The 106,573-nt window shown below is 71.3% G+C and carries 94 protein-coding genes, 6 pseudogenes and 1 riboswitch; of the genes and pseudogenes, 72 read left to right on the top strand and 28 right to left on the bottom strand.

The features are described 5' to 3' along the window. Positions 1–88: 88 nt before the first annotated feature. Positions 89–448, bottom strand: coding sequence for a hypothetical protein (locus ABZ154_RS18070; RefSeq protein ID WP_356833673.1), 360 nt, complete (start codon positions 446–448; stop codon positions 89–91). Between the two features lie 197 nt (positions 449–645). On the opposite strand from ABZ154_RS18070, the pseudogene ABZ154_RS18065 reads away from it, so the two are divergent. Continuing rightward, positions 646–805: pseudogene (locus ABZ154_RS18065) on the top strand (IS3 family transposase); the annotation flags it as partial. Here the strand turns inward: ABZ154_RS18065 and ABZ154_RS18060 are convergent. From ABZ154_RS18060 to gcvT, 7 genes are all read right to left on the bottom strand, one after another. Continuing rightward, positions 793–1,005, bottom strand: a complete 213-nt coding sequence (locus ABZ154_RS18060; RefSeq protein ID WP_356833671.1) for a nucleotidyl transferase AbiEii/AbiGii toxin family protein — start codon at positions 1,003–1,005, stop codon at positions 793–795. The pseudogene ABZ154_RS18065 and the gene ABZ154_RS18060 overlap by 13 nt on opposite strands. A 91-nt stretch (positions 1,006–1,096) precedes the next feature. After that, a complete protein-coding gene (locus ABZ154_RS18055) occupies positions 1,097–1,507 on the bottom strand; it encodes a hypothetical protein (RefSeq protein ID WP_356833689.1) in 411 nt (136 codons plus the stop codon). Continuing rightward, entirely contained in the window at positions 1,447–1,710 is a 264-nt protein-coding gene (locus ABZ154_RS18050) for a type IV toxin-antitoxin system AbiEi family antitoxin domain-containing protein (protein ID WP_356833669.1), read from the bottom strand. The genes ABZ154_RS18055 and ABZ154_RS18050 overlap by 61 nt, the downstream gene beginning before the upstream one ends. A gap of 248 nt (positions 1,711–1,958) precedes the next feature. Next, positions 1,959–3,344 carry an L-serine ammonia-lyase gene (locus ABZ154_RS18045; RefSeq protein WP_356833667.1) on the bottom strand — a complete coding sequence of 462 codons (1,386 nt, stop codon included), beginning with the start codon at positions 3,342–3,344 and terminating at the stop codon, positions 1,959–1,961. A gap of 171 nt (positions 3,345–3,515) precedes the next feature. After that, on the bottom strand, positions 3,516–4,775 hold the full coding sequence (gene glyA / locus ABZ154_RS18040) for a serine hydroxymethyltransferase (protein ID WP_356833665.1): 1,260 nt from the start codon (positions 4,773–4,775) through the stop codon (positions 3,516–3,518). Between the two features lie 19 nt (positions 4,776–4,794). After that, entirely contained in the window at positions 4,795–5,172 is a 378-nt protein-coding gene (gcvH, locus tag ABZ154_RS18035; RefSeq protein WP_018509777.1) for a glycine cleavage system protein GcvH, read from the bottom strand. A gap of 131 nt (positions 5,173–5,303) precedes the next feature. Then, positions 5,304–6,419, bottom strand: a complete 1,116-nt coding sequence (gene gcvT, locus ABZ154_RS18030; protein ID WP_356833663.1) for a glycine cleavage system aminomethyltransferase GcvT — start codon at positions 6,417–6,419, stop codon at positions 5,304–5,306. Between the two features lie 176 nt (positions 6,420–6,595). Further along, a riboswitch (glycine riboswitch) is annotated at positions 6,596–6,693 on the bottom strand. Positions 6,694–6,857: 164 nt separating this feature from the next. Here gcvT and ABZ154_RS18025 point away from each other — a divergent pair. From ABZ154_RS18025 to ABZ154_RS17980, 10 genes are all read left to right on the top strand, one after another. Beyond that, positions 6,858–7,622 carry an AAA family ATPase gene (locus ABZ154_RS18025; protein WP_356833661.1) on the top strand — a complete coding sequence of 255 codons (765 nt, stop codon included), beginning with the start codon at positions 6,858–6,860 and terminating at the stop codon, positions 7,620–7,622. A gap of 42 nt (positions 7,623–7,664) precedes the next feature. Continuing rightward, positions 7,665–8,435, top strand: a complete 771-nt coding sequence (locus tag ABZ154_RS18020; protein ID WP_356833659.1) for an enhanced serine sensitivity protein SseB — start codon at positions 7,665–7,667, stop codon at positions 8,433–8,435. A 200-nt stretch (positions 8,436–8,635) separates the two neighbouring features. Further along, positions 8,636–9,385: an enhanced serine sensitivity protein SseB C-terminal domain-containing protein gene (locus tag ABZ154_RS18015; RefSeq protein WP_356833687.1), complete on the top strand. Its 750-nt coding sequence runs from the start codon at positions 8,636–8,638 to the stop codon at positions 9,383–9,385. A 233-nt stretch (positions 9,386–9,618) separates the two neighbouring features. After that, the gene (locus ABZ154_RS18010) at positions 9,619–11,289 is read left to right on the top strand and encodes an ABC transporter substrate-binding protein (RefSeq protein WP_356833657.1); all 1,671 of its coding nucleotides are present in this window, start codon (positions 9,619–9,621) and stop codon (positions 11,287–11,289) included. An 85-nt stretch (positions 11,290–11,374) separates the two neighbouring features. Continuing rightward, the gene (locus ABZ154_RS18005) at positions 11,375–12,379 is read left to right on the top strand and encodes an ABC transporter permease (protein ID WP_356833655.1); all 1,005 of its coding nucleotides are present in this window, start codon (positions 11,375–11,377) and stop codon (positions 12,377–12,379) included. A 1-nt stretch (position 12,380) separates the two neighbouring features. Beyond that, positions 12,381–13,343 (top strand): ABC transporter permease, encoded by a 963-nt coding sequence (locus tag ABZ154_RS18000; RefSeq protein WP_356833653.1) that lies wholly within the window; start codon positions 12,381–12,383, stop codon positions 13,341–13,343. Positions 13,344–13,349: 6 nt separating this feature from the next. Next, on the top strand, positions 13,350–14,342 hold the full coding sequence (locus ABZ154_RS17995) for an ABC transporter ATP-binding protein (protein WP_356833651.1): 993 nt from the start codon (positions 13,350–13,352) through the stop codon (positions 14,340–14,342). Next, the gene (locus ABZ154_RS17990; protein WP_356833649.1) at positions 14,339–15,529 is read left to right on the top strand and encodes an oligopeptide/dipeptide ABC transporter ATP-binding protein; all 1,191 of its coding nucleotides are present in this window, start codon (positions 14,339–14,341) and stop codon (positions 15,527–15,529) included. The genes ABZ154_RS17995 and ABZ154_RS17990 overlap by 4 nt, the downstream gene beginning before the upstream one ends. An 18-nt stretch (positions 15,530–15,547) precedes the next feature. Further along, entirely contained in the window at positions 15,548–16,207 is a 660-nt protein-coding gene (locus tag ABZ154_RS17985; RefSeq protein ID WP_356833647.1) for a trimeric intracellular cation channel family protein, read from the top strand. Between the two features lie 81 nt (positions 16,208–16,288). Beyond that, on the top strand, positions 16,289–17,161 hold the full coding sequence (locus ABZ154_RS17980) for a thioesterase family protein (RefSeq protein ID WP_356833645.1): 873 nt from the start codon (positions 16,289–16,291) through the stop codon (positions 17,159–17,161). Between the two features lie 82 nt (positions 17,162–17,243). Here ABZ154_RS17980 and ABZ154_RS17975 read toward each other — a convergent pair whose 3' ends face one another. Next, entirely contained in the window at positions 17,244–17,879 is a 636-nt protein-coding gene (locus ABZ154_RS17975) for a TetR family transcriptional regulator (RefSeq protein WP_356833643.1), read from the bottom strand. 125 nt (positions 17,880–18,004) lie between these two features. Here ABZ154_RS17975 and ABZ154_RS17970 point away from each other — a divergent pair, with 125 nt between their 5' ends. From ABZ154_RS17970 to ABZ154_RS17960, 3 genes are all read left to right on the top strand, one after another. Continuing rightward, positions 18,005–18,160: a hypothetical protein gene (locus ABZ154_RS17970; protein ID WP_356833641.1), complete on the top strand. Its 156-nt coding sequence runs from the start codon at positions 18,005–18,007 to the stop codon at positions 18,158–18,160. An 84-nt stretch (positions 18,161–18,244) separates the two neighbouring features. Next, positions 18,245–18,595 carry a hypothetical protein gene (locus tag ABZ154_RS17965; protein ID WP_356833639.1) on the top strand — a complete coding sequence of 117 codons (351 nt, stop codon included), beginning with the start codon at positions 18,245–18,247 and terminating at the stop codon, positions 18,593–18,595. Between the two features lie 141 nt (positions 18,596–18,736). Then, entirely contained in the window at positions 18,737–19,906 is a 1,170-nt protein-coding gene (locus ABZ154_RS17960) for a cysteine desulfurase family protein (protein ID WP_356833637.1), read from the top strand. 6 nt (positions 19,907–19,912) lie between these two features. Here the strand turns inward: ABZ154_RS17960 and ABZ154_RS17955 are convergent, their stop codons facing one another. Next, entirely contained in the window at positions 19,913–20,680 is a 768-nt protein-coding gene (locus tag ABZ154_RS17955; protein WP_356833635.1) for a peptidoglycan recognition family protein, read from the bottom strand. 61 nt (positions 20,681–20,741) lie between these two features. Between ABZ154_RS17955 and mnmA the strand changes: the two genes are divergently transcribed. After that, the gene (mnmA, locus tag ABZ154_RS17950; RefSeq protein ID WP_356833633.1) at positions 20,742–21,875 is read left to right on the top strand and encodes a tRNA 2-thiouridine(34) synthase MnmA; all 1,134 of its coding nucleotides are present in this window, start codon (positions 20,742–20,744) and stop codon (positions 21,873–21,875) included. Between the two features lie 12 nt (positions 21,876–21,887). Here the strand turns inward: mnmA and ABZ154_RS17945 are convergent, their stop codons facing one another. Both ABZ154_RS17945 and ABZ154_RS17940 read right to left on the bottom strand, forming a co-directional pair. Further along, positions 21,888–22,703 (bottom strand): alpha/beta fold hydrolase, encoded by an 816-nt coding sequence (locus tag ABZ154_RS17945; protein ID WP_356833631.1) that lies wholly within the window; start codon positions 22,701–22,703, stop codon positions 21,888–21,890. 78 nt (positions 22,704–22,781) lie between these two features. After that, positions 22,782–23,117: a DUF427 domain-containing protein gene (locus ABZ154_RS17940; RefSeq protein WP_356833629.1), complete on the bottom strand. Its 336-nt coding sequence runs from the start codon at positions 23,115–23,117 to the stop codon at positions 22,782–22,784. Between the two features lie 95 nt (positions 23,118–23,212). On the opposite strand from ABZ154_RS17940, the gene ABZ154_RS17935 reads away from it, so the two are divergent. The 13 genes from ABZ154_RS17935 to ABZ154_RS17875 all read left to right on the top strand — a co-directional run bounded on the left by ABZ154_RS17935 (position 23,213) and on the right by ABZ154_RS17875 (position 40,141). Further along, positions 23,213–23,752, top strand: a complete 540-nt coding sequence (locus ABZ154_RS17935; RefSeq protein ID WP_356833627.1) for a TIGR00730 family Rossman fold protein — start codon at positions 23,213–23,215, stop codon at positions 23,750–23,752. Positions 23,753–23,776: 24 nt separating this feature from the next. Further along, on the top strand, positions 23,777–24,466 hold the full coding sequence (locus ABZ154_RS17930) for an SDR family oxidoreductase (protein ID WP_356833625.1): 690 nt from the start codon (positions 23,777–23,779) through the stop codon (positions 24,464–24,466). A gap of 71 nt (positions 24,467–24,537) precedes the next feature. Beyond that, positions 24,538–25,566 (top strand): methionine synthase, encoded by a 1,029-nt coding sequence (locus tag ABZ154_RS17925; RefSeq protein ID WP_356833623.1) that lies wholly within the window; start codon positions 24,538–24,540, stop codon positions 25,564–25,566. Between the two features lie 31 nt (positions 25,567–25,597). Then, positions 25,598–27,841, top strand: coding sequence for an NAD-dependent DNA ligase LigA (gene ligA, locus ABZ154_RS17920; RefSeq protein WP_356833621.1), 2,244 nt, complete (start codon positions 25,598–25,600; stop codon positions 27,839–27,841). Between the two features lie 364 nt (positions 27,842–28,205). Then, on the top strand, positions 28,206–30,356 hold the full coding sequence (locus ABZ154_RS17915; protein ID WP_356833619.1) for a bifunctional diguanylate cyclase/phosphodiesterase: 2,151 nt from the start codon (positions 28,206–28,208) through the stop codon (positions 30,354–30,356). Between the two features lie 171 nt (positions 30,357–30,527). After that, positions 30,528–30,824 carry an Asp-tRNA(Asn)/Glu-tRNA(Gln) amidotransferase subunit GatC gene (gene gatC / locus ABZ154_RS17910; RefSeq protein WP_003966094.1) on the top strand — a complete coding sequence of 99 codons (297 nt, stop codon included), beginning with the start codon at positions 30,528–30,530 and terminating at the stop codon, positions 30,822–30,824. A gap of 5 nt (positions 30,825–30,829) precedes the next feature. Next, positions 30,830–32,332, top strand: a complete 1,503-nt coding sequence (gatA, locus tag ABZ154_RS17905) for an Asp-tRNA(Asn)/Glu-tRNA(Gln) amidotransferase subunit GatA (RefSeq protein ID WP_356833617.1) — start codon at positions 30,830–30,832, stop codon at positions 32,330–32,332. A 5-nt stretch (positions 32,333–32,337) separates the two neighbouring features. Beyond that, positions 32,338–32,571, top strand: coding sequence for a hypothetical protein (locus tag ABZ154_RS17900; protein ID WP_030589646.1), 234 nt, complete (start codon positions 32,338–32,340; stop codon positions 32,569–32,571). A 17-nt stretch (positions 32,572–32,588) separates the two neighbouring features. Then, a complete protein-coding gene (gene gatB, locus ABZ154_RS17895) occupies positions 32,589–34,097 on the top strand; it encodes an Asp-tRNA(Asn)/Glu-tRNA(Gln) amidotransferase subunit GatB (RefSeq protein ID WP_356833615.1) in 1,509 nt (502 codons plus the stop codon). Positions 34,098–34,410: 313 nt separating this feature from the next. After that, positions 34,411–36,522 carry a phosphocholine-specific phospholipase C gene (locus ABZ154_RS17890; protein WP_356833613.1) on the top strand — a complete coding sequence of 704 codons (2,112 nt, stop codon included), beginning with the start codon at positions 34,411–34,413 and terminating at the stop codon, positions 36,520–36,522. A 193-nt stretch (positions 36,523–36,715) separates the two neighbouring features. Continuing rightward, positions 36,716–38,956 (top strand): MMPL family transporter, encoded by a 2,241-nt coding sequence (locus ABZ154_RS17885; RefSeq protein ID WP_356833611.1) that lies wholly within the window; start codon positions 36,716–36,718, stop codon positions 38,954–38,956. Further along, on the top strand, positions 38,934–39,515 hold the full coding sequence (locus ABZ154_RS17880; RefSeq protein ID WP_356833609.1) for a GNAT family protein: 582 nt from the start codon (positions 38,934–38,936) through the stop codon (positions 39,513–39,515). The genes ABZ154_RS17885 and ABZ154_RS17880 overlap by 23 nt, the downstream gene beginning before the upstream one ends. Before the next feature lie 35 nt (positions 39,516–39,550). Beyond that, complete coding sequence (locus tag ABZ154_RS17875; protein WP_356833607.1) at positions 39,551–40,141, top strand: hypothetical protein; 591 nt, start codon at positions 39,551–39,553, stop codon at positions 40,139–40,141. A gap of 46 nt (positions 40,142–40,187) precedes the next feature. On the opposite strand, the gene ABZ154_RS17870 is transcribed toward ABZ154_RS17875, so the two are convergent. The 3 genes from ABZ154_RS17870 to ABZ154_RS17860 form a co-directional block, all read right to left on the bottom strand. Continuing rightward, positions 40,188–40,394 (bottom strand): DUF6191 domain-containing protein, encoded by a 207-nt coding sequence (locus tag ABZ154_RS17870; RefSeq protein ID WP_356833605.1) that lies wholly within the window; start codon positions 40,392–40,394, stop codon positions 40,188–40,190. Between the two features lie 50 nt (positions 40,395–40,444). Next, positions 40,445–41,653 carry a PQQ-dependent sugar dehydrogenase gene (locus tag ABZ154_RS17865; RefSeq protein ID WP_356833603.1) on the bottom strand — a complete coding sequence of 403 codons (1,209 nt, stop codon included), beginning with the start codon at positions 41,651–41,653 and terminating at the stop codon, positions 40,445–40,447. A gap of 135 nt (positions 41,654–41,788) precedes the next feature. Next, a complete protein-coding gene (locus ABZ154_RS17860; RefSeq protein WP_356833685.1) occupies positions 41,789–42,745 on the bottom strand; it encodes an aldo/keto reductase in 957 nt (318 codons plus the stop codon). Positions 42,746–42,909: 164 nt separating this feature from the next. Between ABZ154_RS17860 and ABZ154_RS17855 the strand changes: the two genes are divergently transcribed. From ABZ154_RS17855 to ABZ154_RS17815, 9 genes are all read left to right on the top strand, one after another. Then, entirely contained in the window at positions 42,910–43,872 is a 963-nt protein-coding gene (locus ABZ154_RS17855; protein WP_356833601.1) for a 2-hydroxyacid dehydrogenase, read from the top strand. A 326-nt stretch (positions 43,873–44,198) separates the two neighbouring features. Next, positions 44,199–47,018 carry an EAL domain-containing protein gene (locus tag ABZ154_RS17850; protein WP_356833683.1) on the top strand — a complete coding sequence of 940 codons (2,820 nt, stop codon included), beginning with the start codon at positions 44,199–44,201 and terminating at the stop codon, positions 47,016–47,018. Between the two features lie 217 nt (positions 47,019–47,235). Further along, positions 47,236–49,092 (top strand): acetolactate synthase large subunit, encoded by a 1,857-nt coding sequence (locus tag ABZ154_RS17845; RefSeq protein WP_356833599.1) that lies wholly within the window; start codon positions 47,236–47,238, stop codon positions 49,090–49,092. A gap of 23 nt (positions 49,093–49,115) precedes the next feature. Further along, positions 49,116–49,643 (top strand): acetolactate synthase small subunit, encoded by a 528-nt coding sequence (gene ilvN / locus ABZ154_RS17840; RefSeq protein WP_006127785.1) that lies wholly within the window; start codon positions 49,116–49,118, stop codon positions 49,641–49,643. Between the two features lie 109 nt (positions 49,644–49,752). Further along, complete coding sequence (gene ilvC, locus ABZ154_RS17835; protein ID WP_356833597.1) at positions 49,753–50,754, top strand: ketol-acid reductoisomerase; 1,002 nt, start codon at positions 49,753–49,755, stop codon at positions 50,752–50,754. A 311-nt stretch (positions 50,755–51,065) separates the two neighbouring features. Beyond that, positions 51,066–52,658 carry a phosphoglycerate dehydrogenase gene (gene serA / locus ABZ154_RS17830; protein ID WP_356833595.1) on the top strand — a complete coding sequence of 531 codons (1,593 nt, stop codon included), beginning with the start codon at positions 51,066–51,068 and terminating at the stop codon, positions 52,656–52,658. Positions 52,659–52,855: 197 nt separating this feature from the next. After that, a complete protein-coding gene (locus ABZ154_RS17825) occupies positions 52,856–55,366 on the top strand; it encodes a Tox-REase-5 domain-containing protein (protein WP_356833593.1) in 2,511 nt (836 codons plus the stop codon). Between the two features lie 61 nt (positions 55,367–55,427). Further along, positions 55,428–56,126 (top strand): hypothetical protein, encoded by a 699-nt coding sequence (locus ABZ154_RS17820; protein WP_356833591.1) that lies wholly within the window; start codon positions 55,428–55,430, stop codon positions 56,124–56,126. Positions 56,127–56,163: 37 nt separating this feature from the next. Next, the gene (locus ABZ154_RS17815; protein ID WP_356833589.1) at positions 56,164–56,673 is read left to right on the top strand and encodes a hypothetical protein; all 510 of its coding nucleotides are present in this window, start codon (positions 56,164–56,166) and stop codon (positions 56,671–56,673) included. A gap of 128 nt (positions 56,674–56,801) precedes the next feature. On the opposite strand, the gene ABZ154_RS17810 is transcribed toward ABZ154_RS17815, so the two are convergent. Next, positions 56,802–58,571 carry a SpoIIE family protein phosphatase gene (locus ABZ154_RS17810; RefSeq protein WP_356833587.1) on the bottom strand — a complete coding sequence of 590 codons (1,770 nt, stop codon included), beginning with the start codon at positions 58,569–58,571 and terminating at the stop codon, positions 56,802–56,804. Between the two features lie 137 nt (positions 58,572–58,708). Further along, the gene (locus ABZ154_RS17805; protein ID WP_356833585.1) at positions 58,709–59,860 is read right to left on the bottom strand and encodes a helix-turn-helix domain-containing protein; all 1,152 of its coding nucleotides are present in this window, start codon (positions 59,858–59,860) and stop codon (positions 58,709–58,711) included. 212 nt (positions 59,861–60,072) lie between these two features. Between ABZ154_RS17805 and ABZ154_RS17800 the strand changes: the two genes are divergently transcribed. Both ABZ154_RS17800 and pruA read left to right on the top strand, forming a co-directional pair. Then, positions 60,073–60,999, top strand: coding sequence for a proline dehydrogenase family protein (locus ABZ154_RS17800; RefSeq protein ID WP_356833583.1), 927 nt, complete (start codon positions 60,073–60,075; stop codon positions 60,997–60,999). A 55-nt stretch (positions 61,000–61,054) separates the two neighbouring features. Beyond that, the gene (gene pruA / locus ABZ154_RS17795; protein WP_356833581.1) at positions 61,055–62,686 is read left to right on the top strand and encodes an L-glutamate gamma-semialdehyde dehydrogenase; all 1,632 of its coding nucleotides are present in this window, start codon (positions 61,055–61,057) and stop codon (positions 62,684–62,686) included. 151 nt (positions 62,687–62,837) lie between these two features. Here pruA and ABZ154_RS17790 read toward each other — a convergent pair whose 3' ends face one another. Further along, positions 62,838–63,548 carry a nitroreductase family protein gene (locus tag ABZ154_RS17790; RefSeq protein WP_356833579.1) on the bottom strand — a complete coding sequence of 237 codons (711 nt, stop codon included), beginning with the start codon at positions 63,546–63,548 and terminating at the stop codon, positions 62,838–62,840. 203 nt (positions 63,549–63,751) lie between these two features. Between ABZ154_RS17790 and ABZ154_RS17785 the strand changes: the two genes are divergently transcribed. Continuing rightward, positions 63,752–64,825, top strand: a complete 1,074-nt coding sequence (locus ABZ154_RS17785; RefSeq protein ID WP_356833577.1) for a S1 family peptidase — start codon at positions 63,752–63,754, stop codon at positions 64,823–64,825. A gap of 128 nt (positions 64,826–64,953) precedes the next feature. Further along, the gene (locus ABZ154_RS17780; protein ID WP_356833575.1) at positions 64,954–65,505 is read left to right on the top strand and encodes a GNAT family N-acetyltransferase; all 552 of its coding nucleotides are present in this window, start codon (positions 64,954–64,956) and stop codon (positions 65,503–65,505) included. A 36-nt stretch (positions 65,506–65,541) separates the two neighbouring features. On the opposite strand, the pseudogene ABZ154_RS17775 reads toward ABZ154_RS17780, so the two are convergent. Beyond that, positions 65,542–65,688: pseudogene (locus tag ABZ154_RS17775) on the bottom strand (NADP-dependent oxidoreductase); the annotation flags it as partial. Positions 65,689–65,829: 141 nt separating this feature from the next. Here ABZ154_RS17775 and ABZ154_RS17770 point away from each other — a divergent pair. From ABZ154_RS17770 to ABZ154_RS17695, 16 genes and pseudogenes are all read left to right on the top strand, one after another. Continuing rightward, positions 65,830–66,071: pseudogene (locus ABZ154_RS17770) on the top strand (LysR family transcriptional regulator); the annotation flags it as partial. 231 nt (positions 66,072–66,302) lie between these two features. Beyond that, positions 66,303–66,431, top strand: coding sequence for a hypothetical protein (locus tag ABZ154_RS17765; RefSeq protein WP_015611586.1), 129 nt, complete (start codon positions 66,303–66,305; stop codon positions 66,429–66,431). A gap of 138 nt (positions 66,432–66,569) precedes the next feature. Continuing rightward, positions 66,570–67,613, top strand: coding sequence for a 3-isopropylmalate dehydrogenase (locus ABZ154_RS17760; protein ID WP_356833573.1), 1,044 nt, complete (start codon positions 66,570–66,572; stop codon positions 67,611–67,613). Between the two features lie 256 nt (positions 67,614–67,869). Then, positions 67,870–68,973 carry a branched-chain amino acid aminotransferase gene (locus ABZ154_RS17755; protein WP_356833571.1) on the top strand — a complete coding sequence of 368 codons (1,104 nt, stop codon included), beginning with the start codon at positions 67,870–67,872 and terminating at the stop codon, positions 68,971–68,973. A 164-nt stretch (positions 68,974–69,137) separates the two neighbouring features. After that, complete coding sequence (locus ABZ154_RS17750) at positions 69,138–70,169, top strand: agmatine deiminase family protein (RefSeq protein ID WP_356833569.1); 1,032 nt, start codon at positions 69,138–69,140, stop codon at positions 70,167–70,169. A gap of 30 nt (positions 70,170–70,199) precedes the next feature. Then, a complete protein-coding gene (locus ABZ154_RS17745) occupies positions 70,200–70,814 on the top strand; it encodes a TetR/AcrR family transcriptional regulator (RefSeq protein ID WP_356833567.1) in 615 nt (204 codons plus the stop codon). A gap of 307 nt (positions 70,815–71,121) precedes the next feature. After that, positions 71,122–72,729: a citramalate synthase gene (gene cimA, locus ABZ154_RS17740; RefSeq protein ID WP_356833565.1), complete on the top strand. Its 1,608-nt coding sequence runs from the start codon at positions 71,122–71,124 to the stop codon at positions 72,727–72,729. A gap of 296 nt (positions 72,730–73,025) precedes the next feature. Then, on the top strand, positions 73,026–74,000 hold the full coding sequence (locus tag ABZ154_RS17735; RefSeq protein ID WP_356833563.1) for a LacI family DNA-binding transcriptional regulator: 975 nt from the start codon (positions 73,026–73,028) through the stop codon (positions 73,998–74,000). An 85-nt stretch (positions 74,001–74,085) separates the two neighbouring features. Then, on the top strand, positions 74,086–75,762 hold the full coding sequence (locus ABZ154_RS17730; RefSeq protein WP_356833561.1) for an ABC transporter substrate-binding protein: 1,677 nt from the start codon (positions 74,086–74,088) through the stop codon (positions 75,760–75,762). A gap of 19 nt (positions 75,763–75,781) precedes the next feature. Next, on the top strand, positions 75,782–76,855 hold the full coding sequence (locus ABZ154_RS17725; RefSeq protein ID WP_356833559.1) for an ABC transporter ATP-binding protein: 1,074 nt from the start codon (positions 75,782–75,784) through the stop codon (positions 76,853–76,855). Then, the gene (locus tag ABZ154_RS17720; protein ID WP_356833557.1) at positions 76,852–77,832 is read left to right on the top strand and encodes an ABC transporter permease; all 981 of its coding nucleotides are present in this window, start codon (positions 76,852–76,854) and stop codon (positions 77,830–77,832) included. The genes ABZ154_RS17725 and ABZ154_RS17720 overlap by 4 nt, the downstream gene beginning before the upstream one ends. 6 nt (positions 77,833–77,838) lie before the next feature. Continuing rightward, positions 77,839–78,852 (top strand): ABC transporter permease, encoded by a 1,014-nt coding sequence (locus ABZ154_RS17715; RefSeq protein WP_356833555.1) that lies wholly within the window; start codon positions 77,839–77,841, stop codon positions 78,850–78,852. Next, positions 78,849–79,844 carry an ABC transporter ATP-binding protein gene (locus tag ABZ154_RS17710; protein ID WP_356833553.1) on the top strand — a complete coding sequence of 332 codons (996 nt, stop codon included), beginning with the start codon at positions 78,849–78,851 and terminating at the stop codon, positions 79,842–79,844. Before ABZ154_RS17715 ends, ABZ154_RS17710 begins: the two co-directional genes overlap by 4 nt. A 44-nt stretch (positions 79,845–79,888) precedes the next feature. Further along, positions 79,889–81,301 (top strand): GH1 family beta-glucosidase, encoded by a 1,413-nt coding sequence (locus ABZ154_RS17705; RefSeq protein ID WP_356833551.1) that lies wholly within the window; start codon positions 79,889–79,891, stop codon positions 81,299–81,301. 100 nt (positions 81,302–81,401) lie between these two features. Beyond that, positions 81,402–84,500: a glycoside hydrolase family 3 N-terminal domain-containing protein gene (locus ABZ154_RS17700; RefSeq protein WP_356833548.1), complete on the top strand. Its 3,099-nt coding sequence runs from the start codon at positions 81,402–81,404 to the stop codon at positions 84,498–84,500. Between the two features lie 58 nt (positions 84,501–84,558). Then, the gene (locus ABZ154_RS17695; protein ID WP_356833546.1) at positions 84,559–85,941 is read left to right on the top strand and encodes a hypothetical protein; all 1,383 of its coding nucleotides are present in this window, start codon (positions 84,559–84,561) and stop codon (positions 85,939–85,941) included. A 21-nt stretch (positions 85,942–85,962) separates the two neighbouring features. Here the strand turns inward: ABZ154_RS17695 and ABZ154_RS17690 are convergent, their stop codons facing one another. Then, positions 85,963–86,970, bottom strand: coding sequence for a YdcF family protein (locus ABZ154_RS17690; RefSeq protein WP_356833544.1), 1,008 nt, complete (start codon positions 86,968–86,970; stop codon positions 85,963–85,965). 92 nt (positions 86,971–87,062) lie between these two features. Between ABZ154_RS17690 and ABZ154_RS17685 the strand changes: the two genes are divergently transcribed. The 5 genes and pseudogenes from ABZ154_RS17685 to ABZ154_RS17665 all read left to right on the top strand — a co-directional run bounded on the left by ABZ154_RS17685 (position 87,063) and on the right by ABZ154_RS17665 (position 90,429). Continuing rightward, entirely contained in the window at positions 87,063–87,599 is a 537-nt protein-coding gene (locus ABZ154_RS17685) for a hypothetical protein (RefSeq protein ID WP_356833542.1), read from the top strand. Positions 87,600–87,653: 54 nt separating this feature from the next. Next, a complete protein-coding gene (locus tag ABZ154_RS17680) occupies positions 87,654–87,887 on the top strand; it encodes a hypothetical protein (RefSeq protein ID WP_093692595.1) in 234 nt (77 codons plus the stop codon). Positions 87,888–88,042: 155 nt separating this feature from the next. Next, the gene (locus tag ABZ154_RS17675; RefSeq protein ID WP_356833539.1) at positions 88,043–88,927 is read left to right on the top strand and encodes an AraC family transcriptional regulator; all 885 of its coding nucleotides are present in this window, start codon (positions 88,043–88,045) and stop codon (positions 88,925–88,927) included. A 341-nt stretch (positions 88,928–89,268) separates the two neighbouring features. After that, positions 89,269–89,376: pseudogene (locus ABZ154_RS17670) on the top strand (ATP-binding protein); the annotation flags it as partial. An 87-nt stretch (positions 89,377–89,463) separates the two neighbouring features. After that, positions 89,464–90,429 (top strand): NAD(P)/FAD-dependent oxidoreductase, encoded by a 966-nt coding sequence (locus tag ABZ154_RS17665; RefSeq protein WP_356833681.1) that lies wholly within the window; start codon positions 89,464–89,466, stop codon positions 90,427–90,429. Here the strand turns inward: ABZ154_RS17665 and ABZ154_RS17660 are convergent. After that, positions 90,368–90,880, bottom strand: a complete 513-nt coding sequence (locus tag ABZ154_RS17660) for a hypothetical protein (RefSeq protein WP_356833679.1) — start codon at positions 90,878–90,880, stop codon at positions 90,368–90,370. The two genes, ABZ154_RS17665 and ABZ154_RS17660, sit on opposite strands and share 62 nt — an antisense overlap. Further along, positions 90,880–91,302, bottom strand: a complete 423-nt coding sequence (locus ABZ154_RS17655) for a helix-turn-helix domain-containing protein (protein ID WP_356833537.1) — start codon at positions 91,300–91,302, stop codon at positions 90,880–90,882. Before ABZ154_RS17655 ends, ABZ154_RS17660 begins: the two co-directional genes overlap by 1 nt. 112 nt (positions 91,303–91,414) lie before the next feature. On the opposite strand from ABZ154_RS17655, the gene ABZ154_RS17650 reads away from it, so the two are divergent. The 3 genes and pseudogenes from ABZ154_RS17650 to ABZ154_RS17640 form a co-directional block, all read left to right on the top strand. Beyond that, positions 91,415–91,822, top strand: coding sequence for a RidA family protein (locus ABZ154_RS17650; protein WP_356833535.1), 408 nt, complete (start codon positions 91,415–91,417; stop codon positions 91,820–91,822). A gap of 198 nt (positions 91,823–92,020) precedes the next feature. After that, positions 92,021–92,287 carry a GlsB/YeaQ/YmgE family stress response membrane protein gene (locus ABZ154_RS17645; RefSeq protein ID WP_356833533.1) on the top strand — a complete coding sequence of 89 codons (267 nt, stop codon included), beginning with the start codon at positions 92,021–92,023 and terminating at the stop codon, positions 92,285–92,287. Between the two features lie 141 nt (positions 92,288–92,428). Continuing rightward, positions 92,429–92,683, top strand: a pseudogene (locus tag ABZ154_RS17640) (catalase-related domain-containing protein); the annotation flags it as partial. A gap of 123 nt (positions 92,684–92,806) precedes the next feature. Here ABZ154_RS17640 and ABZ154_RS17635 read toward each other — a convergent pair. After that, positions 92,807–92,935: a helix-turn-helix transcriptional regulator gene (locus tag ABZ154_RS17635; RefSeq protein WP_356833677.1), complete on the bottom strand. Its 129-nt coding sequence runs from the start codon at positions 92,933–92,935 to the stop codon at positions 92,807–92,809. A gap of 111 nt (positions 92,936–93,046) precedes the next feature. Next, positions 93,047–93,334: pseudogene (locus tag ABZ154_RS17630) on the bottom strand (hypothetical protein); the annotation flags it as partial. Between the two features lie 193 nt (positions 93,335–93,527). Here ABZ154_RS17630 and ABZ154_RS17625 point away from each other — a divergent pair. From ABZ154_RS17625 to ABZ154_RS17610, 4 genes are all read left to right on the top strand, one after another. Continuing rightward, positions 93,528–94,595, top strand: coding sequence for an iron chelate uptake ABC transporter family permease subunit (locus ABZ154_RS17625; protein ID WP_356833531.1), 1,068 nt, complete (start codon positions 93,528–93,530; stop codon positions 94,593–94,595). Continuing rightward, complete coding sequence (locus tag ABZ154_RS17620; protein WP_356833529.1) at positions 94,592–95,668, top strand: iron chelate uptake ABC transporter family permease subunit; 1,077 nt, start codon at positions 94,592–94,594, stop codon at positions 95,666–95,668. Before ABZ154_RS17625 ends, ABZ154_RS17620 begins: the two co-directional genes overlap by 4 nt. Before the next feature lie 82 nt (positions 95,669–95,750). Further along, on the top strand, positions 95,751–96,560 hold the full coding sequence (locus ABZ154_RS17615; protein WP_356833527.1) for an ABC transporter ATP-binding protein: 810 nt from the start codon (positions 95,751–95,753) through the stop codon (positions 96,558–96,560). Between the two features lie 69 nt (positions 96,561–96,629). Next, positions 96,630–97,652 (top strand): iron-siderophore ABC transporter substrate-binding protein, encoded by a 1,023-nt coding sequence (locus tag ABZ154_RS17610; RefSeq protein ID WP_356833525.1) that lies wholly within the window; start codon positions 96,630–96,632, stop codon positions 97,650–97,652. A gap of 118 nt (positions 97,653–97,770) precedes the next feature. Here the strand turns inward: ABZ154_RS17610 and ABZ154_RS17605 are convergent, their stop codons facing one another. Both ABZ154_RS17605 and ABZ154_RS17600 read right to left on the bottom strand, forming a co-directional pair. Continuing rightward, positions 97,771–98,124, bottom strand: a complete 354-nt coding sequence (locus ABZ154_RS17605; protein ID WP_356833523.1) for a hypothetical protein — start codon at positions 98,122–98,124, stop codon at positions 97,771–97,773. After that, positions 98,121–98,747: a YceI family protein gene (locus ABZ154_RS17600; RefSeq protein ID WP_356833521.1), complete on the bottom strand. Its 627-nt coding sequence runs from the start codon at positions 98,745–98,747 to the stop codon at positions 98,121–98,123. The genes ABZ154_RS17605 and ABZ154_RS17600 overlap by 4 nt, the downstream gene beginning before the upstream one ends. 268 nt (positions 98,748–99,015) lie before the next feature. Between ABZ154_RS17600 and ABZ154_RS17595 the strand changes: the two genes are divergently transcribed. Beyond that, on the top strand, positions 99,016–99,540 hold the full coding sequence (locus ABZ154_RS17595) for a hypothetical protein (protein ID WP_356833519.1): 525 nt from the start codon (positions 99,016–99,018) through the stop codon (positions 99,538–99,540). Positions 99,541–99,564: 24 nt separating this feature from the next. Here ABZ154_RS17595 and ABZ154_RS17590 read toward each other — a convergent pair whose 3' ends face one another. Both ABZ154_RS17590 and ABZ154_RS17585 read right to left on the bottom strand, forming a co-directional pair. After that, positions 99,565–100,242: a peptidoglycan-binding protein gene (locus ABZ154_RS17590; RefSeq protein ID WP_356833517.1), complete on the bottom strand. Its 678-nt coding sequence runs from the start codon at positions 100,240–100,242 to the stop codon at positions 99,565–99,567. Positions 100,243–100,395: 153 nt separating this feature from the next. After that, on the bottom strand, positions 100,396–101,607 hold the full coding sequence (locus ABZ154_RS17585; RefSeq protein WP_356833675.1) for a glycoside hydrolase family 64 protein: 1,212 nt from the start codon (positions 101,605–101,607) through the stop codon (positions 100,396–100,398). A gap of 406 nt (positions 101,608–102,013) precedes the next feature. Between ABZ154_RS17585 and ABZ154_RS17580 the strand changes: the two genes are divergently transcribed. Beyond that, entirely contained in the window at positions 102,014–105,898 is a 3,885-nt protein-coding gene (locus tag ABZ154_RS17580) for an endo-alpha-N-acetylgalactosaminidase family protein (RefSeq protein ID WP_356833515.1), read from the top strand. Between the two features lie 262 nt (positions 105,899–106,160). After that, on the top strand, positions 106,161–106,573 hold a 413-nt coding region (locus ABZ154_RS17575), incomplete at its 3' end, for a carboxyl transferase domain-containing protein (RefSeq protein ID WP_356833513.1).

Raw genomic sequence — 106,573 nt, 5'->3', positions numbered from 1 at the left:
CGGTGCCCTTGCTTGTGGGGGGGCCCGGCCGGGCCCCCCCCGGCCGGACCCCTCACCGCGTAACGAGGTGCCCCGGCGAGGCAGCGGGTCAGTGGTCGGAGTAGCTGAAGTCGCCCATGGTCCAGGCGCTGACGTCCTCGATCGCGACCCGGTACATCCCGCCTGTCTCCGGGATCCCCACCGTGCCCTGCAAAATGCGCGCCACGTGGAAGTGCAGATGTGTGGGCGGCCCTTCCTCGGGTGCGGCGGTGGTGAACACGGCGGAGAAGTCACTCAGGCGGGCCGAGGCCGCAAGCACCTCCGACACCCGCTGCCTCCAAACCGCTTCGGGTGCCAGCCGACCCGTGATGACAGCACCACCGGCGACCACGGTCAACGACATCTGATTGCTGCGCCCGGACTCCACCAGGGCGGCAACGTCAACAAGCAGTACGTCAGGCTTCGACATGGGGCCGATTGTATTCGTCGAACATGGGCTGCTTCCTTGCGGTGCCGCTTCGGGCAGGACGGCGCTCAGGCCCCCCGCGGAACCGGGTCCGGGCAGCCGGAGCTGAGATACTGCGCAGAGCGGCGAAGTGTCTCGCCGGGGAGAGGCGCTGGTGCACCGCTTCCCGTACGCCGCCGGACTACTGGCGCCGTTACGGCGTGAAGCGGCTCTGCACCATCCTCGGCGTCAGCCGCTCGAGCTTCCACTACTGGCGCCGGACAGCCGCGGACCGGTCCGCCCGGCAGGCGGCCGACGCGCGGCTGGCTGCCCGGATACGGGCCGCGCACCCACGAGTCGGACGGCACCTACGGAGCCCCGAGGCCAGGTTTCCGGCGGCTTCCGGCTCGGTGGCGGCGAGCCGGACTGCGAACGCTGATGGCGAGGATGTCGATGTCCCGGGTCATTCGACGTGCGCCGAACTGGGCGAGCAGCAGGCCACCTTTCAGGACGAAGTGCTCCCGGCTCAGGGGCGATGAGGCCAGGTGGTAGAGGAACCGTTCGAGGACGTACTCGACCATGACCTCGTCCGTGGACCGGCTGTTGCGGCGCGCCAGGTTGCGCAGGTCGTTGCAGACGGGCCGGCGCTGGTGTCGCGGGTAGGGTTGGCCATCAGGCGAGCACCGCCTCTACGGCGGGGCGGACGACAGAGAGGGCGTCCAACTCGCGTGCGCTGGGCTGTAGTTCGCCAACCCCGCCGCGTCCGCTTCGGCGCAGGTAGCGGCCGAGCGCGGACAGGGCGAGGGTCTCGCCGAGGCGGCTGCGGTGGCGCATTGCGTCGACGACGCTGCGGGCCGCGTCGTGCATGGGGACGGTCTCTCCCGGAGCTGCTTCGAACCGTTCGATACCGAGGTCGAAGGGCCTAGCGGCGTACTGCGCCACCACGGTCGGCGGGTAAGAAATCGTCGGGCGGCGTGAACCGCTCGGCACGGCGATGTGTACTGCCGCGGGGATGTCGTCGATCAGTTCATGCAGGGCCAGGGCGGATTCACCGCACACGACGGCGCGAGGGCCCGTGCGCACACGGCCGGCAAATCCGCGTGCGCCGTTTCCGGGGCGTCTGCCCGCCGGTACACCCCACGGGACAGTTCGTCCATCTCCCCCTCCGTGACCAAGTGCTTCAGATCGCGAGGGGAGAGCAGGGCCTGTCGCGCCTGCGCCGTCGTAAATGTGGGGGAGAGGCCGGCCAGCCGCTGCTCCAAGCGCGGGTTTTCCGCAGAGTTCATGTATCGAACCCCTTGAGCGGGGATGGGGGTTCGATCTGATACATCAGCTGGTGGGTGAGCGGCACATCCGGCGTTGATCACGTGCCGCGAACCTGCAGGTCAAAAGCCCCTTCCAGGGGGATATCCCAGGGACTTTTCAGGGACTTCCACGTCTGTCCCGGGGAGGTTCCAGGGACTTTCCGCCGCGTGAGCAGGGAAGGCCCTGACAGCGCTGAAAGCCGCGAACGCGCTGGTCAGGGCTTATCCGCCTAGCATTCGATGATGTTCACCGCGAGACCGCCGCGGGCCGTCTCCTTGTACTTCACGCTCATGTCGGCGCCCGTCTCCTTCATGGTCTTGATGACCTTGTCCAGGGAGACCTTGTGGCTGCCGTCCCCCCGCAGCGCCATCTTCGCGGCGGTCACCGCCTTCACCGCCGCCATGCCGTTGCGCTCGATGCACGGGATCTGGACGAGCCCGCCGACCGGGTCGCACGTCAGGCCCAGGTTGTGCTCCATGCCGATCTCGGCGGCGTTCTCCACCTGCTCGGGGGAGCCGCCCAGCACCTCGGCCAGGGCGCCGGCCGCCATCGAGCAGGCCGAGCCGACCTCGCCCTGGCAGCCGACCTCGGCGCCGGAGATGGAGGCGTTCTCCTTGAAGAGCAGGCCGATGGCGCCGGCGGCGAGGAGGAAGCGGACGACGCTGTCCTCCTTCTCCGTATCGGTGCAGCCGCCGGCCGCGAAGTTCATGTAGTAGTGCAGAACGGCCGGGATGATGCCCGCCGCGCCGTTGGTGGGGGCGGTGACCACGCGGCCGCCCGCCGCGTTCTCCTCGTTGACCGCCATCGCGTAGAGGGTGATCCACTCCATCGCGTGGGCCTGCGGGTCGCCCTCGGCGCGCAGCTGGCGGGCCGAGTTCGCGGCGCGGCGGCGGACCTTGAGACCGCCGGGGAGGATGCCCTCGCGGGACATGCCGCGCGAGACGCAGGCCTGCATGACCTGCCAGATGTCCAGCAGCCCGGAGCGGATCTCCGCCTCGGTGCGCCAGGCCAGCTCGTTCTCCAGCATCATCTGGGAGATGGAGAGGCCGGTCTCCCGGGCCAGGCGCAGCAGCTCGTCGCCCGTACGGAAGGGGTGCCGCAGGGCCGTGTCGTCCGGGACGATCGGGTTCTCGCCCGCCACCGCGTCCTCGTCCACGACGAAGCCGCCGCCGACCGAGTAGTACGTCTTCTCCAGGACCGGGGCGCCCTCGGTGTCGTACGCGAAGATCGTCATGCCGTTGGCGTGGTACGGGAGCGCCTTGCGGCGGTGCAGGACCAGGTCGTCGTCGAAGGCGAACGCGATCTCGTGCATGCCGAGCATGTTGATCCGGCCGGTGGAGCGGATCTCCTCGACCCGGCCGTCGGCGGACTCCACGTCCACGGTCTGGGGAGACTCGCCTTCCAGGCCGAGCAGGACCGCCTTCGGCGTGCCGTGGCCGTGGCCGGTCGCGCCGAGGGAGCCGTACAGCTCCGCCCGTATCGAGGCGGTGTGCGCGAGCAGGCCCTCGTTCTTCAGGCGGCGCGCGAACATCCGGGCGGCCCGCATCGGGCCCACCGTGTGGGAGCTGGACGGGCCGATGCCGACCGAGAAGAGGTCGAAGACCGAGATGGCCACGGGAGGACTCCTTGGGGGGTTGGAAGACGCCGTTGTCTGCCTGGGCGGTGCGGGGACAAGCGGGGCAAGCGGGAGATAAGCAGCGGAGGAGGGGCAAGGAACGGGGCACCACGCTCACTCGTTCAGTGTGCGCGGTGCCCCGCCCTTGTGCGCAGAACCGCAGGCCAGGTGCTACTTCAGGCCGGGGTACAGCGGGAACTTCTCGGCCAGCGCCACCACGCGGGCCTTGAGGTCGTCCGCGTCGTAGGTCGGCTTGAGGGCGGCGGCGATGATCTCCGCGACCTCGGTGAAGTCCTCGGTGCCGAAGCCGCGGGTGGCCAGCGCCGGGGTGCCGATCCGCAGGCCCGAGGTGACCATCGGGGGGCGCGGGTCGTTCGGGATGGCGTTCCGGTTGACCGTGATGCCCAGCTCGTGGAGCCGGTCCTCGGCCTGCTGGCCGTCCAGCTCCGAGTTGCGCAGGTCGACCAGGACGAGGTGCACGTCGGTGCCGCCGGAGAGGACGGAGACGCCCACCTCGGTGACGTCCGGCTGTACCAGGCGCTCGGCGAGGATCCGGGCGCCGTCCAGGGTGCGCTGCTGGCGCTCCTTGAACTCCTCGCCCGCCGCGATCTTGAACGAGACCGCCTTGGCCGCGATCACGTGCTCCAGCGGGCCGCCCTGCTGGCCCGGGAAGACCGCCGAGTTGATCTTCTTGGCGAGCTCCTGGGTGGAGAGGATCACGCCGCCGCGCGGACCGCCGAGGGTCTTGTGCGTGGTGGTGGTGACGACGTGGGCGTGCGGCACCGGGTTGGGGTGCAGACCGGCCGCGACCAGGCCCGCGAAGTGCGCCATGTCGACCATCAGGTACGCGCCGACCTCGTCCGCGATACGGCGGAAGGCGGCGAAGTCCAGCTGGCGCGGGTAGGCGGACCAGCCGGCCACGATCAGCTTCGGCTGGGACTCCTTGGCGAGGCGCTCGACCTCCTCCATGTCCACGAGGCCGCTCTCGTCGACGTGGTACGGGACCACGTTGTAGAGCTTGCCGGAGAAGTTGATCTTCATGCCGTGGGTCAGGTGACCGCCGTGGGCCAGGTTCAGGCCCATGATCGTGTCGCCCGGCTTCAGCAGCGCGAACATCGCGGCGGCGTTCGCCTGCGCACCGGAGTGCGGCTGGACGTTCGCGGCCTCGGCGCCGAACAGGTCCTTGATCCGGTCGATCGCGATCTGCTCGACCACGTCGACGTGCTCACAGCCGCCGTAGTAGCGGCGGCCGGGGTAGCCCTCGGCGTACTTGTTGGTGAGGACGGAGCCCTGGGCCTCCATGACCGCGACCGGAGCGAAGTTCTCCGAGGCGATCATCTCGAGGGTGGACTGCTGACGGTGGAGCTCGGCATCGACGGCGGCGGCGACGTCCGGGTCCAGCTCGTGGAGGGAGGAGTTCAGAAGCGACATCAGGGGGTCCCTTAAGGTCTCAGTTGCCGGAGAACGCGGTGTACTCGTCGGCGGAGAGCAGGTCGGCCGGCTCCTCCGTGACGCGCACCTTGAACAGCCAGCCGCCCTCGAAGGGAGCGGAGTTCACCAGCGAGGGGTCGTCCACGACGTCCTGGTTGGCCGCCGTCACCTCACCGGTCACCGGCGAATACAGATCGCTGACGGACTTGGTCGACTCCAGCTCACCGCAGGTCTCGCCCGCGGTCACCGTGTCACCGACCTCCGGAAGCTGGGCGTAGACGACGTCACCGAGCGCGTTGGCCGCGTACTCCGTGATGCCGATCGTGGCCACGCCGTCCTCGACGGCCGACAGCCACTCGTGCTCCTTGCTGTACCGCAGCTGCTGGGGGTTGCTCATGACCTGAATTCTCCTGTACGCGGGGGAGTGCTGATGAACGTGGTCTTACGGTGTGAGACGGAGGTACGTCACTTCCGTGACGCCTGCGTGCCGGTGCGGAACGCCCGGAACGCGCCGGTCCCTCCGGGATATCACTTCTGGCGCTTGTAGAACGGCAGCGCGACGACCTCGTACGGCTCGTGCGTGCCCCGGATGTCCACGCCCACGCCCTCGGTACCCGGCGCGGCGAAGGCCGCGTCCACGTACGCCATGGCGATCGGCTTGCCCAGGGTGGGGGAGGGGGCGCCGGAGGTGACCTCGCCGATCACCTTGCCGTCGGCGACGACCGAGAACCCGGCGCGCGGGACGCGGCGGCCCTCGGCGATCAGGCCGACCAGCTTGCGCGGCGGGGCGCTCTCGGCGCTCTCGGCGGCGGCCTGGAGCACCTCGCGGCCCACGAAGTCGCCCTCCTTCTCGAACTTCACGACCCGGCCCAGACCCGCGTCGAACGGCGTCAGCGCCGTCGTCAGCTCGTGCCCGTACAGCGGCATGCCCGCCTCCAGGCGCAGCGTGTCCCGGCAGGAGAGGCCGCAGGGGATCAGGCCGTGCGTCCGGCCGGCGTCCGTCAGGGCCCGCCACAGCTGCTCGGCGTGCTCGGGCGCGACGAAGAGCTCGAAGCCGTCCTCGCCGGTGTAGCCGGTACGGGCGATGAGCGCCGGGACCCCGGCGACCGTACCCGGCAGGCCCGCGTAGTACTTCAGCCCGTCCAGGTCGGCGTCGGTGACGGCCTTCATGATGGCGGGGGACTCGGGGCCCTGGACCGCGAGCAGCGCGTACGCGTCCCGGTCGTCGCGCACCTCGGCGTCGAAGCCCGCCACGCGGGCGGTCAGCGCGTCCAGCACGATCTGGGCGTTGCCCGCGTTGGCGACGACCATGTACTCCGTCTCGCCGAGGCGGTAGACGATCAGGTCGTCCACGATCCCGCCGTCCTCCTGGACGATCATCGTGTAGCGGGCCCGGCCGTTGCCGACGGTGGCGATGTTGCCCACCAGCGCGTAGCTCAGGAAGGCCGCGGCCTGGGGGCCGGTGACGGTGATCTCGCCCATGTGCGACAGGTCGAAGAGCCCGGCGCGGGTGCGTACGGCGTGGTGCTCGTCGCGCTCACTGGCGTACCGCAGGGGCATGTCCCAGCCCGCGAAGTCGGTCATGGTGGCGCCGAGCGAGCGGTGCAGCGCGTCGAGGGCGGTGAGACGGGGGGCTGTGCTCATGGATACGGCTCCAGGGCATGACGACGTCAGGACGAATCCTCCCCATCTGTCATCGGAACCTGAGAGGTTCGCCGATAGCCCCTGACGGGGTATGCCCTGGAAGGGCGCGCCCCTGTTCACAGGGCTCGGCTTGCACCTTGGGTGGAGCCGCGGGGCGGCTCGCTTTTCAGATCTGCCTCATCCACGCGGTACGGGGCCTGAGAGATTCAAGGGAGGATCTTGCTCCTTCGGCGCCCGGCTCACAGTGTGGCCGGAACTCTCCCGCGCGGATTCGAACGGCCGGTATGCAGTTGGCGGGGTCATCATCGCACGCCGTGCGGCAGAGTGGGGCGGCCGGTCGGCAACGCTTGTGCGAACAGCGAGGACGGTTGTGGAGCCTTGCCGTTTCTTTACACTTCAGGGGCAGACGTGGGCGGCCCGACAGCAGGGGGATGGGCGATGGCGTTGCAGCGGTCGGTACCGACCGCGGGGGTCGCGCACGGCGCGATGCCCGCACAGCCCGGCGCACCCGCCCGGGAGCTGCCCGAACAGGCCGGAGCGCCCGTACGGGAGCTGTCCGCGGTGCCCGGCGCACCCGTACAGGAGCTGATCAGCGAGCTTGCGCCGGTGGTACGCGACCTGCGCGGGCGCACCGCCCACGGCCCGTACAGCCTCGACTTCACCCCCGGCGACATCGTGGTCGTCTCCGGGCTCCCCGGCGGAGGCAAGTCCACCCTGATCCGGCGGGCCGTGAGCGGCCCCGCCATCGACTCCCAGAACACCCGCGACCGGTGGGCCGCCGCCCTGCCCCGGTTACTTCCGTACGCCCTCTACCGCCCCCTGGTCCGCGTCGCCCACTACCTCGGGCTCTGGGCCGTCCTGCGCTCCGGCGCATCCGTGGTCGTCCACGACTGCGGCACGCAGACCTGGGTGCGCCGCTGGCTCGCCCTGCACGCCGCCCGCCGGGGCCGCACCCTGCACCTGCTCCTCCTCGACGTGGACCCCGCGACCGCCCGCCAAGGGCAGCGCGAACGCGGCAGGGGAGTCTCGGGCTACGCCTTCGCCCGGCACCGGCACGCGGTGGCCCGGCTGATCCGTGACACCGAACGGGGCTCGCTGCCGGCCGGCTGCGCCTCGGCGGTGCTGCTGGACCGGGAGGCGGCGAGCGCGCTGAACCGGATCTCCTTCACGGACGGCGAGGCCCCGGCCGCGTGTGCCGGTTAAGGTTCTGGCCGAGTGACGACAGCTGAGAGAGGCACAGAGGCAGTGGACATTCCGGCACCGGTCCAGGCACACCCCCAGCACGGGTGGCCCGCCAACGAGCTCGAAGAGGTGCTGACCGCCTCCCTCGGCGTCGCCGACGCGGGCGGTCGCCTGGTCGAGGTGCTCGGCCGCAGCTCGGTCTGGGTCCCGCTGCCGGCCGGCGGCTCGCCCACCAGCGCCGACCTCGACCTGCCGATGATCGACATCGACGGCGCCGCGTACGTCCCCGTCTTCAGCTCCGAGGGCCAGTTCCTGACCTGCGTCGGCAGCCACATGTCCTTCGCCGTGGCGCCCGCCCGCGACTTCGCCCGGGGTCTGCCCCCGCAGGTCGGCATCGCGGTGAACCCGGGCGGCGCGGTCGGCATCCCGCTGCCGCCGCCCGCCGTCGCCGAGCTCTGCCGGGCCGGGCGCACCGCTCTGGACGGGCCGGCCAGCGGCGGCCGGGTCAAGCTGTACGAGCCGGACTGGCAGCACGACCCCGTCGACTTCCTCACCACCGTCTCCGCCGAGTTCGAGGCCAGCGGCGTGGTGTCCACCGCCCGCCGGGCGCTCGCCAGCATCGAGGGCGGGGACCCCGTCCTCTTCGTGGGCGTCGAGTTCGCCACCTGGGACGGCGCGGGCCAGAGTGCCCCGATGGACGCCCTGGGACGGGCGCTCGGCCGGGTCGAGGTGCCCTGGCCGGTGAACCTGGTCCTGCTGGACGTGGCCCAGGACCTGGTGGGCGACTGGATGCGGGAGAAAGTACGCCCGTTCTACCGGCGCGAGGGCCACTGAACGTGCGGCGCGAGGGCCACTGCCCCCCGGGGGATCGCGGGCGCCGGCCGACCATGGCGTCAAGTCGGTGTCAGAAGTGGCGCATAAGCTGGTTTGATGGCGAGGCCGCTCCCGTGTGCCCGGGAGCGTCGACGGAACAATGAGGGGCGGGACCCAGGGTGAGTGCGTCAGGCACTGCGGCGGCCGGTCAGGTCGAGCACATGCTGCGCCAGGTCAGCCCCGGGCGTTTCGACGCCTACGAGGCGCTGCTCGCGGCCCTCGCCGACGGCCGGGTCTGGATGCTGCTCTGGCACGGCACGGCCGGCTCACCGGACGCGCAGTACGGGTCCATGGAGGTCGGCGGCGTCGGATACGCCCCGTGCGTCACCTCCGCCCAGGAGCTCTCCGCCAGCGGCTGGAGCCGCGCCCACGAGCTGGTCTCCGGCCGGGAGATCGCCCGCGCCCTCTTCCCCGACCGCTGGGGCATCTGGCTCAACCCGCACGCCCCCGGCGGCGGCGTCGGCATCCCCTGGCTGGACCTGCGCCGGATCTCCACCGGCCTGGACCGGCTGCCCGCGGGCCCGCTCCGGCTGACCGAACCGGCGGTGGAGCTGCCGCAGTTCTACGCCCAGCTCACCCAGAACGCCCACCGCACCCCGGCCGTCCGCTCGCTGCGCCGCGCCTGGGTGCACCCCGCGGTCGGCGTCCCCTACCTCGCGATCGGGCTCGACCTGTACGACACCGGGCGGGCCTCCGTCGACGCGGTGCGCGCGATGATGCGGCAGTCGATCGGCGCGGTCCCCGACGGGCTGCCCGTCTCCACCGTCGCCATGTCCGACGAGTACGACCCGGTCGCGATGTGGCTGCGCGCCAACGCCCGCCCGTTCTACGACCGCGAGGCGCACGCCCCCGCAGGCCCGCCGCCGGCCGCCGCCCCCGGTTACGGATATCCGCCCCAGCAGCACCGCTGAGCCGCGGGTCGTTTCGGTGCCGCCGATCCGCGGGAGGGGACCGTCCTCGCCGAACACTCCCAGATGTCCGGCTTGTTAACCGGGCCGGGAGGGATGTCCCGGAACTGGACGGTTTGTTGACTGTCCGGGTCTCGACTAGGTCTCACCGCTATCCGGACTGTTCTCTTGCGGTGCGCCCCGTCTGTAGTGTGCGGCCATCAAACCTCACCACATGGCGAACCAGGGGTGGACCCATGCGCATATTCAAGTCCCGGGCCGTCCGGGCGATCACGACAGCGGTCGCTGTCGGTCTGATCGCCACGGGCTGTTCCAGCGAGCGGGACGAGGGCGGCTCCAAGGGGGGCGACAAGGACACCTTCGTCTTCGCCGGATCCGGTGACCCCGGCTCCCTCGACCCGGCCCTCGCGAGCGACGGCGAGACGTTCCGCGTCACCCGTCAGGCCTTCGAGGCGCTGCTGGAGCACGAGCCCGGCGGCAGCAAGCTGGTCGGCGGCCTCGCCGAGAAGTGGGAGGGCGACGCGGCCGGCAAGGTCTGGACGTTCGACCTGCGCCAGGGCGTGAAGTTCCACGACGGCGAGGCGTTCAACGCCGCCGCGGTCTGCGCGAACTACGACTACTGGTTCAACTGGAAGGGCACGTACCAGTCCAGCGCGGTCTCCTACTACTGGCAGACCATCATGGGCGGGTTCGCGAAGAACGAGGACGCCGAGACGCCCAAGGCGAACTACAAGTCCTGCACCGCCAAGGACGAGAACACGGCCGTCATCGAGGTGAACGAGCCCTCGGCGAACCTGCCGGGCGGATTCTCCCTCCAGGCGCTCGCGATCCACTCGCCGAAGGCGCTCAAGGAGTACGCGAAGCAGAACGCGACCGCCAAGGGCGACGCGATCACGTACCCCAAGTACAGCCAGGAGGCCGGCACGGTCGCCGGCACCGGCCCGTACAAGATCGTGAAGTGGAACAAGGGGAACAAGGAAGTCTCCCTGGAGCGCTTCGACGGTTACTGGGGCGACAAGGCCAAGGTGAAGAACCTGGTCTTCCGCACCATCTCCACCGAGGAGACCCGCCGCCAGGCGCTCCAGGCGGGTGACATCGACGGTTACGACCTGGTCGCCCCCGCCGATGTGACGACGCTGGAGAAGCAGGGCTACGAGGTCCCGACCCGTGACGTCTTCAACATCTTCTACGTGGGCATGAGCCAGTCGGCCAACCCCGCGCTCAAGAAGGCCGAGGTCCGTCAGGCGATCACGCACGCCATCGACCGCGAGAACCTCGTCAACACCCAGCTGCCCGAGGGCGGCAAGGTCGCGACCCAGTTCATGCCCGACACGGTCGCCGGCTACTCGGACAAGGTGAAGACGTACCCGTTCGACACCACCAAGGCGAAGGACCTCCTCAAGCAGGCCGGGGAGGAGAAGCTGAGCGTCGAGTTCTGCTACCCGACCGAGGTCACCCGCCCGTACATGCCTGCTCCGCAGGACATGTTCGAGCTGATGAAGGCCGACCTGGAGAAGGCCGGCATCACCGTCAAGCCGAAGGCCATGAAGTGGGCCCCGGACTACCTGGACGCCACCGAGGCGGGCTCCTGCGCCCTGCACCTGCTCGGCTGGACCGGTGACTTCAACGACGGCTACAACTTCATCGGCACCTGGTTCGCCGGGCCCGACAAGCAGTGGGGTTTCAAGGACCGGAAGGTCTTCGACGCCGTGAACGCGGCCTCCAAGGTCACCGACACCGCCGGTCGCACCGAGGCCTACAAGAAGGCCAACGAGGCGATCATGGAGTACGTCCCGGGCGTGCCGATCTCGTCGTCCCCGCCGGCGATCGCGTTCGCCAAGAACGTCAACCCGCCGAAGGTCTCCCCGCTGACGCAGGAGAACTTCGCCGAGGTCTCCTTCAAGTAATCGCACACCAGCGGGTCCGCCCGGCCACAGCAACCAGGTGGCCGGGCGGACCCGCATCGACGCACGTGAGAAAGGGGCATGCGGGGTGCTGCGACTCGTCGTAAGAAGACTTCTCCAGCTCATTCCCACCCTGCTCGGCCTGTCGGTCCTGCTGTTCCTCTGGCTGAACCGACTGCCCGGCGGACCCGCCTCAGCGATCCTGGGCGAGCGGGCCACCGAAGCCGAAGTGGCGAGAATCAACCGTGCACTCGGGCTCGACGAGCCGGTGCACGTCCAGTACTGGCGCTTCCTGAAGCGCATCTTCGAGCTCGACCTCGGAACCTCCACCCAGACCGGGCAGCCGGTGTGGGACGAATTCGCCCTGCGCTTCCCGGCGACCGTGGAACTCAGCGTCGCCGCCATCCTGATCGCCGTGGTCGTGGGCATCCCGATGGGCTACCTCGCGGCCAAGCACCGCGGTGGCTGGCTGGACGTCGCGTCCGTCTCCGGATCGCTGCTCGGCATCTGCATCCCGGTCTTCTTCCTGGCCATGCTGCTGCGCGGGATCTTCTCCGTCCAGCTGGGCTGGTTCCCGAGCCAGGGCAGGCTCACCACCGGGCTGAACGCCACCGACATCACCGGATTCTCGGTCCTGGACGGGTTGCTGACCGGGGAGCTGGACGCGAGCTGGGACGCGATCATGCACTTGGTCCTGCCCGCCGTCGCGCTGGCCTCGATCCCGCTCGCCGTCATCGTCCGGATGACCCGGGCCAGCGTCCTGGAGGTGCTCGGCGAGGACTACATCCGCACCGCCGAGTCCAAGGGCCTGGACAAGCGCGTCGTCCGCGGACGCCACGTGCTGCGCAACGCGCTGCTGCCGGTGATCACCGCCGTCGGCCTGCTGACCGGCAGTCTGCTCTCCGGTGCGGTGCTCACCGAGTCCGTCTTCGACTTCGGCGGCATCGGCTCCTTCATCCGTACCGCGATCGACGGTCGTGACTACCCGGTCCTCGTCGGGTTCATTCTCTTCATCGCGATGGTGTACGTGCTCATCAACCTCCTGGTCGACCTCGCGTACAGCATCATCGACCCGAGAGTGCGGGTGCACTGACGTGACGATCATGACCAACAAAGCAGACAAGATCGACCGTCTCGCCGAGCTGACCCAGAGCTCCGAGTCCGTCGCCGGCACCAGCCTGTGGCGCGAGGCGTTCCGCCGGATGCGCTCCAGCAAGATGGCGATCATCGGAGCGGCGATCATCGCCGCCTTCGTGCTCGTCGCCGTCGTCGGGCCGATGCTCGCGCCGCACGGCCCCACCGCGCAGAACTGGCGCAGCGAGGTCTTCCCCAACCAGGGCAAGTTCGTCGGCATGCGCGGCGAGAACTGGTTCGGCCTGGACCACCTGGGCCGGGACATGTTCTCCCGCTGGCTCGTCGGGGCCCGCCAGACCCTCCTCGTCGGTGTGGTCTCCATGCTCATCGGCCTGATCATCGGCGCCTCGGTCGGCATCCTCTCGGGCGCCGCCGCCACCCTCGGCGGCAAGGTCGGCCAGCGCATCGACACCGTGGTCATGCGGTTCACCGACATCATGCTGTCGCTGCCGTCCCTGCTGCTGGCGGTCTCCATCGCCGCGGTGCTCGGACAGTCGCTGACCACCGTGATGATCGCCGTCGGTGTCGTCCAGATCCCCATCTTCGCCCGGCTGCTGCGGGGTTCGATGCTGGTCCAGGGCGGCGCGGACTACGTGCTCGCCGCGAAGGCGGTCGGCATCCGGCGCAAGCGGATCGTGCTGACCCAGATTCTGCCGAACTCGCTCAGCCCGGTGATCGTCCAGGCGACGCTGAGCCTCGCCACCGCGATCATCGAGGCGGCGGCCCTGTCCTACCTGGGGCTCGGCAACCCCGACCCGGCCGTTCCCGAGTGGGGCGTGATGCTCTCGCAGGCACAGCGCTTCTTCGACAACGAGCCGATGATGGCCGCCTACCCGGCCATCGGGATCATCATCACGGCGCTCGGCTTCACCCTGCTCGGCGAGTCCATGCGTGAAGCCCTCGACCCGAAGCTGCGAGGCTGAAGTCCTATGCCACTGCTCTCAGTTGAAGAACTCAGCGTCACCTTCACCGCGCGCGGCCGCAAGGACGCCACGGCCGTTGACGGCGTCTCCTTCGACGTCGACCAGGGTCAGGTCGTCGGCCTGGTGGGCGAGTCGGGGTGCGGCAAGTCCGTCACCTCGCTCGCCCTGATGGGGCTGCTGCCCCGCAAGGGTGTACGGATCGGCGGACGGGCCGAGTTCGACGGCCAGAACCTGCTGGGCATCAGCGAGCGAAAGCTCCGCGACATGCGCGGCAGCCAGCTGGCGATGATCTTCCAGGACCCGCTCTCCTCGCTGAACCCGGTCGTCCCCATCGGCATCCAGGTCACCGAGATCCTCCAGCGCCACCGCGGCCTCAAGGGCGAGAAGGCCCGCAAGGAGGCGGTATCGCTGCTCGACCGGGTCGGCATCCCCGACCCGGACCGGCGGCTCAAGGAGTACCCGCACCAGCTCTCCGGCGGTATGCGCCAGCGCGCGCTGATCGCCATGGCGGTGGCCTGCGCGCCCCGCCTGCTGATCGCCGACGAGCCGACCACGGCACTGGACGTGACCATCCAGGCGCAGATCCTGGAGCTGCTCAAGGAGCTGGTCGACCAGGAGGGCACCGCCCTGCTGATGATCACCCACAACCTCGGTGTGGTGGCAGGACTCTGCGACGAGGTCAACGTGCTCTACGCGGGCCGGGCGGTGGAGTCGGCGGGCCGCCGCGAGCTGTTCGCCCACCCCACCCACCCGTACGCGCACGGGCTGCTCGGCTCCATCCCGCGCCTGGACGCCCCGCGCGGCGAGCCGCTCAACCCGATCCGCGGCTCCATCAACGACAAGATCGCCTGGGCCGACGGCTGCGCCTTCGCACCCCGTTGCGACCACTACACGATGGAGTGCCTCACCGGCACCCCCGAACTGACCGAACCACGCGCCGCCGGACACCAGGTGCGCTGCGTCAACCCGGTCCTGCCCAAGGCGGAGGTCCCGGCATGAGTCTGCTCGAACTGGACGGGGTCAAAGTCCACTTCCCGGTCAAGAAGGGCCTCTTCTTCGACCGTACGGTGGGCCATGTCTACGCCGTCGACGGCGTCTCGCTCAGCGTGGAGGCCGGCCAGACGTACGGCCTGGTCGGCGAGTCGGGATGCGGCAAGACGACGCTCGGCCGCGCGGTCCTGCGGCTGAACGACATCACCGACGGGGCGGTCGTCTTCGACGGCACCGACCTCGCGCAGCTGCCCTCGGAGGAGATGCGGACCTTCCGCCGCCGCCTCCAGATGGTCTTCCAGGACCCGCTGGGCAGCCTCAACCCCCGGCAGAACATCGAGTCGATCCTCGCCGAGGGCATGTCCGCCCACAACATCGGCAAGGACCAGGCCGAGCGCCGGGAGAAGATCAAGGAGATCCTCGCCAAGGTCGGCCTGCCGGCCAACGCGATGTCCCGCTACCCGCACGAGTTCTCCGGCGGCCAGCGCCAGCGCATCGGCATCGCCCGCGCGCTGGTCCTGGAACCCGACGTGATCATCTGCGACGAGCCCGTCTCGGCGCTCGACGTCTCGGTCCAGGCGCAGGTCATCAACCTCCTGGAGGAGCTCCAGGAGTCCCTCGGCCTGACCTACCTGGTCATCGCCCACGACCTCGCGGTGGTCCGGCACATCTCGGACGTCATCGGGGTGATGTACCTGGGCGGGCTGGTCGAGGAGGCGCCGAGCGACGCGCTGTACGCGGGGCCCCGGCACCCGTACACGAAGGCGCTGATGTCGGCCGTCCCGGTGCCCGACCCCGAGGTCGAGGACCGCCGTGAGCGCATCCTGCTCCACGGCGACCTGCCCTCCCCGGCCAACCCGCCGGCCGGCTGCCGCTTCCACACCCGCTGCCCGTGGGTGCAGGAGACCAAGTGCGCCACGGAGCGCCCGCCGCTGCTGGACACCGGCGACGGGCACAAGGTGGCCTGCCACTTCACGGCCGAGATCGAGGCCGGGACGGTGAAGCAGACCCTGGCGACGGGGATCGAGGCAGTGGTCGCCACGGAGGCGGTGGCGGCCGAGGCGGTGGAGGTCTCGGAGGGCGATGCGCCCGAGGAGCCCGGAACCGCCGCTCCGCAGAAGGAGGAGCCCGCGACCGTACCTGCGCAGGCCGACGCGGGGGGTGCCGACCGGGCGGAGGAGAGCCCCAAGGCCTGAGACCGGCACAATTGTCCGGTGCTCACCGAACTGTTCACGCCCTCCGTCCAGCATGCGCTCGACCTCGTCGGGATATTCGTCTTCGCGATCTCGGGCGCGCTGCTCGCCGTCCGCAAGAACTTCGATGTCTTCGGCATCGCGGTCCTCGCCGAGGTGACAGCGCTGGGCGGAGGGCTGTTCCGTGACGTGATGATCGGCGCGATCCCGCCCGCCGCCTTCACCGACCTCGGCTACTTCATCACCCCGCTCTTCGCCGCCGTACTGGTCTTCTTCCTCCACCCGCACGTGGAGCGCATCCAGGTCGGCGTCAACGTCTTCGACGCGGCGGGCCTCGGCCTGTTCTGTGTGACCGGCACGGTCAAGGCGTACGAGTACGGCCTCGGGCTCACGTCATCGGCGGCCCTGGGGCTGGCCACGGCGGTCGGCGGCGGTGTGCTGCGGGACGTGCTGGCCAACGAGGTGCCCTCGCTGCTGCGCTGGGACCGCGACCTGTACGCGGTGCCCGCGATCGTCGGCGCGACCATGGTCGTCCTGTGCATTCGCTTCGACACCCTCAACGCCTTCACCAGCGGTACGGCGGTCATCGCCGCGTTCACCCTCCGCCTGCTGGCCCTGCGCTTCCACTGGCGGGCGCCCCGCGCGTACAACCGTTCCTCGGCGCGGGCTGAGGAGGCCTAGTCCCTCTCGGGTGGGCACGGCGTGGGATCGGCGCGCCGAAAAGCTACCGCTCAGTAATGCAGTCCATGTACCGTGCATGCCATGGCACAGGCAGCGACAGAGGCGGCGGCGCAGACCGCCCGGGCAACCATCGGCGACAGCGAGTTCGACCGGGACACCGCGGTCACCCTGCGCGAGGAAGGCGTCTACGACGCCGAGCTCTCCGCGGGCTGGACCATCATCCACGCCGTCAACGGCGGCTACCTGCTGGCCCTCCTCGGCCGCGCGCTGGGCGAGGCGCTGCCGCACTCCGACCCGTTCTCGGTCTCCGCGCACTACCTCACCGCCTCCGTCCCCGGCCCCGCGGTGATCCGGACCCAGACCGTCCGTACCGGCCGCACCCTCTCCACCGGCCAGGCCTCCCTCTTCCAGTACGCCGAGGACGGCAGCGAGATCGAGCGCATCCGGGTCCTCGCCACCTACGGCGACCTGGATGCCCTCCCCGACGACGTACGTACCACCGCCCTGCCGCCCGCCATGCCCGACCGGGACCACTGCCTCGGCCCGAGTGACGGCGCGCCCAGGATTCCCGGCAGCTCCGCCATCACCGACCGCCTCGACATCAAGCTCGATCCGGCGACCGTCGGCTGGGCGGTCGGCGCCCCGTCCGGCAAGGGCGAGATGCGCGGCTGGTTCGGCCTCGCGGACGGCCGTGACCCCGACGCGCTCTCCCTGCTGCTCACCGTGGACGCCCTGCCGCCGACCTCGTTCGAGCTGGGCCTCACCGGCTGGACCCCCACCGTGGAGCTCACCACCCACATCCGCTGCCGCCCCGCGCCGGGCCCGCTGCGCGTCTCCATCACCACCCGCAACCTCGCCGGCGGCTTCCTGGAGGAGGACGCCGAGGTCTGGGACAGCGCCGGCCGTCTCGTCGCCCAGTCCCGCCAGTTGGCGAAGGCTCCGCGCGCCGAGTAGCCCTACGCACGCGACTGGCGAGGGGTACGCCGCCCCGCCGGGCAGGGCGTACGCGTACGACGCCTCGCGCGCCCGGCCCGGCTCAGTCCGGGGCGGGCGCCTCGTCGAGCCAGTGGGCGCGGCCGATGGAGACCAGCCGCAGCCGTCGCCGAGCCTGCCGGACCACGGCCCGCTCGTGCTCGGGCCCCGCGTCCAGCAGCGCCGACGCGGTCATCACCATGTGGTCCACGTAGAACCCGCCCAGCATGAGCAGGTCATCCTCGCTCCACCCGGCCGACCCCGGCTCCTGGCCGAGCGCGAGGGCCACCTCCTCCGCGAACCGGAACAACTGCGCCGCGATGGCCTCGCGCACCGGACCCACCCCACCGTGCTGCTCCCGGGCGATGAACCGGAAGTGGGCGGGCTGCGCGCCCACGTGCCGCGCTATCACCTCCACGCTGCGGTCCAGCCGCTCCTCGCTGTCGCCCGTTTCCGCGAGTACCGCGGCGATCAGCCCGTGCAGGCTGCCCAGCGTCTCCTCCACCAGGGCCACGCCGAGCGCGGCGGTGTCCACGAAGTGCCGGTAGAAGGCGGTGGGGGTGACTCCGGCGGCCCGGGTGACCTCCCGCAGTCCCAGGCTGCTCAGGCTCTGGTGCTCCAGCAGCAGGAGCGCGGCGTCCAGCAGGGCCTGGCGGGTCTTCAGCTTCTGGGTCTGGCGGATTCCGGCGGTGTGACTCATGCCATTCAGTAAACAACCGTTCTCCGAGCCAAGGAAGGGGTCAGAGGTTTAGGCTGGCAAGTCAGTGAACACTCGTACTCCGAACGGCTTTCGTCTTAGCAGTCTCCGCACAGAGAGGTTCCGCCGTGCTTGTCCTCGTCGCCGCGCTGCTGCTGCTGGGAATCGTCCTCGGGGCGGTCGCCCAGCTCCCCCTCCCGGTCTCGCTGGCCGTCGCGGCCGTGATCGGCTGCTGGCTGCTGATCTTCGCCGCGCGGGAGCGCCACGCGCGCCGCACCCGCTGACCCGCGCCCACCCCTCCACCCGCGCGCCCGCACCAGCACCCGCCGAGCCTGCCGCACCCGGACCGATCCGAAGGAGCTCGCACCATGACTCTCACCCTCATCGACCGTGCCCGCCGTACGGGTCCCGTCATCGACCGGGGCGCGGCCCCCGAGGCGGCCCCCGGCCAGGCTCCGGAGTCCGCGCCCCGCCGGGCCACCGGCCGGGAGGCGGACGGTCTTGCCGTCGCCTCGTTCGTCCTCGGCCTCGTCGGCCTGCTGGCCTTCAACCTGCTTCTCGGCCCCACCGCGATCGTGATGGCGCTGCTCTCCCTGGCCCGCCGCACCCGCCGTCCCGGCCGCGCCTGCCTCGGCCTCGCGCTCGGCGTCGCCGACCTCGTCGTGCTGGCCGTCCTGGTCACCGTCAACGGCACGGTCGCCTGGAATCTCGGCGCCTGACGCGGGCGCCCCGAGCCGCTCCGCCCGGTCCGCCACCGGGCTCCGGGCGGGTCCCCACACCCCCGTACGGGCGTGCGCGGCCACCGCACCGTGACGCGCCCGCCATGCGCCCCGCCCCGGGCTCGTAGAATCGGCCCCACCATGGCCTACCTCGACCACGCCGCGACCACGCCGATGCTTCCCGAAGCGATCGAGGCGATGACCGCCCAGCTCTCCGTCACCGGCAACGCGTCCTCCCTGCACGCGGCCGGGCGCCGGGCCCGCCGTACCGTCGAGGAGTCCAGAGAAACCCTCGCCGACGCCCTCGGCGCACGTCCCAGCGAGGTGGTCCTCACCTCCGGCGGTACGGAGGCCGACAACCTCGCCGTCAAGGGTCTCTACTGGTCCCGCCGCGACGCCGACCCCCGCCGCACCCGGGTCCTCGCGGGCCCCGTCGAGCACCACGCCGTCCTGGACGCCGTCGACTGGCTCGCCGAGCACGAGGGCGCGACCGTCGACCATCTCCCGGTCGACCGCTACGGGCGGGTCCACCCGGAAGACCTGCGCGAGGCGATCCTCCGCGACCCCGACGACGTCGCGATGATCACCGTGATGTGGGCCAACAACGAGATCGGCACGATCATGCCGGTACGGGAACTGGCGGCGGTGGCGGCCGAGTTCGGGATCCCGATGCACGCCGACGCGGTGCAGGCCTTCGGTCAGCTGGAGGTGGACTTCGCCGCCTCCGGGCTGGCCGCGATGACGGTCAGCGGCCACAAGATCGGCGGCCCGTTCGGGATCGGCGCGCTGCTGCTGGGCCGCGACCACACCCCCGTACCCGTTCTGCACGGCGGCGGCCAGGAGCGGCACGTGCGCTCGGGCACCCTGGACGTGCCCGCCGTCGCCTCCTTCGCGGTGGCGGGGCAGCTGGCCGCCGAGGGGCGCGAGCACTTCGCTGGGCGCGTCGGCGGGCTGCGGGACGACCTGGTCGCCGCCGTGCGCCACGCCGTCCCGGACGCCGTCCTCGGCGGCGACCCGGATCCGGCCGGACGGCTGCCGGCCAACGCCCACTTCAGCTTCCCCGGCTGCGAGGGCGACTCCCTCCTGCTCCTCCTGGACGCCCAGGGCATCGAGTGCTCCACCGGCTCCGCCTGCACCGCCGGGATCGCCCAGCCCAGCCACGTACTCCTGGCCACCGGCACCGACCCGGACCTGGCCCGGGGCACCCTGCGCTTCTCGCTCGGCCACACCTCGACCGAGGAGGACGTCAAGGCGCTCGCCCAGGCGATCGGCCCGGCGGTGGAGCGGGCGCGGACGGCCGGACTGAGCTGAGGGCGGCTACTCCGCCTTCACCGAAGCCGAGGCCGACGTCGAGGCCGAAGGCGTGGGGGAGGGCGGTGCCGTCGCCGCCCGCCGCACCAGCTTGAGATAGCGGTCCCAGTCCCAGTGCGGCCCGGGGTCGGTGTGGTCGGTGCCCGGCACCTCCACATGCCCGATGATGTGCTCCCGGTCGATGGGTATGTCGTACCGCGCGCAGATCGACGCCGTGAGCCGCGCCGACGACTCGTACATCGCCTTGGTGAGGTCCTTCGGCCGGTCCACGAACCCCTCGTGCTCGATGCCGATCGCCCGTTCGTTGAAGGAGCGGTTCCCCGCCTGGTACGCCACGTCCAGCTCGCGGATCATCTGCACCACCCGCCCGTCCTGGCCCACGATGTAGTGCGTCGCGGCCCGGTGGGCGGGGTCCTGGAAGACCCGTACCGCGCTGTCGAAGCTGCCCTGGGTGACATGGATGATCACGCGGTCGATCCGGAAGTCGTCCGGGCGGTCCGCCCGCCGCCAGTTCGCCTCGGAGGCGGCGACCCAGGTGGCGGCCCCGTAGTCCAGCTCACCGGCCTTGCGGGGCTTCTCCACGCCCGGCACCCGCCACCAGGCCTGCTTCACCTCGTCGCGCACGAGCACGGCGACGGTGCCGGCCGCGACCACACCGCCGCCGATCAGCAGCGCGCGCCTGCTGACGCCGCCGGAGGGCTTCTTCCGCGAAGCCCTGCGTGACGACGTGTCTGAGGGCTTGTCCGACGCCCCGGTGCTCCCGTTGTTCCCCATGTGATCGTCAACGCTTATCCGCGAGCGTTCGGTTCCCGGCGACCCGTACCCTGGAGGGGCTATGACTCAGACTTCCCAGCGCCCCCTGCGTGTCCTCGCCGCGATGTCGGGCGGCGTGGACTCCGCCGTCGCCGCCGCTCGCGCCGCCGAAGCCGGCCACGACGTGACCGGTGTCCACCTCGCCCTGTCCGCGAACCCCCAGTCCTTCCGGACCGGGGCGCGCGGCTGTTGCACCATCGAGGACTCCCGGGACGCGCGCCGTGCCGCCGACGTCATCGGTATCCCGTTCTACGTCTGGGACCTCGCGGAACGCTTCCGCGAGGACGTCGTGGACGACTTCGTCGCGGAGTACGAGGCCGGGCGCACGCCCAACCCCTGCCTGCGCTGCAACGAGAAGATCAAGTTCGCCGCGCTCCTGGACAAGGCACTCGCCCTGGGCTTCGACGCCGTCTGCACAGGCCACTACGCCACGGTCGTGCTCGCCGAGGACGGCAGCCGTGAGCTGCACCGCGCCTCCGACATGGCCAAGGACCAGAGCTATGTGCTGGGCGTCCTGGACGACAGGCAGCTCGCCCACGCCATGTTCCCGCTCGGCGACACCCTCACCACCAAGGACGAGATCCGCGCCGAGGCCGAGCGCCGGGGCCTGGCCGTCGCCAAGAAGCCCGACAGCCACGACATCTGCTTCATCGCCGACGGCGACACCCAGGGCTTCCTGGCCAACCGCCTCGGTGGCCCGGCCGAGGGCGACATCCTCGACGAGACCGGCACGAAGCTCGGCACCCACGAGGGCGCGTTCGGCTTCACCATCGGCCAGCGCAAGGGCCTGAAGATCGGCCACCCCGCCCCCGACGGCAAGCCGCGCTACGTGCTCGACATCTCCCCGGTGAACAACACGGTCACCGTGGGCCCCGTCGAGGCCCTCGACGTGACCTCGCTGACCGCCATCAAGCCGCGCTGGTGCGGAACGCCCCCGTCCGGCCCGGGGACGTACACCGCCCAGCTCCGCGCCCACGGCAGCGAGACCGAGGTGACGGCCGAGCTGGTGGACGGGTCCGAGCTGCACGTCACCTTCACCGAGCCGGTCCGGGGCGTGGCCCCCGGCCAGGCGGTCGTCCTGTACGACGGCACCCGGGTCGTCGGCTCGGCCACCATCGCGACGACCGTGCGCCGCGAGCGGGTGCCGGCCGGCTGACAGGCCCCGGGCTCACGACGCCTGGCGTACGTACACGTCCCGGGCGAAGAAGTCCGCCAGCACCGGGGCGAGCACCTGCGGTGCCACCTCGCGCATCTGGCCCGTCAGCGTGCGGTGCCGGGCGCGCGGCAGGGCCTCGGCCAGGGTCCGGGTGGACGCCCGGGCCCTGGCCGAGCTGAAGCCGCCGCAGACCACCAGCGTGCGGGCGGTGACGGCGGCGAACCGCTCGGCCGGAACGGCCCCGTCGCCCAGCATCGCGTCGTCGTACGCCAGCGTGTGCGCCAGCGCCTCCAGGCCTGCCCACAGGGGTGCGCGCCGCATCCGGTCCACCGTCGCCGCGTCGACGCCCGTCGCGGTGAGGAACAGCTCCACCGCCCCGGCCCGGTCCCCGGCCGCCAGCAGCAGGTGCAGCCGGTCCGTGCAGCGGGCCTTGAAGCGGAGACCGGAGGCGCCGGGGGTGTAGGGCGGCTCGTAGACGGCGAGCAGGCCGACGGGAAGCCCGGCGGCGGCCGCCTCCAGGGCCAGCGCGCCGCCCGAGGACATGCCGAAGACGGAGGCGCCCGCCCCCGCCGCACCCACGACGGCGGTCAGGTCCTCGATCTCCCGGCGCACGGAGACGGCCCCCGCGCCCTCGTCCCCGGTGTCACCGCTGGCGCCGCGCCCCCGGCGGTCGTAGGTGACCACGGTGAAGCGCGGCGCCAGCAGGGCGGCCAGGGGCGCGTCGGTCGCCGCGGTGCTCAGAGCCCCGCCGACCAGCACCAGCGGTGGCCCCTCGCCCTGGCGGCGGTAGGCGATCGGCGTGCCGTCGGCGGAGAGAATCCTGTCCATGGGAGGGGAGACCGGGGCGGACCGGAAAACTCATCGCCCGGACGGCAGAAACTTCCGCCGAAGGAGCTCTGCCGCAGGTCAGTCGGTCACCGGCTCCGTCTCGTAGAAGCAGAAGTGGTCCTTGACGGCGGCGACTTCGGGCTTGGGGTCCGGGTAGGCCCAGACGAGATCGGCGGCGCCGGGGAGGGACCAGTAGGAGGCGTCCCCCTTGAACGGACAGTGGGTGGTGGTGTCCGACGGGGTGAGCAGCTCGGTACGGACGTCCTCGGGCGGCAGGTAGTAGCGGTCCGGGCAGCCCGTCTCGCGCAGGACGAGGGGACGGCGGCTCTCGGCCAGCACCTGGCCCTCGTGCACCGCCCTGACGTGCACGGTGCCCGGCTCGACGGTGATGTGGTGTCCTCGGGTGGAAGTCATGCCTCTCTCAGCGGCGTACGGGCCCGGAATCTTCCCCGCCCGCCGGACCTTCCCCACAACGGGGGAATGTCCGATCCGGGTCGTACGGTGGCTCCATGAACATCTGCGTCTTCCTCTCCGCCGCCGACCTCGACGCCCGCTACACCGTGCCCGCCCGGGAGTTCGCCGAACTGCTCGGCAGAGGCGGGCACACTCTGGTGTGGGGCGGGTCGGAGAGCGGCCTGATGAAGGTCGTCGCGGACGGCGTGCAGGCGGCGGGCGGGCGGCTCGTGGGGGTCTCGGTCGACTTCCTCGCCGCGAAGGCGCGGGGGGACGCGGACGAGATGGTGATCGCCCGTGACCTCGCCGAGCGCAAGGCCCTCCTCCTGGAGAAGTCGGACGCGATCGTGATCATGGTCGGCGGGACCGGGACGCTGGACGAGGCCACCGAGATCCTGGAGCTGAAGAAGCACGGCAAGCACACCAAGCCGGTCGTCCTGCTCAACACGGCCGGCTTCTACGACGGGCTGCGCGAGCAGTTCCAGCGGATGGAGGACGAGGGGTTCCTCCCGGTGCCCCTGACCGACCTGGTCTTCTTCGCCAAGGACGGCGTCGGCGCGCTGGCGTATCTGGAGGAGTCCGCCGGTCTCCGGTGAGGGCCCCCGGCCTAGGATCGCCCCATGCCTACCCACCTCATCACCGGCGCCGGTTCCGGCATCGGGGCCGCTGTCGCCCGCCGCCTCCTGGAGCGCGGCGACGACCTCGTCCTGCTCGCCCGTGACGCCGGCCGCGCCAAGGAGTTCGCCGACCGCTACCCGGGCGCGCGGACCCTCGTCGGCGACCTCGGCAACCCCGACCGGCTCTCCTGGGCGTTCGGCCAGCAGCCCATGCCCGAGCGGATCGACACCCTGCTGCACATCGCGGGCGTCGTCGAGCTCGGCACGGTCGGCGAGCTCACCCCCAAGGCCTGGCACTTCCAGCTCAACGCCAACCTCATCGCCCCCGCCGAGATCACCCGCCTCCTCATCCCGCAGCTCCGCGCCGCCCAGGGCCACGTCCTGTTCGTGAACTCCGGCGCCGGGCTCGCCGCCCACGCCGGGTGGAGCGCGTACGCCGCGAGCAAGCACGGCCTCAAGGCGCTCGCCGACTCGCTGCGCCACGAGGAGCACGTCAACGGGGTACGGGTCACCACCGTCTACCCCGGCCGGACCGCCAGCCCCATGCAGGCCAAGGTGCACCAGCAGGAGGGCAAGGAGTACGACGCCGCCCGCTGGATCGACCCCGAGTCGGTGGCCACCACGATCCTGATGGCGATCGACCTGCCCCGCGACGCCGAGGTGAACGACCTCACGGTCCGCCCCGGCCGCTGAAGCCCACCGTCCGCCCGGGCCGTTGAAGCCCGGTCGCGCGGGTGCCCCACCCGGGACCGTAGGCTTCCGGCGTGAGCGAGAAGAGCAAGTTGAGCGGGTGCCCGGCGACCGGGATCGGGTCGATGCCCGGGGGAGACGCGAGGGAGGCGGCGAAGACCGTCGCCGGCTCCTTCGCCGACGGCCAGGGCATGCCCTACCTGGCGGAGCTGCCGGCGCGTGGACCGGGGGCCGACATGATCGGCCGGACCGTCGGCATGCTCGTCGAGATGTACGGGCACGTCGAGCCGAGCGGCTGGCGGATCAGCGACCGCCCCGGCCGCGACACCCGCCGCGCCCGCTCCTGGCTCGGCGAGGACCTGGACGCCCTGGAGGAGTTCACCCAGGGGTACGAGGGGCTGCTCAAGGTCCAGGCCGTCGGTCCGTGGACGCTTGCCGCCGGCCTGGAACTGCGCGGTGGCGAGGCCATGCTCGGCGACCCCGGTGCCTGCCGCGACCTGGCCGGTTCGCTGGCCGAGGGGCTCCGCTCCCATCTCGCCGAGGTACGGCGGCGGATGCCCGGGGCCGAAGTGGTCCTCCAACTGGACGAACCCTCCCTGACCGCCGTCCTGCTGGGCCGGGTCCGCTCCGCCAGCGGCTACCGCACCTACCGGGCCGTCGACCGCCAGGTCGTCGAGTCGGCCCTGCGCGACGTCCTCGCCGTCGCGGGTGAGGACGGCACGACGATCGTCCACTCCTGCGCGCCCGAAGTGCCCTTCGCGCTGCTGCGCCGGGCCGGGGCGGACGGAATCTCGTTCGACTTCTCCCTTCTCACGGAGCGTGAGGAAGAGACGATCGGGGAAGCGGTCGAAGGCGGCACGCAGCTCTTTCTCGGAGTGGTGCCGTCCACGGACGCCGCCACGGACGGATTGTCGGACCCGGGCGGTAGCGTCATGGGGGTCAGGACGTTGTGGAGCAGGCTGGGGCTGAATCCGGGGACTCTCGCCGAGTCCGTCGCGATCACCCCGTCGTGCGGTCTCGCGGGTGCGTCGCCCGCCTACGCCCGCACCGCGCTCGCCCACAGCGCCCGAGCGGCGAGGTCGCTCGCGGACAACCCTGAGTGACGGGACGACGGGCAAACGGGAGGACGGGACGATGGTCGGCGAACAGCGGGTGGAACAGGAGAGCTCGGTTCCGGCGGACGTGCGGGAGGAGCACGCGCTGCTGGCCGAGAAGGTCGAGGAGCACCGCTTCCGGTACTACGTGAAGGACCAGCCGGTCGTCAGCGACGCCGAGTTCGACCGGCAGATGCGCGCGCTGGAGGCGCTGGAGGAGGAGCACCCGGCGCTGCGCACCCCGGACTCCCCGACCCAGAAGGTGGCCGGGCCCTACCGCACGGAGTTCACCTCCGTCGAGCACCGGGAGCGGATGCTCTCCCTGGACAACGCCTTCGACGACGAGGAGCTGGCCACCTGGGCCGAGCGCGTCGCCAAGGACGTCGGCACGCCCGGCCACCACTTCCTCTGCGAGCTCAAGGTGGACGGCCTCGCCGTCAACCTCACCTACGAGCACGGCCGGCTGACCCGGGCGGCGACCCGCGGCGACGGCCGCACCGGTGAGGACATCACGCCCAACATCCGCACGATCGCGGAGATCCCGCACCGCCTCAAGGGCGAGAACATCCCCGCGCTGGTGGAGATCCGGGGCGAGGTCTTCTTCCCGATGGAGGCCTTCGAGGAGCTGAACGCCCGGCTGGTGGCCGCCGACGACAAGCCCTTCGCCAACCCGCGTAACGCGGCGGCCGGTTCGCTGCGCCAGAAGGACCCGAAGGTCACCGCCACGCGCCCGCTGCACATGGTGGTGCACGGCATCGGCGCCCACGAGGGCCTCACCATCGACCGCCTCTCCCAGGCCTACGAGCTCCTCCACACCTGGGGCCTGCCCACCGCCCAGCACAACAAGGTCGTCGACTCCCTCGCAGGCGTACGGGAATTCATCGCGTACTTCGGCGAGCACCGGCACTCCGTGGAGCACGAGATCGACGGGGTCGTCGTCAAGCTCGACGAGATCCCGCTCCAGGGCCGGCTGGGCTCCACCTCGCGCGCCCCGCGCTGGGCCATCGCCTGGAAGTACGCCCCCGAAGAGGTCAACACCAAGCTGGTCAACATCCGCGTCGGCGTCGGCCGCACCGGCCGCGTCACGCCGTACGCCCAGGTCGAGCCGGTCGAAGTGGCCGGTTCCGAGGTCGAGTTCGCCACCCTGCACAACCAGAACGTGGTCAAGGCCAAGGGCGTCCTCATCGGCGACACCGTGGTCATCCGCAAGGCGGGCGACGTCATCCCGGAGATCCTCGGCCCCGTCGTCGACCTGCGTGACGGCACCGAGAAGGCGTTCGAGATGCCGACGCACTGCCCCGAGTGCGGTACGGAGCTGCGCCCGATGAAGGAGGCCGACATCGACCTCCGGTGCCCCAACGCCCGCACCTGCCCGGCCCAGTTGCGCGAGCGGGTCTTCTATCTCGCCGGGCGCAAGAGCCTGGACATCGACCACTTCGGCTATGTGGCCGCCGCCGCCCTGACCCGGCCCCTGGAGCCCGCCGAGCCGGTCCTGCGGGACGAGAGCGACCTGTTCGACCTCACCATCGAGCAGCTGCTGCCGATCCGGGCGTACGTCCTGGACCAGGACAGCGGGCTGCCCAAGCGTGACCCCAAGACCGGTGAGGAGAAGATCGCGACGGTCTTCGCCAACCAGCAGGGCGAGCCGAAGAAGAACGCGGTGGCCATGCTGGAGGGCATCGCCGCCGCGAAGAACGCGCCGCTGGCCCGGATCCTCACCGGGCTCTCCATCCGGCACGTCGGGCCGGTCGCCGCCCAGGAGCTGGCCCGTCAGTTCCGCTCCGTCGACCGGATCGACGAGGCCACCGAGCAGGAGCTGGCCGACGCGGACGGCGTCGGCCCCATCATCGCCGCCTCTGTCAAGCAGTGGTTCGCCGAGGACTGGCACCGCGAGATCCTGCGCAAGTGGCGCGAGGCCGGGGTCCGGATGGCCGACGAGGGCTCGGACGAGGAGCAGGGGCCCCGCCCCCTCGAAGGGCTCACCGTCGTCGTCACCGGCACCCTCACCGCCTACACCCGGGACGGCGCCAAGGAGGCGCTCCAGAGCCTCGGGGCGAAGGTCACCGGGTCGGTGTCGAAGAAGACCGCGTTCGTGGTCGTCGGTGACAACCCCGGCTCCAAGTACGACAAGGCCATGCAGCTGAAGGTCCCCGTGCTGGACGAGGACGGGTTCGCCGTCCTCCTCGAGCAGGGCCCCGACGCCGCCCGGGAGGCCGCCCTGCCCGTATCGGAAGCCGCCCCGGAAGCCGCGCCGGAGGCGGCCGCGGAAGCCTCGCCCGAGTAGACCGCCCGTCCCCTGCGACGCGCCCGCCACTTCCGCACATCGCTGTTCGCCGGATCGAGACGACTTCGAGACGCGGGCCCGGCGTGGCGCGCCCGGGGTGGGGAAGAAAGGGGGCAGAGGGGCGAAGAAGGGGCGGCCGGACCCCGAACGGCCCACCGGCGTCACCCGTTCGGCGCATAGCAGATGGTGACGGGTCGTCGGTTCGCCTTCGGCAAGAGCTGTAGAGCGCTGCCCCTGGGAGCCCTTCGCGGCCTACTGTTGAGGGGTAGCGCCTGCCGTGCACGGCCGCCCGCCCGGGGCCGTGGGAGCAAGAGAGCGGGGGCCACCGAGGGACTTCGGCACCGCCGGCTGTGAGAGGGACGGAATGAAACCGACCGAGAGCGCCGCCCCGGTGTCACGGCTGCAAGGTTTCGTCGGCCTCACGTCCCCGGTGGGCGCCGCCGTCATCGGGATCGCCGCGTTACTGCTGGCGGCCGGCTTCTACCGGACCGTGCAGGACGGCCACGCCCTCTTCCCGGACGGCACCGTGGGCTGGTCGATCGCCGTGCTCACCGGGATCATCGTCGGCCACCTGGTCGCGCTCGGCCGCGACCGATGGTGGGGCGGGACCGGCTCCGGGGCCGCCCTCACCCTCGCCGTGCTGCTGCTCTACGGCTGGCTGCCCGCGGGCCTGGTCAGCCTGGTCGTCGTGGTCCTCGTCGGGAGCGCCCGCAGACACCGCTGGTGGCAGGGGCTCCTGCACGGCGCGGTGGACATCCTCGGCATCGCGGCGGCGGCCCTCGTGCTGGCCGCGTTCGGTGAGGTGCCGTCCGTGGAGAGGCCCTGGCTGCCACTCGACTGGGGCATCGCCGCCGTGCCGGAGCTGCTCCTGACGGCGTCGACGTATCTGCTCGTCACCCGGGTCCTGCTGTGGTACGCCGGAGCGCCCCAGAACGGCGGGCTGCCGACCATCGCCCGCACCGCCCTGCTGCGCCAGGGGCTCGTCGCCGTGGCCCTGCTCGGCCTCGCCCCGCTGATCTGCGTCGTCGCGATGTCCATGCCCGTCGTGCTGCCGCTCTTCGCGGTCCCGCTGATCGCCCTGGACTCCACGCTCTGGATCGCCCGCGCCCGCGCCGAGGAGCAGCTGCGCGATCCGCTGACCGGCCTGCCCAACCGCCAGTGGCTGCTGGAGCGGACCTGGTCGGCCCTGGAGGACGCCGAGAGCGTGGGCACCAGGTCGGCGCTGGTCCTGATCGACCTGGACCGCTTCCGCGCGGTCAACGACACGCTCGGCCACCTCGCCGGTGACCGGTTGCTGCTCCAGATAGCGGAACGTCTGCGGCTCGCCCTGCCGCAGGGTGCCGAGGCGGCCCGGCTCGGCGGCGACGAGTTCGCCGTGCTCCTGCCGCAGGCCGACTCGACCACCAGCGCCCAGCGGGTGGCCCGCCACCTGGTCGCCGAGCTGTCCTCACCGCTCGACCTGGACGGGCTGGTCCTGGTGCTGGAGGCCAGCGCCGGTGTCGCCGTCTACCCGGACCACGCGCTGGACGCCGAGGGGCTGCTGCGCCGCGCGGACGTCGCGATGTACCAGGCCAAGCGCGACCGTACGGGCGTGGAGGTCTACGAGTCGAAGCGGGACGGCAACACCCCCGACCGGCTCGGGCTCCTGGGCGATCTGCGCCGGGCGCTGGACGCGGGCGACGTCGAGCTGCACTACCAGCCCAAGGTCCGCTTCGACGGGCAGGTGGCCGGTCTGGAGGCGCTGGTGCGCTGGGTGCACCCCGAGCGCGGCCGGGTCCCCCCGGACGAGTTCATCGCCATCGCGGAGTCGTCGGGGCTGATGCCGCACCTCACGGAGTACGTCCTGGAGACGGCGCTGGCGCAGGTCGCCCGGTGGCGGGCGCAGGGCCTGTTCGTGCCGGTCGCGGTCAACGTCTCCCCGCGCGACGTGCACACCCCCGGCTTCGCTGGCGGGGTCGCCGCCCGGCTCGCCCGGCACGGTGTCCCGGCCTCGGCGCTCCAGCTGGAGATCACCGAGCACGTGCTGCTGGAGGACCCGCAGCGGGCCGCCGACACCCTGGCCGGACTGACGGCGCACGGCGTGAAGATGTCGCTGGACGACTTCGGCACCGGCTACTCCTCGCTCGTCCACCTGCGCAGGCTGCCGGTGAGCGAGCTGAAGATCGACCGGTCCTTCGTGGCCCGGCTCGCCGTCGACCACGAGGACGCGGAGATCGTCCGCTGCACGATCGACCTGGCCCACTCGCTCGGCCTGGTCGTCGTCGCCGAGGGCGTCGAGGACGACGAGACCTGGGAGCGGCTGCGGGACCTGCGGTGCGACGCGGTGCAGGGCTGGCTGGTGGCGGCCGCGATGCCGCCCCAGGAGACGACGGCCTGGCTCCGGGCGCGCGGCGAGCACGGCTGGCGGCGCCCCGCCGAACTGGAGGCCCAGGCGGCCGCCGCCGCGGCGAACGGCAAGCCGGACGCCGAGCAGCACCCCCAGGGACGCACGGTCTCCGGCCCGGCGACGACCTGAGGCGCGGACCCGGCAGCGGCCCGGTACGACCCGTCGACGGTCCGAGGCCCGGCCCCGGCCCCGTACCGGAATCGTCCGAAACGGGTGGGCCGATCGGGGTGGGGTACCCGGCCTCGACGGACCCCATAGGATTGGGCCCAAAACCACACACCAACCCCTGAGGATCGCTGCATGCCTGGCATCACGCGCGAGGAGGTCGCCCACCTCGCCCGGCTGGCGCGTCTGGAGCTGAAGGGCGAAGAGCTCGATCACTTCGCCGGTCAGCTCGACGACATCATCGGCGCGGTCGCCCGCGTCTCCGAGGTCGCCGACCAAGACGTACCGCCGACCTCCCACCCGCTGCCGCTGACCAACGTCATGCGCGCGGACGAGGTCCGTCCGTCGCTCACCCCCGCGCAGGCGCTCTCCGGCGCCCCGGCCCAGGAGCAGCAGCGTTTCAAGGTGCCGCAGATCCTGGGGGAGGACTAACCGCCATGACGGACAACAGCACCATCATCAAGCTCACCGCGGCCGAGATCGCCGCGAAGATCGCCTCCGGCGAGCTCACGGCCGTCGAGGTCACCGAGGCCCACCTGGCCCGGATCGACGCGGTCGACGAGAAGGTCCACGCCTTCCTGCACATCGACCGTGAGGGCGCCCTCGCCCAGGCCCGTGCCGTGGACGCGAAGCGGGAGGCGGGCGAGAAGCTCGGCCCGCTGGCCGGCGTCCCGCTCGCGCTGAAGGACATCTTCACCACCAAGGACATGCCGACCACCGTCGGTTCCAAGATCCTTGAGGGCTGGGTCCCGCCGTACGACGCGACGCTCACGCAGAAGCTGCGCGCGGCCGACGTCGTCATCCTGGGCAAGACCAACATGGACGAGTTCGCCATGGGGTCCTCCACCGAGAACAGCGCCTACGGCCCCACCGGCAACCCGTGGGACCTCACCCGCATCCCCGGCGGCTCCGGTGGCGGCTCCTCCGCCGCCCTCGCCTCCTACGAGGCCCCGCTCGCCATCGGCACGGACACCGGCGGCTCCATCCGCCAGCCCGCAGCCGTCACCGGCACGGTCGGCGTCAAGCCCACCTACGGCGGCGTCTCCCGCTACGGCATGGTCGCCTTCTCGTCCTCCCTGGACCAGGGGGGGCCCTGCGCCCGTACGGTCCTTGACGCGGCCCTGCTCCACGAGGCCATCGCCGGGCACGACCCGCTGGACTCGACCTCCATCGACGCCCCGGTCCCGCCGGTCGTCGAGGCCGCGCGCAACGGCTCCGTACAGGGCATGCGCGTCGGCGTCGTCAAGCAGTTCCGCGGCGAGGGCTACCAGACGGGCGTCCTCCAGCGCTTCGACGAGTCGGTCGAGCTGCTGAAGTCGCTGGGTGCGGACATCGTCGAGCTGGACTGCCCGTCCTTCGACCTGGCGCTCTCCGCGTACTACCTGATCGCGCCGTCCGAGTGCTCCTCCAACCTGGCCCGCTTCGACGCCATGCGTTACGGCCTGCGGGTCGGCGACGACGGCACGAAGTCGGCCGAGGACGTCACCGCGCTCACCCGCGAGGCCGGCTTCGGCGACGAGGTCAAGCGCCGCATCATCCTGGGGACGTACGCGCTCAGCTCCGGCTACTACGACGCGTACTACGGCTCGGCCCAGAAGGTCCGCACCCTCATCACCCAGGACTTCGAGAAGGCCTTCGAGCAGGTCGACGTGATCGTCTCCCCGACGACCCCGACCACCGCCTTCCCGATCGGCGAGCGCGCCGACGACCCGATGGCGATGTACCTCGCGGACCTGTGCACCATCCCCACGAACCTGGCCGGCAACTCCGCCATGTCGCTCCCCTGCGGCCTGGCCCCGGAGGACGGTCTGCCGGTCGGACTGCAGATCATCGCCCCCGCCATGAAGGACGACCGGCTCTACAAGGTCGGAGCGGCCGTCGAGGCCGCCTTCGTGGAAAAGTGGGGACACCCGCTGCTTGAGGAGGCTCCGTCGCTGTGAGTGCCATGGCAAAGAAGGCCAGTAACTTCAAGAAGTCCAAGACCGGGCTGTACATCTCGCTCGGCAGTACCGCGTTCGGCGCGATCACCGTCGCCAAGCAGGCGAGGCTCGCGCGTGAGGACAACGACGTGCTGCGACTCGTCGACGCGGCCGTCTCCGCGGCCGCCATCGTCACCGGACTCGCGATCCTCTATCGCGAACTGAAGCGTCTCGGCGACGACGACGTTCTGCTGGGCTGAGAGGGAAAGTTTTCACCGTGACTGTCACCGACCTGGTGTCGTACGAGGACGCGCTCGCGTCCTACGACCCCGTCATGGGCCTCGAAGTCCATGTCGAACTCGGAACGAAGACCAAGATGTTCTGCGGCTGCTCCACGGAGCTGAAGCAGGACGCCAACTCCCAGACCTGCCCGGTCTGTCTCGGACTGCCCGGCGCGCTGCCGGTCGTCAACGAGATCGGCGTGGAATCGGCCATCAAGATCGGCCTCGCGCTCAACTGCGAGATCGCCGAGTGGTGCCGCTTCGCCCGGAAGAACTACTTCTATCCGGACATGCCGAAGAACTTCCAGACCTCCCAGTACGACGAGCCGATCGCCTTCGACGGCTATCTGGACGTCCAGCTGGAGGACGGGGAGATCTTCCGGGTGCAGATCGAGCGCGCCCACATGGAGGAGGACACCGGCAAGTCGACGCACGTCGGCGGCGCCACCGGCCGTATCCACGGCGCGTCCCACTCCCTGCTCGACTACAACCGGGCCGGCATCCCGCTCATCGAGATCGTCACCAAGCCGATCGAGGGAGCCGGCGCCCGCGCCCCCGAGGTCGCCAAGGCGTACGTCGCCGAACTCCGCGAGCTGATCAAGGCCCTCGGCGTCTCCGAGGCGCGCATGGAGATGGGCCAGATGCGCTGCGACGTGAACCTGTCGCTGCGCCCGCACGGCCGCGAGGCGTTCGGCACGCGCTCCGAGACGAAGAACGTGAACTCGCTGCGTTCGGTCGAGCGGGCCGCGCGCTTCGAGATCCAGCGGCACGCCGCCGTGCTGTCCTCGGGCGGCACGATCGTTCAGGAGACCCGGCACTTCCACGAGGAGGACGGCTCCACCACGGCCGGCCGCATCAAGGACAACGCCGAGGACTACCGCTACTTCCCCGAGCCGGACCTGGTGCCCGTGGCGCCGGCCCGCGAGTGGGTCGAGGAGCTTCGCAAGGGCCTCCCCGAGCTTCCCCGGCTGCGCCGGGCGCGGCTCAAGGAGGAGTGGGGTGTCAACGCCCACGACATGCAGTCCATCCTCAACGCGGGCGCGGTCGACCTGATCGTCGCCACGACCGAGGCGGGCGCGCCCTCGGACCAGGCCCGCAAGTGGTGGATGGGCGAGCTGGCCCGTAACGCCAACGAGACCGCCCGCGGTCTGGACGAGCTGCCGATCACCCCGGCGCAGGTCGCCCGGGTGGCCGCGCTCGTCGCCGAGGGGGACCTCAACGACAAGCTGGCCCGCCAGGTCATCGAGGGCGTCCTCGCGGGCGAGGGCGACCCGGACACCGTCGTCGAGAAGCGCGGCCTGAAGGTCGTCTCGGACGAGGGCGCGCTGTCCGCGGCCGTGGACGAGGCCATCGCGGGCAACGCCGCCATCGCGGACAAGATCCGCGGCGGCAAGGTCGCGGCGGCGGGCGCGCTCGTCGGCGCGGTCATGAAGGCCACCCGTGGCCAGGCGGACGCGGCGCGCGTGCGCGAGCTGATCCTGGAGAAGCTCGGCGCCGAAGGCTGATCACCCGATCGTCACCCCGAAGGGGCGGTGCACCCGTATGACGGGCGCACCGCCCCTTCAGCCATCCTGAGAGACCCTGCGTACCGGCACCGCCGAGCTCGTCTCCTTCGCCCCCCTCCTGAGCGTCCTCGCCTTCGCCGTCGTACGCCCCAGGGGTCGCTGGCCCCACCGGGATGAGAGGGGCACCCGTACGGCCGGTTGGACTTCTCGCCCGACCTCTTGGACGTTCACCACCGGGCCGTACACAGTCCTTCCCGACGCCACCTGCCCCAACTAGCTTCCCGGCTGTACCCACCGAAAACGGGAGGCTCTTTTGACCACGGACATGTCACGGCGGCGGCTCTTCGCCCTCGGCGGGGGCGCGCTCGGCGCTGCTGCGGCCGGATCGTTCCTGCCGCCGTCGCTCCAGGCAGCCATCGCCGCGCAGCCCGCCCACGCGGGGTCCGGCGGCGGAGGGCTCGGAGCCATCAAGCATGTGGTGATCCTCATGCAGGAGAACCGCTCCTTCGACCACTACTTCGGCTCCCTGCGCGGCGTACGCGGCTTCGGCGACCGTAACGCCATCGAGCTGCCCACCGGCGGCACCGTCTTCGAACAGCCCGGCCCCTCCGGCTCCACCGTCCTGCCGTTCCCGGTGCGCGGGGCGGCCGAGGAGCAGAAGAAGGACCTCCAGTACATCGGCGCCCTCGACCACTCATGGAACGGTGGCGCGCGAGCATGGGGCGGCGGCTGGATGAACGGCTGGATCAGCGCGAAGACCGCGGCCACCATGGCGTACTACGACCGCCGCGACATCCCGCTCCACTACGAGCTGGCCGACACCTTCACCGTCTGCGACGCGTACCACTCCTCGATCCACACCTCCACCAGCCCCAACCGCAACCACCTCTGGAGCGGCAGGACCGGCTTCGAGCCGAACGGGAAGCGGGCCGTCGGCAACGACGCGTACAGCGAGGGCAGCCACCCCGGCTACGACTGGTCCACCTACGCCGAGCGGCTGGAGAAGGCGGGACGGAGCTGGCGGACGTACACGGAGTGGGAGAACTTCACCGACAACCAGATCGAGTTCTACGCCACCTTCAAGGCCATCGCCCGCAAGGCGCTGGGCAAGACCGGCGGCCACACGTACATGGAATCCTTCTACGCCGAGGTCCGCGGCGCGTCCAAGGCCGAGCGCACCCGGCTCCTCGGGCTGCTGGAGGAGGGTGTCGCGACGCTCACCGAACAGGAGCGGAGCCTGTTCGAGCGGGGGTTGCGTCGGGTCCCGACCGGGACGCTGGCCGACGAGTTCGCCAAGGACGTGGCGGCCGGGACACTGCCGGCGGTCTCCTACCTGGTGCCCTCGGCGATCGACTCCGAGCATCCGAGCGTCTCCTCGCCGGTGCACAGCGCCACCATCGTCTACAAGGTCCTGGACGCGCTGGGCCGGCACCCGGACGTCTGGCGCCACACCGCCGTACTGATCAACTACGACGAGAACGACGGCTTCTTCGACCACGTGCCGCCGCCCGTCGCACCCCCCGAGGTGACCGACGAGCAGTGGGAGGGGCGCCCGACCGGCCTCGGCATCCGGGTGCCGCTGCTGGTCGTCTCGCCGTGGACCGTCGGCGGGTACGTCTGCTCCGAGGTCTTCGACCACACCTCGGTGATCCGCTTCCTGGAGCGCTGGACCGGCGTGAAGGAGCCCAACATCAGCGACTGGCGGCGCCGCGTCACGGGCGACCTCACCTCCGCCTTCGACTTCACCTGGCCCCGGCGTCAGCCCGCCGTCCAGGTGCCCGGCGCCATCCCGCCGCTCAGCGGCCGCTGGCAGCCGAAGCCGCCGTCCGTCCAGCGCCTCCCCGGGCAGGAGCCCGGCGCACGCCCGGCGCGCGCGCTCCCGTACCAGCCGGATGCCCAGGTCAGGCGGGCGGCCGACGGCGGGCTACGGGTGGAGCTGGCGAACAGCGGCCGGTCGTCGGCGCACTTCACGCTCTACCCGTACGCCGCTGAGTTCGCGGCCCCGCTCCACCAGGACGTACGCGGCTCGGCGCACTGGACCGTACCGCTGACGGGTCAGGCGTACCGCTTCACGGTCACCGGGCCGAACGGCTTCCGGCGCGAGTTCGCCGGGCCGGCCGCAGGCGGCGCCGAGGTCGCCACCCGCATCGACGCCCGCGACCGCGACGTGCACCTCACCCTGCGCAACACCGGCCGCCACCCGCTGGCCTTCCTGGTCCGGCCGCTCGGCTACGTCGACGAGGACGACCTGCGGGACTGGACCCGCCGCGTCACCGTCAAGCCGGGCCGCAGCCGTACGGTCGTGCACTCGGCGGCCGACGCCCACGGCTGGTACGACCTCGCCGTCACGGCCGACGGGGAGGACGGCTTCCGGCGCCGGCTCATGGGGCACATCGAGAACGGCCGGGCGAGCGTCTCCGGCTGAGGCATCCGCCCGTCATGGTCAGGGGGGCGGTCTGTCCTATGTAGGGAGCAGATCAACCCCTGTGACCATGACCACGAAACGGACAAAGGATCTCTTTCTGCTGAGAGAGTGGCGGTCTCAGGTCATGTGACGTTTACGGGCAGATCAACCTATCTGCGGGTAAAGGTCCACGAACCCGCAGGGAGCCCGTCCGTTGGCCGCCATCGCCCGCTGGTGCATCAGGCACCGTCTGCTCGCCGTCCTCTTCTGGCTCGCCGCCCTCGGTGGCACCGCTGCCGCGGCGGGGTTCGCGGGTTCCGCGTACTCGAACGACTACGAGGTGCCCGGTGCGGAGTCCGGCCGGGCCACCGAGCTCCTCTCGCGCGGCTTCACCGACCTCGGCGGCGACACCGACACCGTCGTCTGGCACACCACCGGCTCCACGGTCCGGGCCGCCGACGTCGAGCGGACGATGACCCGCACCCTCCACGCGATCGACGCCCTGCCCGGCGTCGGCGCGGTCACCGGCCCGTACGGGGCCGAGGGCACCGGCCAGGTCAGCGAGGACGGCCGCACCGCCTACGCCACGGTCACCTTCGACCGCCCCGCCGACGAGATCCCGGTCTCCCAGGCCCAGGCCCTCGTGGACACCGCGAAGGCCGCCGAGGCGGACGGGCTCCAGGTCGAACTGGGCGGCACCGCCGTCGCCCTCACCGAAGCGCCCTCCGCACATATCGCCGAGGCGATCGGCGTGGTCGTCGCGGCCGTGGTCCTCTTCCTCGCCTTCGGCTCGCTCGCCGCCAGCCTGCTGCCCATCGCCACCGCCCTGGTCTCCGTGGGCACCGCCTACGCGGGCATCGTCCTGCTCGGCCATGTGATGACCGTGGCGGACTTCGCCCCGATGCTCGGCATGCTCATCGGGCTCGGCGTCGGCATCGACTACGCCCTCTTCATCGTCACCCGGCACCGCAGAGGGCTCCGGCGCGGGATGTCCGTCGACGAAGCGGCTCAGAACGCCGTCACCACCACCGGCCGCGCGGTCGTCTTCGCCGGCGCGACCGTCTGTATCGCGCTGCTCGGCATGCTGGTCCTGCGGCTCAGCTTCCTCAACGGCGTCGCCATCGCCGCCTCGCTCACCGTCGTCCTCACCGTGGCCGCCTCCGTCACCCTGCTGCCCGCCCTGCTCTCCCGCATCGGGATGCGGGCGCTCAGCCGCCGCGAACGCCGGCAGCTCGCCGAACACGGCCCGCGCCCCGAACTGCCCACCGGCTTCGCCGCCCGCTGGTCCGCCTTCGTGGAGCGCCACCCCAAACTGCTCGGCGGTATCGCGGCCGTCGTCATGGTGGTGCTCGCCCTGCCCGCCCTCGGCCTCCACCTCGGCACCTCCGACCAGGGCAACAACCCCGCCGCGGCCACCACCCGGCAGGCCTACGACCTGCTCGCCGACGGCTTCGGCCCCGGTGTCAACGGCCCCCTCACCATCGCCGCCCAGCTCGACGGGGCGGACGACCGGCTCGCCCTGGACTCGCTGCCCGAGAAGCTGCGCACCACCGAGGGCGTCGCCTCGGTCGGCCCGGTCACGTACAACAGCAGCGGCGACACCGCCTTCCTCACCGTCGTCCCCGACTCCCCGCCCCAGTCGCAGGAGACCAGCGAGCTGGTCGACCGCATCCGGGAAGACGTGCTGCCGCCGGTGAAGGACACGAGCTCGCTGGAGACGTACGTCGGCGGGGTGACGGCGAGCTACGACGACTTCGCCGAGATCATCGTCGGCAAGCTGCCCCTCTTCGTCGGGGTCGTCATCGGCCTCGGCTGCCTTCTCCTCCTGCTCGCCTTCCGCTCCATCGGCATCCCGGTCAAGGCCGCGGTGATGAACGTCGCCGCCGTCGCCTCCTCCTTCGGCGTCGTCGTCGCCGTCTTCCAGTGGGGCTGGGGGAGCGAGCTGCTCGGCCTCGGCAGCGCCGGACCCATCGAACCCTTCCTCCCGGTGATCATGGTCTCGGTCCTCTTCGGCCTCTCCATGGACTACCAGGTCTTCCTGGTCGGCCGGATGTACGAGGAGTGGCTGGAGACCGGCGACAACCGGCGCTCGGTCCGGGTCGGCCTCGCCGAGACCAGCCGGGTGATCAACTCCGCCGCCGTGATCATGATCTCCGTCTTCCTCGCCTTCGTGCTCAGCGGGGACCGGGTGATCGCCATGTTCGGCATCGCGCTCGCCACCGCCGTCGCCCTGGACGCCTTCGTCCTGCGCACGCTCCTGGTCCCCGCCCTGATGCACATGCTCGGCGGCGCGAACTGGTGGCTGCCGGGCTGGCTGGACCGCCGGCTGCCCCGGATCAGCATCGAACCGCCCGACTGCGCGGTGGATCATGCGAAGATCCCGGGTGCGCGCGTCACGGAAGAGGGCGTCGCGTCGGCAAAGGAGGAGCACGATGTTCGCCATATCCCTGGGTGACGACCTGGGAGACGACCGGGCGGAGCTGCGCCCGCTGGAGGTCTGGCAGGCCGAGGAGTTCCTCGCCCACATGGACCGGGCCCGTGAGCTGGTCGACCCGTGGATCCCGTTCGCCTCCGCCGCCGGCGACCTGGACTCGGCGCGCGCCCTGCTCCAGCGGTACGCGGACAAGCAGGCGGCGGACACCGGACGGCTCTACGGCATCTGGCTGGACGGCACCCTCGTCGGCGGGGTCCTCTTCCGGATCTTCGACGCCGCGTCGGGCAACTGCGAGATCGGTGTCTGGCGGGAGCCCGCCGCCCAGGGCCGGGGCCTGATCACCCGGGCCGCCGAGCGCCTGATCGACTGGGCGGTGTACGGGCGCGGCATGCACCGCGTCGAGTGGGTGGCCTCCGCCGCCAACACCCGCTCCATCGCGGTGGCCAAGCGGCTCGGCATGACCCGCGACGGGGTGCTGCGCCAGAACTACCTCTACCGGGGCGTACGCCACGACTCGGAGATCTGGTCCGTGCTGGCCCCGGAATGGCGGGCTCGGACCGGCGGGGAGCTCCGGCGTTAAGAGGGTTCTCATCCGGGGCCCCTAGCGTGCGGCACATGAACACCACCCCCTCCCGGACGACCGACCTCACCAAGACGGACACGCCCACCGACGACCCCGAGAAGAGCGCCACCGACACCGCCGTCACGGAGGACCCCACCGCGACCGTCGCGCCGTCGGAGGCCACCGCCGAGGCCGAGGACGACGACCTGGAGCCCGGCCCCTTCACCGAGGCCCGCCACGGCGTCGGCGCGGGCGCCACGGCCGTCGTCTCCGCCGGTCTCGGCATCGTCGCCCTGACCGGCGCCTGGTCCGGCCGGGTCGCCGCCGAACGCGAAACCCTGATGGGCCAGATCCAGACCGCCGGCGGCTCCAGCGCGGCCCAGCAGATCTCCGAGATCTACGCGGACGCCTGGCACACCACCGCCCTGGTCAACGGTCTCTTCGCGGTACTGGCCCTGCTCGTCGGCGTCTTCGTCGTGGTCCGCCCCGTCTTCGGCACCCCCGCCACGACACCGCAGCCCGCCTGGATTCGGGCGGTCGCGCTGGCCGGCGTCGCCCTGGGCACCCTCGGCGTGCTGATCTCCGTGGGCATGTACTTCGACCTGTTCCTTGCCCTGCCCGTGGCGGGGACACCGGCGGGCTGAGCCCTGGATACGAGGAGCTAAGGCGGCCGGCCGCCGGGCGGGGGCCTTAAGGCCCCCCGCCCGGCGAAGATGCGGCACTCGCCCGATGCGGCCGCGCTTCCTGGCCCGCGACAGTGGAGGCACAGCCGGAGCGGAGCCGGCCGCGGCCCGGATCGCCGGCGGCGACGTCCACCCGGCTCAGCTCCAGCCTCTTCTGCTCGTCGGCGCCGTGCTTGCGCCCCGGGGCGAAGAGCTCCTCGAAGGAATCGAACACGGTCGCGCTCCCTCGGACATGGTGCGTGGGCGGGGCGCGGAGGTGTCCGCCTACCCCACTTCGACCAGCAGGATCCTGTCGTCCCCGGGCTTCGGCTCTCCTCGGCCGTCCGTGTTGCTGGTGACCAGCCAGAGCCGGTCGCCGCCCGCGCTCACCACGGTGCGCAGCCGGCCGTGCTTCTCATCCAGGAACGACTGGGGGTCGGCCAATGGTTCCTTGTCCGCGTCCCCGGAGAGCGGGATGCGCCAGAGCCGCTCGCCCCGCAGCCCCGCCATCCAGATCGAGCCCTCCGCGTACGCGATGCCGCTGGGCGAGGCCTCGGAGGTCTTCCACTGGGCGACCGGGTCGATGAACCCGTCCTTGCCCTCCTGACCCTCCACCTCGGGCCACCCGTAGTTGCCGCCGGGCTCGATCAGGTTCAGCTCGTCCCAGGTGTTCTGGCCGAACTCGGCCGCCCACAGCCGCTTCTGCGCGTCCCAGGCGAGCCCCTGGACATTGCGGTGCCCGAACGAATACACCACCGAGTCCGCCTCCGGGTTGCCGTGGACCGGCTCCCCGTCCGGGGTCATCCGCAGGATCTTGCCCGCCAGTGACTCCTTGTCCTGCGCGAGCCCGGTGTCCCCGGTCTCGCCGGTGCCCGCGTACAGCATCCTGTCCGGGCCGAACGCGATCCGGCCGCCGTTGTGGATGTTCCCCTTGGGGATGCCGCGCAGGATGGTGTCCGGCGCCCCGAGCTGCTGCCCGGCCGGACGCTTCTCGTCGTACTGCATGCGTACGATCCGGTTGTCGGAGGCGGTGGTGAAGTAGGCGTACACCAGCTGGTCCGCGCCGAACGTCGAGGGGACCGCGAGCCCCAGCAGACCGCCCTCTCCGGCCGGGGAGACCCCGGGCACCGAGCCCAGCAGCGTCTGCTTCCCGCTCTCGCCGTCGATCCGGTGGATCGTGCCCTCGTCGCGCGAGGCCACCAGCAGGTCACCGCCCGGCAGCGCGGTCAGCCCCCAGGGCGACTTCAGCTCCTCGGTCAGCGTCGAGACGACCTTGGCCGTGCCCTTGGCGGGCGGCAGGTCGGCCGACTCGCTCGGCGAGGGGGAGCCGGAGCTCCGCGAGGCGGTCGGCGAGGCGGCGCCCGTCCCGGACGTGCTCTCCTCCCCGCCCGTGGAGCACGCGGCGGACAGGACCAGCGAGGCCGTCGCCAGCGCGGCCACCACCCCCCTGCGCACCGCGGGGGACTGAACTGATCCGAACACAGCACCGCGCACTGAACCGATCCTTTCGACGCTGCCTGACCCTGCCTGACTACCTGTTCCTACATCGCGGCCCCGCCCGGATTCCCCGGTGCGGCCCATTGTCCTGCTATCTTCCGCCGGGCGCCCGGATCCGGACGCCCCCCGGGCTCAGTCCCAGGACCCGCGCGCCCGGGGAAGCCCCGCGATCTCCGCCAGGTCCGCCTGCTCCAGCTCCACCTCCGCGGCCCGCGCGTTCTCCACCGCCCACCGCTCCTGCTTCGCCCCCGGCACCGCCACCACGTGCGGCCCCTGCCGCAGCACCCACGCCAGCGCCACCTGGGCCACGCTCGCCCCGCGCCGCTCACCGATCCGCCGCAGACCGGCCACCACCGGCTGGTTCGCCGCCATCATCTCGGCCGTGAACCGGGGATGCCGGGCCCGCAGGTCCTCGGGCTCGAACCCCTGCCCCGGCTTCAGCGTCCCGGTCAGATAGCCGCTGCCCAGCGGCATCGCGGCGAGTACCCCGACCCCGCGCGCCGCACACCAGGGCAGCAGCTCCTCCAGCGCCTCCGGCGACCACACCGACAGTTCCGCCTCGACGGCGCTGACCGGGAAGACCTGCTGGATCCGCTCCAACTGCCGGATCGTTCCCGCATGCGGCCCGGCGCCCGACCGGCGCGGAGCGCGCGCCCCCACCGCGCACAGCCCCAGCGCACGCACCTTGCCCGCGGTCACCAGCTCCGCCATCGCACCCCAGGTCTCCTCCACCGGCACCTCGGGGTCGGCCCGGTGCAGCTGGTAGAGGTCGATCACATCGGTCTGCAGGCGGCGCAGCGAGGCGTCGCAGGCCCGTCGTACGTAACCGGGGCGCCCGTTGGCGACGATGTGCTGATCACCCACCAGCAGCCCGCACTTGGTGGACAGGAACGCCTCGGACCGGCGCCCCTTCAGCGCCCGCCCCACCAGGAGCTCATTGGTGAACGGCCCGTACATGTCCGCGGTGTCGAGCAGCCGGACACCGGCGTCGAGCGCCGCGTGCACCGTACGCACCGAACGGTCACCGCGCTGCTGCGACGCGCTGTAACCCCAGCTCATCGGCATACAGCCCAGACCGACCGCGCCCACGGCGAGCCCCGACGCCCCGATAGTCCTGCGCTCCAACTCCCCTGGCCTTTCTTCGTACCCGCGGTCACGGGGCCGTACCGCACCCCAAACTAACCTCTGGCCCGGGTGCGACTTCGATCAGCCGTCCTGGAGCACTCGCACACCCGTCGCATAGCCTCCTGACCATGACTGAGACGACTGCCGGCGCGACGCGTACCGATGTATGGCTCCCCTTTCCGGCCGAGGAGATCGACGGACTCCCCGAAGGCCTCGACTACCGCTTCTGGGACGGGGGCCCGGAGTACCCCGGCGACCCCGCGGACTGCGTGTACTACGTCGTCCCCTACCTGAAGGGTTCAGAGATCGCCATCCGGCCGATGGGCGCCATGAGCGCCGTCCAGGTCGTGCAGACGCTCTCCGCGGGCATCGACCACGTGGAGCCGGGGCTCGGTCGGCTGCACCCCGGCGTACGCCTCTGCAACGCCAAGGGGGTGCACGAGGCGTCCACGGCGGAGCTGGCGCTCGCCCTGATCCTGGCCTCCCTGCGCGATCTCCCCGGCTTCGTCCACGGCCAGGACGCCGAGGAGTGGCGGTCGGGCTTCTACCCGGCGCTCGCCGACAAGTCCGTGCTCATCGTCGGGTACGGCTCCATCGGCGCGGCCATCGAGGACCGGCTCGCGCCCTTCGAGTGCGCGCGGGTCGCGCGCGTCGCGCGCTCCGCCCGGACCACCGGGCGCGGCCCCGTACACACGCTCGATGACCTGCCCGCCCTGCTGCCCGAGGCCGACGTCGTGGTGCTCTCCACCCCGCTGAACCCCACCACGCAAGGCCTGGTGGACGCCGACTTCCTCGCCGCGATGCCGGACGGCGCCCTGCTCGTCAACGTCGCCCGGGGCGGAGTCGTGGACACCAAGGCCCTGTTGACCGAACTGGAATCCGGACGGCTCCGGGCGGCACTCGACGTCACCGACCCGGAACCGCTGCCGTCCGGCCATCCTCTCTGGCATGCTCCGAATGTCTTGATCACGCCTCATGTGGGCGGCAGCACCTCGGCGTTCGAACCACGCGCCAAGCGGCTGCTGGCTACGCAGCTCACCCGGTTCGCCGCGGGGGAGCCGCTCGTGAACGTCGTCAGCACGACTGGCTGAGGCCCCCGGGGCGGTCACGCCGAGGCGTGATCCGTATGCGCACAGTGCCGCCCACCTCGCGTTTCGTTACGGAGCGTAGAGGGGCTATGGCCCTGAGTGACGGACCTGGTGTATCGTCCGGACCGGAGGGCTGCGCCGTGGCAGGGGGCGGCGCGGGGGGAGCATCGGAACGCGAGGGGGCGACGGGCGATGTGCTGGCCATGGAGAGACGGTCCGAGGCGGCGGAGCGGGCCGCGGCGGCCGCTGCCGCTGCCTGGACAAGGCGCCCGCAGCTGGCCGGATTCCACCCCGGGCCGGCGGCCGGGGCCGGGGCGGGGAGCCCTCCGGTGAGCGTCCTGGGAGCATGGCTCTCGCCGCATTCCGCCGCGGGCTCCACGGGGCTGCGGGCCCGGATCCTGCTCGGCGTCATCTGCGCCGGATACGCGGTCGGAGCGGCCGTCGGCTGGGGCACGCCGCAACTGGCCCGCTGCATGGGGGACTTCGGCCTCGCCGCGGCGGCGCTGACCGCCGCCGTCTCCTGCTTCCTCTACGCCCGGGTGAGCGCCGGGCGGCTGCGGCCCGCCTGGCTGCTCTTCTCGCTCTCCTCCCTCATGGCGGCCTGCGGCAACGCCGTCTGGGGGTGGTACGAGGTGGTGCTCGGCGTCCCCGTGCCCACCCCGTCGGTGGCCGACGCCTTCTTCCTCTGCTTCGCTCCGCCCGCCATCGTCGGACTGCTCGTCCTCGCCAAGCGCCCTGTCACCCGGGCCGGCTGGGTCTGCCTGGCGCTGGACGCCTGGCTGATCGGCGGCTCCCTGCTGACCCTCGCCTGGAGCCTCGCCCTAGCGCACGCCGCGCACATGGCGGGTGCCCAGGACGCCAGTGTGGGCCCGGCGGCGCTCTCGCTGGCCTACCCGCTGCTGGACATCGTGCTCGTCTCCATGGTGCTCGCGCTGCACTTCCGCCGCTCCGGGGCCAACCGCTCCGCGGTCAACACCGCGATCGCCGCCCTGGCGCTGACCGTCCTGTGCGACGCGGTGTTCACCTCACCGCTGCTGCGCTCCACCTACCACTCGGGCCAGTTGCTCGACGCCGGCTGGTTCGCCGGTTCCCTGCTCCTGGCCTACGCCCCCTGGGGGGTGCGCCGCCGGGCCCCCGGCACCGACCGACCGGGCCCGCCGCGCACCACCAGCCGCCCGATCGCCGGGTCGCTGGCCGCGCTGACCCCGTATCTCGCCGCGGCCGTCTGCACCCTGGGCATTCTGTACAACGTGGTCGAGGGCCGCCGGGTGGACCGCGTCGTCGTACTCACCGGCTGCACGGTGGTCCTCGCCCTGGTCGTCCGGCAGGGGATCATGCTCCTCGACAACATCTCCCTCACCCAGGAGCTGGCCCAGAAGGAGAACCACTTCCGCTCCCTGGTGCAGGGCTCCAGCGACGTCATCATGATCGCCGCCCCGAGCGGCACCCTGCGGTACGTGAGCCCCGCGGCCGCCGGAGTGTACGGTCGCGACGCGGAGGACCTCGTCGGCGCCGAGCTCTCCTCGATCATCCACCCCGACGACCTCGGCCGGGTCGTCCACGAGGTGCGGCGCTTCCTCGCCGCCCCGCCCCACGAGGAGCCCACCACCCGCATCGAGTGCCGCTTCCGCTCCGGCACCGGCGACTGGCTCCACGCGGAGTCCACCGTCAACCGGCACCAGGGCGGGCTCCTCCTCAACAGCCGGGACGTCACCGAACGTGTCAGGCTCCAGGCCCAGTTGCAGCACAACGCCGAGCACGACCCGCTCACCGACCTGCCCAACCGGGCCCTGTTCACCTCCCGGGTCCGCCAGGCGCTCACCGGCCGCCGGGCCGGCGACGCCGGCACCGCCGTGCTCTTCATCGACCTCGACGGCTTCAAGGCGGTCAACGACACCATCGGCCACCAGGCGGGTGACGAGCTGCTCATCCAGGCGGCCCGCCGCCTCCAGGAGTCCGTCCGGGCCGGCGACACCGCGGCCCGCCTCGGCGGCGACGAGTTCGCCGCGCTCATCATGGGCGACGGCACCCGCGACCAGGGCGCCCGGGAGTACCAGGTCCACGAGATCGCCGACCGCCTCCGCCTCACCCTCTCCCAGCCCTACCGGATCGGCCCCAGCGAGGTCCGGGTGGCCGCCTCCATCGGCGTCGCCTTCGCCGAGCCCGGGATCACCCCCACCGACCTCATGCGCAACGCGGACCTCGCGATGTACCGCGCCAAGGCCGGCGGCAAGGACCGGGTCGAGCTGTACGCCCCGCAGATGCAGGCCGACGTCGTACGCCGCTCCGAGCTCGCCAGCCGGCTGCGCACCGCCCTGCGCGAGGGTGAGTTCGCCCTGCTGCACCAGCCGGTCGTCCACCTCGCCAGCGGCTCGGTCGCCGCCGTCGCCGCGCAGGCCCGCTGGCGCTCCGCCCAGGGCATCCTCTTCACCCCCGCCGAGTTCCTCCGGGTCACCGGCGACGACGACCGCACCGCCGAGCTCGGCCGCTGGCTCCTGGAGGAGGCCGTTAAGCAGGCCGCCGACCGGGCCAGGGCCGGACACCCCGTCGCCGTCTCCGTACGCCTCTCGGCCACCCGGCTGCTCGACAAGGCCCTGCCCTTCGGCTCCATCGAGGCGCTGCTGACCCGGCACGGGCTGCCCTCGGGGGCGCTGATGATCGAGGTGGCCGACAGCGACCCCCGGGTCTCCTTCGACGAGCTGGAGCAGCGCCTCGTGGCCCTGCGCCGCCTCGGTGTCCGGATCGCCCTCGACGGCTTCGGCAGCGGCTTCGCCGCGATCAACGCGCTGCGCCGCCTCCCCATCGACGTACTGAAACTCGACCGGAACCTGGTCGAGGGGGTGGTGGAATCGGCCAGGCTGCACAAGATCACCAGCGGACTCCTCCGGATCGCCTGCGACCTCGGCCTCCAGTCCGTCGCCGACGGCGTCGACGTCCCCGAGCAGGTCCTCGCTCTCCGAGCCATGGGCTGCACCCACGGCCAGGGGATGGCCTTCTCCGGCCCGCTCGACGAGTACCGGCTGCGACGCGCCCTGGTGCGCGGCCAGTTCCCCGTGCCGGGCGTCCCCGGCCCCCGTACGGTGATGGCGGGAGGCTCGATCCCGCTGCTCACCGGATCACATGCTGAGACGCCCGTCCCACCCACTTGACACGTCATGCGTGCCGGAGAGAGGGTCAATGCCATGCGCACCCGAATTCTCGTACTTGGAAAGCGCGTCGGCTGAAGCAGAGTCACTCACGACACTCTGCGGACCGCACCCGGCGCGCTCCCCTCGCTTGCCTCACGGCACGAGGGGTTTTTTGTTGCACTGACACCTCTCAAATCGCTGCAAAACACCCGCGAAAACCCTCAGCTTCGAGAAGAGAATGCCGATGACCGAGCAGGCCACCGGGGCCCACCACCCGCAGCCGCGCGCCCGTAACGGCGGACAGCCGTCCGTCGCCGTTGAGCACGTCACGGGCGCGCAGTCCCTCATCCGTTCTCTCGAGGAAGTCGGCGCCGACACGGTATTCGGCATTCCCGGCGGCGCGATCCTCCCCGCCTACGACCCGATGATGGACTCCACCCGGGTCCGCCACGTCCTGGTCCGCCACGAGCAGGGCGCCGGGCACGCCGCCACCGGGTACGCGCAGGCCACCGGCAAGGTCGGCGTCTGCATGGCCACCTCCGGCCCCGGCGCCACCAACCTGGTCACCCCGATCGCCGACGCGCACATGGACTCCGTCCCGCTCGTCGCGATCACCGGCCAGGTCGCCTCCAAGGCCATCGGCACCGACGCCTTCCAGGAAGCCGACATCTGCGGCATCACGATGCCGATCACGAAGCACAACTTCCTGGTCACCAAGGCCGAGGACATCCCGCACACCATCGCCGAGGCCTTCCACATCGCCTCCACCGGCCGCCCGGGCCCCGTCCTCGTCGACATCGCCAAGGACGCCCTCCAGGCGAAGACCACCTTCAGCTGGCCGCCCACCCAGGACCTGCCCGGCTACCGGCCCGTCACCAAGCCGCACGCCAAGCAGATCCGCGAAGCGGCCAAGCTGATCACCCAGGCCAAGCGCCCCGTGCTCTACGTCGGCGGCGGCGTCCTCAAGGCCGGGGCCACCGCCGAGCTGAAGGTCCTCGCGGAGCTGACCGGAGCGCCCGTCACCACCACCCTGATGGCACTCGGCGCCTTCCCCGACAGCCACCCGCTGCACGTGGGAATGCCGGGCATGCACGGTGCGGTCACCGCCGTCACCGCGCTGCAGAAGGCCGACCTGATCGTCGCCCTCGGAGCCCGCTTCGACGACCGCGTCACCGGCAAGCTGGACAGCTTCGCCCCGTACGCCAAGATCGTCCACGCCGACATCGACCCGGCCGAGATCGGTAAGAACCGCACCGCCGACGTGCCCATCGTGGGCGACGCCCGCGAGGTCCTGGCCGACCTGGTCCAGGCCGTCCAGGCCGAGCACACGGACGGCAACACCGGCGACTACACCGCCTGGTGGAAGGACCTCAACCGCTGGCGCGACACCTATCCCCTGGGTTACGACCTGCCCGATGACGGCAGCCTCTCCCCGCAGCAGGTGATCCAGCGCATCGGCAAGCTCGCCCCCGAAGGCACGATCTTCGCGGCGGGCGTCGGCCAGCACCAGATGTGGGCCTCCCACTTCATCGACTACGAGCAGCCCGCCACCTGGCTCAACAGCGGCGGCGCCGGAACGATGGGGTACGCGGTCCCGGCCGCCATGGGTGCCAAGGCCGGCATGCCCGACCGCACGGTCTGGGCGATCGACGGCGACGGCTGCTTCCAGATGACCAACCAGGAACTCACCACCTGCGCGCTCAACAACATCCCGATCAAGGTCGCCATCATCAACAACGGCGCCCTCGGGATGGTCCGCCAGTGGCAGACCCTCTTCTACAACCAGCGCTACTCCAACACCGTGCTGCACTCGGGCACGGACACGGACGGCGCCCCGGCCAAGGGCACCCGCGTCCCGGACTTCGTCAAGCTGTCCGAGGCCATGGGCTGCTACGCCATCCGCTGCGAGGACCCGGCCGACCTGGACAAGGTCATCGAAGAGGCCAACTCCGTCAACGACCGCCCCGTCGTGATCGACTTCATCGTCCACGAGGACGCCATGGTCTGGCCGATGGTCGCCGCCGGCACCTCCAACGACGAGGTTCAGGCCGCACGTGGCGTCCGCCCCGACTTCGGCGACAACGAAGACGACTGAGAGACAGAGAGAGAACGACTCCCATGTCCGAAAAGCACACGCTCTCCGTCCTGGTCGAGAACAAGCCCGGTGTCCTCGCCCGGATCACCGCGCTGTTCTCCCGACGCGGCTTCAACATCGACTCGCTCGCGGTCGGTACCACCGAACACCCCGACATCTCCCGCATCACCATTGTCGTGAATGTCGAGGGCCTGCCCCTGGAGCAGGTGACCAAGCAGCTCAACAAGCTGGTCAACGTCCTGAAGATCGTCGAACTCGAGCCGTCCGCTGCGATCCAGCGGGAGCTCGTCCTGGTGAAGGTCCGCGCCGACAGCGAGACCCGCTCCCAGATCGTCGAGATCGTCCAGTTGTTCCGCGCCAAGACCGTCGACGTCTCCCCGGAGGCCGTCACGATCGAGGCGACCGGAGGAGCCGACAAGCTGGAGGCGATGCTCAAGATGCTGGAGCAGTACGGCATCAAGGAGCTCGTCCAGTCCGGCACGATCGCCATAGGGCGTGGCGCGCGGTCGATCACCGACCGCTCCCTGCGCGCCCTCGACCGTTCCGCCTAGCCGGCAGAGGGACGGCGCCCGCGCCGCTCGCATGGCGAGACCCGATCACGTACACGACGCCCCCGCCGTACGGTGGGACGTAACACCTGCACACCAAGGAGAAGACCCAGTGGCCGAGCTGTTCTACGACGACGATGCCGACCTGTCCATCATCCAGGGCCGCAAGGTCGCGGTTCTCGGATACGGCAGCCAGGGCCACGCCCACGCGCTGTCGCTCCGTGACTCCGGCGTCGACGTCCGCGTCGGTCTGCACGAGGGCTCGAAGTCCAAGGCCAAGGCCGAGGAGCAGGGCCTGCGCGTGGTGACCCCGGCCGAGGCCGCCGCCGAGGCCGACGTCATCATGATCCTCGTCCCGGACCCGATCCAGGCCCAGGTCTACGAGGAGTCCGTCAAGGACAACCTCAAGGACGGCGACGCGCTGTTCTTCGGCCACGGTCTGAACATCCGGTTCGGCTTCATCAAGCCGCCGGCGGGCGTGGACGTCTGCATGGTCGCCCCGAAGGGCCCCGGCCACCTGGTCCGCCGCCAGTACGAGGAGGGCCGCGGCGTCCCGTGCATCGTGGCCGTCGAGCAGGACGCCTCGGGCAAGGGCCTGGAGCTGGCCCTGTCGTACGCCAAGGGCATCGGCGGCACGCGGGCCGGCGTCATCAAGACCACCTTCACCGAGGAGACGGAGACCGACCTCTTCGGTGAGCAGGCCGTCCTCTGCGGTGGCACCGCCGCCCTGGTCAAGGCCGGTTTCGAAACGCTGACCGAGGCCGGTTACCAGCCCGAGATCGCGTACTTCGAGTGCCTGCACGAGCTGAAGCTCATCGTCGACCTCATGTATGAGGGCGGCCTGGAGAAGATGCGCTGGTCCATCTCGGAGACCGCCGAGTGGGGCGACTACGTCACCGGCCCGCGGATCATCACCGACGCCACCAAGGCCGAGATGAAGAAGGTCCTCACCGAGATCCAGGACGGCACCTTCGCCAACGCCTGGATGGCCGAGTACCACAACGGTCTGCCCAAGTACAACGAGTACAAGAAGGCCGACAGCGACCACCTGCTGGAGACCACCGGCCGTGAGCTGCGCAAGCTCATGAGCTGGGTGAACGACGAAGAGGCCTAGGCCTCGGGGGAGCGGGGCGGGTCCGATGGGCCCGCCCCGCTCCGTATCCCCCGCCTCACATCCCCGTGTCACTGCGGAAACCGGGTGCGAGCCGGTCGCGGAAGCGGTGGTTCCGTACGGGTGTACACCACGTCCACCCTCGTGCGGGTGATCCTTCCACCGGGGCGCAGTAGAGGGCCCCCCGCACCACTACACTTCTCAACACATACACGCGTCAGGGCCCACAGTGTCGTGCGTCTACCACGCGGCTAGCCCCTCCACCGCCTGCGGCCGTCGGGACGGCCGTCCGCACTGGACTTGTGAGGACTCACGTGAGCTCGAAACCTGTCGTACTCATCGCTGAAGAGCTGTCGCCCGCCACGGTCGACGCTCTGGGTCCGGATTTCGAGATCCGGCACTGCAACGGCGCCGACCGCGCCGAACTCCTCCCCGCGATCGCCGACGTCGACGCCATCCTGGTGCGTTCCGCCACGAAGGTCGACGCCGAGGCCATCGCCGCCGCGAAGAAGCTCCGGGTCGTCGCCCGGGCCGGCGTCGGTCTCGACAACGTCGACGTCTCCTCGGCCACCAAGGCCGGTGTGATGGTCGTCAACGCCCCGACCTCCAACATCGTCACCGCCGCCGAGCTGGCCTGCGGTCTGCTGGTCGCCACCGCGCGCAACATCCCGCAGGCCAACACCGCCCTCAAGAACGGCGAGTGGAAGCGCTCCAAGTACACCGGGGTGGAGCTCAGCGAGAAGGTCCTCGGCGTCGTCGGCCTCGGCCGCATCGGCGTCCTGGTCGCGCAGCGCATGTCGGCGTTCGGCATGAAGATCGTCGCGTACGACCCGTACGTCCAGCCGGCCCGCGCCGCGCAGATGGGCGTCAAGCTCCTCAGCCTGGACGAGCTGCTCGAGGTCGCCGACTTCATCACCGTGCACCTGCCCAAGACCCCCGAGACCCTCGGTCTCATCGGGGACGACGCGCTGCACAAGGTGAAGCCCTCGGTCCGCATCGTCAACGCCGCGCGCGGCGGGATCGTCGACGAGGAGGCGCTGTACTCCGCCCTCAAGGAGGGCCGCGTCGCCGGCGCCGGCCTGGACGTGTACGCGAAGGAGCCCTGCACGGACTCCCCGCTCTTCCAGTTCGACCAGGTCGTCTGCACCCCGCACCTCGGCGCCTCCACCGACGAGGCCCAGGAGAAGGCGGGCATCGCGGTCGCCAAGTCCGTCCGCCTGGCGCTCGCCGGTGAGCTGGTCCCGGACGCGGTCAACGTCCAGGGCGGCGTCATCGCCGAGGACGTACGCCCCGGTCTGCCGCTCGCCGAGAAGCTCGGCCGGATCTTCACCGCGCTCGCGGGCGAGGTCGCGGCCCGCCTCGACGTCGAGGTGTACGGCGAGATCACCCAGCACGACGTCAAGGTGCTGGAGCTCTCGGCGCTCAAGGGCGTCTTCGAGGACGTCGTCGACGAGACCGTCTCCTACGTCAACGCCCCGCTCTTCGCTCAGGAGCGCGGGGTCGAGGTCCGCCTCACCACCAGCTCCGAGTCGCCCGACCACCGCAACGTGGTCACCGTGCGCGGCACGCTCTCCAGCGGTGAGGAGGTCGCGGTCTCCGGCACGCTGGCGGGCCCGAAGCACCTCCAGAAGATCGTGGCCATCGGCGAGCACGACGTGGACCTGGCGCTCGCCGACCACATGGTCGTCCTGCGCTACCAGGACCGCCCCGGTGTGGTCGGCGCGGTCGGCAAGATCCTCGGCGAGGCCGGTCTGAACATCGCGGGCATGCAGGTCTCCCGGGCGGCGGAGGGCGGCGAGGCCCTGGTCGTCCTCACCGTCGACGAGACCGTCCCGCAGACGGTGCTGACCGAGATCGCCGACGAGATCGGTGCCTCCTCGGCCCGCTCGGTGAACCTCACCGACTGACGCACCCGTACGACGCCGTTGCGCACCCGGCTGCCGGGCGCCCCTTCACCGGGGGCGCCCGGCAGCCGTTTGCGTCCGACACCAAACCGCCCCTATGGGCCCCGGGTTGGGTCCTGGGGCCCACGACGGGTGAGAGGTTGCGACCCTAGGGTGACCGGTTGTCATGTCACTCATGGGCACCGGGGGTCGGATCACGCATGTCTGCTGTCGGTGGCATACCCGTAGCGGGAGGCCCGGCTCCGGCCGCCGCCCCCCGCCGTGACCTCCCGGGCCCGCTCGCCGTGGTGCGGGTGCTGCTCCTCGTCCTGGTCGGCGCGACGGCCCTCGGGGCGATCGGCCTCTCCGGCTCCGCGATCGCCGCCGACGCCATGGGCGCGCAGGTGCTCGGCATCCTGCTGTACGCCTCCGCCCCCGGGGTGTTCTGCGCACTGCTGGCCTGGCACCTGCGGACGGGCGGCAGACGCGTCCGGTGGGGGATCGTCGCCGTCCAGGCCTGGCTGATCATCGGCGGCCTCGGCAACCTGGCCGACGGTTCACCGGACGGACTCACGCAGCTGGTGCTGCCCGTCGTGATCCTGGTGCTGCTGAGCCGGGCGCAGAGCCGGGCGTGGTTCCTGCTGCCGCCCCGGGAGCGCGGGGAACCGCCGAAGTTCTCGCTCCCGTACATGATCACCTGGCGCCGGGACCGGGGGCAGTCCGCGCTGGAGTACCTGGGCCTGGTCCTGATCGTCGTCGCGCTGATCGCGGCCCTGACGGTGGGGGGCCTCGGCGGCCGGATCACGGAGGGGCTCCAGTCGGCGATCTGCTCGCTGACCGGCAGCTCGTGCCCCGTCTCGGGTGGCAGCGGCTCGGTGGAGGCGGGGGACACGTCGGGCGGGACGGGGGCCGACGGGGGCGGTGCGGACGGGGGTGGCGCGGACGGCGGTTCGCCCCCGGGCCCTGACGGGGGCGCCGACGGCGGTTCGTCCGGTGGTACGGATGCGGGCTCCACGGTCACGGGCGGTACGGGAGCCTCCGGCGGCGACGCGACAGGCGGTACGGGCGTGCCCGGTGGTACGGGCGGATCCGGCGGCGAGACCTCCGGCTCCACCGGCCCGTCCGGCACCACGGGCTCCACCGGCTCGTCCGACACCTCCGGCCCCGCTACAGCCGGCGGCACCGGAGGCCCCGACGACGATGGGCGCCCCGGCACCGGCGAGGACACCTTCCCCGAGGACAACGAGGAGCCCGAGGCCGACTACGACCTACCCGCCTCGGCGGAGGGGGACGGCGAGAACAGCGGAGGCGAGAAGGCCGGCGAACAGGAGGACTGCGGCGGCTGGGGCTTCTTCGGCTGCGCCTGGGACCGTACGACGCAGGTCTTCAAGGGCCTGGTGGTCGACGGCGTCTGGGGCGACATCTCCGGGATCATCGACCTGTTCAAGCCCGAGACGTGGGCCGGTCTCGCCGACTACGGCCGTCAGCTCGGTGACCAGTGGACGAAGGACTCCCAGGGCGCGGGCGACAAGTGGAGCGACGGCGACTACCCGGGCGCGATCTGGGACTGGGGCAAGGCCTCCGTCGGCACCGTGGTCACGGTCGGGGACGACGTCTTCGTCGGGGACGAGGTCCGCGAGCGCTGGAACAACGGGGAGAAGACCCGGGCCGTCACCGATGTGATCTGGAACGTCGGCTCGCTCTTCATCCCCGGCTACAACGTGGCCAAGGTGGTCGGCAAGGCCGGAAAGCTCGGCAAGGTCGGCAAGGTGGCCTCCGAGGTCGCGGACGCGGCGGGTGACGCGGGCGCTGCCGCGCGGCGGGCCCGCAAGGCGGCGGAGGCGGGCGACCTCGACGGCGTGCGCAAGGCGGCGAAGGAGGCGGACGAGGCGGCGGACAGCGCCGAGGACGCGGCCCGCCGGACGGGTTGTGCCATCGCCTCCGGGCCACCACCCCCGGTGCGGTACGGGGGCGGGGCCACCGGCGGCGTCCCCGGCGACCGTACGGGGGTGCTGGCGGGCGGCTCGCCGGGCCGGGTGGTCCTGGCCAACGGCGGGTGCGACGAGGCGGCCAAGGCCGCGGCGGCGGAAGCTCGTAAACAGGAACGCGCCGCTCACCTGGAGCAGAAGCGGCTGGAGGAGCCGGAGCGGGCGCGGAAGGCGGAGCTGGAGAAGAAGCAGCACCCCGAGCCGCAGCGCAACGACACCTCCGACCCGCGCAACTACGACCCGCCGTCCTGGGCGGACGACCTCAGGAGCCGCACGCTCGGCGACGCGGACGCGGGCGACGGCTACTGGGCGAGCCGGGACCGCAACCCCGCGCCCAACTGGAAGAACGAGTCCTGGCTCCGCTACCAGGAGCAGATCACGGGCACGAACCGGGGCCAGGAGTACGTCGTACCGCACCCCCGCGAGGGCAAGCCGGCCGTGGAGTACGACGGCTGGGACTCCTCCCGGCAGACGTACCTGGAGGCCAAGAACGGCTACGGCAGCTACCTCTCCAAGACCGACCCGGGCACGCTCACCCCGTCCGGCAAGGACAAGTTCGTGGCGGAGGCCCGCGCCCAGGTGGAGGCGGCCGGCGGCAAGCCGGTGGAGTGGCACTTCTCGGACCCGGAGGTCGCGAAGGCGGCCCGCAAGGCGTTCCGGGACGAGGGGCTGCCGATCAAGGTGGTCCCCACGCCGGTGAAACCGGGCGACAGCACCAGGAAGCCCGGAGCCTTCGACGAGTAGCCGAGTAGCCTGCACGCGTGGGGGACCCGGAGCGGTCCGGCGACGGAGGAGAGAGATCAGCATGCGACGTGTAGTGCGGGGCTTCTGGGGCCCGAGGCCCGAGTCCGCCGACGCTCTGGCCGACCGGTGGCAGCAGACCCTCGACGGGCTCGCCGGCCTGGTGCCGCAGGTGGCTGACGCCTGGAGCCAGGTCCACGGGAACGGACCCGCCACCGCCTTCAGCCCCGAGGGGAAGGCCCTGCTCGACGCGGTGCGCACCGCCCAGAGCGCCACCGACTGGTCGGACCTGACGGGCACCGGGCTGCGTCTGGTCGGCACGGGAACGCCCGGCTGGGAGGCGGAGGTCAGCGGACTGGCGGGCGGGCGGCCGGAGTTCCTGCTCCAGTCGCTCGCGATCGTCCTGCACGCCCCGGACGACGCCCCCGTCCCCGAGGAGGACCTCCTCACCCTCCTCGCCCGGGTGTGGGAGCCGGACTTCGGCGACGTGAGCGACGACGACGTGCTGGACGCGCTGGAGGACGAGGCCGGGTTCTCGGTCGGCGACCCGGTCGTGGGCCGGACCGGCTACCTCTCTCCGGCCCGCGCCGCCCTCGTACCGGAGGATCTGGAGGCGGTCCGCCAGGAACTCCCTGGCGGGGGCGAGCTGTTGAGCATTGCGGCCCCCGGCGACAGCGCGGCGGTGGTGCGCGCGTACGAGTGCCTGCGCGAGGCCGGGGCCCTGGTGCCGCTGCCCCGCCCGATGGACCGGGCGGTGCTGTGACCCGCACAGTCGCCCCCGCGTCTGCCCCGGCCGTTCTGTGACCTCCCGGGCGGGGGAGCCCTTCGAGCTCGTCCGGGCGGTCGCCGAGGCCGAGCAGCTCCTCGCCACCCCCGTACCGCCCGCCGGCCCCACCACCGCGCAGGGCGACCCGGCGACCGGCGAGTGGACCGCCACCGAGGGCGCGGGCTTCCGCATCGTGCCGCTCTGGGAGGGCGACCCGCTGACCGGCGTGTACGCCCCCGAGTGGAACGACGCCGAAGAGGCCGCCGATGCCCATCTGGCCGCCCTCGCAGAGGAATTGGACCGCCGCTGGGGCCCGCACCGCATGCTCCCTCTGCACGGGCCGCTGCGCGCGTGGCAGGCGGGCGCCCCCGTCGAGCCGCTGTTCCAGGCCCTGTTCGCCGAGGACCTGTACGGGGACCTGACCCTCTGGGACCCGGCCGCTCCGGACGGCCGCTGGGCCGCCCTGACCGTCGGTCACAGCGACGGCGACGCACCGCTGGTGCTGGCCGCCTTGGTCGGCGAACGGGCGGTGGCCCGGCAGTAGCCGGATTCCGCCCACGCCCGGCAGCCGTTGCGGTTGCCGGGGTTGCCGGGGTTTGCCGGGCAAGGGCAGGCCGATGACGAAGGCCGGAGGCCGGCCTGCTCGCTGCCAGTCACCTGCTGCCCCGGGAACTACTGGCGGGGCAGATCCTGCTCGGCCCAGACGACCTTGCCCTCGGGCGTCCGGCAGGAACCCCACCGGCGGCAGAGCATGTTGATCAGCTGGAGACCACGGCCGCCCTCGGCGCTGAGGGGGGCGTGCTGGATCTGGGGCAGGTCCGGCCCGATGTCCGCGACCTCGACGCACAGCCGGTCGTGGCGCAGCAGGCGGAGCCCGCTCGGTCCACCGCCGTAACGGAGGGCGTTGCCGACGAGTTCGCTCACGACCAGTTCGGTGACGTCCGCCAGTTCGGAGAGCGACCAGCGTTCCAGCTGGGCGCGGACCAGACGGCGCGCGGCTCCGGCGGCCGACCCGTCCGCCGGGAGGGGCCAGACGACCACTTCCGCGTCGGGTTGCGACAAGGTCTCCGCCATGAGCATGACGGCGTCGTCGAATCGCGCACCACCGCAGCTGTCGGTCCCGGTCCACGCCGCCTCGCAGCTGTCCGACAGAACGGTCCGCGGGCCCTCGACCGCCGCACGCAGGCGTTCCAGCAGAACATCGATGTCCTCGTGCCGGTTCTTGATCAGCCCGTCGGTGTACATCACGATGCGGCTGCCCTCCGGCATCCGGGCCGTCACCTGGTCGTAGGGGATGACTCCCGCACCCAGGGGTGCACCCGAGGGCACGTCCAGGAAGGCGGAACGACCGGCGGCGTCGATCATCAAGGGCGGCAGGTGACCCGCGCTGGCCAGCCGGTACGTCCGGTCGGCGTGGTCGTAGACGGCGCACAGGCAGGTGGCGACCTGGTCCTCCTCCAGGTCGCGGGCCGCGAGGTCGAGCCGGGCCAGTACGCGTGCCGGTGCGATGTCCAGCCCCAGGAGCGTACGGGCGACGGAGCGCAGCCGGCCCATGGTCGCCGCGGCCGCCAGGCCATGGCCCATCACGTCTCCCACGACGAGGGCACTGCGTCCGCTCGGCAGGGCGACCACGTCGAACCAGTCGCCGCCCACGCCACCGGGGTCGACGGCGGGCCGGTAGCTCGACACGACCTGGAGGCCCGGGGTGGAGGGAGCGGCCCGGGGGAGCAGGGCGCGTTGCAGCGTGACGACGGCTGTGCGCTCACGGCCGTACAGGCGGGCGTTGTCCACGAACACCGCGGCTTTCGTCGCCAGCTCGCACGCCAGGGCCACATCGGCCTGCGTGAACGGTGGCCTGTCGCCGGACCGGAGGAAGTCGACGAGTCCCAGAAGGACACCCCGTGAGACCAGGGGCAGCACCAGGTAACTGTGCACTCCCGCGCGACGCATGGTGCGGGCGGCGTGCGAGGTGGGTGCGATGTACTCGTACTGGTCCGGTGCGATCCTCCTCACCAGGATCGGTCGGCGCGTGGTCAGGCACTGATGGGCCAACTTGGAAGTATGGACGGTGGTCAGCTCCCCCACCGGATCCGGTTCGAGGTGCTGGAGCCGACTGATCTGTGCCACGGCCATGGCCCGGGTCCGAGGGGCCTGCGCCGACCCGCTCCGTTCCCCCTCGCCTCCGGTCAGGATGGATTCCAGCAGGTCGACCGCCGCTGCGTCGGCCAGTCTCGGCACGACGTAGTCCGCCAGTTCCTGGGCGGTACGGTCCAGGTCGAGCGTCGTACCGATGTGGTCGCCCGCCGCGCTGAGCCACTCCAGGCGGCGGGTGCCGCTCACCGCCGCGGCCGCGTCCACGGCGCGCCGGAGGAACCGCGGGACAGACAGGCCGTCGAGTACGGCACCGAGTGTGGTGCCCGCCCGGCCCGGACGGTGGTCCACGTGGTTCCCCCTTTTCCGTACGGATCTTCGGAGAGGCACTTCGATTGTGCCCTCACGGCGTCGGTCCGGCCTCCGGAAGCCCCCGGGGTAGGAGGCCGCGGACCGGCCCTGCAGCCGGGCCGCCACAGCCGCGCCCCCTACAGCCGTGCCCGCTTCACCGCCATGTGCAGCAGCAGCCGGTCCTCGCCGTCACCCAGGTCGAGGCCGGTGATCTGCTCGATCCGGGTGAGGCGGTAGTAGAGCGTCTGGCGGTGGATGCCCAGCTCGGCCGCCGTCCGGCTCGCCTGGCCCGCGCGGTCCAGGAACACCTCCGCCGTGTGCGCCAGCTCCTTGTGCAGCGGGGTCAGCAGCGAGGCGACCGCCGGGTCGGCCGGATCCGTTCCGGTGCCGGGGAGGGCGGTGAGCAGGCGGTAGGCGCCGATCGCCGACCAGCGGGCGACCGGGCCGAAGCGGCTCTCGGCGCGGGCCGCGCGGGCCGCCGCCGTGGCCTCGCGCCAGGAGGCCGGCAGTGCGTCCAGGCCCCGGCGGGGCGCCGCGATCCCTCCGGTGGCGCCCGGGCCCGCCCCCGTACGCAGACGCTCCGCGGCGCTGGTCGCCGGGTCCAGCCGGTCCGCCGAGCGCAGCCGGACGAGCGCGGCCAGCGACACGGGCCCGGCGCCCCCAGCTCCGGTGACCGTCGCCAGCGCGGCCGCCGAGGCGACCCCCCGTACCGACGGCGTGTCGTCGGCGCCCCAGGGTGTCACGCACACCACCGCGTGCAGCCCCTCCGCGTCCTGCCCCAGCGCCTCCCGCAGCGCCGCGACCGCCGTCTCGTGCTGCCGTCCGGGCCCGGCCGTCAGCACCGCGCCGAACTCCCGCGAGAGGTCCGCGCCCGCCCGCGCCTCGTGAAAGAGCAGCGCCCCGATCCGGGCGGCGACCTCCATCGCGGCGGCCAGCTGCTCGTCGGTCGGCCCGGGGTCGGTGTCGAGCAGCCAGACGTAACCGAGGACGACACCCCGATGGCGTACCGGAAGGCACACACGGTCCCGGAAGACCCCGGCCTCCGGGGCGGCGGGGATCCGGACCGGGCCGGCCGCCCGGGTGATGCCGAACCCCTCGAACCAGGCGCGGACGGCGGGGGTGGAGCGGCGGGTGAGGATCGAGCGGGTCCGGACCGGGTCCATCGCCGTGTCGTCGTCGCTGTCGTGGGCCCCGAAGGCGACCAGGCCGAAATCGCGGTTCTCCAGGGTGGCTGGGGCGCCGAGGAGGGCGGAGATCTCGTCGACCAGTTCCTGGTAATCGCCTGTCACACCGCCATTCTCGCACCCCTCCCCACGTCTCTTCATACAGATGTCTGAGACGGCGGCCACGGATGCGTGACAGGTGTCGATGGCACAGGGCGGGAGCGGTGCCTAGATTTCACAGTGGTTATCCGTGCCGTACCGGTCCGTTCATGCCCGTTCACCTACGTTCATGTATCCGCCGTTACGGCCCCTCGTCCGTACATTCGTGGAGGTACCCCGTGCTGGGTCCCGTGATTCTCGCCGCATCCCGCAGCGACAAGATGCGCCGGTTCGTCTCGGCCGCGCCCGGCACCAAGCAGGTCGTCGACCGCTTCATCGCCGGGGAGACCGTCGACCAGGTCGTGCCGATCGTCGAGGACGCCGCGGACAGGGGGCTGGAGGTCACGCTCGACGTCGTCGGCGAGGACATCACCACCCCCGCGCAGGCCGAGGCCGCCCGTGACGCCTACCTGGAGCTCATCGAGCGCCTGAAAGCCCTGGACCTGGGCCCGCGCGCCGAGATGTCCGTCAAGCTGTCGATGTTCGGCCAGGCGCTGGAGAACGGCCACGAGCTCGCCCTCGCCAACGTGCGCCCCGTCGTCGAGGCGGCGGCCGCCATCGGCACCACCGTCACTCTGGACGCCGAGGACCACACCACCCTCGACTCGATGTTCGCCATCCACGAGGAGCTGCGGAAGGACTTCCCGCAGACCGGCTGCGTCATCCAGTCCTACCTGTTCCGCACCGAGGACGACGCCCGCCGGCTGGCCGAGTCCGGCAGCCGCGTCCGTATCGTGAAGGGCGCCTACAAGGAGCCCGCCTCCGTCGCGTACCAGGACAAGGCCGAGATCGACAAGGCGTACGTCCGCATCACCAGGATCCTGATGGCGGGCGCGGGCTACCCGATGATCGGGTCCCACGATCCCCGTCTCATCGCCATCGCCCAGGAGCTGGGCCGCCAGGCCGGGCGCAAACTGGATGAGTACGAGTTCCAGATGCTGTACGGCATCCGCAGCGACGAGCACATCCGGCTAGCGGCCGAGGGCCACCGGATGCGCGTCTACACGGCGTACGGCACCGACTGGTACGGATATTTCATGCGCCGCCTCGCGGAGAAGCCGGCCAACCTGCTGTTCTTCGGCCGCTCGATCCTCACCAAGGGCTGAGACGGCCCCGGGCCGACCCACACCCCCCGTCGACACCAAAGGAGACAAGGCACTCATGGACGCCGTCACCCAGGTCCCCGCGCCGGTCAACGAGCCGGTTCACTCCTACGCCCCGGGCTCCCCGGAGCGCGCCCGTCTGGAGGTGAAGCTCAAGGAGCTCGCCGACAATCCGATCGACCTGCCGATGACCATCGGCGGCGAGAAGCGGATGGGCGGCGGCGAGCGGGTCAACGTCGTACAGCCGCACAACCACCAGGCCGTCATCGGCACCTTCGCCGGCGCCACCGAGCAGGACGCCCAGGACGCCGTCGACGCGGCCCTCGCCGCGGCTCCGGCCTGGCGCGCGATGGCCTTCGACGACCGCGCGGCGATCATCCTGCGCGCCGCCGAGCTGCTGTCGGGCCCCTGGCGCGAGACGCTGGCCGCCTCCACCATGCTCGGCCAGTCCAAGACCGCCCAGCAGGCCGAGATCGACACCCCCTGCGAGCTCATCGACTTCTGGCGCTTCAACGTGCACTACGCGCGCCAGATCCTCGCCGAGCAGCCCCCGGCCAACTCCCCGGGTGTCTGGAACCGCATGGACCACCGCCCGCTGGAGGGCTTCGTCTACGCGATCACGCCGTTCAACTTCACGGCCATCGCGGGCAACCTCCCCACCGCCCCCGCCCTCATGGGCAACGTCGTGGTGTGGAAGCCGTCCCCGACCCAGACCCACGCCGCCGTGCTGCTGATGCAGCTCCTGGAGGAGGCCGGTCTGCCCAAGGGCGTCATCAACCTGGTCACCGGTGACGGCAAGGCCGTCTCCGAGGTGGCGCTGAACCACCGCGACCTGGCCGGTATCCACTTCACCGGCTCGACCCCCACCTTCCAGCACCTGTGGAAGACGGTCGGCAACAACATCGCCAACTACCGCAGCTACCCGCGGCTCGTCGGCGAGACCGGCGGCAAGGACTTCGTCGTCGCGCACCCGAGCGCCGACCGCGCCGTGCTGAAGACCGCGCTGACCCGCGGCTCCTTCGAGTTCCAGGGCCAGAAGTGTTCCGCGTCCTCCCGTGCGTACGTCCCCGCCTCCATCTGGAACTCCGGTTTCAAGGAGGAGTTCGCGGCCGAGACCGACTCCATCGCGATGGGTGACGTCACCGACCTGACGAACTTCATCGGGGCCGTCATCGACGAGCGCTCGTTCGCCAAGAACAAGGCCGCGATCGACCGCGCGAAGTCCGACCCGGCGTGCGAGATCGTCGCCGGCGGCACCTACGACGACTCGGTGGGCTACTTCGTCCGCCCGACGGTCATCGTCTGCTCCGACCCCGAGAACGAGGTCTTCACGACCGAGTACTTCGGCCCGATCCTCGCGGTACACGTCTACGAGGACGAGAAGTACGACGCCATGCTGGAGCAGATGGAGTCGGTCTCCGACTACGCGCTGACCGGCTCGGTCATCGCGGGCGACCGTGCGGCCGCCGCGTACACGATGGACAAGCTCCGCTACGCCGCGGGCAACTTCTACATCAACGACAAGTCGACCGGCGCCGTCGTCGGTCAGCAGCCCTTCGGCGGCGGCCGGGCCTCCGGCACCTGCGACAAGGCCGGCGCCCCGCAGAACCTCCAGCGCTGGACGCTCACCCGGGCCATCAAGGAGACGCTGGTCGCGCCGACCGAGTACACCTACCCCCACCAGGGCTGACGCCCTCTCCCGGGGCGCCGCAGCGCGACGCCCCGGAGCCGCGGGGGCTCTTGGTCGCATGAGAGCCCATTCCCGAGCACCGCCCCCCGACCGGTCCCCCTGCCGGCCGGGGGGCGGTTTCCATGTACGTGCCTCTTCGTGAAGAGGCTCCTCATATCTCCACCAGCACCTGGTCCAGCGACTTGCGTACCAGGTGGGGGACCTCGCAGTCGTCGGCGGGATGGCCGACGGGGATCACGGCGAACGCCTTCTCGTTCTCCGGTCGGTTCAGCACCTCGCGGAGGAAGCGCATCGGACTCGGGGTGTGGACCAGGGCCGCGAGCCCGGACAGGTGCAGGGCGCTGAGCAGCATCCCCACCGCGATCCCGACCGACTCGTCGACGTAGTAGTGCTTGCGCTTGGTGCCGTCCTCGCCCAGCCAGTAGCGCTGCTGGAACACCACGATCAGGGCGGGCGCGTCCGTCATATGGGCCTTGACCGCGTCGGTGCCCAGCGGGCGCAGTGCGGCGAGCCATTCCTCGCCGAGCCGCCCGTCGTAGCTCAGCTTCTCCTCGTGCTCGGCGGCCTCCCGGATCCGGCGGCGTACCTCGGGGTCCTTGACCAGGACGAAGGTCCACGGCTGCTGGTGGGCGCCGGAGGGGGCGGTGGCCGCGCAGGCGATGGCGTCGCGCAGCACCTGCTCGGGGACCGGGTCGGGGGAGAAGGCGCGGACGGTCCTGCGCTCGTCCATGCGCTCCCGCAGCCGGGCGGCGCGCGCCAGGGACTCCTCGGGGGCGGTCCGCTGGGGGCGGTAGGGGGCGGGGCGGTACGGGTCGCCATGGGTGGGTGACCACTGCTGGGGTGCGGGTGTCGTGTCGGGCATGGGCGCAGTGTGCGCGGCGGAGGCGGCCGGGGGAAGCGGGGGTTCGGTCAGGGCGGGGGCCGGTCCCGGTCAGTGTCCGGTGACCGGGACCGGCTGTCCGCCGGCGTGCACCGCGGGGCAGGCGGTCTTGTGGTCCGGTAATGAACATGTCAAATTCCTACTCGGTACGTCCCCCCACGTCACCCGAGAAGGAGATTCCCCCCATGAGACGCCACTCCCGCGCGCCCCTGAGCCTCTCCCTGCTGCTCCTCGCCGGCGCCCTCGGCCTCGGCGCGACTCCCGCCACCGCGGCCGAGGTCCACATCGCCGCCGCTGCCCCCTCGGCGATCCCCTCCACCGCCGCGTACGCACTCGACGCCGCCGTCGAACGCCGGCTGGGCGCCGACACCGCCGGAACCTACCTGGACCGGGAGACCGGCGACCTGGTCGTCACCGTCACCACCGACCGGGCCGAGGAGCAGGCCCGCGCCGCCGGGGCCACCGTGCGCCGGGTGGCCCGCAGCGCCGCCCAGCTCGACGCCGCCATGGGGGCCCTGGAGGCCGAGGTGAAGATCACCGGCACCTCCTGGGGCGTCGACCCCCGCACCAACCAGGTCGCCGTCGAGGCCGACTCCTCGGTCTCCGCACGGGACATGGCCCGCCTCGAAGCCGTCGCCGAACGGCTCGGCGGAGCCGTGAGCATCAGCCGCGTACCCGGAGTCTTCCACCGCGAGGTGCTGGGCGGCGGAGCCATCCACGGTGGCGGCAGCCGCTGCTCGGCCGCCTTCAACGTCACCAAAGGCGGAGCCCGTTACTTCGTGACCGCCGGACACTGCACCAACATCTCCGCCAACTGGTCGGCCAGCTCCGGAGGTCCGGTCATCGGCGTCCGCGAGGGCACCAGCTTCCCGACCAACGACTACGGCATCGTCCGCTACACCGACGGCTCCTCGCCCGCCGGGACCGTCGACCTCTACAACGGCTCCACCCAGGACATCACCTCCGCCGCCAACGCCGTCGTCGGCCAGGCGATCCGCAAGAGCGGCTCCACCACCAAGGTGACCTCCGGCACGGTCACCGCCGTCAACGTCACCGTCAACTACGGTGACGGGCCCGTCTACGGCATGGTCCGCACCACCGCCTGCTCCTCCGGAGGCGACAGCGGCGGCGCCCACTTCGCCGGAACCGTGGCCCTCGGCATCCACTCCGGCAGCTCCGGCTGCTCCGGCACCGCGGGCTCGGCCATCCACCAGCCGGTGGTGGAGGCGCTGTCGGCGTACGGCGTCACGGTGTACTGAGCCGCGGCCACCGCCGTACCGCCTACGCGTCCTGCTCCCGTCCGGGGCACCCTGCCCGGGCAGGAGCAGGCACGGCCCGGATCGGCCCTGCGTGCCTGGTGGGAGCGGGTGCCTGGGAAACTGGGCGCATGACCGAGCTCCCCGCGGTGCACGCCGCCCACACCTATGAGCTGACCGCGGCTGTACGGGACGAGATCCGCACCCTGCTGGACACCGCCTTCGACGGCGGCTTCGGCGACGACGACTGGGAGCACTCCCTCGGCGGCGTCCACGCCCTGGTGCGCGACACCGGCGGACTCCTCATCGCCCACGGCTCGATCACTCAGCGCCGGGTGCTCCACGACGGCCGCTCGCTGCGCGCCGGATACGTCGAAGCCGTCGCCGTCCGCCCCGGCCGCCGCCGCCAGGGGCTCGGCCACCGGGTGATGGCCGCGCTGGAGCGGGTCGTCGACGGGGCGTACGACTTCGGCGCCCTGTCCGCCTCCGACGCGGGCGCCGCGCTCTACGCGGCCCGCGGCTGGCAGGTGTGGCCGGGGAGCCTCGCCGCCCTCGGCCCGCACGGGACCGTGGCGCTGCCGGAGGAGGAGGGCGGCACCTACGTCCGCGCGGCCGCCGGGCACGCCCTGCCCGCGGCCTGCCACCCGCTCGTCTTCGACTGGCGCGAGGGCGACCTGCTGTAGGGCGGGTGAGCAGCAGTCGACCGCAGGGCCTCGGTCGGCGACCCGGATCAGCATCTCGCCCCGCAGCATCCCGAGGAACCCGTCCACCGTCCGCTCCAACTCGTCCACCACCGTGACCTCGGGCACGACGGCTCCGCTCTGCGGATGCGGCACCAGGAAGTCCTCCAACTCCTGCTGCGCATCGCGGGCGGCGAGGTGGAGGGTGCGGGCGGTGTGCCGTGTCGTCAGGCCGGCGACGATGGTAGGGAGCGCGGCGGACGAGCGGGGGGTGCCCGCCTGTCCTGCTCCGTAGGTACCGGCGAGCGCCGGATCGGCGCGAGGGGCGACGGAGCGGCGCTCTCGGTGGTGTCCCGTGATCTCGCCATGGCGGTCATGCCCGGTCCGTCCCTGTACGGACACCCGACGGAATCGGGATCACTGCTCTCGGAGCGGGCCGTCCCACCCTGTCGATCGGCTTCCTCACCACCCCTGAGCAGGCGGGATCCATCGCCGTGCGGGCGATGATCCGGGAGCTGCGGGCGGAGCGCGGGGGAGTGGCCGTCTCAGATAGTAGGAAGTCCGAGTAACCGTAGAGACAGAGCGGCCCGACTGTCCTAGCTTTGTGGGAGCCGAACGAATCGCTCGATCGAGCGACTGTGGCGGTTGCGGGCGCACGCCCCGAAGCAGGTCACCCCCTGCGGCGTACGCTCCCCGCTCCTTCCGGCACCTCGAAATCCGATCCCGGCCCGGCCTCGGCGCCGCACCGCGATGTGCGGCCTGCCCCCGGCATCCATGCGATCTCAAGGAGTCGATCCATCATGGCCAACACCACCACCCGCCGCGTCCGTCACTCCTCCCGCCAGGCCGAGGCCGAGCGCAAGAACGCCGCCGCCGCCCTGCAGCGCGCCCTCGACCGCCGGGACAACGGCGGCTCGACCGGTCACTGAGCCGCAGAGGCCCGCCCGCGCGCACCGCTCGCCGCTCGCCCCCACCCCGAACAGCCCGCACGCCCCGAACACGCTTGTGCTCGTCCGCATGGTGGACGTCGGATGTCATGGGGTGGGACGCACCGTTAGGCTTCCCGCATGTCTCGCAGCATCGATCTCGCAGTGATCCCCGGTGACGGAATCGGCCAGGAAGTCGTGGCCCAGGGCCTCAAAGTCCTCAACGCTGTCCTCCCGCAGGATGTGAAGCTGGAGACCAAGGAGTACGACCTCGGCGCCCAGCGCTGGCACCGCACCGGCGACACCCTCCCGGACGCGGAGCTGGAGGCGCTCAAGAGTCACGACGCGATTCTCCTCGGCGCGATCGGCGACCCGTCCGTGCCGTCGGGCGTCCTGGAGCGCGGGCTGCTGCTGAAGCTGCGTTTCGCCTTCGACCACTTCATCAACCTGCGCCCCTCCAAGCTCTTCCCGAACACCGCGACCCCGCTCGCCGGCCGCCCCGACATCGACTTCGTGGTCGTCCGTGAGGGCACCGAGGGCCCGTACACGGGCAACGGCGGCTCGCTGCGCACCGGTACCCCCGCCGAGGTCGCCACCGAGGTCAGCGTCAACACGGCGTACGGCGTCGAGCGCGTGGTCCGGGACGCCTTCGAGCGAGCGGCGGCCCGCCCGCGCAAGAAGCTGACGCTGGTCCACAAGAACAACGTGCTCGTCTACGCCGGCCACCTGTGGAAGAACACCTTCGACCGGGTCGCCGCCGAATACCCACAGGTCAGCACCGATTACCTGCACGTCGACGCCGCGACGATCTTCTTCGTCACCCAGCCGGAGCGCTTCGACGTCATCGTCACCGACAACCTCTTCGGTGACATCCTCACCGACCTCGCCGCCGCCGTCACCGGCGGTATCGGCCTGGCCGCCTCCGGCAACATCAACCCGACGGGCGCGTTCCCGTCGATGTTCGAGCCGGTCCACGGCTCCGCCCCCGACATCGCGGGGCAGGGCAAGGCCGACCCGACCGCCACGGTCCTCTCCGTCGCCCTCCTGCTGCGCCACCTCGGCTACGAGGCCGAGGCCGTACGCATCGAGGACGCCGTCTCCGCCGACCTCGCGGAGCGCGACGGAGCTGCCGCGCGTACGACCGACGAGATCGGTGACGCGCTCGCGGTACGCGTAGCGAGCTGACCCGACGACTCCACTTCGAAGCCGCCGGGTCGCATCAGCGCCCGGCGGCTTCACCTGTGCGGCCCCCGGGTGCCACCATCGACCCCTGGACCGCATTCCCGCCATTTCGTGCACGGCCTCCCGCAAGTGATAATCGAACGCGGGGCCGCAGCTCGCGGTGAAGCTCGGACGTCCTGGGACCTGACCGGAAAGCGTCGGTCCGAGACGCGAGTGGGCGCGGTCCATCACACACAAGACCGGTGAAGGACACGCACTCATGACGACGCCCACGATCGAGCTCAAGCCCTCCTCGAACCCGCTGTCCGACGCGGAGCGCGAGGCGATCCTGGCCAACCCCGGATTCGGCCGGCACTTCACCGATCACATGGTGACGATCCGCTGGACCGAGGGCCGCGGCTGGCACGACGCCGAGCTGGTCCCCTACGGCCCGCTGTCGATGGACCCGGCCAACATGACCCTGCACTACGCGCAGGAGATCTTCGAAGGGCTCAAGGCCTACCGCCAGCCCGACGGCTCGGTCGCCTCGTTCCGCCCCGACGCCAACGCCCGCCGCTTCCAGCGCTCGGCCGCGCGCCTGGCCATGCCGGAGCTGCCCGTCGAGACGTTCATCGAGGCGTGTGACGCGCTGGTCCGGCAGGACAAGGCATGGGTCCCGGCCCATGGGGGCGAGGAGTCCCTCTACCTGCGTCCGTTCATGATCGCCACCGAGGTCGGCCTCGGCGTGAAGCCGGCCAACGAGTACCTCTTCCTGGTCATCGCCTCGCCCGCCGGCGCCTACTTCCCCGGCGGCGTGAAGCCCGTCTCCATCTGGCTCTCCGAGAACCGCGTCCGCGCCGTCCCGGGCGGCGTGGGCGACGCCAAGACCGGCGGCAACTACGCGGCGTCCCTGCTGGCCCAGGCCGAGGCCGCCGCGCACGGCTGCGCCCAGGTCGCCTACCTCGACGCCGTCGAGCACAAGTGGGTCGAGGAGCTCGGCGGTATGAACCTGTACTTCGTGTACGAGCAGGAGGACGGCTCCAAGGAGATCATCACGCCCTCCCTCACCGGCTCCCTCCTCGCCGGCGTCACCCGTGACTCCCTCCTCAAGGTCGCCCGCGACCTCGGTTACGGCTCCGAGGAGGGCCGCGTCTCCATCGACCAGTGGCGCGACGACTCCGCGAAGGGCACTCTCACGGAGGTCTTCGCCTGCGGTACCGCCGCCGTCATCACCCCCGTCGGCATCGTGAAGTCCGCGGGTGGCGACTGGACCCAGGGTGACGGCACGCCCGGCGAGGTCACGATGAAGCTGCGCGATCGCCTGCTGGACATCCAGCGCGGCATCGCCGAGGACACCCACGGCTGGATGCACCCGCTCGGCTAGGGGCTCCTCCGGCCAGGACCAGGCCGCACCCGGCGCCCAGCCGGTGCGGCCTTTTTCCTGCCAGGTGAATAGAGCAGCACTCAAATAGGTTCGAACGAAACTTCCGTACACACAGATTCGCTGGTTAGAGTGGCACTCTAAAGCCGTCACGACCAGGAGCCCCCATGCCCGCCGCCCCCGCCCCCTTCCGCATGCCCCCCGAGTGGGCTCCCCACGAGCGCACCTGGATGGCCTGGCCCGGGCCCAACCCCACCTTCGCCTCCGCCGCCGAGCTGGAGGAGGCGCGCCGTGCCTGGGCCGCCGTCGCCCGGGCCGTACGCCGGTTCGAGCCGGTCACGATGGTCGTCGGGCCGGGGCAGGAGGAGGGGGCCGCCGCCCTGCTCGGCCCCGAGGCGGAGCTGGTCGTCCGGCCGCTGGACGACGCCTGGATGCGGGACATCGGGCCCACCTTCGTCACCGACGGCCGTACGCTCGCCGCCGTCGACTGGACCTTCAACGGCTGGGGCGCCCAGGGCTGGGCCCGCTGGGAGAGCGACCAGCACATCGCCCGGGCCGTCGCCGAGCTGACCGGCACCCCCGCGCACAGCTCCCCGCTCGTCAACGAGGGCGGCGCCATCCACGTCGACGGCGAGGGCACCGTCCTGCTCACCGAGACCGTCCAGCTCGGCGAGGAGCGCAACCCCGGCTGGAGCAGGGAACAGGTCGAGGCGGAGATCCACGCCCGCCTCGGCACCCGCAAGGCGATCTGGCTGCCCCGTGGGCTGACCGGTGACTACGGGACGTACGGCACGCTCGGCCATGTCGACATCGTGGCCGCCTTCGTCCGCCCGGGCACCGTCGTCGCCCACGTCCAGCCGGACCCGGCCCACCCCGACCACGAGGTCTCCCGGGAACTGCTGGCCGTGCTGCGGGCCGCCACGGATGCCGAGGGGCGCCCGCTGGAGGTGATCGAGGTGCCCGCGCCCACCGTGCTACGCGACGAGGAGGGCGAGTGGGTCGACTACTCCTACATCAACCACTACCTCTGCAACGGGGCCGTGATCCTCTGCGCCTTCGACGACCCGCGCGACGAGGAGGCGGCCGCGATCTTCCGAGACCTCTTCCCGGACCGTACGGTGACCCTCGTCGACGCCCGTACGATCTTCGCCGGCGGTGGAGGCATCCACTGCATCACCCAGCAGCAGCCGAAGATCTGACACCCAGCAGCCGAAGGCCCGAGCCGACCCATGACCCCCGCCCCCCGCCGCACCCACCACGCCGCCCCGCCCCGTGAGGACGTCCTCGCCGCAGCCATGGCCACCATCGCCGCACGTGGGCTCGACGGGCTGACCATGGCGGGGCTCGGGCGCGAGGTGGGGATGAGCAGCGGGCACCTGCTCTACTACTTCCGCACCAAGGACGAACTGCTGCTCCGCACCCTGGAGTGGAGCGAGGGCCGTCTCGGGGCCGAGCGCCGCGCCCTCCTCGCCGAACGGGGGACCGCCCGCGAGCGGCTGGACGCGTACATCGGTCTCTACCTTCCCGCCGGGCACCGAGACCCCCACTGGACGCTCTGGCTGGAGGTCTGGGGCCGCTCGCAGAACGCGGACGACGACGCCAGGGCCCGGCAGGCGGCCATCGAGGGGGCCTGGCACCGGGACCTGGTGGCGCTGCTCGCCGAGGGGGTCTCGCGTGGGGAGTTCCGGACGGTGGACGCCGACCGGTTCGCGACCCGGCTGCGGGCGCTGCTGGACGGGTTCAGCGTGCATGTGACGGTGGGGATCCCGGGGACGGGCCGGGAACAGGTGGTGGCCCAGGCGGCGGAGTTCCTGGACGAGGCACTGGCGCCTACGGCTGACTGAGGGATGCGACCAGCGTCACGACCGCATCCTGAGACACCGCAGTCACAAGGGCGTCACTGTGCGAGACTTCTGCCGTGTCCTCGTTCGTCATGATTATTGGCAGCAGGCGCGCCGGTCCGCAGTGACCGTCCCGTACCACCACGTACGGCGCGGCCATCGTGCCCCAGACCCGCGCGCAGACCTCTCGCACCCGCGAGGGGTTTTTTCGTTTTCCGGCCACACCCGGGCCGGGCGGAGCGCGCGGGATGATGGGGGCAAGTGGAGCCCGATCGTCCGGATCCACTCATCCGACAGGAGTCAGATCAGCATGACCACCAAGGCCAACGCCACCGACGACAGTTTCCATGTCTTCGACACCACACTGCGCGACGGTGCTCAGCGTGAGGGCATCAACCTGACGGTCGCCGACAAGCTGACCATCGCCCGGCACCTGGACACCTTCGGGGTCGGGTACATCGAGGGCGGCTGGCCGGGTGCCAACCCGCGCGACACGGAGTTCTTCGCCCGGGCACAGCAGGAGATCGCATTCGAGAACGCCCAGCTCGTGGCGTTCGGCGCGACCCGCAGGGCCGGTGGCAGCGCGGCCGAGGACCCCCAGGTGCAAGCGCTGCTGAACTCCGCCGCGCCGGTGATCACGCTGGTTGCCAAGGCGCACGACCGCCATGTGGAGCTGGCCCTGCGCACCACCCTGGCCGAGAACCTGGAAATGGTCCGCGACACCGTCTCCCACCTGCGCGAACAGGGCCGCAGGGTCTTCGTGGACTGCGAGCACTTCTTCGACGGCTACCGGGCCAACGCCGAGTACGCCAAGTCCGTGGTCCGTACCGCGCACGAGGCGGGCGCCGAGGTCGTCATCCTCTGCGACACCAACGGCGGCATGCTCCCCGCCCAGGTCCAGGCCGTCGTCTCCACCGTGATCGCCGACACCGGCGCCCGGCTCGGCATCCACGCCCAGGACGACACCGGCTGCGCGGTCGCGAACACCCTGGCCGCCGTGGACGCCGGCGCCACCCACGTCCAGTGCACGGCCAACGGCTACGGCGAGCGGGTCGGCAACGCCAACCTCTTCCCGGTGGTCGCCGCCCTGGAGCTGAAGTACGGCATGAAGGTGCTGCCCGAGGGTGCGCTCGCCGAGATGACCCGGATCTCGCACGCGATCGCCGAGGTCGTCAACCTCACCCCCTCCACCCACCAGCCGTACGTGGGTGTCTCGGCCTTCGCCCACAAGGCCGGGCTGCACGCCTCCGCGATCAAGGTCGACCCGGACCTCTACCAGCACATCGACCCGGAGCTGGTCGGCAACACCATGCGGATGCTGGTCTCCGACATGGCCGGCCGCGCCTCCATCGAGCTGAAGGGCAAGGAGCTCGGCGTCGACCTCGGCGACGACCGCGCGCTGGTCGGCCGGGTCGTGGAGCGGGTCAAGGAGCGCGAACTCCAGGGCTACACCTACGAGGCCGCCGACGCCTCCTTCGAACTCCTGCTGCGCGGCGAGGTGGAGGGCAGGGCCCGGCGCTACTTCCGTACGGAGTCCTGGCGGGCGATCGTCGAGGACCGCCCCGACGGCACCCACGCCAACGAGGCCACCGTGAAGCTCTGGGCCAAGGGCGAGCGCATCGTCGCCACCGCCGAGGGCAACGGCCCCGTCAACGCCCTGGACCGGGCCCTGCGCGTCGCCCTGGAGCGGATCTACCCGCAGCTCGCCAAGCTGGAGCTGGTCGACTACAAGGTCCGCATCCTGGAGGGCCGTACCGGCACCGAGTCCACCACCCGGGTCCTGATCACCACGGGCGACGGTGACGCGGACTGGGCGACCGTGGGGGTCGCCGAGAACGTCATCGCGGCGTCCTGGCAGGCGCTGGAGGACGCGTACACCTACGGCCTGCTGCGGGCGGGGGTGGAGCCGACCGAATAGCGCGGCCCGTCCCGCCCGCGAGAGCCGCCGTCCCGACCCCGGGGCGGCGGCTCTCACGCGTTCAAGAGGTGAACACGCAACGCCGCCCGCTTGGTCAGCAGATGGGGCCGGACCAATCTCGGTGTGAAGTATTGACGGCCCTGTGTCGGCGGGGTTAACTCCTGCCGCAACGCCGGTACCGGTTCCGGAACCGGTACCGGACGCCTCTCCCGGTATGCCCGCACCGCCCTGCCCCTGCCCCCGCTCTGCCCCGCCCTGTCCTTGCCCTGCCCCTGCCTGGTCCAACGGAGGCCCCGATGCGTGTCACCATCGCCGATGTCGCCCGTGAGGCCGGCGTCAGCAAGACGACCGTGTCGCGGGTCATCAACACCAAGGGCGAGGTGGACGGTTCCACCGCCGCCCGCGTTCGTGAAGTGATCGCACAGCTCGGCTATGTGCCCAGCTCCGGAGCCGTGGGCCTGGCCCGCGGCTCCAGCCGTACCGTCGGCATGCTGGTCCCCTCGCTGACCTGGCCGTGGATGGGCGAACTGCTCCAGGGGGTCGTCGACACCGTCGAGGCCGCCGACTACGGGCTGCTGCTGTTCACCTGCAACCGGGGCGCCGAGTCCGTCCAGCGCTTCACCAGCCAGGTGTCGGCGCGCGCCTTCGACGGGCTCGTCGTCGTCGAGCCGGAGAACACCCTCAGCCACCTCACCGCCCTGCACCGCGACGGCCTGCCGATCGTGCTCATCGACGACCGCGGCCACCACCCCGCATTCCCCTCCGTCGTGACCACCAACCACGAGGGAGGAGCGTCGGCGGCCCGCCACCTGCTCGCCGCCGGACGCTCCAGGCCCGTCGTCCTCACCGGACCCCAGCACTTCGGCTGCGTACGGGACCGGCTCGGCGGATTCCGCTCGGTCCTGCCCGACGTCCGCGTCGTCGACGGCGACTTCACCGAAGTCGGCGGCCGCCTCGCCATGGAGGAACTCCTCGCCCGGGGCGTCGAGTTCGACTCCGTCTTCGCGCACAACGACATCAGCGCGGCCGGCGTGCTGCGGGCCCTGCGTGCCGCCGGGCGCCGGGTCCCGGACGACATCGCGGTCGTCGGCTTCGACGACATCCCGATGGCCGAACACACCGAACCGCCCCTCACCACCGTGCGCCAGCCCACCCGCCGGATGGGGGAGACGGCGGCCCGGATGCTGCTCTCCCACCTCGGCGGCACGCCCGTACCGGACGGCCCGGCCGTGCTGCCCACCGAACTGGTCGTGCGCCACTCGGCGCCGTGACGGACCCGGCCGCCCGGCCGCGCCCCGCCTCACCCCTTCCGCCCGCCGGATCGCCCCGACCCGGCAGCCCTTTCCTGGAGTCGCCATGTCGTCACGCCGTCGCACCACGCTCAGAGCGGTCGCCGCAGCCACCGTCGTGATCGCCCTCGCCGCCGGCTGCTCGAACGCCAACTCGGGTGCCAACAAGGGCGGCGGCTCCGCCACCGGCGTGCTGACCCTCGGCAAGCCGGACGGGCCGCAGACCAACAACAGCAACCCGTTCCTCAACACCTCGGCGGGCGCCACGCTCGGCTACCGGTACATGATCTACGAGCCGCTGGCCATGACGAACATGATCAAGCCCACCGACAAGGCGGACCCCTGGCTCGCCACCGACTGGGAGTGGGAGTCCAACTTCACCAAGGTCACCTTCACCCTGGACGACCGGGCGAAGTGGGCCGACGGGAAGCCCCTGACGGCGGCCGACGTGGAGTACACCTTCAACCTCCTGAAGAAGCATCCCGCGCTCAACGGCAACGGCATCCCCTTCGACGGGATCGCGGTCGAGGACGGGAAGGTCGTTCTGACCTTCAAGGAGTCCCAGTTCGTCAACCAGAACAAGATCATCCAGACCTTCATCGTGCCCAAGCACATCTGGGAGAAGGTCGAGAACCCGGAGACCTGGCCCAACCGCACACCCGTCGGCTCCGGCCCGTACAAACTCAAGACGTTCACCCCGCAGACCACCACCCTGATCGCCACGCCGACCTACTGGAACGGCAGGACGAAGGTCAAGGAGCTGCGCTACACCGCGTACAACGACAACAGCGCGGCGACCACCGCGCTGGCCACCGGCAAGGTCGAGTGGTCCTTCGTCTTCATGCCGAACCACAAGCAGCTCTTTATCGACAAGGACCCCAAGAACCACAAGCTGTGGTTCCCCTCCGGCCTCGGCATCCACGGCCTCTGGTTCAACACCGCCCGCAAGCCCTTCGACAACCCGGCGCTGCGCAAGGCGATGGCGATGGTCGTCGACCGCAAGGCCATCCACATCCAGGCCCAGGCCACGCTCTACCCGGAGATCACCAACCCGACGGGCATCCCGCTCCCCGCCGGTGAGCCCTTCCTGGCTCCCGAGTACCAGGGCGCGATCACCAAGCCCGATGTCGCCGGAGCGAAGAGACTGCTCGACGAGGCCGGCTTCGAGCTCAGCGGCGGGGTGCTCAAGGACCCGTCCGGCAAGCCGGTGACGCTCACCTTCACCGACCCGGCCGGCTGGAACGACTACATCACCGGTCTCGCCATCATCAAGGACAACATCAAGCAGCTCGGCATCGAGGCCAAGGTCAAGACCCAGACCGCCGAGGCCTGGGGCGTGGACGTGGCCAACGGCAACTTCGACGCCACCCTGCACTGGACCAACAGCGGCGCGACGCCCTACGACATGTACCAGAACATCATGGACGGGGCGATCCTCCAGCCCATCGGCAAGAGCTCCCAGACGGGCAACTTCGGCCGTTTCAAGAGCGACGAGGCCACCACCGCCCTCAAGGAGTACGCGGGCGCCAAGGACGAGGGGACCCGCACGAAGGCGCTCCACACCCTCCAGAGGATCTTCGTCGAGCAGGCCCCCGTCATCCCGACGGCCGCCGCCCCCATCGGCGCCGAGTACTCCACGAAGAACTGGATCGGCTGGCCCACCGAGGCCAACCCGTACGCCCCGCCGCAGCACACCCAGCCCAGCGCGCTGGAGATCGTGCTGAACCTCACGCCCGCCAAGTAAGCACGGGGAAGAACCGGCCATGACCACCGATCAGTCCGAGACCGTGCGCACCGGCACCGACGTGGTGCTGGAAGCGCGCGGGGTCACCAAGCACTTTCCCCTGCGCCGCACCGCGCGCGACCTGTTCGCCCGCCGGCGCCGCAGCGTCCGCGCCGTCGACGACGTCTCGCTCCAGCTCAGGCGCGGCACCGTCACGGCCCTGGTGGGGGAGTCCGGCTCGGGCAAGTCCACCGTCGCCCGTCTGCTCGCCCAGCTCCACCCGCTCACCTCGGGCGAGATACGGCTGGGCGGCGAGCCGGTCGTGGCCGGTCGTGGCCGGTCCTTCCGCCGCTACGTACGCCGGGTCCAGCTGATCTTCCAGGACCCGTTCGCCTCGCTGAACCCGGTGCACACCGTGCGCTACCACCTGACCCGCGCCCTGAAGATCCACGACCGGGCCGGCAGCGGGGACAAGGAGCTGGAACAGGCCCTGGCCGACCTGCTGAACCGGGTCCAGCTCACCCCGCCCCAGCAGTTCCTGGACAAGTTCCCGCACGAGCTCTCCGGTGGCCAGCGCCAGCGCGTCGCCATCGCCCGCGCCCTCGGCGCCGACCCGCAGGTCCTCCTCGCCGACGAGCCCGTCTCCATGCTCGACGTGTCGATCCGGCTCGGGGTCCTCAACCTGCTCCGCGACCTCAAGGAGCGCCTGCACCTGGCGATCCTCTACATCACCCACGACATCGCCTCCGCCCGCTACTTCGCGGACACCACCCTGGTGATGTACGCGGGCCGGATCGTCGAGGGCGGCGACAGCGAGACCGTCACCCAGCGCCCCGCCCACCCCTACACCCAGCTCCTCATCGCCTCCGCGCCCGACCCCGACCGGGTCGTCGCCGAAGAGGAACAGGAGGAGACCGGCTCCGGCGAGCCACCCTCCCTCATCGCCCCGCCGGCCGGCTGCCGCTTCCACCCGCGCTGCCCGAAGGCCATGGAGCGCTGCCGCACCGAACTCCCGCCGCGCTTCGACCTGGCGGACGGGCAGTGGGCGGCGTGCTGGCTGTACGACGGCACGAGTGCGAGTGCGACCGCAGCGGTCGAGGAGGTCTCCCGGTGAAGTACCTCCTCCAACGGCTCGCCTTCTACGCCGTCACCGCCTGGGCCGCCATCACCATCAACTTCCTCATCCCGCGCCTGATGCCCGGCGACCCCGTCCAGGCGCTGCTCAGCCGCTACCAGGGCCAGCTCGACACCAAGGCCATCGACTCCCTCAAGGCCCTCTTCGGCCTCGACAAGCAGCAGTCGCTCTGGCAGCAGTACACCGACTACTGGGCCCACCTCCTCGACGGCGACCTCGGCCTCTCCTTCACCTTCTTCCCGACCCCGGTCAGCGAGGTGATCGTCCAGTCCCTGCCGTGGACGCTCGCCCTGGTCGGCGTCACCACGCTGCTCAGCTTCATCCTCGGTACCGGCATCGGCGTCTACAGCGGCTGGAAGCGCGGCTCGTGGCTGGACGGACTGCTGCCCGTCACCACCTTCATCTCCTCCATCCCCTACTTCTGGCTCGGCCTCATCGCGATCGCCCTGTTCGCCGAGAAGTGGTCCCTCTTCCCGAACTCCGGCGGCTACGACAACAGCCTCGTCCCGGCCTTCGACTGGCCGTTCATCTCCAGCGCCCTCTACCACGCGTTCCTCCCCGGCGTGACGATCGTGCTGAGCGCCGTGGCCGGCTGGATCCTCGGCATGCGGAACATGATGGTCACCGTCTCCTCCGAGGACTACGTGATGGTGGCGCAGGCCAAGGGCCTCTCCGAGCGGCGCGTGATGTTCGGTTACGCGGCCCGCAACGCGGTCCTCCCCAACATCTCCGGCTTCGCCCTCTCCCTGGGCTTCATCGTCGGCGGCACGCTGCTGGTCGAGATGGTCTTCACCTATCCGGGCATCGGCTTCCAGCTGCTCCAGGCGGTCGGCGCCAAGGACTACCCGCTGATGCAGGGCGTCTTCCTGATCATCACGCTCTCCGTCCTGGCCGCCAACCTGCTCGCCGACCTCGTCTACGCCGCCCTGGACCCCCGCACCCGGAAGGAGGCGTAGGTCCCCATGTCCATCACCGCCACCGATGCCGCCGTCCTGGACGGCCCGCCCGCACCCGAGGCGCCCACCCGCCGGGCCCGGCTCCGGTTCCTGCGCGGGGGCAAGACCCGTACCGGGCTGCTCATGCTCGCGTTCTTCGTCCTGCTGGCCGTCATCGGCCCGTGGATCGCCCCGTACGACCCCGACGCGATGAGCGGCCGGCTCCTCCAACCGCCTTCCGGTGCGCACTGGTTCGGCACCACGCACACCGGGCAGGACGTCCTGTCCCAGATCCTGGTCGGCACCCGGGGCGTCCTGATCGTCGGCTTCGTCGCGGCGGTCATCGCCACCGTGCTCTCGGTCCTCATCGGGGTCACCGCCGGGTTCATCGGCGGGGCCGTCGACGAGATCCTCTCCGCGCTCGCCAACATCTTCCTGGTGCTGCCCGGACTCCCGCTGATCATCATCGTCGCGAGCTTCGTCCCGGACACCGGCGACCTGCTCATCGCCTTCGCCATCGCTCTGACCTCCTGGGCCTGGGGATCGCGCATCCTGCGCGCCCAGACGCTGTCGCTGCGCCGCCGCGACTACGTGGAGGCCGCCCGCGCCACCGGCGAGTCGACCTGGCGGATCATCCTCTTCGAGATCATGCCGAACCTCACCGCGGTGATCGCCTCCGGCTTCGTCGGCACGGTCATCTTCGCCGTCCTCACCGAGATCACCCTCGCCTTCATCGGCGTCGCGGACATCTCGCACTGGAACTGGGGCACGGTCCTCTTCTGGGCCCAGTCCAACCAGGCCCTCGCCCAGGGCGCCTGGTGGTGGTTCGTCCCGGCCGGCCTCTGCATCGCCCTGCTGGGCACCGCACTCGCCCTGATCAACTTCGGCATCGACGAGTTCGTCAACCCACGCCTGCGCACCGCCACCGGCTCTTCCCGGAAGGTGAAGATGCGCGTCGGCTTCACCCCCGTCGCCCGCACCTCGGCGACCGGCAACGGCAGACACAGCAAGCACAGCAGCAGCAAGGAGCCGCGCCCATGAGCGCCGAGCCGGTCCTCACCATCAGCGGACTGAACGTCGACTACGGCACCGACGAGCGGGCCGTGCACGCCCTGCGGGACATCGACCTCACCCTCCATCGAGGCGAAGTCCTGGGCCTGGCAGGGGAGTCGGGGTCCGGGAAGTCGACCCTCGCGTACGCCGTGACCCGGCTGCTCCCACCGCCCGGGGTGATCACCGGCGGTGAGGTCCACTACCACCGGCCGGGCGGCGACCGGCTCGACATCCTCTCGCTCTCCCCGGAGCAGCTGCGTGCCTTCCGCTGGCAGGAGCTGTCCATCGTGTTCCAGGGGGCGATGAACTCCCTCAACCCGGTGCACACCGTCCACAGCCAGCTCACCGACGTCCTGAAAGCCCACCGCCCCGAACTGAAGAAGGCCCGGCGGACGGACCGCGCGATGGAGTTGCTCAGCCTCGTCGGCATCTCCGCCGACCGGCTCGCCGCCTACCCGCACCAGCTCTCCGGCGGGATGCGGCAGCGCGTGATGATCGCGATGGCGCTCGCCCTGGAACCCGAGATCGTCGTCATGGACGAGCCGACGACCGCGCTCGACGTCGTGATGCAGCGCCAGATCCTGCGGCGGCTCGTCCGGTTGAGGGAACAGCTCAGCTTCTCCGTCGTGTTCATCACCCACGACATCTCGCTCCTGATCGAATTCTCGGACCGGATCGCGATCATGTACGGGGGCCGCATCGTGGAGGAGGCGGGTGCGGCGGAGATCTACCGCGACCCCCGCCACCCCTACAGCGACGGGCTGCTCCACTCCTTCCCCGCGCTCCACGGCCCGCGCCGCGAGCTGACCGGCATCCCTGGCTCACCCCCGCACCTGTCCGCGATGCCGGCCGGCTGCGCGTTCCACCCGCGCTGCGGCAAGGCCTTCGAGCCGTGCGACGTACGGGTCCCGCTGCTGGCCGCTCCGGCGCTGTCACCCACCGCCGGCCGCCGCACGGTCGCCTGCCACCTGCACGCCTGACCAGGCGGTCCCCACCCGACCAGGCCCCTACGTACGGAGAACGGATGAACCTCGCCAGCACCCCGCAGCGCATCCTTCGGCCCGCCGCGGTACGCGGGCTCCCGGCCGGCTTCCGATGGGGCGTCGCCACCTCCTCGTACCAGATCGAGGGAGCGGCCGCCGAGGACGGCCGCACCCCCTCCATCTGGGACACCTTCTGCCAGGTGCCCGGAGCCGTCGAGGGCGGCGAGAGCGGGGATGTGGCCTGCGACCACTACCACCGGATGGAGCAGGACGTGGAGCTGATCGCGGGCCTCGGCGTCGACACCTACCGCTTCTCGCTCGCCTGGCCGCGCATCCAGCCGGGCGGCCGGGGCCCGGCGAACGCGAAGGGGCTCGACTTCTACAAGCGGCTGGTCGACGAGCTCCAGGGGCGGGGCGTCACCCCCTGGATCACCCTCTACCACTGGGACCTGCCGCAGGAGCTGGAGGACGCGGGCGGCTGGCCCGCGCGGGACACGTCCCTGCGGTTCGCGGAGTACGCCTTGCTCGCGTACGAGGCCCTCGGCGACCGGGTCGAGCACTGGACCACGCTGAACGAGCCCTGGTGCTCGGCGATGCTCGGTTACGCGTACGGCGTCCACGCCCCCGGCCGCACGGACTTCGGTGCCTCGATGCACGCCGTCCACCACCTGCTCCTGGGCCACGGTCTCGCCGCGGGGGCGATGCGGGAGGCGGCGGGGAGTGCCCCGCTGGAGCTCGGCATCACCCTCAACCTGGGTACCGCCACCCCGGAGACCCCCAGCGAGGCCGACCGTGACGCGTGCCGCCGCGCCGACGGCATGGGCACCCGCCTCTACCTGGACCCGATCGTCCACGGCCGCTACCCCGAGGACGTCGTCGCGGACCTGGCCGCCCGGAGCGTCGAACTCCCCGTACAGGCAGGCGACTTCGCGGCCATCTCCACGCCCCTCGACGTCCTCGGCGTCAACTTCTACCGGGGCATGCAGTTCTCCGGCACCACCGAGGACGGATCGACGGCCGACGCCGAAGGGCTTCCCGTGGTCCGCATGGTGGAGCGGGACCTGCCGCGTACGGCCATGGACTGGGAGATCACGCCCACCGAACTCACCCACCTGCTGGTGCGGTTGGAGCAGGATTACGGGCTCCCGACCGTCATCACCGAGAACGGCGCCGCCTTCGACGACACCGTGGCCGCCGACGGCTCGGTCCCCGACGCCGACCGCACCGCCTACCTCGCCGACCACATCGACGCCGTCGCCGCCGCCCGCGGCCGAGGAGCCGACGTCCGGGGCTACTTCGCCTGGTCGCTGATGGACAACTTCGAGTGGGCCTACGGCTACGACAAGCGGTTCGGCATCGTCCGCGTCGACTACGCCACCCAGACCCGCACGCTCAAGGACAGAGCCAAGTGGTACCGCGACACGATCCGGCTCACCCGGGGCGAGGAGCGGTAACATCCCGGCTCACCCGGGTCTCCACCGTGCGATGCGCCAACACCACTGATCCATAACACCGTTCGGCCCACCCGTCCCCAAGATGAGAGCGCTCTCAAAAATGCCTCCCACCCTGTACCCCCGCCCCCGCAAGGGCAGAAGCAGACCCGCGACAGCCGCCCTGGCCGCCGCCGCGGTCCTGGCCACCCTGCTCGCCGGCGCGGCGCCCAGCCAGGCCGCCGCCGACGACCCGGCCCCCGTGCTCATCGACCGCTTCGAGGGCGAGGTGCCGCTGGGCAGCAACCCGCCCGCCGACGCCATCTTCACCTGGGGCGGCGATGCGGACGACCACCCACAGCTGAAGCTCGCCGAGCGCGCGGACGCCCCCGAGGGCGAGCAGGTCCTCGAAGGCTCCTACGACATCAGCGCCTGGGGTGGGTTCAGCCACGAGTTCGCCGTGGACACCCCGCCGCAGAACTGGACCGCGCACAAGGGCGTCCGCTTCTGGTGGTACGGCCAGAACACCGCACCCCTGCCGCCCGGTTCGGGCAAGCGCATCCACTTCGAGATAAAGGACGGCGGCGCCAACGGCGGCGCGTCCGAGCTGTGGACCACCTCCTTCACCGACGACTGGGAGGGCTGGCAGCTGGTCGAGATCCCGTTCGCGGACTTCGTCTACCGGGCCGACTACCAGCCCGTCGGCGGTATCGACCAGATCCTCGGCCTGAACGAGATGTGGGGCTACGCCTTCACCATGCCCGGCGGCGCCCCCGGCAGCTTCGCCCTGGACGCCGTGGAGCTGTACGGAAAGGCGGACCCGGCGCTCACCGCGAGCGTCGTCACCGACACGGCCGTCCGCCCGGTGAAGAACGGCGCCGGCGCCGAACTCATCCTCTCCGTCACCACGACCGGCTCCGTCCCCACCGAGGAGCCGATCACCGTCTCGTACGCCACCAAGGGCGGCACGGCGGTCGCGGGCACGGACTACACCCCGGTCACCGGCAGCCACACCTTCCCCGCGGGCACCGCGTCCGGCACCACCCACAAGGTCACCGTCCGCACCGCGAAGGCGTCCAAGCCTGCCGAGGCGAAGACGATCCCCCTGGAGCTGACCGTCACCGGCGCCAAGGCCCCCAAGGAGAACCCGCAGGTCGTCATCGACGCCCACGGACTCCCGTACCAGAACGCCAAGTTGCCGGTGAAGCAGCGGGTGGCGGACCTGCTGGCACGGATGTCGCCCGCCGAGAAGGCCGGCCAGATGACCCAGGCCGAGCGCAACGCGCTGCGCACGCCCGGTGACATCGCCGCCTACGACCTCGGCTCGCTGCTCTCCGGCGGCGGCTCGGTCCCCACCCCCAACACCGCCGCCGCCTGGGCCAAGATGGTCGACGCCTACCAGCTGCGCGCCCAGGCCACCCGCTTCCAGATCCCGCTGATCTACGGCGTGGACGCGGTGCACGGCCACAACAACGTCATCGGCGCGACGATCATGCCGCACAACATCGGCATCGGCGCGGGCCGCGATCCGAAGAGCGCCGAGAGAACGGGCGCGATCACCGCGAAGGAAGTCCGCTCCACCGGCGTCCCGTGGGACTTCGCCCCCTGCGTCTGCGTCACCCGCGACGACCGCTGGGGCCGCTCCTACGAGGCGTTCGGTGAGGATCCGGCCCTGGTCGAGGCCATGGAGACGGTCATCCAGGGCATGCAGGGCGCCCCCTCCGGCAAGGACCTGCACCGCAACGACAAGGTGCTCGGCAGCGCGAAGCACTTCGTCGGCGACGGCGGCACCGAGTACGGCTCCGCCACCACCGGCTCGTACACGATCGACCAGGGCATCACCAAGGTCACCCGCCAGGAGCTGGAGGCAGTACATCTGTCGCCGTTCGCGGAGTCGGTCAAGCGGGGCGTGGGCACGATCATGCCCTCGTACTCCTCGCTCGACATCCTGGGCGACGACCAGGGCCCGGTGAAGATGCACGCCAACGCCGAGATGATCAACGGCGTCCTCAAGGACCGCATGGGCTTCGAGGGCTTCGTCATCAGCGACTGGCAGGCCATCGACCAGATCCCCGGCGACTACCCGAGCGACGTGCGTACGTCGGTCAACGCCGGACTCGACATGATCATGGTCCCGACCGCGTACCAGGAGTTCACCAAGACGCTCATGGAGGAGGTCGCGGCGGGCCGGATCAGCCAGGCCCGGATCGACGACGCGGTCTCCCGCATCCTCACCCAGAAGTTCCGCCTCGGCCTCTTCGAGAAGCCGTACGCGGATACCACGCACCTGTCGAAGGTCGGCTCGGCCGAGCACCGCGCGGTGGCCCGTGAGGCGGTCGCGAAGTCGCAGGTGCTGCTGAAGAACGAGGGAGCGGTCCTTCCGCTCAAGCCGAACCAGAAGGTGTACGTCGCCGGGTCCAACGCCGACGACATCGGCAACCAGGCCGGCGGCTGGACGATCAGCTGGCAGGGATCGTCCGGCAAGACCACCCCGGGCACGACGATCCTGGAGGGCATGAAGAAGGCGGCGGAGACTCCCGAGTCCGTCACCTACTCCAAGGACGCCTCGGCCGCCACGGACGGTCACGACGTGGGTGTCGTGGTCGTCGGCGAGACCCCGTACGCCGAAGGCATCGGTGACGTCGGCAACGGCCACGACCTGGAGCTGACGGCCGCCGACGAGGCCGCCGTCGACAAGGTCTGCGCGGCCATGAAGTGCGCGGTCCTCATCGTCTCGGGCCGCCCGCAGCTCATCGGCGACCAGCTCGGCAAGATCAACGCACTGGTGGCCTCGTGGCTCCCGGGCTCCGAGGGCGACGGCGTGGCCGACGTGCTCTACGGCAAGCGCGCCTTCACCGGACAGCTGCCGGTGACCTGGCCGAAGTCGGAGGCGCAGCTCCCGATCAACGTCGGGGACACGGCGTACGACCCGCAGTTCCCGTACGGCTGGGGCCTGACCACCCTGACCAAGCCCCCGGCCGGCGGCGAGCTGACCCTGGCCGCCCTCGCCGTCGCCGCGCAGGTCGCGGAGAAGGCGAAGCTGGGGAGGACCCCGGCGGGCAAGGCGATCGTGGACCAGGCCCGGCTGCTGGTCCAGCAGAAGATCAACGGAAAGTTCGGTCAGAGCGTCTCCAAGCCGTTCGCGGAGGCGGACCACCTGCTGCTGAAGGGTGACCTGACGGGCGCGGTGGCCAAGCTGCGAACGGCGTACAAGGCCGCCTAGCGATCCGGTGCTCCAGGCGGGCGACGGCGTTCGTCGCCCGCCTGGAGTAGCGTTAAGTATGAGGAAAAGGCTCTTCCCCACGCTGTTGGCGGGCCTGCTGCTCATCATCGCAGCGGCTGCACTCGCCCTGACCTCCCCTGCGTCGGCCGCCCCCGCGGCGACGATCACCGACGCCGCCCAGGCCCTGCGCGAGGACCCGGTCTATGTGGACCCGGCAGCCCGCGATCAGCTCTCCGTCGCTGACGAGAAGGCCCTGGAAGCCACCATCGAGAACGCGGACAAGCCGGTCTTCGTCGCCGTCCTGCCCGACACCGAGGCCTTCCCCGAGGAGGGCCTCCTCCGGGCCCTGCGCAACGACACCGGCATCACCGGCGTCTACGCCGTACGCCTGGGCGACGGCTTCAACGCGGGCGCGGACCCACAGGTCATGCCCACGAGGGCGGTCGAGAACCTGACCGCCTCCGTGGAGAACCCGGCCACCGACACCGACGCACCGGCCCAGCTCAACGCCTTCGTCGACCGGGCCGTCGAACAGGCCCGGGGCACCGCCCCCGCCTCCTGGTCCGGCGGCTCGGGCACGGCCGACGACCCCGGCGCCCCGGTCTCCGGCCTGATCACGCTCGGAGCCCTGGTGGCGGCGGGCGGCGCGGGAGCGTACGCGATCTCCCGCCGCAACAAGCAGCGGAAGGCGGAGGAGGAGCGAGCGGCCCTCGACAAGCTGCGGGTCGTGGTGGACGAGGACATCACCGCGTACGGCGAGACCCTGGAACGCCTGGACTTCCACCCCGCCGAACCGGGCGCCGACGACACCATGCGCGGCGACTACGAACGCGCCCTGGACTCCTACGAGAGCGCCAAGACGAAGATGGCCGAGGCCGAGCACCCCTCGGACGTCCGCGGGGTCACCCAGTCCCTGGAGGACGGCCGCTACTCCCTCGCGGTCCTGGAGGCCCGCCGCACGGGGGCGGAGATCCCGGCCCGCCGCCCACCGTGCTTCTTCGACCCACGCCACGGCCCCGCGGTCACCGACGTGCTGTGGACCCCTTCGGGCGGCGCGTCCCGCGAGGTCCCGGTCTGCGGCGCCGACGAGATCCGGCTGACCCGGGGCGAGGACCCCATGAGCCGGACGGTCGACGTCGGCGACGGCAACCGTCGCCCGTACTGGGAGGCGGGCCCGGCCTACGGCCCCTGGGCCGGCGGCTACTTCGGCGGCGGTCTGCTCCCCGGCCTGCTGGTCGGCACGATGCTCGGCTCCATGCTCGCCACTCCGGCGTACGCCTCCGAGTACGGCGGCGGTGACTTCGGCGGCGGTGCGGGCGGGGAATGGGGCGGCGGCGACTTCTCCGGCTCCGACTTCGACTCCTCAGGCTTCGGCGGGGGAGGCGGCTTCGGCGACGGCGGAGGGTTCGGCGGCGGCGGTTTCGACGGAGGCGGCTTCTAGCGTCCCGCGAGCCTGGAGCCGTTACCGAACCGCCCACCAGACGAGCACGCCGGCCAGGACGATCAACAGACACAGCACCGCGTTGGTCCGCTTGTAGTCGACGAGGACGGCGGCGAACTCGCGGAGAGTGGCGTTGGGCCAGAAGTAGGCGGCGGTGGGCGAGCCCACGACCTGCCCCCGGATCTGCACCCGGCGGGCGGTGAGGGCGGCGCGGAAGGCGTGGTAGTTGTTCGTGACGACGACGCACCGGTAGTCGGGCTTCGCGTCCTCCATGATCGCCTTACTGAACCGCAGGTTCTCCTCGGTCGACGTCGACCGGTCCTCCCGCCGGATCAGATGGGCCGGAAACCCCTCGGCCACCAGGTGGTCGGCCATGGCGTGGGACTCCGGAAGCTCCTCGTCCGGCCCCTGCCCGCCCGACGTGATGAGCACGGGGGAGCCCCCGCGCCTGGCGAGCCGCGCGTGCACGTCCTGCCCTCGCTTCAGCCGGCTCGCGAGGAGAGGCGGCACAGTGGTGCCGCCGATGAGCCCGGACCCCAGCACGACCACGAAGTCGGCCTTGCGGCGCACACGCAGCCGCCCGTAGAGGAACGCGTAGCAGACGAAGCACAGGAACAGGAACGAGAAGTAGAGCGCCAGCCCACCAGCGGCGGCCGCCACCCCGATCAGCACCGGATTCCGCACGCTCACGGCGGCGGCCAGCAGCGCGACGACCCCGACGATGGCGAGGGCGGCGGCCAGCGAGAGCAGGTTGGACGGACTCCTGCCCTCCTTGCGCAGCATCCGTACGCCGTTGACGGACAGGAAGTAGGTCAGCAGGAGGACGGCCACCGCCCCCAGCACGAGCAACGACCAGCCGGCGACCGCGCCCGAGGTGGACTCGGACCGGATGAGCTCGTAGAGCCAGGCGGCCAGGGCGCAGAGCACGGCGAGCCCCAGAACGACGGCGTTGCTGAACTTCCTGCGGTCGTGCAGCACGCTCACGCAGAAGACGAGGAAGAGGAGCGCCGCGGGGGCGTAGACCGACATGCGCACAGGGTAGGGGGCGGGGTCCGGGCGGCCGACGGCGAGGTGGGCCCCGGCAGCGGCCGGGGAACGGCCGCTGTGCCAGGCTGCGGCCCATGGGGTGGACATGCAAACTGCACGGGGGCGTCGCAGCCGGGCTGGGCGCAGTGGTCCTGGCGCTGGCCGCACTCACGTGGGTGCCGGGGACCTTGCCGTTGTTCGAGCCGCGGTGGGTGGTTCCGGCGGCGTTCTCGTCGGCCTTCCTGATGGGGATGTCGGCGTTCGTACGCGTCCTCCTGACGAGGTCGCACATGAGCGGACTGCGGCAGGCGTTCCGGTGTCTTCCCGGCAGGGTACAGGCGGGACTTGCGGCCCTGGCCGCGGTGGGTGCCCTCCTGGTTTCCGGCACAGCGGTGGAAGATTCGAGAGACGTCGAGGTGAGGGACGGCAGGTACGTCGCCTACGACGCGCATGAGCACCGCATGGTCGAGGTCGCGAAGAGCGAGTACCTGGCACTGCTGCCGAGTAGCCGCCGGATATTCCTCGCGGTACCGGGCGTGTTCCTCGTCGTCGCCTCCTGCGCGGTGCTGGCCGCGGGTGAGGTGCGCCGGGCCGACCGCAGTCAGGCGGGTGCCGGGAACCGCCACGGCTGACGGCGCGGGAATTCAGGGCGTGCCCTTTCCAGGCGTTGAGCCGTTGAACCCGGCATGAAGAAGCGAAGCGTTCTCGCCGCCGTCACCCTCGCCACCGGAGCGGTCATCGCCGCCATCGCCCCGCACCCCGGAGGCGGGGACACCGCCCACGCGGCCGAGCCGCCCATCAGCCTGGGCGCGCTGGACAACGTCAGCGAACTCGGTGCGCTGGTCGACGGAGCGGCGGAGACGACCTCCTCCACCGCGGGCACGGTGACCACCACCCTCTCCGACGCCCGGTTCAGCTGAACCGACAGACAGACAACAGGGCGGCCCACCGGGAAGATCCGGTGGGCCGCCTTTCGCATGCCCGGCTTCCCCTCCCGACCGAACCGGGCACGGACGGTCGGGCCCGGCAGGCTGGTCCCTTCCTACGGTGAACGGGAAAGGAAGGCGGGACAGGGTTGCTGGAACGACTGAACGAGGCCATGGAGCACATCGAGTCCCATCTCGGTGCGCGCATCGAGGCCGCAGAGCTGGCGCGCATCGCGATGACCTCGGAGTACCACTTCCGCCGGATGTTCTCCGCGCTGGCAGGCGTTCCGCTGGCGGAGTACATCCGCCGTCGCCGTATGACGCTCGCGGGCGCCGAGGTGCTCGGCGCCCCGGACCGGAGCCTGCTGGACGTGGCCGTGCGGTACGGCTACGACACGGGAGAGGGCTTCGCCCGCGCCTTCCGTGCGGTGCACGGCATCGGGCCGGGTGAGGCTCGGCGGAGCGGTGCGGTTCTGCGGTCCCAGCAACGCCTGACCTTCCGGCTCGTCGTCGAAGGGAGCATGGCCATGCGCTACAGGCTGGTGGAGAAGGAGGAGTTCCGTGTGGTGGGGAGGAAGGCACGCGTACCGCTGATCCACGAGGGGCCGAATCAGGCCATCGCGGAGTTCATCCGTGGCATCGGCCCAAGGGAGTTGAACCGCATCGCGGCCCTCTCCGACCAGGAGCCGGCCGGGCTGGTGGGGGTGAGTGACCAGCTCGACCCGAGCCGGGCGGAGGGCACTGAACTGGACTACTACCACGGGGTGGTGACGAGGCGGCAGGAGCTTCCGGCAGACCTGGACTCGCTCACCGTACCGGCCGGTTCGTGGGCGGTGTTCGAAAGCGAGGGCCCGTTCCCGCAGGCCCTCCAGTACCTCTGGCGGGACGTGTTCACCCAGTGGTTCCCCTCGAACCCGTACGCCTCCCGGCCCGGCCCGGAGATCCTGCGGGTGCGGCTGCGCGAGAAGGGGAAGCGGGCGGAGGCGGAGCTGTGGATCCCGGTGGAACGGACGGACCATCGGCCGAGCCGATAGGGGGCAAGACGCCGGTTGACGGCCAGGGGCGTATGCGATGCCTGCGTGGTCCTCACCCATCGTGCGGGCGCGCCTGGCTCGGCCGAGCCAGGCGTGTACGAGCTGCGGCCGCGCTACTGACACCGCCCGCGCAGACGTGAACCGCCCCGCTCTCGGCCTGGCTGTCGGCCGGGAGCGGGGCGGGTCCGGCTGCTCAGAGGGCGGTGCTGCTGCCGTGGATGAAGACGTTCCAGGTGGCGGGCTCGACGGTGAGGACGGGTCCGTCGGTCACCTGGAGTCGCGGATGTGTACGGCGGCGGGGTGGGCGGCGACTTCGACGCAGGTTCCGCCGTCACCGTTGCGACGAGGACGGCCGCGGGCTGCTGCTGGTCGGGGCATTGGCGGACGAGTGGGGGGCCGCTGAGCGGAACCCCGGCAAGACCGTGTGGTGCCAGTCCGGTCTCGGGTGATCCTTGCCATTCCGGCAAGTCCATTTGTCGTTCCCACTGGCCTGCGCGCACTATCTCCATCAACTGGAGGTGGTCCGCATGACCGACATGAAGCAGCAGCGGTACGACGTGGTGATCGTGGGAGGCGGGGCGGCCGGCCTGAGCGGGGCGCTGGCTCTGGCGCGGGCCCGGCGGTCGGTGCTGGTGATCGATGCGGGAGAGCCCCGCAACGCTCCCGCGTCCCATGTGCACAACTACCTGGGCCGCGAGTCGACCCCGCCCGGGGAGCTCCTGGCGATCGGCCGGGGCGAGGTGGCCGGGTACGGCGGGGAGACCGTCGAGGGCCGGGTGGCCTCGGCCGAGCAGTTGCCGGGGGAGAAGGGCGGCTTCCGGGTGGTGATGGAGGGCGGCTCCACCGTCGAGGCGCGCAGGCTCCTGGTGACCACGGGGTTGGTGGACGAGCTGCCGCCCCTGCCGGGGCTGGCCGAGCGCTGGGGACGCGAGGTGCTGCACTGCCCGTACTGCCACGGGCGCGAGGTGGCGGACCGCCCGATCGGGGTGCTGTCCACCGGCCCCCTCGCCGTACATCAGGCGCTGATGTGGCGGCAGTGGAGCGACGACGTCACACTCTTCCGCCACACGGGCCCGGAGCCGACGGACGAGGAGTACGAACAGCTCGCCGCGCGCGGGGTGGCCGTGGTGGACGGCGAGGTGTCCGGCCTGGAGGTCGCGGACGACCGCCTCACCGGCGTACGCCTGGCGGGCGGCCGGGTGATTGCGCGCGAGGCCCTCGTGATCCAGGCTCGCTTCACCGCCCGCTCGGCCGTACTCGAATCGCTGGGTCTGGTCCCGGTCGCGCAGGAGATGGGCGGTGAGGTGATCGGCACGTACATCCCCACCGACCCGGTCGGCGCGACGGAGGTCCCCGGTGTCTGGGCGGCGGGCAACGTCACCCGCCTCACCGAACAGGTCATCGGTGCCGCCGCTGCCGGGCTCATGGCGGCGGGCGCGATCAACGGCGATCTGATCGCCGAGGACACCCGTACAGCGGTGGAGGCTCGGCGGCGCGGCTGAGGACGAGCGCCACTTCGGCCCTCTTCCCGTTCCGCAGGGCTGTCGCCGCCCAGATGCCCGCCAGCGCCAGCGCGGCCGCCGCCATCGCGGCCAGCTCCGGTGTCTCCGGGCGCCAGCCCAGGGAAAGGCGCGTGCCTATGACGAGGAGGAGGACAACGATCGTGCCCGGGGAGGGGACCGGCACCCTGGCCGCCGCGGCCCGCAGGACGGCGGCGGTGGCCAGGCCGGTGACGGCCCAGGTGCCGACGTACGTCCAGGGCGACCCCGGGGCGGCGGCGAGCAGCCCGTAGTCGTCGGGGCCCAGGCGGAACAGTGAGCCGGCCCAGCCCATACCCACCCCGAGGGCGGCGACGCCCACCGCCCACAGGGCGTGGCGCCACAACGGGCCGGGCCGAACGGTCGCTTCGTCGTCCGCGGGGTCGCCCGGATCGGACGGATCAAGGAAATCGATCACGTCCGTACAGACGCGTGGAGGGGACCGGGCGTTGCGTCGGACGGGCTCGTGAACCGGCGGCGGGCCTCCTCGATGTGGCCGAGGTGCTCCTGGGTCCAGTCGCACATGAGGTGGACCGTGCCTCGCAGGCCCTGGCCCGGCTCGGTGAGGGTGTACTCGACCTTCGGCGGCACGGTGGCGTACGCGGTCCTCTCGGCCAGGCCGTTGCGCTCCAGCATGCGCAGGTTCTGGGTGAGCATCTTGTGGCTGATGCCGTCGACCTCCTTGAGCACCTCGCTGAAGCGCCGGGTGCGGTCACCGAGGGCTTCGATGATCAGGAGTGCCCACTTGTTGGCGACGTCCGAGAAGATCTCCCGCGCCAGTGAGTCCGCGCGCCGGAGGTCCGCGTCGTCGGGCGAGCCGCTGAACTGCTTGGTCACCGTGAGGTTCCTCCGTTACCGAAAAGTGCGTTCTTCCACGTCAGCGCTGACTCTCCTACGGTTTGTGAGTAACCACAAGTGACCGAGAGGTCTACACGAGGAGGCACGGAACATGGCCATCACTCTGCTGGATCCCGAGGGGCTGCCCAAGGTCGGTGTGTACCGGCAGGTCGCCGTGGCGACGGGCTCGAAGCTCGTCTTCGTCGCCGGGCAGGTCGCCTGGGACGCGGACGGCACCACGGTCGGTGAGGGCGACCTCGCCGCGCAGGTGGAGCAGTGCTACCTCAACATCGGCACCGCCCTGGCCGGGGCCGGGGGTTCCTTCGACGACGTGGTGAAGCTGACGGTGTACGTCGTCGGCTGGACGCCCGACAGGATGCCGCAGCTCCTGAAGGGTGCGGCCCGGGCGGCGGAGAAGCTGGGCGTCACCCCGGTCCCGCCGGGCACGCTGGTGGGTGTCGCGGCACTGGACGTACCGGAGCACCTGGTCGAGATCGAGGCGACGGCGGTCCTGGACTGAGCCGGCCCAGGGCCCCGGCCTCCTCCCGCACCGGCCCCCGTCCCCCTGCCCGTCCCCCGCGACGCGTCCCGGCGAATGACGGAGCCCTGGAGTGAGGACCGTGCCCGGCCGATGTGTGAGCTTCCGCTACGGGGATACGCGGAGGAGGCCGGGCGCCACAGGGGCGCCGGTACGTCGGCAACGTAAAGGGAGACTTTCGTGAGCATCATCGCCTGGATCCTCATCGGCCTGTTCGCGGGACTCATCGCCAAGGCGCTGACTCCGGGCAAGGACCCCGGGGGCTGCCTCCTCACGATGGTGATCGGCATCGTGGGCGGCCTGCTGGGCGGCTGGCTGGGCAAGGTGATCTTCGGTGTCGACTCGATCGACGGATTCTTCAGCCTGTCGACGTGGATCGCCGCCATCGTCGGCTCGGTGATCGTCCTGCTCCTCTACCGTCTGGTCGCGGGCCAGCGGTCCCGCTGACGCGCCCCGGAGGCCCGGCGAGGCTCCTTCCCCCACGGGTCGATCAGGCGTGGTCTGTCTGCAGGGGCACAAGGTCAGCAGGGCGGCCGCAGCAAGAGCCGTCGCCGACACGTCTGCGGAAGACGGACAAGAGGGAGCGAAGGCCAGGCGGGCACCATGGTCCGCGAGGTCCTGGACGACGTGGCGCGGGACCGGCTGGTGGACGACATCGTCGGCCACCTGCTGAACGGTGGGACCGAGCCGGTGCTCCAGCGCGCCTTCCAGTCGTGGCCGAACGTCGGCAGCATGCTCGGCAAGCGCGTCGAGCAGGGCGTACGCGCGACGGCCGGCGAGAAGGACCCGAAGGCGGCGGAGCAGGGCAACCCGGCCCGCTCGTCGACGCAGCACAAGGCCTGAGGCGACGCCCGTTCTCAGGGCTACGGCAGGCCCCCTTCCCCGCTGTCGGCGGGGGTGGGGGCCTGCCGTGTGCCGTGCGCTACCGCGCTCAGGCGGCCGGGTGATGCGCGGTGAGTTCGATGGTCAGGCCGGTTTCCAGGGCGCGGGCCAGGCGCCGCAGGAGGGGATGGCCGGCATGGTTCCACCGCCCTCGATCCGGGAGATCTGTGGCTGCTTCATGCCGCAGCGTTCGGCGGGTTCAGCCTGCGACAGGCCGAGCGCGGTGCGGCGTCCGTAGACGAGCTGGAGACGAGCTGGCCGAGATCCGCGGGCCAGCTCGGCCTCTCGTACAGCCGGCCGTACTCAGGGGTCTCCTCGACGGCTTCACCGAGGAGCGCACGGTGGCGGCGAGTCTTCCACTCGGCGTGGTTCGTCGCAGTCCCTCCTTGACGGGCCGACCGCAGAGCCTCGCCGAGGGTCCGCCGCCCCCTCCCACGTCTCCGGCGCCCACACCCCCGACCGGCGCAGCGCGTTCGGGCAGTGGCGGAAGATCTCGTCGATCTCGACGACCAGGGCGAGCTTCGGGCGCTCGCCCTTCAGCGTCATCGCGTCGAAGAACGGTGCCTCCGTCAGGATGCGGGCGCGGCCGTTGACGCGGAGGACGTCCACCGCGGGTGCGGCGGTGCGGGGTCGGACCGGCGCTGTTAGGGTGACCTTACTTTGGGGCCCCTGCCCTGCCTTCTCCGGGGTGCCCGGGTGCGGACGGCCGCGCGCCGGGGCGCCCCCTGCCCGAAGGCGCCGATGAGCAAGGGTGAGAGACCGTGCACAACCGCATTCCGGCGGCCGTCGGACCGGTGGCGAGGCCGTGAGCGGCTCGACCCTCCTGGCGAAGGGGAAACCGGCGGGCGGCGGCGAGGAAGCACGGGTCAGGCGCAGTCGGCCCGTCCTCGTCCTCGGGCTCCTGGTCGCCCTCGGTGTGCTGGTCCTCGTCACCGTGGCGAGCCTCGCCATCGGCTCCGGGGACGTGCCGTTCCGCGATCTGCTGCCCGGCGTCTTCGACCCCGACCTCACCGTCAAGGGCCAGCTCGTCATCCAGGAGGTCCGCATCCCGCGCACCGTCGCCGGGCTGCTCGCCGGTGCGGCGCTCGGGCTCGCGGGAACCGTCATGCAGGGCGTCGCCCGTAACCCCCTCGCCGACCCTCAGCTCCTCGGCATCAACGCGGGTGCGTCCGTCGCCGTCGTCTGCTCGATCACGCTGCTCGGGTTCACCGTCGCCACCCAGTTCGTCTGGTTCGGCTTCCTCGGCGCGCTCCTCGCAGCCCTCCTCGTGTACGGGGTCGGCTCGCTCGGCCGTGAGGGCGCAACCCCGGTCAAGCTGGCGCTCGCGGGCGCCGCGACCAGTGCCGTCCTCACCTCGATCACCAGCGCGATCCTGCTCCAGGACCGGGGGAGCTACGACCAGTTCCGGTTCTGGCAGCTCGGGGCCCTGACCGCGCGTAGCTCCGAGGTGCTCTGGCAGGTCTCCCCGTTCATCCTCATCGGGGCCGTACTCGCCCTCGGCCTCGGGCCGCAGCTCAACGCCCTCTCCCTCGGCGACGACCTCGCGCGCGGCCTCGGCCAGCGGGTCGGTGCGGCGCGGATGGTCTCGGCCCTCGCCGTGGTGGTGCTCTGCGGCGCCGCCACCGTGGTCGCCGGGCCCATCGGCTTCGTCGGCCTCGCCGTACCGCACGCCGCCCGCCTGATCACCGGGCCCGACTACCGCTGGGTGCTGCCGTACAGCATGGTGCTCGCCCCGATCATGCTGCTCGTCGCCGACATCATCGGCCGCGTGATCGCCCCGCCCGGAGAGGTGCAGGTCGGCGTGATCACCGCCGCGATCGGCTGCGTCCCCTTCATCTGGCTGGTCCGGCGCAGGAAGTTGGTGGAACTGTGAGCGCCCCTCCGGCCAGCAAGGAAGCCACAGCGGACCGGCTCGCCGACGCCGTACGGCAGGTCTCCGCCGTACGCGGACGCGGGCGCCGGCGGTCCGTCACCGTCGCGGCGGGCCTGTTCGTCGCCCTGGTTGCCGCGTTCGGCGTCTCGCTCAGCGTCGGCGACATGGTCATGCCGATCGGGAAGGTCGTCGAGACGCTCCTCGGAGGCGGCGACGGCGGCTCGCAGTTCGTCGTCCTGGAGCTGCGGCTGCCCCGCGCCCTCCTCGCGGTCCTCGTCGGTGCCGCGTTCGGGCTCTCCGGAGGCGTCTTCCAGACCGTGCTGCGCAACCCCCTCGCCAGCCCGGACCTCATCGGCATCAGCGCCGGAGCGAGTGCCGTCGCCGTCACCGCCGCGTTGGTGTACCAGGTCAGCGGGCTCGCCCTCTCCGCGAGTGCGCTGGCCGGTTCGGTCGCCGCCGGGACCGCGATCTACGTGCTCGCCTGGCGGCAAGGCGTCGCCGGACAGCGCCTGGTCCTCGTCGGGATCGGCGTCGGCACGGGGCTCTCCAGCGTGGTCTGGTACGTGATGGCCCGCTCCGACGTCACCGACGCGCAGGAGGCCTTCCGCTGGCTGGCGGGCAGCCTCAACGGCCGCTCCTGGGACCAGTTCTGGCCGATGTCCGGGGCGCTCGCCCTCCTCGTCCCGCTCACCGCCGTCGCCGCGCACGCCCTGCGGCCCCTCCAGCTCGGGGACGACGCCGCCGCCGGACTCGGTACGAAGGTGGAGCCGAGCCGGCTCGCCCTGCTCGGGTGCGCCACGGCCCTGGCGGGGGTCGCCACGGCGGCCGCCGGGCCCGTCGGGTTCGTGGCCTTCGTCGCCGCGCCGATCGCCCGCCGCCTGGTCCCGGGCCGGGGAGCCGCCCTGCCCCACGCGGCCCTGAGCGGCGCGCTGCTGGTCCTCGTCGCCGACTTCGCGGCCCAGCACATGCTGCCCTCCGTCCAGCTGCCGGTGGGCGTGGTCACCAGCATCATCGGCGCGCCGTACCTGCTCCTGCTCCTGGCCCGCGCCAACCGCGTCGGCAGCGGGGGATGACATGTCGGTTCTCCGAGACGGTTCGGTTCTCCGAGACGGTTCGGTTCTTCGAGACGACGACAACGAAAGGCGTGGCCCGGTCGTGGCTGAGCACACTCTGGAAGCCCGGGACGTCCGGCTCGGCTACGGCGACCGGGAGATCGTCCCCGGGCTGAGCGTGACCGTCCCGCCCGGACGGATCACCGTCATCGTCGGCCCCAACGCCTGCGGCAAATCGACCCTCCTGCGCGCGATGGCCCGGCTGCTCGCGCCCTCCGCCGGGGCGGTGCTCCTCAACGGCCGGTCCATCCAGGAGATGCCGACCAGGGAGGTCGCCGCCGTTCTCGGCATCCTCCCGCAGAGCCCCACGGCGCCCGAGGGCATCACCGTCTCCGACCTGGTCGGCCGCGGTCGCTACCCGCACCAGGGCTGGTTCCGGCGCTGGGGCGCCGAGGACGACGAGGCGGTCGCGCACGCGCTGCTCTCCACCGACGTCCTGGAGCTGGCCGACCGGCCGGTGGACGAGCTCTCGGGCGGGCAGCGCCAGCGGGTGTGGATAGCGATGGCGCTGGCGCAGCGTACGGACATCCTGCTGCTCGACGAGCCGACGACGTTCCTGGACGCCAGCCACCAGCTCGACGTCCTCGACCTGCTCACCGACCTCAACCGCGAGCGCGGCGTCACGATGGTGGCCGTCCTGCACGACCTGAACCTGGCCTGCCGGTACGCGGACCACATGATCGCCATGAAGGCCGGCCGGATCCTGGCGGAGGGGCGGCCCGTCGACATCGTGACGGAAGAGCTGGTCGGCGAGGTCTTCGGGATGCGCTGCTCGGTGATCGAGGACCCGGCGTCGGCCACCCCGATGGTGGTGCCGCTGGGGCGCCACCACGTGAAGGACCCGGCGGCCTGACCTCCGTACGCGCTCGGAGGAGCCCACCCCATGGCACCGTTGTCATTAGGTGAGGCTAACCTAAAGGGCATGAACCCCTCCGCTTCCCGGCGCCCCCGCCGCACCCCCGTCCTGATGGCCGGTGCCGTCGCCGCCCTCCTCGTCGGCGTCTCCGCCTGCGGTACGTCGGACGACTCCTCCGACAGGTCCGGCTCCGCCCCCTCCGCCGCCTCCGAGGGCGCCTTCCCCGCCAAGGTCGCGACGAAGTTCGGCGAGGTCACCGTCGACGAGCAGCCCAAGCGGATCGTCGCGCTCGGCTGGGGCGACGCCGAGACCGTGCTCGCGCTCGGCGGCCAGCCGGTCGGGGCGAGCGACTGGCTGCCGTTCGGCGGCGAGGGCGTCGGCCCGTGGGCGAAGGGCATGTACGACAAGGCCCCCGAGCTCATCGGCACGATGGAGCCGGAGTTCGAGAAGATCGCCTCCCTCCAGCCGGACCTCATCCTGGACACCAAGTCCAGCGGTGACCAGACCCGGTACGACACCCTGAAGAAGATCGCCCCGACCGTCGGCGTGCCCAAGGACGGCGACCAGTACAAGATCTCGTGGGAGCAGCAGACCACGATGATCGCCGCCGCGATGGGCGTGCCCGAGAAGGGCAAGGAGCTGATCGCGGAGACCGAGAAGAAGTTCGAGGCGGCGGCGAAGGCGCACCCCGAGTTCAAGGACGCCATGATCGTGCTCGGCTCGCGCACCTCCGAGGGCTACGGCGCGTACGTCGGCGGCACGGGCCGGGTCGACTTCGTCGAGCGCCTCGGCTTCACGAACAGCCCGGCTGTCGAGGCCAAGGCCGGCGAGGGCTTCTCCGTCTCCATCTCCAAGGAGAACCTCGAACTCCTGGACGCCGACCTGACGGTGATGACCCCCATCGGCATCCCCGCCACGGACATCAGCAACGACCCGCTCTACAAGGCGGTCCCGTCGGTGAAGGCCGGCAACTCCCTGATCTTCGACGACCAGATCATCTCGCAGGCGTTCGCCACGGACTCCGTGCTCTCCGTCTCGTACGCCCTGGAGAAGGTCGTGCCGCTCTTCGCGGAGAAGGTCAAGAAGTAACCCCCGTACGCCCGTAGTCGTACGTACGCGCACCTACGACAGCGCGCCCCGCACCCGTGACCTCCCGGGTGCGGGGCGCGCTGCCTTGTGCGTACGGCCTTCCGCGTACGGCCCCGAATCAGCCGGCGGGGGCCAGCGCGTACCCCCACCACACGCCGTGCTCGCGGGCCAGCTGGACGCGGAGGTGCTTGCCGTCGGCCAGGGCCAGATCGGCCTGCGAGGTGCCTCCGCCGGGCGCCTTGAGCCGCTGGGGCAGTGACCGTGCGTCCTCCACCCCGGCCACCTTCGCGGTGACCTTCCCGGCCGCCGCCGACGCGGCGAGCGGACGCAGGAAGTCCGAGGACTCCCGCGTCGCACCGGACCCGTCCGGATAGCCGTCGGCGAGGGCGTCGACGCCCGCCCGGCCACCCGAAGGTGCCGAACCGCCCGTGCGGTGATGCGTTGTGCCGCCGCGGTCAGGCGTGCGCGTCACACCTGCGGCGCGGCCGCCTTGATCGCGGAGATGTCGAAGTGCAGCTTGACCTTGTCGCTGACCATGACCCCGCCGGTCTCCAGCGCCGCGTTCCAGGTCAGGCCCCAGTCGGAGCGCAGGATGTCCGCGCTGCCCTCGAAGCCGACGCGCTCGTTGCCGTAGACGTCGGTGGCGGAGCCGTTGAACTCCAGGTCGATGGAGAGCGGGCGCGTGACGTCCTTGATGGTCAGGTCGCCGGTGACCCGGTACGCCTCGCCGCCGAGCTGCTCGGCGCGCGTCGAGCGGAACGTCATCAGGGGGAACTTCTCGGCGTCGAAGAAGTCGCCGCTGACCAGGTGGCCGTCGCGGTCGGCGATGCCGGTGTCGACGCTCGCGATCTTCACGTCGATGGCGGCGGAGGAGTTCGCCGGGTCGGTGCCGTCCAGGGTCAGGGTGCCCTCGTGCTCACCGAAGGAGCCGCGCACGTTGGTGACCATCGCGTGCCGCACGGTGAAGCCGATGCTGCTGTGGGCCGGGTCGATGGTGTAGGCGCCGGTCAGGGCGGCCAGTGCCGGGTCCACCGCGGGGGCCTCGGCGGTGGTGGTCGGGGTGGCGGCGGTCGACTTGCGGGTGAACAGAGCCATGGCTCCTCCTCGGGGGACGTGTGCGAGCGGTGCTGCCCGGGGGTGGGGCAGATGTAGCAGCGGCGTCGTCGGTGTTGTTTAACCTTCAACGAGATTGACTCTAACTCCATCTTGTTCAAGTTTCAACCTTTCCTCGAGCCGAAGGGGCGCCGCCCGGTTTCGCCCTCCGGCGGACGCGCGTAGAACTCGGGCACCATCTCCCTGCCCGGCGTGCGCGGACCCGCCCCGTACGCCCTCTGTTTTGTCATGAGCAGGAGGAAAATCCCCCATGGTGAACCGCCCACGACTCCGCTCCGCCCTCACCGCCCTGGCCCTCGTCCTCGGCGCCCTCTTCGTCCCCGGCGTCGGCGCCCTCGGCAGCGGCGCCACCGAGGCGCACGCCGTGACCAAGCTGACCCACGCACAGGCCACCTCCCGGTTCAGCTCCTCCGGGATCACCTGGTCGTCGTCAGGCAACTGCTCCAACCGCAACGTCGCCACCTGCACATCGTTCGACCAGCTCAACCTGGAGACCGCCCAGGGCGCCCAGACGCTCAGGAGCGCCACCGGCTGTGCGCTCAGGATCACCGGCGGTACGGAGACCGGGCACGCCGGCGGCACGTACTCGCACTGGAACGGCTACAAGCTCGACTTCGCCAAGAGCACCTGCCTGAACAACTACGTCACCGGCGTCTTCACCTACATCGGCGTACGCGGCGACGGCGCCCGCCAGTACCGGTCCGGCTCCGGCAACATCTACGCCGACGAGGGCAACCACTGGGACGTGACCTACTACAACTGCGGCGGCTGCTGACCCTCCCGCACGGGCCGACGGTGATCAGTCGACCGGCTCCACCGTCGGCCCCTCCCGCTCCAGCAGGTCCCGGGCGAACTGCTCCCACTGCGCGTACCGGTCCGGGTGCGCGGACCGCTGCACCGCCTGGCACGCCCTGCCCGGCTCCATCGACTCCCAGCCCTTGATCTGGAGCAGCCCCGGGTTGCTGGTCGGCGACGGCAGCCCGTAGAAGGACTTCGACGCGGTCGGGACGTGGGTGATCTGCTGCGGGGTGCCCCAGCCCATGCTCGGGCGCTGCTGGAAGATCCCGAGCGAGTCGTGGTCCACCGGAGTTGTGTAGTTGACGAACTTGGACTCCTGCATGGCTGTCATCAGGGCGATCACCTGGCCCTGTTCCGGGATGTCCGCCCCCTTCCCGACGCCGATGACCGTACGCGCGTGCGCGAGCTGTTCCGGGCCGAGGTCCGACGGGTCGGCGAAGGCCGCGCGCAGTTCGCTGTCCGGGGCCGCCTTGAGGAGGTGGGCCGTCGCGGGGTCCACCAGGCCGGTGGGGATGAGCCCGTAACTCTGCTGGAAGGCGCGCAGGCCCTGGGCTGCGGTGGGCGGCGGGGGTGCGGTGGCGTGGGCGGTGGCGGGGGCCGCCAGCAGGAAGGCGGCGGCGAGCGCCGCGAGCGTGCGGCGGGGGAGCCCGGTCGTGCGCCTGAGGAGGTTCTTTCGCATACGGAACGGTTCCGGGACGCCGAAAAGAAAGTCAAGGATGCCGTGAATAGTATGAATTGATGGTGTGTCGCGATTCCAGGCTGTACGGACAGGTGAGTGCCCTCCGCCGGCCGGGTCCGGCGGAGGGCACTCACCTGCTGGTCGCGACGGCCGTCAGGCCCCCACGCTCACCGTGAAGCGGCGCGGGTTCCCGTCGTGCGCCGCGCCCGACACGTCGGGCTCGCCGTCCGGGCGTACGTCGTCGTACGGGAACGCGTAGCCGATCGGGCTGTTGGCGTGGACCACGCGGGACCAGTGGTTGGTCACCGGCGTCTTGTAGTAGTCCGACACCGACGTGCCGTTCGGCTGGCTCGGGTGGCTCAGCATGATCGACCGGTTGAAGCCGGCCGCCAGCCGGGCCAGGATCGCCTTCTTGTCGTCCAAGTCGCCCGGGTTGTTGGTGAACGGGCCGTGGTTGCAGGTGAAGACGTCCTTGGACTCCGGCTTGGTGAACGTGTGGCCGCCCTCGAAGGTCAGGACGTCGCCGCTGACCCGGCCCGCCAGTGCGCCCCGGCCGCCCTGGAGGTCGATGCGCAGGTCCTCGGAGCGGTACTTCTCCCAGACCTCGTCGATCTGGGCGGTGAACAGGTCCCGGAACGGCATCTCGTCGGGCCGGTCGAAGTACGGGGCCATGATGTTCTGCGGCGAGACGACCCGCAGTACGCTGCCGTCGTCGCCCCGGGTGATCAGCTGGTCCCACGGCTGCCCGTCGGCGGCGGCCTGGGCGGTCAGGTCCGCCGCGATCCGCTCCACCGCGCCCTCGGGGTGGGGGGTCACGACGTGGGTGCCGTCGCCCTCCAGCGTGATGCCGATCGGGAGGGCGGTGATCAGGTCCACGTAGCTGATGTTGGAGTACAGCTGCTCGGTGTTGAAGGTGAACTCGGCGAACGCCCAGGTACGCCCGTAGTTCGGGTCCGTCGGCGTCGCGAAGGCGGGCTCCACCAGCGAGGGGCCCGGGTTGAGGAAGAAGTCCAGCTTGTCGTCCCGGACGAAGTAGACCCGTGCCCCGTACATCTGCGGCAGGGTCAGCACCACCGGGGCCTCGCCCGCGCCGTTGAGCGGGATCGCGCAGTCCACCGGGAGCGGGGTCTGCGGGGCGCCGGGGGAGTCGGGGCGGTAGACCTCGCCGTTCGGCCGGAGCAGCACCCAGCGGTCGGTGCCCAGCTCGTGGCCGGTGACGTACGCGTGCACCGACCCGGGCAACGACTTGTTCTCCAGGGCCAGTTCGCAGGTCGCCGGCGCTGCCGAGGCGCGCGGGCTGAGGGCGGTGCCCCAGGCGGGGTACGTCAGCGCCGCGGCCGATGCGGCGGCGCCGGTCAGGAACATTCTGCGCGAAATCACGAGGGAACTCCCGAGTGTGTGGGGGCCGCAGACGGGTCGTGGCGTGGTGGGGGAGAGACCGGACAGTGGGGGTGTCTGCGGGGGTGCGCACCACTCTTGCCAGGGGTGGAGCGGTCGTCAAGACTTATGACTGAGAGCGCTCTCAAAAACTGCGGGTCTTCACAACTCGACGCCCGCAAGCGCCACTTGCCGGACCCGGGCGGGTGCGAACCGTGACCGTACGGAGACGGCTGCGGCCAAGAGGTGAACAAGCCGCCGCGACAGCCGACGGGCCGCCGCGATGGCCCGCACGCGCCCCACTTGGACTAACGGACCACGGTTGTTGGACGGAGGCGGCCCCCGGGGCCGACATTCGTTGACGGTGTCCCGACACGGCGACTACTCAGGGGCCATGTCGCCAAGATTCCCCTCCGCCGGCCTGGTCGCCGTCGCCTCAGCAGCCGTCCTGGCGCTCGTGGGGACCGCCGCCCTCCCCGCCGCAGCCGCCGATCCGTCCCCCGCACCACCGGCCGGAGCGGCGAAGCCCGGTGCGTCGGCCGCCACCATCGGCTCCGCCCACCTCACCGTCGCCGTGGCCGACGACTTCCCGCGCGTCCTGTCGTACACCGACCGGGCCAGTGGTCAGCGGCTCCTCGGCAGTACGAGGCCGGTCACCGCCGTCACCCTCAACGGAACCGCCCACCCGGTGAAGCCCAAGGCCGCACCGGAGGTGAGCGGCTCCTCCGCCCGCTACAGCCTCACCTTCACCGACCTGCCCGGTGTCGAGATCGACGCCTCGCTCACCGTCTCCGGCCGGACCACCACCTTCAAGGTGACCGCCGTCCGCGACACCGCCGCCTTCCGGGTGGGCACCATCGACATCCCCGGGCACGACCTGATCTCCGTCGGCTCCACCGAACCCGGCGCCGCCACCGCGTTCACGACGCTGGACCCGGACTCCACGCGTACCGCCGACGTCTTCGCCAAGGTCACGGGGGACACCGAGCCCGACCCCGCTCCCGTCGGCGCCACCTACGCGCTCCTGAACACCTCCTCCCTCGCCGCCGCCGTCGAGTCCAACTCCTCCTACGACAAGCCCTCAGGCCCCACCGGCGGCGACGACGCCCGCTTCTGGCGCCAGGCCCGCACCGAGGCCGACGGAAGCGGAGTCCGGGTCGGCGTCAGCTCCGGCCAGTGGACCTACCGGGGCGAGGGCGCACCGAAGCCGGAGAGCGGCGAGAACCTGCCCTGGGCCAAGGTCGTCGTCACCCCCGACGCCAACGGCGACCGGGCCGTCGACTGGCAGGACGGGGCCACCGCCTTCCGCTCCATCGGCATCACCGCCCCGGGCAGCGAGGAGACCGCCGACCGGGTCGTCACCCACATCCCGTTCAACTTCGCCAGCCAGGCCACCCATCCCTTTCTGCGCACCCTCGACGACGTCAAGCGGATCTCACAGGCCACCGACGGCCTCGGCCAGCTCGCCGTCCTCAAGGGGTACGGCTCCGAGGGGCATGACTCCGCCCACCCGGACTACGGCGGCAACTACAACAAGCGGGCCGGCGGGCTCAAGGACCTCAACACCCTGCTCAAGGGCGGCAAGAAGTGGGGCGCCACCTTCGGCGTCCACGTCAACGCCACCGAGTCCTACCCGGAGGCCAACGCCTTCAGCGAGCAGCTCGTCGACAAGTCCAAGCCCGGCTGGAACTGGCTCAACCAGAGCTACTACATCGACCAGCGCCGCGACATCAACAGCGGCGACCTGGCCAAGCGCTTCCAGCAGCTGCGCGACGAGACCGACCGCAACCTCAACTTCCTCTACATCGACGTCTACTACTCCCACGGCTGGATCGCCGACAAGACCGTCCAGTCCGTCCAGAAGCAGGGCTGGACCGTCGGCACCGAGTGGGCCGACAAGTTCGAGCGCGCCTCGCTCTGGTCGCACTGGGCGAACGACCTGAACTACGGCGGGGCCACGAACAAGGGTCTCAACTCGCAGATCATCCGGTTCATCCGCAACGGCGAGAAGGACATCTGGAACAACCACCCGGTCCTCGGCCAGAGCGTCCTGGAGGACTTCGAGGGGTGGACCGGCGAGACCGACTGGAACGCCTTCACCGCCACCATCTGGCAGAAGAACCTCCCCGCCAAGTACCTCCAGCAGCAGAAGATCACCCGCTGGGACGGCAACGACATCACCTTCACCGGGGGTGTGCGCGGCACGGTCGAGGACGGCAAGCGGACCTTCTACGACCAGGGCCGCAAGGTGCTCAGCGGCACGGACTACCTGCTGCCGTGGGACGGCGGGAAGAAGCTCTACCTCTACAGCGAGACCGGGGGCACCAGCACCTGGGAGGTGCCCGGCAAGGGCCCGTACACGGTCTACGAACTGACCGACAACGGCCGCGAGGAGGTCGCCACCGTCCGCCCCGCCGCCGACGGGAAGATCACGCTGACCGCCACCGCCGGACAGCCGTACGTCCTCTATCCGGACCGTGCTCCCAAGAAGGCCTCTGCCGCATGGGGCCAGGGCACGCCCCTCAAGGACCCCGGCTTCAACGACCGCGCCCTGACCGGCTGGACCAGGACCGGCACCGCCGCCCGCTCCACCGACGAGCAGGGCCGCAACAGCGCCACCCTCTCCGGCACCGCCACCGCCGCGCTCTCCCAGCCCGTCACCGGCCTCCAGCCCGGCAAGCGCTACACCGCCTCCGCCCTCATCGAGGTGGAGCCCGGCAAGACCCGCCGTACGGTGCTGAGCGCGGGTGGGAAGTCCGTGGCCGTCGAGCGCTCCACGGCCGAGGACTTCGTCGCCGCGTCCGACTGGCACGGCACCCGCTTCCAGCGCGCCAAGGTCACCTTCACCGCCCCGGCCGACGGCCGCACCACCCTGCGCATCGAGGCGGCGGCGGGCTCCACGGCGACCGTTCGCGCCGATGACGTACGGATCGTCGAGAACGCCCCCGCCACCCGGCCCGGCACCCTCGTGTACGAGGACTTCGAGGCGGTCGACCAGGGCTGGGGCCCCTTCCTGAAGGGCAACGCGGGCGGCTCCACCGACCCCCGCACCAGCATCTCCCAGCTCAACGCCCCGTACACCCAGTCCGGCTGGAACGGGAAGCTGATCGACGACGTGCTCGGTGGGAAGGAGTCCCTGAAGTCCCACGAGGAGAACACCGGGCTCGTCTACCGCACCGCGCCGTGGACCGTCCCCATGCGGGACGGCCACCGGTACCAGGTCGCCTTCGACTACCAGTCCAGCCACGCCGGCGCCTACAGCTGGGTCGACGGCTACGACCGGGTCGCGGACGCCGAGGCCACCTCCACCGAGACCCGCGCCACCCCCATCGGGCAGCAGCGCACGACCGGCCGCTTCACCCAGACCCTCACCGCGGGCTGCGGCGACAGCTGGACCGGGCTGCGGAAGCGGGCCGGGGCTCCCGAGGGCGCTGACTTCGTGCTCGACGCCTTCACCGTGACCGACCTCGGGCCCGCCCCCGCCGGACAGGAGGCCGTCTGCGGCACGCTCGGCGTGGCCGCCGACGCGGAGACCCTGGAGCCCGGCGCCCCGAACACCGTCAAGGCCACCTTCGGCAACGACGAGGCGAGCGCCGCCACCGGTGTGAAGCTCGCGCTGACCGTGCCCGAGGGATGGCAGGCCGAGCCGGCGGGGCCGGTCGTCTTCGACTCCGTCGCCCCGGGCGTGAAGGTCACCGGCAGCTGGCGGGTCACCCCGCCGGTGGACGCCGCCTACGACACGTACCAGCTGGGTGCGGAAGCCACGTACGCCGTCCAGGGCTCCCCGCGCACGCTCGGCGCGCAGACCTCCGTCCGGACCCTGCCGCCGCCGCCCACCGAGGACGGCTGGGCCAGTGACCTCGACTGGACGGCCTCCCGGAACGGCTGGGGACCCGTGGAGCGCGACCAGTCGAACGGGGAGACCGGGACCGGCGACGGCACCCCGCTGACGATCGGCGGCGTCGTGTACGCCAAGGGCCTCGGCACCCACGCCCCGGCGAAGATCCGCTACTACCTGGGCGGGAAGTGCACCGCCTTCACCGCCGAGGCCGGCGTCGACGACGTCCAGGCCACGCGCGGCAGCGTGCGGTTCTCCGTCACCGCCGACGGCGTGGAGAAGGTGAAGTCGCCGGTCCTGGGGGCCGCCGACCCGGCCTGGAAGCTCACCGCGGACGTCACCGGCGCCACGTACGTCGAGCTCGTCGTCGACGACGCCGGTGACGGCAACGGCAACGACCACGCCGACTGGGGCAACGCCCGCTTCCACTGCGGAGGTTGAACCCCGGCCGAACAGCGACCGAGCGCGGTGGAGCCGAGCGGATCAGTGCTGGTCCATACTGAGGGGGCCTTCGGGCCCCCTCAGGGGCGTGTGGCCCACGGCACACCGCCTCTTTGTGGGATTCCGACAGCTTGGGGCGGCGTTTCGCTGGTGGATCGCGTGCCCTGCGTAGTGGTTCTGTCCACACCCACCACGAAACCGGGCAGGAGACTGTACGGAGTCGACGGCACGATTTCTGGGTCGGGGTTCGTAGGGTCGATGCATGACCGTTGTGGACGAAACCCAGGGTGAGCAGCCGAGCGACACGCGTGGCCGGGTGGCCGAACTGCTGGCCCTGCGCGAGCAGGCCCGGCGCGGCCCCAGCGAGCGCGCGACCCAGGCGCAGCACGCCAAGGGCAAGCTGACCGCGCGCGAGCGCATCGAGCTGCTGCTGGACCCGGGCTCGTTCAAGGAGGTCGAGCAGCTCCGCCGGCACCGGGCGACCGGGTTCGGCCTGGAGGCGAAGAAGCCGTACACGGACGGTGTGATCACCGGCTGGGGCACGGTCGAGGGCCGTACGGTCTTCGTCTACGCGCACGACTTCCGGATCTTCGGCGGGGCGCTGGGCGAGGCCCACGCCACGAAGATCCACAAGATCATGGACATGGCCATCTCCGCCGGTGCGCCCCTCGTCTC

This window comes from Streptomyces sp. NPDC006261 (assembly GCF_040613515.1).
In the GTDB taxonomy this organism is placed as follows: Bacteria; Actinomycetota; Actinomycetes; order Streptomycetales; family Streptomycetaceae; genus Streptomyces.
This window is presented reverse-complemented; position numbering and strand designations above follow the sequence as displayed.

What these genes read in the sequence shown, in the direction of transcription:
- ABZ154_RS18070 (WP_356833673.1), bottom strand. Translation starts at nt 448, where the DNA reads ATGTCGAAGCCTGACGTACTGCTTGTTGACGTTGCCGCCCTGGTGGAG.
- ABZ154_RS18060 (WP_356833671.1), bottom strand. Translation starts at nt 1,005, where the DNA reads ATGGTCGAGTACGTCCTCGAACGGTTCCTCTACCACCTGGCCTCATCG.
- ABZ154_RS18050 (WP_356833669.1), bottom strand. Translation starts at nt 1,710, where the DNA reads ATGAACTCTGCGGAAAACCCGCGCTTGGAGCAGCGGCTGGCCGGCCTC.
- glyA (WP_356833665.1), bottom strand. Translation starts at nt 4,775, where the DNA reads ATGTCGCTTCTGAACTCCTCCCTCCACGAGCTGGACCCGGACGTCGCC.
- gcvH (WP_018509777.1), bottom strand. Translation starts at nt 5,172, where the DNA reads ATGAGCAACCCCCAGCAGCTGCGGTACAGCAAGGAGCACGAGTGGCTG.
- gcvT (WP_356833663.1), bottom strand. Translation starts at nt 6,419, where the DNA reads ATGAGCACAGCCCCCCGTCTCACCGCCCTCGACGCGCTGCACCGCTCG.
- ABZ154_RS18025 (WP_356833661.1), top strand. Translation starts at nt 6,858, where the DNA reads ATGGCGTTGCAGCGGTCGGTACCGACCGCGGGGGTCGCGCACGGCGCG.
- ABZ154_RS18015 (WP_356833687.1), top strand. Translation starts at nt 8,636, where the DNA reads ATGCTGCGCCAGGTCAGCCCCGGGCGTTTCGACGCCTACGAGGCGCTG.
- ABZ154_RS18010 (WP_356833657.1), top strand. Translation starts at nt 9,619, where the DNA reads ATGCGCATATTCAAGTCCCGGGCCGTCCGGGCGATCACGACAGCGGTC.
- ABZ154_RS17995 (WP_356833651.1), top strand. Translation starts at nt 13,350, where the DNA reads ATGCCACTGCTCTCAGTTGAAGAACTCAGCGTCACCTTCACCGCGCGC.
- ABZ154_RS17990 (WP_356833649.1), top strand. Translation starts at nt 14,339, where the DNA reads ATGAGTCTGCTCGAACTGGACGGGGTCAAAGTCCACTTCCCGGTCAAG.
- ABZ154_RS17980 (WP_356833645.1), top strand. Translation starts at nt 16,289, where the DNA reads ATGGCACAGGCAGCGACAGAGGCGGCGGCGCAGACCGCCCGGGCAACC.
- ABZ154_RS17975 (WP_356833643.1), bottom strand. Translation starts at nt 17,879, where the DNA reads ATGAGTCACACCGCCGGAATCCGCCAGACCCAGAAGCTGAAGACCCGC.
- ABZ154_RS17965 (WP_356833639.1), top strand. Translation starts at nt 18,245, where the DNA reads ATGACTCTCACCCTCATCGACCGTGCCCGCCGTACGGGTCCCGTCATC.
- ABZ154_RS17960 (WP_356833637.1), top strand. Translation starts at nt 18,737, where the DNA reads ATGGCCTACCTCGACCACGCCGCGACCACGCCGATGCTTCCCGAAGCG.
- ABZ154_RS17955 (WP_356833635.1), bottom strand. Translation starts at nt 20,680, where the DNA reads ATGGGGAACAACGGGAGCACCGGGGCGTCGGACAAGCCCTCAGACACG.
- mnmA (WP_356833633.1), top strand. Translation starts at nt 20,742, where the DNA reads ATGACTCAGACTTCCCAGCGCCCCCTGCGTGTCCTCGCCGCGATGTCG.
- ABZ154_RS17945 (WP_356833631.1), bottom strand. Translation starts at nt 22,703, where the DNA reads ATGGACAGGATTCTCTCCGCCGACGGCACGCCGATCGCCTACCGCCGC.
- ABZ154_RS17940 (WP_356833629.1), bottom strand. Translation starts at nt 23,117, where the DNA reads ATGACTTCCACCCGAGGACACCACATCACCGTCGAGCCGGGCACCGTG.
- ABZ154_RS17935 (WP_356833627.1), top strand. Translation starts at nt 23,213, where the DNA reads ATGAACATCTGCGTCTTCCTCTCCGCCGCCGACCTCGACGCCCGCTAC.
- ABZ154_RS17930 (WP_356833625.1), top strand. Translation starts at nt 23,777, where the DNA reads ATGCCTACCCACCTCATCACCGGCGCCGGTTCCGGCATCGGGGCCGCT.
- ligA (WP_356833621.1), top strand. Translation starts at nt 25,598, where the DNA reads ATGGTCGGCGAACAGCGGGTGGAACAGGAGAGCTCGGTTCCGGCGGAC.
- ABZ154_RS17915 (WP_356833619.1), top strand. Translation starts at nt 28,206, where the DNA reads ATGAAACCGACCGAGAGCGCCGCCCCGGTGTCACGGCTGCAAGGTTTC.
- gatC (WP_003966094.1), top strand. Translation starts at nt 30,528, where the DNA reads ATGCCTGGCATCACGCGCGAGGAGGTCGCCCACCTCGCCCGGCTGGCG.
- gatA (WP_356833617.1), top strand. Translation starts at nt 30,830, where the DNA reads ATGACGGACAACAGCACCATCATCAAGCTCACCGCGGCCGAGATCGCC.
- ABZ154_RS17900 (WP_030589646.1), top strand. Translation starts at nt 32,338, where the DNA reads ATGGCAAAGAAGGCCAGTAACTTCAAGAAGTCCAAGACCGGGCTGTAC.
- ABZ154_RS17880 (WP_356833609.1), top strand. Translation starts at nt 38,934, where the DNA reads ATGTTCGCCATATCCCTGGGTGACGACCTGGGAGACGACCGGGCGGAG.
- ABZ154_RS17875 (WP_356833607.1), top strand. Translation starts at nt 39,551, where the DNA reads ATGAACACCACCCCCTCCCGGACGACCGACCTCACCAAGACGGACACG.
- ABZ154_RS17855 (WP_356833601.1), top strand. Translation starts at nt 42,910, where the DNA reads ATGACTGAGACGACTGCCGGCGCGACGCGTACCGATGTATGGCTCCCC.
- ABZ154_RS17845 (WP_356833599.1), top strand. Translation starts at nt 47,236, where the DNA reads ATGCCGATGACCGAGCAGGCCACCGGGGCCCACCACCCGCAGCCGCGC.
- ilvN (WP_006127785.1), top strand. Translation starts at nt 49,116, where the DNA reads ATGTCCGAAAAGCACACGCTCTCCGTCCTGGTCGAGAACAAGCCCGGT.
- ABZ154_RS17825 (WP_356833593.1), top strand. Translation starts at nt 52,856, where the DNA reads ATGTCTGCTGTCGGTGGCATACCCGTAGCGGGAGGCCCGGCTCCGGCC.
- ABZ154_RS17820 (WP_356833591.1), top strand. Translation starts at nt 55,428, where the DNA reads ATGCGACGTGTAGTGCGGGGCTTCTGGGGCCCGAGGCCCGAGTCCGCC.
- pruA (WP_356833581.1), top strand. Translation starts at nt 61,055, where the DNA reads ATGGACGCCGTCACCCAGGTCCCCGCGCCGGTCAACGAGCCGGTTCAC.
- ABZ154_RS17790 (WP_356833579.1), bottom strand. Translation starts at nt 63,548, where the DNA reads ATGCCCGACACGACACCCGCACCCCAGCAGTGGTCACCCACCCATGGC.
- ABZ154_RS17785 (WP_356833577.1), top strand. Translation starts at nt 63,752, where the DNA reads ATGAGACGCCACTCCCGCGCGCCCCTGAGCCTCTCCCTGCTGCTCCTC.
- ABZ154_RS17780 (WP_356833575.1), top strand. Translation starts at nt 64,954, where the DNA reads ATGACCGAGCTCCCCGCGGTGCACGCCGCCCACACCTATGAGCTGACC.
- ABZ154_RS17765 (WP_015611586.1), top strand. Translation starts at nt 66,303, where the DNA reads ATGGCCAACACCACCACCCGCCGCGTCCGTCACTCCTCCCGCCAGGCC.
- ABZ154_RS17760 (WP_356833573.1), top strand. Translation starts at nt 66,570, where the DNA reads ATGTCTCGCAGCATCGATCTCGCAGTGATCCCCGGTGACGGAATCGGC.
- ABZ154_RS17755 (WP_356833571.1), top strand. Translation starts at nt 67,870, where the DNA reads ATGACGACGCCCACGATCGAGCTCAAGCCCTCCTCGAACCCGCTGTCC.
- ABZ154_RS17750 (WP_356833569.1), top strand. Translation starts at nt 69,138, where the DNA reads ATGCCCGCCGCCCCCGCCCCCTTCCGCATGCCCCCCGAGTGGGCTCCC.
- ABZ154_RS17745 (WP_356833567.1), top strand. Translation starts at nt 70,200, where the DNA reads ATGACCCCCGCCCCCCGCCGCACCCACCACGCCGCCCCGCCCCGTGAG.
- cimA (WP_356833565.1), top strand. Translation starts at nt 71,122, where the DNA reads ATGACCACCAAGGCCAACGCCACCGACGACAGTTTCCATGTCTTCGAC.
- ABZ154_RS17735 (WP_356833563.1), top strand. Translation starts at nt 73,026, where the DNA reads ATGCGTGTCACCATCGCCGATGTCGCCCGTGAGGCCGGCGTCAGCAAG.
- ABZ154_RS17730 (WP_356833561.1), top strand. Translation starts at nt 74,086, where the DNA reads ATGTCGTCACGCCGTCGCACCACGCTCAGAGCGGTCGCCGCAGCCACC.
- ABZ154_RS17725 (WP_356833559.1), top strand. Translation starts at nt 75,782, where the DNA reads ATGACCACCGATCAGTCCGAGACCGTGCGCACCGGCACCGACGTGGTG.
- ABZ154_RS17715 (WP_356833555.1), top strand. Translation starts at nt 77,839, where the DNA reads ATGTCCATCACCGCCACCGATGCCGCCGTCCTGGACGGCCCGCCCGCA.
- ABZ154_RS17710 (WP_356833553.1), top strand. Translation starts at nt 78,849, where the DNA reads ATGAGCGCCGAGCCGGTCCTCACCATCAGCGGACTGAACGTCGACTAC.
- ABZ154_RS17705 (WP_356833551.1), top strand. Translation starts at nt 79,889, where the DNA reads ATGAACCTCGCCAGCACCCCGCAGCGCATCCTTCGGCCCGCCGCGGTA.
- ABZ154_RS17700 (WP_356833548.1), top strand. Translation starts at nt 81,402, where the DNA reads ATGCCTCCCACCCTGTACCCCCGCCCCCGCAAGGGCAGAAGCAGACCC.
- ABZ154_RS17695 (WP_356833546.1), top strand. Translation starts at nt 84,559, where the DNA reads ATGAGGAAAAGGCTCTTCCCCACGCTGTTGGCGGGCCTGCTGCTCATC.
- ABZ154_RS17690 (WP_356833544.1), bottom strand. Translation starts at nt 86,970, where the DNA reads ATGTCGGTCTACGCCCCCGCGGCGCTCCTCTTCCTCGTCTTCTGCGTG.
- ABZ154_RS17685 (WP_356833542.1), top strand. Translation starts at nt 87,063, where the DNA reads ATGGGGTGGACATGCAAACTGCACGGGGGCGTCGCAGCCGGGCTGGGC.
- ABZ154_RS17680 (WP_093692595.1), top strand. Translation starts at nt 87,654, where the DNA reads ATGAAGAAGCGAAGCGTTCTCGCCGCCGTCACCCTCGCCACCGGAGCG.
- ABZ154_RS17665 (WP_356833681.1), top strand. Translation starts at nt 89,464, where the DNA reads ATGAAGCAGCAGCGGTACGACGTGGTGATCGTGGGAGGCGGGGCGGCC.
- ABZ154_RS17650 (WP_356833535.1), top strand. Translation starts at nt 91,415, where the DNA reads ATGGCCATCACTCTGCTGGATCCCGAGGGGCTGCCCAAGGTCGGTGTG.
- ABZ154_RS17610 (WP_356833525.1), top strand. Translation starts at nt 96,630, where the DNA reads ATGAACCCCTCCGCTTCCCGGCGCCCCCGCCGCACCCCCGTCCTGATG.
- ABZ154_RS17600 (WP_356833521.1), bottom strand. Translation starts at nt 98,747, where the DNA reads ATGGCTCTGTTCACCCGCAAGTCGACCGCCGCCACCCCGACCACCACC.
- ABZ154_RS17595 (WP_356833519.1), top strand. Translation starts at nt 99,016, where the DNA reads ATGGTGAACCGCCCACGACTCCGCTCCGCCCTCACCGCCCTGGCCCTC.
- ABZ154_RS17590 (WP_356833517.1), bottom strand. Translation starts at nt 100,242, where the DNA reads ATGCGAAAGAACCTCCTCAGGCGCACGACCGGGCTCCCCCGCCGCACG.
- ABZ154_RS17585 (WP_356833675.1), bottom strand. Translation starts at nt 101,607, where the DNA reads ATGTTCCTGACCGGCGCCGCCGCATCGGCCGCGGCGCTGACGTACCCC.
- ABZ154_RS17580 (WP_356833515.1), top strand. Translation starts at nt 102,014, where the DNA reads ATGTCGCCAAGATTCCCCTCCGCCGGCCTGGTCGCCGTCGCCTCAGCA.